General features: G+C 74.8%; 99 protein-coding genes and 1 pseudogene (2 of these 100 only partly in view). 48 read left to right on the forward strand and 52 right to left on the reverse strand.

All coding sequences use genetic code 11. The features are described 5' to 3' along the window. Positions 1-145, reverse strand: partial view of an ABC transporter ATP-binding protein gene (locus ACWPWW_RS05730; protein ID WP_454049373.1) — the 5' portion only. The gene continues 1,748 nt to the left of window position 1, outside the view; the window shows 145 of its 1,893 coding nt (coding positions 1-145); its start codon is at positions 143-145; the stop codon falls past the left edge of the window. Positions 146-213: 68 nt separating this feature from the next. Between ACWPWW_RS05730 and ACWPWW_RS05735 the strand changes: the two genes are divergently transcribed. Both ACWPWW_RS05735 and ACWPWW_RS05740 read left to right on the forward strand, forming a co-directional pair. After that, positions 214-678 (forward strand): MarR family winged helix-turn-helix transcriptional regulator, encoded by a 465-nt coding sequence (locus tag ACWPWW_RS05735; RefSeq protein WP_454049374.1) that lies wholly within the window; start codon positions 214-216, stop codon positions 676-678. Positions 679-854: 176 nt separating this feature from the next. Continuing rightward, positions 855-1,193, forward strand: a complete 339-nt coding sequence (locus tag ACWPWW_RS05740; protein ID WP_454049375.1) for a hypothetical protein — start codon at positions 855-857, stop codon at positions 1,191-1,193. On the opposite strand, the gene ACWPWW_RS05745 is transcribed toward ACWPWW_RS05740, so the two are convergent. Then, positions 1,147-2,004 (reverse strand): RDD family protein, encoded by an 858-nt coding sequence (locus ACWPWW_RS05745; RefSeq protein WP_454049376.1) that lies wholly within the window; start codon positions 2,002-2,004, stop codon positions 1,147-1,149. The two genes, ACWPWW_RS05740 and ACWPWW_RS05745, sit on opposite strands and share 47 nt — an antisense overlap. A gap of 38 nt (positions 2,005-2,042) precedes the next feature. Here ACWPWW_RS05745 and ACWPWW_RS05750 point away from each other — a divergent pair, with 38 nt between their 5' ends. Continuing rightward, a complete protein-coding gene (locus tag ACWPWW_RS05750) occupies positions 2,043-3,032 on the forward strand; it encodes a stage II sporulation protein M (protein WP_454049377.1) in 990 nt (329 codons plus the stop codon). Positions 3,033-3,094: 62 nt separating this feature from the next. Here the strand turns inward: ACWPWW_RS05750 and ACWPWW_RS05755 are convergent, their stop codons facing one another. Continuing rightward, entirely contained in the window at positions 3,095-3,823 is a 729-nt protein-coding gene (locus ACWPWW_RS05755; protein WP_454049378.1) for a hypothetical protein, read from the reverse strand. 80 nt (positions 3,824-3,903) lie between these two features. On the opposite strand from ACWPWW_RS05755, the gene ACWPWW_RS05760 reads away from it, so the two are divergent. The 10 genes from ACWPWW_RS05760 (at position 3,904) to ACWPWW_RS05805 (ending at position 14,055) form a co-directional block, all read left to right on the forward strand. Then, on the forward strand, positions 3,904-4,122 hold the full coding sequence (locus ACWPWW_RS05760; protein WP_454050406.1) for a hypothetical protein: 219 nt from the start codon (positions 3,904-3,906) through the stop codon (positions 4,120-4,122). Positions 4,123-4,328: 206 nt separating this feature from the next. Continuing rightward, entirely contained in the window at positions 4,329-5,966 is a 1,638-nt protein-coding gene (locus ACWPWW_RS05765; protein ID WP_454049379.1) for an ABC transporter substrate-binding protein, read from the forward strand. Positions 5,967-6,090: 124 nt separating this feature from the next. Next, positions 6,091-7,113 carry an ABC transporter permease gene (locus tag ACWPWW_RS05770; RefSeq protein WP_454049380.1) on the forward strand — a complete coding sequence of 341 codons (1,023 nt, stop codon included), beginning with the start codon at positions 6,091-6,093 and terminating at the stop codon, positions 7,111-7,113. Further along, positions 7,110-7,991, forward strand: coding sequence for an ABC transporter permease (locus ACWPWW_RS05775; protein ID WP_454049381.1), 882 nt, complete (start codon positions 7,110-7,112; stop codon positions 7,989-7,991). Before ACWPWW_RS05770 ends, ACWPWW_RS05775 begins: the two co-directional genes overlap by 4 nt. Continuing rightward, positions 7,988-8,788: an ABC transporter ATP-binding protein gene (locus ACWPWW_RS05780; protein WP_454049382.1), complete on the forward strand. Its 801-nt coding sequence runs from the start codon at positions 7,988-7,990 to the stop codon at positions 8,786-8,788. Before ACWPWW_RS05775 ends, ACWPWW_RS05780 begins: the two co-directional genes overlap by 4 nt. Further along, a complete protein-coding gene (locus ACWPWW_RS05785) occupies positions 8,775-9,593 on the forward strand; it encodes an ABC transporter ATP-binding protein (RefSeq protein WP_454049383.1) in 819 nt (272 codons plus the stop codon). The genes ACWPWW_RS05780 and ACWPWW_RS05785 overlap by 14 nt, the downstream gene beginning before the upstream one ends. Then, entirely contained in the window at positions 9,590-10,639 is a 1,050-nt protein-coding gene (locus ACWPWW_RS05790; protein ID WP_454049384.1) for an LLM class flavin-dependent oxidoreductase, read from the forward strand. Before ACWPWW_RS05785 ends, ACWPWW_RS05790 begins: the two co-directional genes overlap by 4 nt. After that, positions 10,636-11,829 carry a M24 family metallopeptidase gene (locus tag ACWPWW_RS05795; RefSeq protein ID WP_454049385.1) on the forward strand — a complete coding sequence of 398 codons (1,194 nt, stop codon included), beginning with the start codon at positions 10,636-10,638 and terminating at the stop codon, positions 11,827-11,829. The genes ACWPWW_RS05790 and ACWPWW_RS05795 overlap by 4 nt, the downstream gene beginning before the upstream one ends. Continuing rightward, positions 11,826-13,082 (forward strand): pyridoxal-phosphate dependent enzyme, encoded by a 1,257-nt coding sequence (locus ACWPWW_RS05800; protein WP_454049386.1) that lies wholly within the window; start codon positions 11,826-11,828, stop codon positions 13,080-13,082. The genes ACWPWW_RS05795 and ACWPWW_RS05800 overlap by 4 nt, the downstream gene beginning before the upstream one ends. Position 13,083: 1 nt before the next feature. Further along, complete coding sequence (locus tag ACWPWW_RS05805; protein ID WP_454049387.1) at positions 13,084-14,055, forward strand: LLM class flavin-dependent oxidoreductase; 972 nt, start codon at positions 13,084-13,086, stop codon at positions 14,053-14,055. Positions 14,056-14,063: 8 nt separating this feature from the next. Here the strand turns inward: ACWPWW_RS05805 and ACWPWW_RS05810 are convergent, their stop codons facing one another. Then, a complete protein-coding gene (locus ACWPWW_RS05810) occupies positions 14,064-15,362 on the reverse strand; it encodes a PucR family transcriptional regulator (RefSeq protein WP_454049388.1) in 1,299 nt (432 codons plus the stop codon). Positions 15,363-15,502: 140 nt separating this feature from the next. On the opposite strand from ACWPWW_RS05810, the gene ACWPWW_RS05815 reads away from it, so the two are divergent. Further along, entirely contained in the window at positions 15,503-16,486 is a 984-nt protein-coding gene (locus ACWPWW_RS05815) for a TIGR03557 family F420-dependent LLM class oxidoreductase (RefSeq protein WP_454049389.1), read from the forward strand. Next, a complete protein-coding gene (locus ACWPWW_RS05820; RefSeq protein WP_454049390.1) occupies positions 16,483-17,505 on the forward strand; it encodes an aldo/keto reductase in 1,023 nt (340 codons plus the stop codon). Before ACWPWW_RS05815 ends, ACWPWW_RS05820 begins: the two co-directional genes overlap by 4 nt. Positions 17,506-17,518: 13 nt before the next feature. Here ACWPWW_RS05820 and ACWPWW_RS05825 read toward each other — a convergent pair whose 3' ends face one another. The 5 genes from ACWPWW_RS05825 to ACWPWW_RS05845 all read right to left on the reverse strand — a co-directional run bounded on the left by ACWPWW_RS05825 (position 17,519) and on the right by ACWPWW_RS05845 (position 21,808). Next, positions 17,519-18,745 carry an acyltransferase family protein gene (locus ACWPWW_RS05825; RefSeq protein ID WP_454049391.1) on the reverse strand — a complete coding sequence of 409 codons (1,227 nt, stop codon included), beginning with the start codon at positions 18,743-18,745 and terminating at the stop codon, positions 17,519-17,521. A gap of 121 nt (positions 18,746-18,866) precedes the next feature. Further along, a complete protein-coding gene (locus tag ACWPWW_RS05830) occupies positions 18,867-19,139 on the reverse strand; it encodes a hypothetical protein (protein ID WP_454049392.1) in 273 nt (90 codons plus the stop codon). Between the two features lie 8 nt (positions 19,140-19,147). Beyond that, a complete protein-coding gene (locus ACWPWW_RS05835; protein ID WP_454049393.1) occupies positions 19,148-19,558 on the reverse strand; it encodes a hypothetical protein in 411 nt (136 codons plus the stop codon). 149 nt (positions 19,559-19,707) lie between these two features. Beyond that, a complete protein-coding gene (locus ACWPWW_RS05840) occupies positions 19,708-20,373 on the reverse strand; it encodes a response regulator transcription factor (RefSeq protein ID WP_454049394.1) in 666 nt (221 codons plus the stop codon). Between the two features lie 37 nt (positions 20,374-20,410). Next, entirely contained in the window at positions 20,411-21,808 is a 1,398-nt protein-coding gene (locus tag ACWPWW_RS05845) for a sensor histidine kinase (RefSeq protein ID WP_454049395.1), read from the reverse strand. A gap of 525 nt (positions 21,809-22,333) precedes the next feature. Between ACWPWW_RS05845 and ACWPWW_RS05850 the strand changes: the two genes are divergently transcribed. From ACWPWW_RS05850 to ACWPWW_RS05860, 3 genes are all read left to right on the forward strand, one after another. After that, the gene (locus tag ACWPWW_RS05850) at positions 22,334-23,638 is read left to right on the forward strand and encodes a quaternary amine ABC transporter ATP-binding protein (protein ID WP_454049396.1); all 1,305 of its coding nucleotides are present in this window, start codon (positions 22,334-22,336) and stop codon (positions 23,636-23,638) included. Further along, the gene (locus ACWPWW_RS05855; protein ID WP_454049397.1) at positions 23,635-24,534 is read left to right on the forward strand and encodes an ABC transporter permease; all 900 of its coding nucleotides are present in this window, start codon (positions 23,635-23,637) and stop codon (positions 24,532-24,534) included. The genes ACWPWW_RS05850 and ACWPWW_RS05855 overlap by 4 nt, the downstream gene beginning before the upstream one ends. 99 nt (positions 24,535-24,633) lie before the next feature. After that, a complete protein-coding gene (locus tag ACWPWW_RS05860) occupies positions 24,634-25,554 on the forward strand; it encodes a glycine betaine ABC transporter substrate-binding protein (RefSeq protein ID WP_454049398.1) in 921 nt (306 codons plus the stop codon). Between the two features lie 148 nt (positions 25,555-25,702). Here the strand turns inward: ACWPWW_RS05860 and ACWPWW_RS05865 are convergent, their stop codons facing one another. From ACWPWW_RS05865 to ACWPWW_RS05885, 5 genes are all read right to left on the reverse strand, one after another. Beyond that, entirely contained in the window at positions 25,703-26,626 is a 924-nt protein-coding gene (locus ACWPWW_RS05865) for a cation diffusion facilitator family transporter (protein WP_454049399.1), read from the reverse strand. Between the two features lie 66 nt (positions 26,627-26,692). Continuing rightward, entirely contained in the window at positions 26,693-26,896 is a 204-nt protein-coding gene (locus ACWPWW_RS05870; protein WP_454049400.1) for a Trm112 family protein, read from the reverse strand. Further along, entirely contained in the window at positions 26,893-28,350 is a 1,458-nt protein-coding gene (locus ACWPWW_RS05875) for a phosphomannomutase/phosphoglucomutase (protein ID WP_454049401.1), read from the reverse strand. Before ACWPWW_RS05875 ends, ACWPWW_RS05870 begins: the two co-directional genes overlap by 4 nt. A 43-nt stretch (positions 28,351-28,393) precedes the next feature. After that, on the reverse strand, positions 28,394-28,684 hold the full coding sequence (locus ACWPWW_RS05880) for a hypothetical protein (protein WP_454049402.1): 291 nt from the start codon (positions 28,682-28,684) through the stop codon (positions 28,394-28,396). Positions 28,685-28,689: 5 nt separating this feature from the next. Then, positions 28,690-29,085 (reverse strand): DUF3499 domain-containing protein, encoded by a 396-nt coding sequence (locus tag ACWPWW_RS05885; protein ID WP_454049403.1) that lies wholly within the window; start codon positions 29,083-29,085, stop codon positions 28,690-28,692. A 73-nt stretch (positions 29,086-29,158) separates the two neighbouring features. Here ACWPWW_RS05885 and ACWPWW_RS05890 point away from each other — a divergent pair, with 73 nt between their 5' ends. Both ACWPWW_RS05890 and ACWPWW_RS05895 read left to right on the forward strand, forming a co-directional pair. Then, complete coding sequence (locus tag ACWPWW_RS05890) at positions 29,159-29,650, forward strand: metallopeptidase family protein (protein ID WP_454049404.1); 492 nt, start codon at positions 29,159-29,161, stop codon at positions 29,648-29,650. 12 nt (positions 29,651-29,662) lie between these two features. After that, positions 29,663-30,571: a glycosyltransferase family 2 protein gene (locus tag ACWPWW_RS05895; RefSeq protein ID WP_454049405.1), complete on the forward strand. Its 909-nt coding sequence runs from the start codon at positions 29,663-29,665 to the stop codon at positions 30,569-30,571. 9 nt (positions 30,572-30,580) lie between these two features. Here ACWPWW_RS05895 and ACWPWW_RS05900 read toward each other — a convergent pair whose 3' ends face one another. Genes ACWPWW_RS05900 through ACWPWW_RS05910 form a run of 3 tightly spaced genes read right to left on the reverse strand, consistent with a single transcriptional unit; the run spans position 30,581 to position 36,356 of the window. Further along, positions 30,581-32,215, reverse strand: coding sequence for a DUF5719 family protein (locus ACWPWW_RS05900; RefSeq protein ID WP_454049406.1), 1,635 nt, complete (start codon positions 32,213-32,215; stop codon positions 30,581-30,583). Between the two features lie 2 nt (positions 32,216-32,217). Further along, complete coding sequence (locus ACWPWW_RS05905) at positions 32,218-36,057, reverse strand: glycosyltransferase family 2 protein (RefSeq protein WP_454049407.1); 3,840 nt, start codon at positions 36,055-36,057, stop codon at positions 32,218-32,220. Between the two features lie 35 nt (positions 36,058-36,092). Then, a complete protein-coding gene (locus ACWPWW_RS05910; RefSeq protein WP_454050407.1) occupies positions 36,093-36,356 on the reverse strand; it encodes a WhiB family transcriptional regulator in 264 nt (87 codons plus the stop codon). Between the two features lie 253 nt (positions 36,357-36,609). On the opposite strand from ACWPWW_RS05910, the gene ACWPWW_RS05915 reads away from it, so the two are divergent. Continuing rightward, positions 36,610-37,359 (forward strand): TIGR03089 family protein, encoded by a 750-nt coding sequence (locus ACWPWW_RS05915; protein ID WP_454049408.1) that lies wholly within the window; start codon positions 36,610-36,612, stop codon positions 37,357-37,359. 16 nt (positions 37,360-37,375) lie between these two features. Here ACWPWW_RS05915 and ACWPWW_RS05920 read toward each other — a convergent pair whose 3' ends face one another. The 3 genes from ACWPWW_RS05920 to ACWPWW_RS05930 form a co-directional block, all read right to left on the reverse strand. Next, the gene (locus ACWPWW_RS05920; RefSeq protein ID WP_454049409.1) at positions 37,376-39,424 is read right to left on the reverse strand and encodes a hypothetical protein; all 2,049 of its coding nucleotides are present in this window, start codon (positions 39,422-39,424) and stop codon (positions 37,376-37,378) included. Between the two features lie 10 nt (positions 39,425-39,434). Beyond that, positions 39,435-40,637, reverse strand: a complete 1,203-nt coding sequence (gene manA / locus ACWPWW_RS05925; protein WP_454049410.1) for a mannose-6-phosphate isomerase, class I — start codon at positions 40,635-40,637, stop codon at positions 39,435-39,437. A 66-nt stretch (positions 40,638-40,703) separates the two neighbouring features. Next, entirely contained in the window at positions 40,704-41,444 is a 741-nt protein-coding gene (locus tag ACWPWW_RS05930) for a class I SAM-dependent methyltransferase (RefSeq protein ID WP_454049411.1), read from the reverse strand. 74 nt (positions 41,445-41,518) lie between these two features. Here ACWPWW_RS05930 and ACWPWW_RS05935 point away from each other — a divergent pair, with 74 nt between their 5' ends. Continuing rightward, positions 41,519-42,454, forward strand: a complete 936-nt coding sequence (locus ACWPWW_RS05935) for a lysylphosphatidylglycerol synthase domain-containing protein (RefSeq protein ID WP_454049412.1) — start codon at positions 41,519-41,521, stop codon at positions 42,452-42,454. On the opposite strand, the gene ACWPWW_RS05940 is transcribed toward ACWPWW_RS05935, so the two are convergent. Continuing rightward, positions 42,417-43,373, reverse strand: a complete 957-nt coding sequence (locus ACWPWW_RS05940) for a glycosyltransferase family 2 protein (protein ID WP_454049413.1) — start codon at positions 43,371-43,373, stop codon at positions 42,417-42,419. The genes ACWPWW_RS05935 and ACWPWW_RS05940 overlap by 38 nt on opposite strands. Before the next feature lie 71 nt (positions 43,374-43,444). Continuing rightward, the gene (locus tag ACWPWW_RS05945; protein WP_454049414.1) at positions 43,445-45,604 is read right to left on the reverse strand and encodes a hypothetical protein; all 2,160 of its coding nucleotides are present in this window, start codon (positions 45,602-45,604) and stop codon (positions 43,445-43,447) included. Positions 45,605-45,813: 209 nt separating this feature from the next. On the opposite strand from ACWPWW_RS05945, the gene rfbA reads away from it, so the two are divergent. Next, complete coding sequence (gene rfbA / locus ACWPWW_RS05950; RefSeq protein ID WP_454049415.1) at positions 45,814-46,692, forward strand: glucose-1-phosphate thymidylyltransferase RfbA; 879 nt, start codon at positions 45,814-45,816, stop codon at positions 46,690-46,692. A gap of 4 nt (positions 46,693-46,696) precedes the next feature. Here rfbA and ACWPWW_RS05955 read toward each other — a convergent pair whose 3' ends face one another. Then, on the reverse strand, positions 46,697-47,860 hold the full coding sequence (locus ACWPWW_RS05955) for an acyltransferase family protein (protein ID WP_454049416.1): 1,164 nt from the start codon (positions 47,858-47,860) through the stop codon (positions 46,697-46,699). Between the two features lie 258 nt (positions 47,861-48,118). Between ACWPWW_RS05955 and ACWPWW_RS05960 the strand changes: the two genes are divergently transcribed. From ACWPWW_RS05960 to ACWPWW_RS05970, 3 genes are all read left to right on the forward strand, one after another. Next, positions 48,119-50,335 (forward strand): hypothetical protein, encoded by a 2,217-nt coding sequence (locus tag ACWPWW_RS05960; RefSeq protein ID WP_454049417.1) that lies wholly within the window; start codon positions 48,119-48,121, stop codon positions 50,333-50,335. Between the two features lie 111 nt (positions 50,336-50,446). Next, positions 50,447-52,831 (forward strand): glycosyltransferase, encoded by a 2,385-nt coding sequence (locus ACWPWW_RS05965; protein WP_454049418.1) that lies wholly within the window; start codon positions 50,447-50,449, stop codon positions 52,829-52,831. Further along, the gene (locus tag ACWPWW_RS05970) at positions 52,831-54,462 is read left to right on the forward strand and encodes a polysaccharide pyruvyl transferase family protein (RefSeq protein ID WP_454049419.1); all 1,632 of its coding nucleotides are present in this window, start codon (positions 52,831-52,833) and stop codon (positions 54,460-54,462) included. Before ACWPWW_RS05965 ends, ACWPWW_RS05970 begins: the two co-directional genes overlap by 1 nt. A 61-nt stretch (positions 54,463-54,523) precedes the next feature. On the opposite strand, the gene ACWPWW_RS05975 is transcribed toward ACWPWW_RS05970, so the two are convergent. Both ACWPWW_RS05975 and rfbD read right to left on the reverse strand, forming a co-directional pair. Next, positions 54,524-55,471 (reverse strand): glycosyltransferase family 2 protein, encoded by a 948-nt coding sequence (locus ACWPWW_RS05975; RefSeq protein WP_454049420.1) that lies wholly within the window; start codon positions 55,469-55,471, stop codon positions 54,524-54,526. After that, on the reverse strand, positions 55,468-56,313 hold the full coding sequence (gene rfbD, locus ACWPWW_RS05980; RefSeq protein ID WP_454049421.1) for a dTDP-4-dehydrorhamnose reductase: 846 nt from the start codon (positions 56,311-56,313) through the stop codon (positions 55,468-55,470). The genes ACWPWW_RS05975 and rfbD overlap by 4 nt, the downstream gene beginning before the upstream one ends. 84 nt (positions 56,314-56,397) lie before the next feature. Between rfbD and ACWPWW_RS05985 the strand changes: the two genes are divergently transcribed. After that, a complete protein-coding gene (locus ACWPWW_RS05985) occupies positions 56,398-57,009 on the forward strand; it encodes a dTDP-4-dehydrorhamnose 3,5-epimerase family protein (protein WP_454049422.1) in 612 nt (203 codons plus the stop codon). Positions 57,010-57,029: 20 nt separating this feature from the next. Here the strand turns inward: ACWPWW_RS05985 and ACWPWW_RS05990 are convergent, their stop codons facing one another. The 6 genes from ACWPWW_RS05990 to ACWPWW_RS06015 all read right to left on the reverse strand — a co-directional run bounded on the left by ACWPWW_RS05990 (position 57,030) and on the right by ACWPWW_RS06015 (position 64,174). Then, complete coding sequence (locus tag ACWPWW_RS05990) at positions 57,030-58,166, reverse strand: glycosyltransferase family 4 protein (RefSeq protein WP_454049423.1); 1,137 nt, start codon at positions 58,164-58,166, stop codon at positions 57,030-57,032. Next, positions 58,163-59,290 carry a glycosyltransferase family 4 protein gene (locus tag ACWPWW_RS05995; RefSeq protein WP_454049424.1) on the reverse strand — a complete coding sequence of 376 codons (1,128 nt, stop codon included), beginning with the start codon at positions 59,288-59,290 and terminating at the stop codon, positions 58,163-58,165. The genes ACWPWW_RS05990 and ACWPWW_RS05995 overlap by 4 nt, the downstream gene beginning before the upstream one ends. Beyond that, positions 59,287-60,531 (reverse strand): lipopolysaccharide biosynthesis protein, encoded by a 1,245-nt coding sequence (locus tag ACWPWW_RS06000; protein WP_454049425.1) that lies wholly within the window; start codon positions 60,529-60,531, stop codon positions 59,287-59,289. Before ACWPWW_RS06000 ends, ACWPWW_RS05995 begins: the two co-directional genes overlap by 4 nt. Beyond that, positions 60,528-61,673: a glycosyltransferase family 4 protein gene (locus ACWPWW_RS06005; RefSeq protein WP_454049426.1), complete on the reverse strand. Its 1,146-nt coding sequence runs from the start codon at positions 61,671-61,673 to the stop codon at positions 60,528-60,530. The genes ACWPWW_RS06000 and ACWPWW_RS06005 overlap by 4 nt, the downstream gene beginning before the upstream one ends. Beyond that, positions 61,670-62,938 (reverse strand): glycosyltransferase family 2 protein, encoded by a 1,269-nt coding sequence (locus ACWPWW_RS06010; protein ID WP_454049427.1) that lies wholly within the window; start codon positions 62,936-62,938, stop codon positions 61,670-61,672. Before ACWPWW_RS06010 ends, ACWPWW_RS06005 begins: the two co-directional genes overlap by 4 nt. Before the next feature lie 84 nt (positions 62,939-63,022). Continuing rightward, complete coding sequence (locus tag ACWPWW_RS06015) at positions 63,023-64,174, reverse strand: glycosyltransferase (protein WP_454049428.1); 1,152 nt, start codon at positions 64,172-64,174, stop codon at positions 63,023-63,025. Between the two features lie 100 nt (positions 64,175-64,274). On the opposite strand from ACWPWW_RS06015, the gene ACWPWW_RS06020 reads away from it, so the two are divergent. After that, the gene (locus ACWPWW_RS06020) at positions 64,275-65,900 is read left to right on the forward strand and encodes a DUF2142 domain-containing protein (RefSeq protein ID WP_454049429.1); all 1,626 of its coding nucleotides are present in this window, start codon (positions 64,275-64,277) and stop codon (positions 65,898-65,900) included. On the opposite strand, the gene ACWPWW_RS06025 is transcribed toward ACWPWW_RS06020, so the two are convergent. Further along, positions 65,876-66,967, reverse strand: a complete 1,092-nt coding sequence (locus tag ACWPWW_RS06025; RefSeq protein WP_454049430.1) for a glycosyltransferase family 4 protein — start codon at positions 66,965-66,967, stop codon at positions 65,876-65,878. The two genes, ACWPWW_RS06020 and ACWPWW_RS06025, sit on opposite strands and share 25 nt — an antisense overlap. 23 nt (positions 66,968-66,990) lie before the next feature. Between ACWPWW_RS06025 and ACWPWW_RS06030 the strand changes: the two genes are divergently transcribed. After that, on the forward strand, positions 66,991-67,962 hold the full coding sequence (locus ACWPWW_RS06030) for a glycosyltransferase family 2 protein (protein ID WP_454049431.1): 972 nt from the start codon (positions 66,991-66,993) through the stop codon (positions 67,960-67,962). Positions 67,963-68,099: 137 nt separating this feature from the next. Continuing rightward, complete coding sequence (locus ACWPWW_RS06035) at positions 68,100-70,478, forward strand: glycosyltransferase (RefSeq protein ID WP_454049432.1); 2,379 nt, start codon at positions 68,100-68,102, stop codon at positions 70,476-70,478. 69 nt (positions 70,479-70,547) lie between these two features. Here the strand turns inward: ACWPWW_RS06035 and ACWPWW_RS06040 are convergent, their stop codons facing one another. Genes ACWPWW_RS06040 through ACWPWW_RS06050 form a run of 3 tightly spaced genes read right to left on the reverse strand, consistent with a single transcriptional unit; the run spans position 70,548 to position 75,041 of the window. Continuing rightward, complete coding sequence (locus tag ACWPWW_RS06040) at positions 70,548-73,070, reverse strand: glycosyltransferase (protein ID WP_454049433.1); 2,523 nt, start codon at positions 73,068-73,070, stop codon at positions 70,548-70,550. A gap of 8 nt (positions 73,071-73,078) precedes the next feature. Beyond that, positions 73,079-74,050: a GDP-mannose 4,6-dehydratase gene (locus ACWPWW_RS06045; RefSeq protein WP_454049434.1), complete on the reverse strand. Its 972-nt coding sequence runs from the start codon at positions 74,048-74,050 to the stop codon at positions 73,079-73,081. Positions 74,051-74,054: 4 nt separating this feature from the next. Continuing rightward, a complete protein-coding gene (locus ACWPWW_RS06050) occupies positions 74,055-75,041 on the reverse strand; it encodes a GDP-mannose 4,6-dehydratase (protein ID WP_454049435.1) in 987 nt (328 codons plus the stop codon). 118 nt (positions 75,042-75,159) lie between these two features. On the opposite strand from ACWPWW_RS06050, the gene ACWPWW_RS06055 reads away from it, so the two are divergent. The 5 genes from ACWPWW_RS06055 to ACWPWW_RS06075 are packed head-to-tail and all read left to right on the forward strand — an operon-like array spanning position 75,160 to position 81,360. Next, a complete protein-coding gene (locus tag ACWPWW_RS06055) occupies positions 75,160-76,110 on the forward strand; it encodes an FkbM family methyltransferase (protein WP_454049436.1) in 951 nt (316 codons plus the stop codon). Next, entirely contained in the window at positions 76,107-77,621 is a 1,515-nt protein-coding gene (locus tag ACWPWW_RS06060; RefSeq protein WP_454049437.1) for a glycosyltransferase, read from the forward strand. The genes ACWPWW_RS06055 and ACWPWW_RS06060 overlap by 4 nt, the downstream gene beginning before the upstream one ends. A 20-nt stretch (positions 77,622-77,641) precedes the next feature. Continuing rightward, entirely contained in the window at positions 77,642-79,198 is a 1,557-nt protein-coding gene (locus ACWPWW_RS06065; RefSeq protein ID WP_454049438.1) for a glycosyltransferase family 4 protein, read from the forward strand. Between the two features lie 54 nt (positions 79,199-79,252). Beyond that, positions 79,253-80,158 carry an ABC transporter permease gene (locus ACWPWW_RS06070; RefSeq protein ID WP_454049439.1) on the forward strand — a complete coding sequence of 302 codons (906 nt, stop codon included), beginning with the start codon at positions 79,253-79,255 and terminating at the stop codon, positions 80,156-80,158. Then, the gene (locus ACWPWW_RS06075) at positions 80,158-81,360 is read left to right on the forward strand and encodes an ABC transporter ATP-binding protein (protein WP_454049440.1); all 1,203 of its coding nucleotides are present in this window, start codon (positions 80,158-80,160) and stop codon (positions 81,358-81,360) included. Before ACWPWW_RS06070 ends, ACWPWW_RS06075 begins: the two co-directional genes overlap by 1 nt. A 61-nt stretch (positions 81,361-81,421) precedes the next feature. On the opposite strand, the gene ACWPWW_RS06080 is transcribed toward ACWPWW_RS06075, so the two are convergent. Further along, positions 81,422-83,290, reverse strand: coding sequence for a DUF4214 domain-containing protein (locus ACWPWW_RS06080; RefSeq protein ID WP_454049441.1), 1,869 nt, complete (start codon positions 83,288-83,290; stop codon positions 81,422-81,424). A gap of 122 nt (positions 83,291-83,412) precedes the next feature. Between ACWPWW_RS06080 and ACWPWW_RS06085 the strand changes: the two genes are divergently transcribed. Beyond that, entirely contained in the window at positions 83,413-84,120 is a 708-nt protein-coding gene (locus ACWPWW_RS06085) for a class I SAM-dependent methyltransferase (RefSeq protein ID WP_454049442.1), read from the forward strand. A 4-nt stretch (positions 84,121-84,124) separates the two neighbouring features. On the opposite strand, the gene ACWPWW_RS06090 is transcribed toward ACWPWW_RS06085, so the two are convergent. From ACWPWW_RS06090 to ACWPWW_RS06115, 6 genes are all read right to left on the reverse strand, one after another. Then, positions 84,125-85,255, reverse strand: coding sequence for a glycosyltransferase family 4 protein (locus ACWPWW_RS06090; protein WP_454049443.1), 1,131 nt, complete (start codon positions 85,253-85,255; stop codon positions 84,125-84,127). After that, positions 85,245-87,428: a hypothetical protein gene (locus tag ACWPWW_RS06095; protein WP_454049444.1), complete on the reverse strand. Its 2,184-nt coding sequence runs from the start codon at positions 87,426-87,428 to the stop codon at positions 85,245-85,247. The genes ACWPWW_RS06090 and ACWPWW_RS06095 overlap by 11 nt, the downstream gene beginning before the upstream one ends. After that, positions 87,425-88,696, reverse strand: a complete 1,272-nt coding sequence (locus ACWPWW_RS06100) for a hypothetical protein (protein WP_454049445.1) — start codon at positions 88,694-88,696, stop codon at positions 87,425-87,427. Before ACWPWW_RS06100 ends, ACWPWW_RS06095 begins: the two co-directional genes overlap by 4 nt. Next, a complete protein-coding gene (locus ACWPWW_RS06105; RefSeq protein ID WP_454049446.1) occupies positions 88,693-89,559 on the reverse strand; it encodes a decaprenyl-phosphate phosphoribosyltransferase in 867 nt (288 codons plus the stop codon). The genes ACWPWW_RS06100 and ACWPWW_RS06105 overlap by 4 nt, the downstream gene beginning before the upstream one ends. Then, a complete protein-coding gene (locus ACWPWW_RS06110) occupies positions 89,556-90,050 on the reverse strand; it encodes a phosphatase PAP2 family protein (RefSeq protein WP_454049447.1) in 495 nt (164 codons plus the stop codon). The genes ACWPWW_RS06105 and ACWPWW_RS06110 overlap by 4 nt, the downstream gene beginning before the upstream one ends. A gap of 134 nt (positions 90,051-90,184) precedes the next feature. Continuing rightward, complete coding sequence (locus ACWPWW_RS06115; protein ID WP_454049448.1) at positions 90,185-92,167, reverse strand: DUF4214 domain-containing protein; 1,983 nt, start codon at positions 92,165-92,167, stop codon at positions 90,185-90,187. A gap of 176 nt (positions 92,168-92,343) precedes the next feature. Here ACWPWW_RS06115 and rfbB point away from each other — a divergent pair, with 176 nt between their 5' ends. From rfbB to ACWPWW_RS06130, 3 genes are all read left to right on the forward strand, one after another. Further along, positions 92,344-93,339 carry a dTDP-glucose 4,6-dehydratase gene (gene rfbB / locus ACWPWW_RS06120; RefSeq protein ID WP_454049449.1) on the forward strand — a complete coding sequence of 332 codons (996 nt, stop codon included), beginning with the start codon at positions 92,344-92,346 and terminating at the stop codon, positions 93,337-93,339. Between the two features lie 160 nt (positions 93,340-93,499). Further along, on the forward strand, positions 93,500-94,825 hold the full coding sequence (locus ACWPWW_RS06125; protein ID WP_454049450.1) for an LCP family protein: 1,326 nt from the start codon (positions 93,500-93,502) through the stop codon (positions 94,823-94,825). Next, positions 94,825-96,315 carry an LCP family protein gene (locus ACWPWW_RS06130; protein ID WP_454049451.1) on the forward strand — a complete coding sequence of 497 codons (1,491 nt, stop codon included), beginning with the start codon at positions 94,825-94,827 and terminating at the stop codon, positions 96,313-96,315. The genes ACWPWW_RS06125 and ACWPWW_RS06130 overlap by 1 nt, the downstream gene beginning before the upstream one ends. A gap of 119 nt (positions 96,316-96,434) precedes the next feature. Here the strand turns inward: ACWPWW_RS06130 and ACWPWW_RS06135 are convergent. The 3 genes and pseudogenes from ACWPWW_RS06135 to ACWPWW_RS06145 all read right to left on the reverse strand — a co-directional run. Then, a pseudogene (locus ACWPWW_RS06135) lies at positions 96,435-97,472 on the reverse strand (acyltransferase family protein); the annotation flags it as partial. A gap of 95 nt (positions 97,473-97,567) precedes the next feature. Continuing rightward, positions 97,568-98,107: a 5-(carboxyamino)imidazole ribonucleotide mutase gene (gene purE / locus ACWPWW_RS06140; RefSeq protein WP_454049452.1), complete on the reverse strand. Its 540-nt coding sequence runs from the start codon at positions 98,105-98,107 to the stop codon at positions 97,568-97,570. Next, positions 98,104-99,291: a 5-(carboxyamino)imidazole ribonucleotide synthase gene (locus ACWPWW_RS06145; RefSeq protein ID WP_454049453.1), complete on the reverse strand. Its 1,188-nt coding sequence runs from the start codon at positions 99,289-99,291 to the stop codon at positions 98,104-98,106. The genes purE and ACWPWW_RS06145 overlap by 4 nt, the downstream gene beginning before the upstream one ends. A gap of 62 nt (positions 99,292-99,353) precedes the next feature. Here ACWPWW_RS06145 and ACWPWW_RS06150 point away from each other — a divergent pair, with 62 nt between their 5' ends. Continuing rightward, complete coding sequence (locus tag ACWPWW_RS06150) at positions 99,354-99,962, forward strand: GtrA family protein (RefSeq protein WP_454049454.1); 609 nt, start codon at positions 99,354-99,356, stop codon at positions 99,960-99,962. Positions 99,963-99,983: 21 nt separating this feature from the next. On the opposite strand, the gene ACWPWW_RS06155 is transcribed toward ACWPWW_RS06150, so the two are convergent. The 5 genes from ACWPWW_RS06155 to ACWPWW_RS06175 form a co-directional block, all read right to left on the reverse strand. Continuing rightward, positions 99,984-100,280, reverse strand: a complete 297-nt coding sequence (locus tag ACWPWW_RS06155) for a hypothetical protein (protein ID WP_454049455.1) — start codon at positions 100,278-100,280, stop codon at positions 99,984-99,986. 216 nt (positions 100,281-100,496) lie between these two features. Beyond that, on the reverse strand, positions 100,497-100,709 hold the full coding sequence (locus tag ACWPWW_RS06160) for a hypothetical protein (RefSeq protein ID WP_454049456.1): 213 nt from the start codon (positions 100,707-100,709) through the stop codon (positions 100,497-100,499). A gap of 165 nt (positions 100,710-100,874) precedes the next feature. Continuing rightward, positions 100,875-101,354, reverse strand: a complete 480-nt coding sequence (locus tag ACWPWW_RS06165) for a hypothetical protein (protein WP_454049457.1) — start codon at positions 101,352-101,354, stop codon at positions 100,875-100,877. A gap of 319 nt (positions 101,355-101,673) precedes the next feature. After that, entirely contained in the window at positions 101,674-102,999 is a 1,326-nt protein-coding gene (locus ACWPWW_RS06170; protein ID WP_454049458.1) for an ATP-binding protein, read from the reverse strand. 3 nt (positions 103,000-103,002) lie between these two features. Then, positions 103,003-103,695, reverse strand: a complete 693-nt coding sequence (locus ACWPWW_RS06175; protein WP_454049459.1) for a response regulator transcription factor — start codon at positions 103,693-103,695, stop codon at positions 103,003-103,005. A 156-nt stretch (positions 103,696-103,851) separates the two neighbouring features. Between ACWPWW_RS06175 and ACWPWW_RS06180 the strand changes: the two genes are divergently transcribed. From ACWPWW_RS06180 to ACWPWW_RS06195, 4 genes are all read left to right on the forward strand, one after another. Continuing rightward, positions 103,852-105,168 (forward strand): sensor histidine kinase, encoded by a 1,317-nt coding sequence (locus tag ACWPWW_RS06180; protein ID WP_454049460.1) that lies wholly within the window; start codon positions 103,852-103,854, stop codon positions 105,166-105,168. A gap of 10 nt (positions 105,169-105,178) precedes the next feature. After that, on the forward strand, positions 105,179-105,892 hold the full coding sequence (locus ACWPWW_RS06185) for a response regulator (protein WP_454049461.1): 714 nt from the start codon (positions 105,179-105,181) through the stop codon (positions 105,890-105,892). A 146-nt stretch (positions 105,893-106,038) separates the two neighbouring features. Beyond that, complete coding sequence (locus ACWPWW_RS06190) at positions 106,039-106,848, forward strand: ABC transporter ATP-binding protein (protein WP_454049462.1); 810 nt, start codon at positions 106,039-106,041, stop codon at positions 106,846-106,848. Then, positions 106,848-109,505, forward strand: a complete 2,658-nt coding sequence (locus tag ACWPWW_RS06195) for an ABC transporter permease (protein WP_454050408.1) — start codon at positions 106,848-106,850, stop codon at positions 109,503-109,505. Before ACWPWW_RS06190 ends, ACWPWW_RS06195 begins: the two co-directional genes overlap by 1 nt. Positions 109,506-109,547: 42 nt before the next feature. On the opposite strand, the gene ACWPWW_RS06200 is transcribed toward ACWPWW_RS06195, so the two are convergent. Further along, positions 109,548-109,982: a hypothetical protein gene (locus tag ACWPWW_RS06200; protein ID WP_454049463.1), complete on the reverse strand. Its 435-nt coding sequence runs from the start codon at positions 109,980-109,982 to the stop codon at positions 109,548-109,550. Positions 109,983-110,358: 376 nt separating this feature from the next. Between ACWPWW_RS06200 and ACWPWW_RS06205 the strand changes: the two genes are divergently transcribed. Next, complete coding sequence (locus ACWPWW_RS06205; protein WP_122151410.1) at positions 110,359-110,607, forward strand: WhiB family transcriptional regulator; 249 nt, start codon at positions 110,359-110,361, stop codon at positions 110,605-110,607. Between the two features lie 172 nt (positions 110,608-110,779). On the opposite strand, the gene ACWPWW_RS06210 is transcribed toward ACWPWW_RS06205, so the two are convergent. Continuing rightward, entirely contained in the window at positions 110,780-112,264 is a 1,485-nt protein-coding gene (locus ACWPWW_RS06210; RefSeq protein WP_454049464.1) for a sensor histidine kinase, read from the reverse strand. Between the two features lie 125 nt (positions 112,265-112,389). Between ACWPWW_RS06210 and ACWPWW_RS06215 the strand changes: the two genes are divergently transcribed. The 3 genes from ACWPWW_RS06215 to ACWPWW_RS06225 form a co-directional block, all read left to right on the forward strand. Then, positions 112,390-112,896 carry a DUF2505 domain-containing protein gene (locus ACWPWW_RS06215; RefSeq protein ID WP_454049465.1) on the forward strand — a complete coding sequence of 169 codons (507 nt, stop codon included), beginning with the start codon at positions 112,390-112,392 and terminating at the stop codon, positions 112,894-112,896. 503 nt (positions 112,897-113,399) lie between these two features. Next, a complete protein-coding gene (locus ACWPWW_RS06220; protein ID WP_454049466.1) occupies positions 113,400-114,665 on the forward strand; it encodes an ABC transporter substrate-binding protein in 1,266 nt (421 codons plus the stop codon). 105 nt (positions 114,666-114,770) lie between these two features. Then, on the forward strand, positions 114,771-115,343 hold the 5' portion of the coding sequence (locus tag ACWPWW_RS06225; protein ID WP_454049467.1) for a carbohydrate ABC transporter permease. It continues 525 nt past the right edge of the window; 573 of the gene's 1,098 nt are visible here — the first part of the coding sequence; its start codon is at positions 114,771-114,773; the stop codon falls past the right edge of the window.

Consider the following 115,343-nt stretch of genomic DNA (forward strand, 5'->3'; position numbering starts at 1 on the left):
TGAGCCGGCGGTAGGGCCGGGCGAAGGTGAGGATCCGGCGCAGCACCTCGCGGCTGATGCGCCGCTGCGCGACGGTCGGGTCGAGGCGGAACGACCGGTACATGGCCCGGCCGCCGCCCCCGCCCTGCGGTCCGTGCATGGACATGGGGCCTCCCTGGGGATGGACTTTAGAGAGGGTACCTCTCTATGTGCCAGGTTCGCTATCCTGGCCGCATGACTCCCGTCACCCCGCCGGCCCACCCGGGCGACGAGCTGTTCTGGCTGCTGCGCCGCGCGCTGCACACGATGCGCCGCGACGTGCGGGAGCAGGTCGACCTCACCCCGTCCCGGCACCGCCTGCTGCGGGTCCTCGCGCGCGCCGGTGAGCCGCAGCGGCAGACGGCGCTCGCCACGGCGCTCGACGTGGTGCCGCGCTCCGTCACGTCGCTGGTCGACGACCTGGAGCGCGTCGCCCTGGTCGAGCGGCGCCCGGACCCGACGGACCGCCGCGCCACCCTGGTCGCCCTCACCGACGACGGCCGGGCGGTGCTCACCGAGGCCGACCGGCAGCGGCGACGGCACGCCGAGGAGCTGCTGGGCCGCCTGGAGCCGGGCGAGCGGGACGACCTGCTGCGGCTGCTGCACCGGCTGGTGGACGACCCGGATCCGGCCTCGGCCGGCGGCTGCCCGGCGTCCTGACCCGCCGGAAGTGGGGCTCGACGGCTGCTGCGGCGACGTGCTTGCCTGGAGGTCGGACGCACCGCAGCCGCCGCCATCCGCGCCCGGGACCGCGAGCAGGACGGACGTGCGCCATGCGGAAGATCGTGACGGTTCCGGTCGGGCTCGGTGCGCTCACGTGCGTCGGGTGGTCCGCGGTGCTGCTGTTGCCCCGGGGCACGGCCGAGCGGGTCCTTCCCGGGATCTACGTCGGCGTCGTGGGCGCGCTGGGCGCGAGCGCAGCGACTGCGACGGTGCTGGCGCGGCGCCGGGGCAGCACCCTGGCCCACAGCCTGCGGCCCGAGGCGCACGCGCTCGGCTCGCTGCAGGACGACCTGCTGGGCCGGCGTCCGTGGCCGGCGCTGTCGACGCTGCCGCACGACGGCCCGGTCCCGACGTCCCCGGAGGAGCACGGGGACCCCGAGGGGGACCTGACGCAGGACCCGCGCGTCAGCGCGCCGGGTCCGGCACCCCGTGCGGCAGACGGTGCAGCGTGACCGCCTCGGCCGCCGACCGCTCCGCGGCGCGGGTCGTCGCCGCGTACTCCCGGTCCCGGCGGGTGGCCAGCACGGCCGCGAGGAACGCCTCGGGGTGCGTACCGGCGGGCGGGCCCGGCGCGACGTAGCGCGCCACGTCACCGGCCAGCCGCTGGCCGAGCGCGTACCGCGAGCCCGGGTTGAGCCGGCCCGCGCGGCCGAGGAACTGCCGCACCTGCAGCGCGAGCCCGTCGGGCAGCCGCGCGACGTCGGCGGACTGCGCCCAGCCGGCCAGGAACGGCGGCATCACGACGACCACCTGCGGTGCCCGCTGCCCGCGGACCCGCACCGCGTAGGTGCCGGCCATCAGGTCGCCGAGGCGCTTGCCCTGCGGGTTGACCAGCGAGGTGATCAGCGCGACGGAGCCGAGCGTCAGCCAGAGCTCGAGGATGCCGACGAGCGCGCGCACCAGGGCCTGCCGGAACCGGATCGGGCCGCCGTCGTCCCGGACCACCCTGATGCCGACGGCGAGCTTGCCGAGCGAGCGGCCGCGGGTCAGCGTGTCGACCGTCGTCGGCACGACCACGAGGATCGTCACCATCAGCACGACGAACGTGATCTGCTGGACGTCCGCGCTGGGCGCGACGGTGACGAACCGGGTGATCAGCCACGCGAGGCCGACCGCCACGACGCCGAGGACGATCACGTCGATCAGCGCGCCGGCCAGCCGGCTCGCGAAGGACGTCGGTCGCGCGTCCAGCAGCACGCCCTCGCCGATGACGATGCCCTCGTCCTGCACGTCCACCTCCGTCGCGGTCCCGCCCCAGGTCACCCGGTGCGAGCCGGGCCTCGTGTGGCAGGGTATCGGCCGTGGACCTCGACGCCTTCTCCGCCGTGCGGCAGACCTCGTGGGCGCGCCTCGACGAGCTGTCGCGGCGCCGGGGTCTGGACGGGGCCGAGGCGGACGAGATGGTGCGGCTCTACCAGTCGGTGGCGACGGACCTGTCGACCGTCCGCTCGTCCGCGCCGGACCCCGACACGGTGCAGCAGCTCTCGCAGCTGCTCGCCCGGGCCCGCGCCCGGATCGCCGGAACCCACGAGCCGGCCTGGCGCGACGTGCGCCGGTTCGTCGTGGTCTCGCTGCCCGCCGCCCTGTACCGGATCCGCTGGTGGACGGTCGGGGTCATGGTCGCGTTCCTCGCGATCGGGACCGTCGCCGGCTGGTACGTCGCGACGGACGCCGACGCCCTGGCGGCGATGGGCACGCCCACCGAGCGCCAGGCGTACGTCGACGAGGCGTTCGCGTCCTACTACGACCCGGGCGCCGGGTTCGCGGCGGTCGTGTGGACGAACAACGCGTGGGTGGCGGCGCTCTGCGTCGGCCTGGGCATCTCCGGCGTCGGCCCGCTGTACGTGCTCGCCAACAACGCGGTGAACGTCGGCGCCACCGGCGGGATGATGGCCGCCCACGGCAGCCTCGACGTGTTCTTCCAGCTCATCGCGCCGCACGGGCTGCTCGAGCTGACCGCGATCTTCGTCGCCGGCGCGGCGGGTCTGCGGCTGTTCTGGACCTGGGTCGACCCGCAGGGCCGGCCGCGGTCGCGCGCGCTCGCCGAGGAGGGCCGCGCCCTCATCACGGTGGCGATCGGGCTGGTGGGCGCGCTGGCGCTGTCCGGCCTGGTCGAGGGCTTCGTGACGGGCTCGGACCTGCTCTGGTGGCTGAAGATCGTCATCGGCGCCCTCGCGCTCGCCGCGTTCTGGACCTACACGATCGTGCTCGGCCGCCGCGCCGTCGCCGAGGGCGAGACCGGCGACCTCGCCGAGGACGCCGCGGGCTACGCCGTCGCGATCGCGGCCTGACCCTCCCCCGCGGACCCGTCGCAGGGCGACGTCGGCGAGGTCGTCAGGTGTGCCCGAGGTCGTCAGCCCTGCGGGACGACCTCGTGCGGGTGTGACGACCTCGCGGTGGCCCGATCCGGGACCAGGACGCCGGCGGGGCGCAGCTCGCCGAGCCAGAGGGAGGCCGCGCCGAGCGGGGTCTGCTGCAGCTCGCCGAACCCCAGCGCCGCCAGGTCGGTGACCTGCGCGGGGTCGACGGTCACGGCCAGCACGCCCCGGCCCGCCGCGGCCTGCTCGGCCACCACCGGGGCCAGCACGTCGGCCAGCAGTACCTCGCGCCGCTCCCCCGCCACCCGGCCGTCGTCCGACAGCAGGACCAGCACGCGCTCGGCGTCCGAACCGCGCATGAGCGACAGCGTCTGAGCCGTCGCGCCGACGATCGACCGCAGCGGCGCGTGCGCCGGCTCGGGGTCGCGCTCCGGGACGACGTCCAGCTCCCGGCCGATCACGCGGTGCAGGTCCTGCGCCAGGTGCTCGGCGTCCGGCGGCAGCCAGAACGCCACCGCGACGACGTCGTCGCCCTGCTCGGCGAACCACAGCTCCCCGTGCTCCAGCCCGCCCAGGCTCAGCACGAGGCGGGTGGCCGTGCCGGCGTGCTCCGGGTGCGGGACCTCGTCGGGCTCGCCGTCGCCGTCCAGGTCGATGAACGGGCGGTGCTCGCCGATCATCCGCGCGATGCGGTTGACGTCGACCAGGCCGGCACGCCGGACCTGCCAGGAGTCGTCGGGGTGGTGGGCGTCGTCGTGCAGCACGGGACCCAGCCCAGCACGCGGACCTGGGAGGTCGCTGGGACCGGTCGGCACCGCGGCCGGGTGTCCGGCCCGGCACGTCGATCGCCGAGGTCGCTCGACTGATCGACTTCCACCGTCGCCTGCGCCTGCTCGTCCTGGACGGCGTCGAGCGGATCGAGGTGGCGGCGCGGATGCGGGTCGGTCATGTGCTCGGGCGCGGAGTGCACCTGCCCCCACGTGACGCCGGCGTGGTCATCGGGTTACGCCGAGGTTTCCGGCAGGCGCCCGGGCCCGAAACAGTGGTCTGCCTACCCTCGTGACCGGGCCGGACCCGGCGGCGGGGGCCCTCGGGACGCACGACAACCCGGGGCCGCGCGGTTTGGCCCGGCAGCCGATGCCCGGGACTCCGGGTCGCGGCGAGGCTGTTCCCGGCGCGGCACCGCGCCGCTCCCCGACGGCGCGGACCTCCCCGGAGCCGTCGTGGCCGGTCGGGCCCGCACCCTCACCGACCGTGCAAGGAGCCCCCGTGAAGCGACACCTCCCCCGCCGGCGCCGCACGACGACCGCGTCCGCCGCCGCCGTCGTCGCTGCCGTGCTCGCCCTCACCGCGTGCGGTGCGGGTGACGACACCGCCGGCACCGACGCGACCGGATCCGCCTCCGGCGCAGCGCAGCCGCTCGTGATCAGCCTGGACAGCTCCGTCGACCTGCTGGACGCCCAGGCGTGGCGCACCCCGGCCGCGATGGTTGCGACGGGCTCGCTCGTCGAGCAGCTGATCGAGCAGACGTACGACACCGACGGCCTGGTGCGCACCGGCACGACCGAGATGGAGGGCGCCCTGGCCGAGTCGTGGGACGTCTCCGCGGACGGCCTGACCACCACGTTCCACCTGCGCGAGGGGCTGGCGTTCGCGGACGGCACGCCGCTGACGGCGCAGGACGTGGTGTGGAGCTACCAGCGCAGCCTGCTCGGCCCCGGCTACGTGAAGGCGCTGCTGCCGTTCGCGGGCGTTGCGACGCCGGAGAGCGTGACCGCCCCCGACGACGCCACGGTCGTCGTGACCAGCACCTTCGCCAGTCCGCTGCTGGCCAAGATGGAGGCGATGCAGCCGCTGGGCGTCTTCTCGCAGGCCACCGGCGAGGCGAACGCGACCGCCGACGACCCGTGGGCCGGCGCGTACTTCCGCGAGAACGCGAACTCCTCGGGCCCGTACACGGTCGCGTCCTACGACCCGACGCAGCAGCTCGTGCTGGAGCCGAACGAGCACTACTACGACCAGGACAAGATCGCGAACGCCGGCGTGACGATCCAGTTCGTCTCGGACCCGTCGCAGCGCGCGCTGCTGCTCCGCTCGGGCGAGATCGACCTGGCGCAGGGCATCCCGCTGGACCAGGTGCAGGCGATGGAGGACGAGGACGGCCTGACCGTCGTGTCCGAGGCCTCGAACCGCCTGGAGTACCTGGGCTTCAACACCAGCGAGGCGCCTTTCGACGACCCGCTGGTCCGGCAGGCCGTCGCGAAGGCGGTGCCCTACGAGGACCTGGTCGACCAGGTGCTGTTCGGGTACGCCAACGCCTCGACGGGCGTGGTGCCGGCCTCGATGGCCACGCACTCCGACGACGCCGGCACGTTCGAGGAGGACCTCGACGCCGCGCGGGACCTGCTCGCGGACGCCGGGCTGCCCGACGGGTTCAGCTCGACGCTCTACTACAAGCAGTCGAACGCGGTCGAGGCCGCGGCGGCGGTGCTCGTGCAGGCCAACCTCAAGGAGATCGGCGTCGACATCGACGTCAAGCCCCTGACGGACGCGGACTTCACGACCCAGACGAGCGCCCGATCGCTGCCGATGTACCTGAACAACTTCCTGGGCTGGGGAGCCGACCCGTTCTACCAGATGTACTACCTGGCCGGGTCTGCCGCGGGCACCAACTTCACGTCCTACGCGAACGCCGACCTGGACGCGCTGCTCCAGGAGGGCGCCGCGACCGCCGACGAGGCGACCCGCGCGGAGATCTCGGCCGAGGCCCAGCAGGTCATCTACGACGACATGCCGTTCATCCCGGTCTACAACCCCAACTGGACGTTCGTGGTCCGGGACGGCGTGTCCGGGCTGACCAAGGACAACACCGAGCAGCTGCGGCTCCAGTACCTCACCAAGGAGTGAGCCCGCGCTGAGCAGTCCGGTGTGAGACGGGCGCCGGTGCCGGCCGCCGCGGCACCCCTGCGCGACGCCGCCGTCGGTGCCGGCGCCCTTCACACCCACCCCGACCCCCAAGGAGCCCCCTGACGTGACCCGCTACGTCCTGCGCCGCCTCGGCACCTCGGCGCTGACGGTCCTCGGGCTGGTGCTGGTCGTCTTCCTCGTCACGCGCATCCTGCCCGGTGACGCGGCGGCCGCCCGGCTCGGCCCCGAGGCCAGCCCGGAGGACGTCGCCGCGCTCCGCGCGTCGTACGGCCTCGACGACCCGCTGCTGGTGCAGCTGAAGGACTACCTGGTCCGGCTGGCCCAGGGCGACCTCGGCCAGGCCGTGTCGACCGGCCGCGACGTCGCCACCGAGCTCGTCGCCCGGTTCCCCGCGACGATCGAGCTGGCGCTGGCCGCCCTGCTGGTCGCGGTCCTGATCGGCGTCCCCGTCGGCGTGCTGGCTGCCGCGCACCGTGGCCGGGCCGCCGACGCCGCCGGGCGCGTGTACGCGGTGCTCGGCTCGTCGATGGCGCCGTTCTGGCTCGGCCTCCTGCTGATCTACGGCTTCTTCTCCCTCTGGCACCTGCTGCCCGGGCCGATCGGCCGCCTGCCGGTGGGGACCCCGCCACCGCCGGAGGTCACCGGGATGTACGTGCTCGACGCGCTGCTGGCGGGCGACCCGGCCACCGCGGGACAGGCGCTGCGCTACCTGGTGCTGCCGGCGCTGACGCTGGGCATCGGCGCGTCGGCGGCCGTGGTCAAGATGGTGCGCTCCGCGCTGATCGCGACCGCCGGCACCGGCTACGTCCGGACCGCCCGCGCGTTCGGGGTCGCCCCGCGGACCGTGCTCTGGCGGGACCAGATGCGCAACGCGATGCTGCAGATCCTCACGTCGCTCGGCCTGGTGTTCAGCTTCCTCCTGGGCGGCAACGTCATCGTCGAGCAGCTGTTCTCCTGGCCCGGCATGGGCCGGCTCGCGTACGACGCCGTGCGCGCCAACGACCTGGAGATCCTGCAGGGCTACGCGATCGTCATCGGGATCGTCTACATCGCGCTCAACGTCCTCATCGACCTCGCCTACGGCCTGATCGACCCCCGCATCCGGCTCGGAGGTGCCCGCGCATGACCGGCCAGCCCCTGACCACCAGCACGGCCGCCGCAGCAGCACCCGCGGCGCCCACCGGCAGCGCGTCCGCCGTCCGGGACCGCACCCGGCGTCCGCGCCCGTTCCTCTGGACCGGCCTCGGCGTCCTCGCCGTGCTGGTCGTGGTCGGCGTCGTCGGCCCGTTCCTGGTCGCCGACCCGCTCGCGGTCGAGCCGTCGAACGCGCTGCAGGCCCCGTCGGGCGCGCACTGGTTCGGCACCGACTTCTACGGCCGGGACGTCTTCGCCCGGGCGGTGCACGCCATCCGGCTGGACCTGCTGCTCGGCGTCAGCGTCGCCCTGATGGCGATGGTGGTCGGCTCGGCCCTCGGCGTCGTGTCCGGCTACCTCGGCGGCCGGGCGGACGACGTGGTCATGCGCTGCGTCGACGTGCTGATGTCGTTCCCGGGCTTCGTCCTCGCGATGATCCTGCTGCTCGCCATCGGCGAGAGCACCCCGAAGCTGGCGCTCGCGCTGGCGGTGGCCGCGGTGCCGCCGTTCGTCCGGCTGGTCCGTGCCGAGGCGCTGGCGCAGCGGGAGCTGGAGTACGTGGACGGCGCCCGGGTGTCCGGCGCCGGCTGGGCACGGATCGCGTTCGGCCACGTGCTGCCCAACTCGCTGCGGCCCGCCGCCGTGCAGTTCACGCTGGTCTGCGGCTACTCGATCCTCAACGTCGCGGGCCTGGCCTACCTGGGCATCGGCATCCACGCCCCGACGCCCGAGTGGGGCGTGATGGTCGCCGAGGGCGCGCAGAACATGCTGACCGGCCAGTGGTGGACGGCCTTCTTCCCCGGCCTGCTGATCGCGGTGACGGTGATGGGCCTGCACTTCGTGGGCGACGACCTCGGAGGCGACCGATGACCCGCACCCCCGTCCTCGAGCTGCAGGGGCTCTCCGTCGAGGTGTCCCGCACCGGGACCTCGCTGCTGCGGGACGTCAGCCTGACCGTCGGGCCCGGGGAGATCGTCGGCCTGGTCGGCGAGTCCGGCTCGGGCAAGTCGATGACGTCGCTCGCCGTGATGGGCGTGCTGCCCGACGGCATCGCGGTGACCGGCGGCCGCGTGCTGGTCGACGGCGCCGACGCGACCGCGACCACCCGGCGGTCGGTGGCGCACCGGTTCGCGATGATCTTCCAGAACCCCAAGGACTCGCTGAACCCGCTGATGCGGGTCGGCGACCAGATCGCCCGGATGGTGCGGCTGCACCAGGCGGACGGGCCCGGGGCCGACGCGAAGCAGGCCCGCGCGGAGGCCGAGCGGCTGCTCGCGCGGGTGCACATCGCCGAGCCGGCCCGGGTCGGTCGGTCCTACCCCCACCAGCTCTCGGGCGGCATGTGCCAGCGCGTGATGATCGCGATGGCGCTGGCCTGCCGGCCGGCCCTGCTGATCGCCGACGAGCCGACGACCGCGCTGGACGTCACGGTGCAGGCGCAGATCCTCGCGCTGATCGCGGAGCTGGCGGACGAGACCGGGTGCGGCGTCCTGCTGATCACCCACGACCTCGGGGTGGTCGCCGAGGTGTGCGACCGCGTCGCGGTGCTGTACCGCGGCGACCTGGTCGAGACGACCGGCGTCGTCGAGCTGTTCGGGTCCCCGGCGCACGAGTACACGCGGTACCTGGTCACCGCGGGCGAGGAGGCCACCGATGGCGCTGCTTGAGCTCCGGGACGTCACGAAGACGTTCACCGGCCGGGGCCGGACGGTGCACGCCCTGCGCGGCGTCGACCTGGACCTGGACACGGCCCGCACGGTCGCGCTGGTCGGCGAGTCGGGCTCGGGCAAGTCGACGCTCGGCCGGGTGGTCGCGGGCCTGCACGGCGCGACGTCGGGCACCGCGACGTTCGGCGGGTTCGACCTGCTGGCCGGGTCCTGGGACCGCGAGCGCCGCCGGTCGGTGCAGATGGTGTTCCAGCACCCGTTCCAGTCGCTGGACCCGCGGTGGAGCGTCGAGAAGATCCTGCGCGAGCCGCTCGCCCGGCTGTCGGGGACCCGCGGCGCGGCCGCGAGCGCCCGCGTGGACGAGCTCCTGGACCTGGTCGGCCTGCCGGTGGCGATGCGCGGCCGGCTGCCGGGCGAGCTGTCCGGCGGCCAGCAGCAGCGGGTGGCGATCGCCCGGGCGCTGGCCCCGGGCCCGGACCTGGTCGTGCTCGACGAGCCGACCTCCGGGCTGGACCAGTCGGTGCGGGGCCGGGTGGTCGCGCTGCTGCGGGACCTGCAGGAGACCACGCAGGCCGCCTACCTGTTCATCACGCACGACATCTCGGTCGTCCGGCAGATCGCCGACGAGGTGGTCGTGATGCACCAGGGGCTGGTGGTCGAGCGCGGCGGGACGACCGCCGTGCTGGACACGCCCCGCGAGGACTACACCCGCGCGCTGCTGGCCGCCGTGCCGGTCGCGGACCCGCGCCGGCGGGCGCGCCGGCTCCCTGCCACCACCCCCCACGACGAGGAGATCGCACGATGAAGTTCGGACTGGGCGTCCCCACCGGCACCGAGGGGCTGATGTACCCCGTGCCCTACGCCGACCCCGCGCAGGCGGTGCAGATCGCCGTCGAGGCGGAACGGCTCGGCTTCGACTCGGTGTGGGGCAACGACCACGTGACCACCCAGCAGTACGTGCGCGCGGAGTTCGACGCCCCGCCGCGGTTCTACGACCCCTACCTGTACCTGTCGTACGTCGCCGCCCGCACCACCCGGCTGCGGCTGGCGACGGCGATCACCGTGATGGCGTTCCGGCACCCCGTGGTCGCGGCGAAGCAGGCCGCGACCCTCGACCAGCTGTCGGGCGGCCGGTTCGTCCTCGGCGTCGGGATCGGCGCGTACCGCGAGGAGACCGACGCGATGTGGCCCGGCAACACCCTGCACCGCGGTCGGCAGGCCGACGAGTTCCTCGCCTCGCTGGAGACGCTGCTGCGGGACCGGCGGTCGTCCTACCAGGGCGAGTTCATCCAGTTCACCGACGTCGAGTCGTACCCGAAGCCGGTGCAGACCCCGCTGCCGATCCTGTCCGGCGGCAACGCCGTGGGGTCGAAGCAGCGCGCGGCCCGCTACGGCTCCGGCTGGCTGCCCGCCGTGCTCAGCCCGGCCGAGGTCGCCGCGGGGCTCGCGGACATCCGGCAGGAGGCCGAGGCCATCGGGCGCGAGCTGCCCGCGGACTTCGACGTCGCGCCCCAGCTGTCCGTCGCGATGGGCGCGTCCGAGGCCGACGCCATGGCCCGGTTCGAGACCACGCAGCTGCACCAGCACATGCGGTCGCTGTCGGCGTCGACGCTCAAGGGCCAGCAGGACGGGTTCGCCGCGCGCAACCTGGTCGGCTCCACCGCGCAGATCCAGGACCAGGTGCACGCCTACGCCGAGGCCGGCGTCACCACGCTGTCCGCGCTGCTGTTCGCCTGCAACACCGTCGAGGAGACGCTCGACCAGATGGCGCAGTTCGCCGAGGAGGTCATCGCCCCGGTCAACGCCGGCACCCCCGACGCCGCCCCCACCACCGCTGGAGCCGCACTGTGACGCTCATCCCCACCCCGCACGCGACGCTGGTCGCCGAGCGGTCCGCGCGACTGCTGGCGCACCTGGCCGACGCGCCGTTCGACGCCGTCGTGGCGCTGTCCACCGCGAACGTCGACTACGCCACCGGCTACCGGTCGATGTCCGGCGCCGTGCACGGCACGTCGTCCGTGGCCGCGGTCGTCACCGGGACGCGCACGGTGCTCGCCGGGCCGGTCGCCGACTCGGCGCCCGCGTTCGACGCCGGCATCGGGGAGGACGACTTCGTCGCGTTCGGCCGGTTCTACTTCGAGTCCGCCGGCTCGGCGGCCACCGCGACCCGCCTGGTCGACGAGCACCCCGGGGCGGTCGAGGCGATCGCCGCCGCGGTGCGCCGCGCCGGGGTGGCGGCCGCGACCCTCGGCCTGGACGACGCCGCGTGCCCCGCCCCGCTGCGGGCCGCGCTCGCCGCCGCGCTGCCCGACGTCACCTGGGTCGACGCGAGCGCCTGGCTGGCGGGCGTCCGCGCCCGGAAGCTGCCGGGCGAGGTCGCGCTGCTCGCGCGGTCGGCGCGACTCGCGGAGGCCGGAATCGTCGCGGCGCTCGCCGTGGCGCGGCCGGGGGTCACCGAGGCCGAGCTGGCCCGCGTGGTCGCCCGCACGATGGTGGACGGCGGTGGCCTGCCCAAGTTCACCGTCGTCACCACCGGCCCGCGCTCCGCGCTGGCGGACGCCGTCGCCACCGACCGGCCGCTCGCCGCCGGCGACCTGCTGCGGTTCGACGTCGGCTGCCTGCTGGACGGCTACTGGTCGGACATCGGCCGCACCGCTGTCGTCGGCGCCCCGACGGACCTGCAGGCCCGCCGGTACGACGCGATCCTCGCGGGGCTGGACGCCCAGCTCGCGGCGGCCCGCCCCGGTGTCTCGGCGGTGTCGCTGTTCGACCTCGCCGTCGACGTCACGGAGCGCGGCGGCCTCGCCCCGTACCGGCGGCAGCACTGCGGGCACGGCATCGGCCTGGACGTGTACGAGGCGCCGATCGTCCGGCCCGGGGAGGACGTGCCGCTCGAGGAGGGCATGACCTTCTGCTTCGAGACCCCGTACTACGAGCTCGGCTGGGGCGGGATGATGGTCGAGGACGCGCTGGTGGTCACCACCGACGGCGTGCAGCCCCTCACCACGCTGGCCCGCGGCCTGACGGAGGTGCCCGCATGACCACCGCCCCCCCGATCACGTCCGCCTACTCCGGTGTGCTGCGCGACGGCGTGACCGGCGCGACGGTCGCCGAGGCCGACGCCTACCTGCCGTCGGCGCCGGCGCTCGCCACCGGCGTGCACGCGTACGCCTCCCCCGTCTACGACCTGACCGGCGTCGCCGCGCTGCCGGCACCGGGCAGCGGGCCGGGCGTGTTCCGGTTCGCCTCCCTGCTACCGGTCGACCCCGCCGGGCCGCTCGTGTCGCTGGGCGAGGGCGGGACGCCCCTCGTCCCGGTGCCGCGCGCGGGCGCGGCCGTCGGCCTGGGCTCGCTGCTGGTCAAGGACGAGTCCCGCAACCCGACCTGGTCGTACAAGGACCGGCTCGCCGCGGTCGCCGTCACCAAGGCCGTGCAGCAGGGCCACGACACGGTGGTGGTCGCGTCGACCGGCAACCACGGCGCCGCCACCGCTGCGTACGCCGCCCGCGCCGGGCTGCGCTGCGTGGTGCTCACCGTGGCGTCGGTGCCCGAGACGATGAAGACGCTGATGCAGTCCTACGGCGCGGACGTCGTCGCTTTCGACGACCCCCGCGACCGGTGGGTCGTGATGCGCGCCGGCGTCGAGGAGCGCGGGTGGGTGCCGGTGTCGGGTTACCTCAGCCCGCCGTCGGGATCCAACCCGTTCGGGGTCGACGGCTACAAGACCATCGCCTACGAGCTGCTCGAGCAGCTCGGGGGCCGGGTGCCGGACGTCGTCGTCGCGCCGGTGGCGTACGGCGACGGGGCCGCGGGCATGGTGCGCGGCTTCCAGGACCTGGTGGCCCTCGGGCTGGCCGACCGGGTGCCGCGGATGGTCGCCGCCGAGCCGTTCGGGCCGCACGAGGCCGCGCTGCGCGACGGGTTCGTCCCCGGTGCCACGGTGCCGTCGGGCCCGACCGTCGCGTTCTCGATCGGGTCGTCGATGGCCACGTGGCAGGCGTGGGACGCGCTGCGGACCACCGGCGGCGCCGCCGCGACGGCCGACGACGAGCAGGTGATGCGCGCGCAGGCCACGCTGGCGTCGACCGAGGGGCTGTACCTCGAGGCGTCGTCCGTCATCACCTACGCGGTGCTGCCGTCGCTGGTGCAGCGGGGCGTCGTCGCGGGGGACGACACCGTGGTGCTGCTCGGGACGTCGACCGGGCTGAAGGACGTCGGCGCCACCGCCGCGCGCCTCGCACCCGTGCCCGTCATCGCGCCGACCCTGGCCGCGTTCGACGCGGCGACCGCCTGACGTGCGGGTCGCGTACGCCCCAGCCGGGCGCCGGGACGCCGCCACCGCCGTGGCGCTGGCCCGGCAGGCCGAGGAGCTCGGGTTCGCGGAGGTCTGGCTGAGCGAGGACTACCTGGAGCGCGGCGCGTTCGCCGTCGCCGGGGCGGTCGCCGCGAGCACCAGCCGCGTCGGCATCGGGCTGGGCGTGATCAACCCCTGGACCCGGCACGTCGCGCTCACCGCGATGGAGTGCGCCGCGCTCGACGAGGTGTCGGGCGGCCGGCTGGTCGTCGGCATCGGCGCGAGCAACCAGGGCTGGATGGAGGGCCGGCTCGGCATCCCGTTCGCCAAGCCGATCTCCACGCTCGCGACTTACTCGCGGGCCCTGCGCGAGCTCCTCGCCGGGAAGGTGGTCCGCGGCGACGTCAACGGCCACGACCTGGACGCCGCCCTGTCGTTCACGCCGGCGCGCCGGGACGTCCCCGTGTACTGGGGCGTCAAGGGCGAGCGGGCGCTGGCCGCCGGGGCCGAGGCCGCCGACGGGCTGATGCTCTCCGTGCTGTCCACGCCGGCCTACGTGCGGTGGATCCGGGCGCAGCACCCCCGCCCCGGACTCCGGCTGACCGGCTACGCGGCGTTCTCCTGCGACGAGGACGGCGCGCTCGCCCGGGACCGGGTGCGGTCCCGGACCGCGCGGTTCCTCGGCATGCACGGTGCCTCGCCGATCACGTCCGTCCCGGGGCTGCCCGCCGAGCGGGCGACCGCGCTGCGGGAGCGGATGCTCGCAGGCGCGGACGGGGCGGACCTCGTCGACGACGACCTGCTGCGCACGTTCACGCTCGCCGGCACCCCCGACGACGTCGCCGCCGGGATGGGCGCCTTCGCGGACGCCGGGCTGGACACGCTCGTGGTCATGGACGACGGCGTGTCGCCGGCCGCGGAGGCGCTGGACCGGGCCGCCGCGTGCGCCCGCCGCGCCGGCCTGCTCGGGTGAGCAGGCGCTCAGGCGCGGGCCGGCTCCGGGTCCAGGGCCGCGCTGCCGTGCGACTGCGCGCTGATCCCCAGCGCCAGCCCCTCCACCGCGAGCACCGCCCGGGCGACGTCCTGGACCCGGTGCAGGTCGAGGCCGCTCAGCTCGGCGATGCGCCGCAGCCGGTACGACACGGTGTTCGGGTGCACCACGAGCCGCCGCGCGGTCTCCGGCACCGACAGGTCGGTCGCCAGGTGGCAGCGCAGCGTGTCGACCAGGTGCTCGTGCCCGGCGAGCGGCCGCAGGTACCGGTCCTGCAGGTTCACCACCATGCGGGGGTCCCGCATGGCCAGCACCTCCAGCAGCACGTCGGCGAACAGCAGCACCTCGCGGACGGCACCGCGGTGCCGCCCGACCTGCAGCGCGCCGATGGCCTGCCGGCAGGAGCCGCCGACCTTCGCCAGCCCGCGCCGGGGCTCACCCACCGCGCCGAGCGCCGCGACGGCGATCCGGCGACCGTCCAGCCCCGTCGCGAGCCGCGCGGCGAGGTCGGCGACCGGCCCGTCCCACGGCACAGCGAGCACCACCACCGGCGCCTCGCCGTCCCGGCGCACGACGCCGGACATCGGGGCGCGGCCGGTGACCGCATGCAGGTGCGCGACCGCGTGGTGCCGCACCTCCGCCACCTGCTCGGGGTCCACGCCGTCGTCGTCGTGCTCGGCCGCCGCCAGGCCGAGCGCCACGCCGACCACCCGGGTGTCGTCGTCGACGCCCAGCCCCAGCGTCCGCACCAGCCGGGCCAGGTCCGCCGGGTCGATCGGCTCCCCCGTGACCAGGCGGTTCATCAGGTCCGGCTCGGTCAGCACGGTGCGCGTCGCGATGCGCTGCTGCATCTGCGCGTACGTGCGGAGCATCGCGCCCTCGAGCTGGTCCAGGATCGCGACGATCTGCTGCTGCCCGGCGCGCAGGGCCGCCACGGGCACCTGCATCCGCCCGCACCGCGCCTGGAACGTGTCCACCAGGCTGCGCTCGGCGTTCCGGTACGACTGGATGATCGCCGCCTGCGCCACGCCCTGCAGGGCCCGGCGCTCGCCGTTCGTGGCGGCCACCGCGAGCTCCGCCTGCGACGGCGGCCGCTCCTCCATCAGGCAGACCAGCACGTTGAGGATCGAGTCCCGCACCTGCCCCGACAGGTCCCCGCGGTCCACGACCACCTGCGGGTACGCGGGGACGCTGCGCCACACCCGCTCGGTGATCTCCCCGATGATCTCCTCGAAGTCGGCGACCATCGACCGGGCCACCCGCTGCACCTCGTCCGGGATCCTCGCCATCACGCCTCCCGCCGGTCCGCCCCGCGCGCCGGGCGTCCGTACGACGCCCGCCCGGGCGTCATCGTCCCCGCTCCAGATGTCCGGCCCGTTTCCTGGCCGGGTGCCCGCTTCCCCGTACGTCCGACCCTCCGGAGGACCGCATGACCGCCCAGATCGGGTTCGCTGCCATGAGCGAGCAGTTCCACCCCACCGAGCTCGTCGACCTGTGCCGCACGGCCGAGGTCGCCGGCTTCCGCGGCACCATGGCCGCCGACCACTTCCAGCCGTGGGTGCCCGCCCAGGGCCACGCCCCGTTCGTGTGGAACCTGCTGACCGCGGTGGGCGCCGCCACCACGTCGGACCTCGGGCCGGGCGTCACGTGCCCGTCGTTCAAGATGCACCCCGCGATGGTCGCCCAGGCGTCCGCCACCCTCGCCGCGATGTACCCCGGACGGCACTGGCTCGGCCTCGGCTCCGGCGAGGCCCTGAACGAGCACGTCGTCGGCGGCTACTGGCCCGAGGCGCCCGAGCGCCTGCGCCGGATGTGGGAGGCCGTCGACATCATCAAGAAGCTGTTCACCGGCAAGGAGGTGAAGCACCGCGGCGAGTTCTTCACCCTGGAGAAGACCAGGCTGTGGACCCTCGACGACGCCCCGCCCATCTACATCGCCACCGCCGGGCCGGTCACCGCCCGGCGCACCGGCCGCGAGGTCGACGGCATCATCACGCCCGGTGCCACCCTGGAGAAGGTCGGTGGCATCCTCGACACGTTCGCGGCGGGCGCCCGGGAGGCCGGCAAGGACCCCGATGCCATGCCGAAGATCCTGCAGCTGCACCTGTCCTGGGCGCCGACCCGGGAAGAAGCCGTCGCGAACGCGATGACCGAGTGGCCCAACGGCGGCATGAAGTTCCCCAAGGGCGACATCCGCTCCCCCTACGACTTCGAGCAGATGGCCCGCCTGGTCCGGCCCGAGGACTTCGAGGGCCGGATGCTGATCTCCGAGGACCCGGACGCCCACCGCGCCGAGATCCAGCGGTTCATCGACGCCGGGTTCACGCACGTGTACCTGCACAACGTCGGCCGGAACCAGCGGGAGTGGATCGACGTGTTCGGCCGCGACGTCCTGCCGGCGCTGACCCGGTGACCGCCAGGGTGGCGACAGCCGTCCGGCTGGGCCGCGGCGGGCCGCTCGTCGGACGGACGGGCCTGGGCTGCGCCTCGATGTCCGGGCTGTACGCGCCGGTCGACACGACCGCCGGGAGCGCCGACGAGCGCGAGGCCGTCGCCACCCTGCACGAGGCGCTCGACCTCGGCGTCACGCTGCTCGACACCTCCGACGACTACGGTCCCCGGCTCAACGAGGAGCTGCTGGGTCGGGCGCTCGCGTCGGCGCCCGCCGCGCTGCGCCGCTCGGCCGTGGTCGCGACCAAGGGCGGGATCGTCCGGGACGCCGAGGGCCGGATGCGGCTCGACGGGTCGCCGGCCCACCTGCGCGCGGCCTGCGAGGCGTCGCTGCGGCGGCTCGGGGTCGACGCGATCGACGTCTACTCCCTGCACCGGCTCGACCCGCGGGTACCCGTCGAGGAGTCGGTCGGCGCGTTGGCCTCGCTCGTCGCCGAGGGCAAGGTCCGGTCGATCGGGCTGTGCGAGGCCCCCGCCGACGTGGTGCGCCGCGCGCACGCCGTGCACCCGCTGGCGGCCGTGCAGACCGAGTACTCGCTGGTCGCGCGCGACGTCGAGGACACCGTGCTGCCGACCCTGCGCGACCTCGGGATCGCGCTGGTGGCGTACGCGCCGCTCGGGCGCGGGCTGCTGACGGGCACCGTCCGGGACGCGTCCGCGCTGGCCGACGGCGACTTCCGGCGGAGCATCCCGCGGTTCGGGGCCGACGCGCTGCCGGCCAACCTGCGCCTGGCGGACGCCGTCGCGACGCTGGCCGCGGAGCGCGGGTGCACACCGGCACAGCTCGCGCTGGCGTGGGTGCTGGCGCAGGGGGACGACGTGGTGCCGATCCCGGGGACGCGACGGCGCGAGAGGCTGCGGGAGAACGCCGGGGCCGGGGCGGTCGCGCTCGGGACCGCCGACCTCGACGCGCTGGCCCGGGCCGTCGACCCGGCGGCGGTGGTCGGCGGGCGGCACTCGGCCCGAGGTGCGCGGGTCTGAGGCGCCGTCCGGGCTAGCGGGACCGCGGCACGGCGAGCTCCGCGCGCGCGCCGACCGGGACCCGGAGCCGGGAGGGCAGCGCCCGCTCCACCCGCGCGGCCGCGGCGACGACCCCGGCCAGCACCACCCCCGCCGCCCCGAGGTACGCCGCACGTGACGTCCACCAGTCCCACGTCCACGGCTCCGGCAGCACCTCTCCCACGCCCAGCAGCACCACGCCCGCCACGGCGAACATCGCCGTCAGGTGCCACAGGTACAGCCCCATCGACCGGGCGCCGACCCAGGCGACGACCCGCGAGCGCCCCGCCCACGCCGCCAGCGCGTCCCGGACCAGCAGCACCCCGGCGACCTGCGCCACGGCGAACCCGACGACGGGCGCGGTCGGCGGCGCGAGGTTGGACATCGCGTCGCCCGGCATGCCGATCAGCGCCACCGGGTACGGCCCGGTCGCCAACAGAAGCACGGTGGCGCCGAGGCCCAGGACGGTGAGCAGCGCGAGCACCCGGCGCTCGGGCACCTCGTCGGCGCGCCGCGGCCGGACCCGCCGCTCCGCGTACACCAGGCCACCCAGGTAGGGCACCGCCCACACCAGCAGGATGTTCGGCGCCCCGGGCAGCGCCACCTCCTCGGAGAACCGCAGCAGGTCCACGACCAGGGGCAGCGCGGCCGCGACGAGCAGCACCCGCGCCGGACCCCACGGGCGCAGCGTCCGCAGCAGCAGCGGGGTGAGCGCGAGCAGGCCGAGCTGCACGCCGAGGAACCACAGCGGCTGCGGCGCGATGCGGGCCACCCGGTCGACGGCCGCCTCCGGCACCCCGACCGCCGGCAGCGCCACGACCAGCGCCGCCCACACGCCGGCGAAGACCGCGACCGGGCGGGCCATCCGCAGCAGCCGGACCCCGGCGAACCGCCACCCGGGGTCGTCCGGGTGCCGGACCAGGTCGTAGCGGGCCGCGGCGCCCGCGGCGAAGAACAGCAGCGGCAGCGGCTGCAGCCAGGTGAGCAGCCACGCCCCGCCGTGCGACAGCGCGTTGCCGACGACGAGCTCCCGGCCGTCCCACGTGGCCTCGACCATCAGCCAGTGCAGCGCCACGACCAGGACCGTGCCGAGAGCGCGGACGCCGTCGACGAACGGGTCGCGGCGCGCGCGTCGTCCTGGGCCTGCCGCGGGAGCTCGGGCAGGCAGCGTGTTGGTCTCGGCCGCGAGCCGGCGGGTGGGGACGGGCAGGACGGTCGACATGGCGGCGCTCCCGGGGGGACCGCACGGGGGTCCGCGCGGGCGCCCGGCGATCGGGCACAGCACCAGCCTGTCGAGCGTCGCCGCTGGTCAGAACGGGCTCAGCCCCCGACCTGCTCGGCGGTCATCCCGACGACGGACGGGGGTTCTCCCCCGTCGTGCCCGCCGGCGGCGTCGTGCGCCCGCGCTGGAGGACCACGACGAGCAGCCCGCCCGCGAGCAACGCTGCCCCGACCGCGATCAGCGCCGAGGTGCCGTGGGCGAGCACCGCGAACACCTCCGGAGCCGCCCACAGGACGGCGTCGTACAGCGACCTCGCGTACAGGGAGGAGGCGAACCCCACCAGGACCAGCACGAGGCCGGTCCAGAACATCTGCCGCGCGGTGAGCCGGGGCACCGCGGCGCCTACCGCTCCCCCGCGGCGGGCGGACCCGCCTGCGCCGCGGGCGGGGCGGGCGGGGCGGGCGGCGCGGCGCGCGGGGCGGGCGGCGCGGCGGGCGGGGCGGGCGGCGCGGGGGCGTACCCCGGCGCCGGGGCGTACGGGGCGCCGCCGTACGGCGAGGCGGGCGCGTACGTCGTGCCTGGCCTCGGGGCCGCGGGCCCGCGCTGCAGCGCGCCGACCACGAAGGCCCCGCCGACCATCGTCGCCCCGACGACCGTCAGCACGGAGCCGAGGGTCCCGGAGACGCCGTAGAGCCAGGGCGCCGCGTAGAACACCCGGATGAGGACGCTCTGGGTGACGAAGGCCCCCAGCATCCCGAGGAGGATCAGCCCGACCCCGGTCCAGAGCAGCTGTGGTGCGGTGAGCTTCGGCATGGCGGTGGATCCTCCCGGCGTCGGACGTCTCCACGACCGTAGCCGCCGGCGCGCGCCCGAGGTCGTCATTCGGGCACGAGGTCGTCCCGCAGGAGTGACGACCTCGTGCACGTGTGACGACCTCGCGGCCGGGGCCCGGCCCCGGGGCCTCAGTCGTCGAGGTGGAGGTAGCGGAGGACCGCGAGGACGCGGCGGTGGTCGCCGGCGTCGGGGGCGAGCTCGAGCTTGCCGAAGATCGACGTGACGTGCTTCTCCACCGCGCCGTAGGACAGGAAGAGGCTCTCGGCGATCGCGCCGTTGGAGCGGCCCTGCGCCATCAGCCCGAGCACCTCGGACTCGCGCGGCGTCAGCCGGGACACGCCGGGCTCGACGCGGGCGGCGCCCATGAGCTGGGACACCACCTCGGGGTCGAGGACGGTACGGCCGGCGGCGATCCGCTCGAGCGCGTCGAGGAAGTCCGACACGTCGGCCACGCGGTCCTTGAGCAGGTAGCCGACACCGCGCGCGTCGCCGCCGAACAGCTGCGCGGCGTACCGGGTCTCGACGTACTGCGAGAACAGCAGGACGCCGAGCGACGGGTGCTCGGACCGCAGCGTCAGGGCGGCGCGCAGGCCCTCGTCGGTGAACCCGGGCGGCATCCGCACGTCGACGACGGCGATGTCGGGGAGCCCGTCGCCGGCCGCGAGCGCGTCGACCGCGGACACCAGCGCGTCGCCGTCGCCGACGGCCGCGACGACCTCGTGGCCGCGGCGGGACAGCAGGGCCACGAGCCCGTCGCGGAGGATGACGGAGTCCTCGGCGATCACGATCCGCACGCGGCACCCCCGGTGGGTCGGAGCAGGGACGACGCGCTCACCGGGCGGCGCTCAGCGGGAGGTGCACGGTGACCACCGTAGGGCCTCCGACCGGGCTGTCCACGTCGATCGACCCGTCCACGCCCGCCACCCGGTCGGCGAGGCCGGACAGGCCGGTGCCGCCGGACGCGCCGGGCAGGCCGGGACGCGCGCCGCCGTGGCCGTCGTCACGGACGCGGACCCACAGGGCGCCGTCGAGCACCTCCGCCCGGACGTACGCGCCGCTGGCGCCGGAGTGCCGCACCACGTTGGCGAGCAGCTCGGCGACGGCGAAGTACGCGATGGTCTCGACCTCGGGCGCCTGCCGGCCGGGCAGGTCGACGTCGACGGTCACCGGGACGGGGCACCGGGCACCGAGCGTCTCGAGCGCGACCGCGAGGCCGCCGTCGAGGGCGGGCGGGTGGATGCCGCGAGCGATCTCGCGCAGCTCGGTGAGCGTGTCCTTCAGCCCGGCGTGCGCGTCGTCCAGCAGCGCGACCGTGTCGGCGTGCGCGGGGTCGACGCTGGCCTCCTGCGCGAGCCGGTCCCGGGCGTCGCCGACCTGCATGGCGACGGCGACGAGCCGGGCCTGGGTGCCGTCGTGCAGGTCGCGCTCGATCTGCCGCAGGCGCGCGGCGGCGTCGACGACCACGGCGCCGCGGCTCTGCTCGAGGTGCGCGACCCGCAGGCTGGCGGCCGTCGGTCCGAGCAGGCTGGTGCTGAGCATGCGGTACAGGTGCCCGAACCCGAGGACGAGCCGGTGCCAGATCAGGAACGCCACCAGCCCGACGCCGATGAGGATCCACTGCCGTGCCGGGGTGTCGATGAAGTAGTCGGTGCCGAACGACGCGCCGCGGTGCATCGTGCCGTCGGACGCCTCCTGCTCCGGGAGGAACCGGTACCAGTACCAGTGGGTGACCCCGCCGAGCGCCACCGCCAGGAACGCCGTCGTGGTCACGGACGACGCGATGGCCAGCGGCAGCGACAGCGCGCCGAACGCGATCCCGCGCCAGCCGGCCGCGTCGCCGAGGAGGGCACCCATCCGGCGCCAGAACCCGCGGGTGCGGCGCCGGGGCAGCGGGGCGGTGATCGCGGTGCCGAGCATGCCCCGCGCCATCAGCCGGTACAGGCCGCCCCAGATGCGTCCGCCGACGATCACCCAGCCCGCCACGAACAGCCCGACCACGGTCACCGCGATCGACGGCGGCAGGACGACGGCCACCACGGCGTACGCGAACGCGAACGGCGCCACGAGCAGCGCGAAGAGCAGGTAGCAGTACTCGCGCCAGGTGCGGGCCATGACACCGGGCGCCCAGACGGCACCGTGCGGCAGGTCGACCGTGGCGTGCACGGGACCGGCACCGCCCGGGGCGGCGGGGACCGCGTGCACGGCAGCGGTCGGGTGGGTGGCGGACATCACGTGCTCCTCGGACGGCGGGGCGCCCGCGGTCGGGCGGGCAGCACCATCGTCCCGTGCCCGGGCACCCCCGCGGCACCCGGTGCGCCCGTCGGTCCGGACGGGGGCTGTCCCCCGCTCGCGCGACGGGGATCCCGACCGTGAGGTCACAAAGCGATAACGATCCAAGAAATGGTAAAGCCGCAGGTCAGGACGGCATCTCGGCGACGGGATCGTCCCATGTTCCACCGAAAACACACGACCCGGCCTCGCATCCGATCGCTGCATGGGGCACGGTAGAGCACGACCAGATCGACGAACGGTCGGCGTGTGACGCCCGTGTCCTGGCCCTCGCGGCGCCCCCACCGGGGCTGCCGGAGCGGGGCCGTGGTGCGTCCGCCGCCGCGCAGCTGGCCCCCTCCGGGTGGGCCGCGCGGGCGCGCCGACCTCGATGCGCCGCCCCCGGCACGTCCCGCCCCCGGGACGCACCCGACCTCGCTCGCGAGGGGACGGGGCCGCGCGTCATGACGTGACGAGGGTGGAGAAGTGACAGGACTGCGCGTCGAAGGCGTGTACAAGGTGTTCGGCCGGCGGCCGAACGAAGCGGTGAAGCGCCTGCGGGACGGGGCCAGCCGCGAGGACGTGCGCTCGTGGGGCACGGCCGCGGTGATCGACGTCGACCTCGAGATCGCGAGCGGTGAGACGTTCGTCGTCATGGGCCTGTCGGGCTCCGGGAAGTCGACGCTGATCCGCATGCTCAACGGGCTGTGGCGACCGACCGCGGGGCGCGTGCTGCTCGGCGACGACGACCTCGGCGCCGTGAGCGCGAGCCAGCTGCGCACGATCCGCCAGCAGAAGGTCTCGATGGTGTTCCAGCACTTCGCGCTGCTGCCGCACCGCACGGTGCTCGACAACGCCGCGTACCCCCTGGCGCTGCAGGGCGTCGACAAGGCCGAGCGCCGCGTCAAGGCGCAGGAGGCCCTGGAGATGGTCGGCCTCGGGCAGTGGGCGGACTCGCTCCCCCACGAGCTGTCCGGCGGCATGCGCCAGCGCGTCGGCCTGGCCCGCGCGCTGGCCGCGGACACCGACATCCTGCTGATGGACGAGGCGTTCTCCGCGCTCGACCCGCTCATCCGCCGGGAGATGCAGGACCAGCTGCTCGAGCTCCAGCAGACCCTCGGCAAGACGATCGTGTTCATCACGCACGACCTCAACGAGGCCATGTACCTGGGCGACCGCATCGCCGTCATGCGCGACGGCCGGGTGGTCCAGGTGGGCACCAGCGAGCAGATCCTGTCGGACCCCGCCGACGACTACGTCGCGCAGTTCATCGCCGACGTCGACCGCACCCGCGTGCTGACCGCGTCCTCCGTGATGCGCCGCCCGGCGGCCACCGCGTTCGCCGCCGGCGGCCCCCGGCTCGCGCTGCGCACCATGCGCGACGCCCAGGTCGCCGCCGCCTACGTCGTCGACCGCACCCGCGTGCTCAAGGGCATCATCCGGGACGCCGACGCCGTCGACGCCACCCGCGCCGGCAAGGAGACCCTGGACGGGCTGATCGACACCAGCCTCACCTCGGTGTCCGTGGACACCCCGCTGGCCGACGTGTTCGCCCCCGCCGCCGAGTCCCCGCTGCCCGTGCCGGTCACGGACGACAAGGGCCGCCTGGTCGGGGTGATCCCCCGCGCCATCCTGCTCGAGGCGATGGTCCCGCCCGAGACGAGCACGCCACCGCGCGGCATCTCCGAGGTCGCGCCGGCGCCGGAGGACACCCCCGAGCCGCTCCGCGGCCGGATCACCACCGGGTCCGCGACCACCGCGGCCACCGAGACGACGGAGGTGCGCGCGTGACCGCCACGGTCCTCGCCCTGGAGACCACCGACCAGGGGATCCCCCGCCTGCCGCTCGGCGAGTGGGTGGACGTCGCCGTCGACTGGGTCACGACGACGTTCCGCGGCCTGTTCGCCGCGATCAAGTCCGTGTTCGAGGGCGCCTACGACGGCCTCGACACCGTGCTCAGCGGCCCGCCGTTCTGGTTCATCGCCGTCGCGCTCGCGCTGATCGCGCTGTTCGCGAAGGGCTGGAAGCTGGCCGTCGGCACGCTGGTCGGGCTCGTGATCATCGCGGGCGTCGACCAGTGGGGCAACGCGATGGACAGCCTCGCCCTGGTGATCCTGGCGAGCGCCGTCGCGCTGCTGCTCGCCGTCCCGCTCGGGATCTGGGCGGCCCGGGACGACCGCGTGTCGCGCGCGCTGCGGCCCGTGCTCGACTTCATGCAGACGATGCCGGCGTTCGTGTACCTGATCCCCACCGTCGTGATCTTCCGCGTCGGCGTGGTCCCCGGCATCGTCGCGACGATCATCTTCGCGATGGCGCCCGGCGTCCGGTTCACCGAGCTCGGCCTGCGCCAGGTCGACCGCGAGGTCGTCGAGGCCGGTCACGCCTTCGGGTCCTCCGAGGGCCGCATCCTGCGCCAGATCCAGCTGCCGCTGGCCATGCCGACCATCATGGCCGGCGTCAACCAGGTGATCATGCTCGCCCTGTCGATGGTGGTCATCTCCGGCATGGCCGGCGCACCCGGCCTCGGCAGCGCGGTCGTCCAGGCCCTGCAGCGCGTGAACGTCTCCCTCGGGTTCGAGGCGGGCCTGTCCGTGGTCATCCTCGCGATGTTCCTGGACCGCGTGACGTCCGCGCTCGGCACCCGGTCCCGCACGGCCAAGGCCGTCGCCGCCGCGTCCACGCCCTGACGGCCGGACCCGTCGAACCGGGCCGCACCGCCGGCCCCCACCCCCACCGACCCCCTACCGGGTGCCGGCACGATGCCGCGCGCCCACCGGAAGGACACGATGCACTCCCGCACCCGTCGCACCGCTCTGGCCACCTCGGCCCTCGGCCTCACCGTCGCCCTCGCGGCCTGCTCGTCCGGCGGTGACTCCGCCGACGGCGGCGACCGCCTGGACAACGGCGACCTGTCCACCGTCTCGATCGGCGTGCACTCCGGCTGGGACGAGGGCATCGCCGTGTCCGCCCTGTTCTCCGAGATGCTCGAGGCCGACGGCTACACCGTCGAGTCCCAGGAGGCCGACGCGGGCGTCGTCTACACCGGTCTGACCGGCGGCGACTTCGACGTGAACTTCGACATGTGGCTGCCGACCACGCACGCCGACTACCTCGAGGAGTACGGCGACCAGATGGAGCAGCTCGGCGTCTGGTACGACGACGCCAAGCTCACGATCGCCGTGAACGAGGACGCCCCGATCACCTCGCTCGACGAGCTCGCCGCGAACGCCGACGCGTTCGGCAACCGCATCGTCGGCATCGAGTCCGGCGCCGGCCTCACCCGCATCACGCAGGACGAGGCCATCCCCGCCTACGGGCTGGACGACATGGAGTTCGTGGTCTCCTCGACCCCGGCGATGCTCGCCGAGCTCCAGGGCGCGACCGACGCCGGCGAGAACATCGCCGTCACCCTGTGGCGCCCGCACTGGGCCTACGACGCCTACCCCGTCCGCGACCTGGAGGACCCCGAGGGCGCGATGGGCGAGGCCGAGGAGATCCACACGGTCGGCCGCACCGGCTTCACCGAGGACTACCCGACGCTGACCAAGCTGATCGAGGCGTTCACGCTGACGGACGAGCAGCTGTTCTCGCTCGAGAACGTCATGTTCAACGAGGACGGCGGCAGCGACCCGGCCGCCTCCGCCGCGGCCTGGCTCGAGGAGAACCCGGACTTCGTCACGGACCTCAAGGAGGCCGCGGGCGTCTGACGCCGCCGCCGCACCGCACGCACGCCCCCGTCACCGGCTCACCGGTGGCGGGGGCGTCGTCGTGCCCGGCACCGGGTGGAAGGTTCGGACGGACACGCCGACGGCGTGTCCGTCCGAACCTTCCACCCTGTGGCGACCCGAGCAGGTGTCAGCCCGCGGCGACCTCGTGCCGGATGTCCGGCTCCAGGTAGATCACCCGCGCGATGGGCACCGCCGCGCGGACGCGCTGCTCCGCGGCGTCGATCGCCTCGGCGACGTCCGCGGCGCTGGCGGTGGCCGTGACCTCGATCTTGGCGGCGACCAGCAGCTCCTCCGGGCCCAGGTGCAGGGTGCGCAGGTGGATGACCGACGGCACGCCGGCCCCGACCAGCGCGGCGCGGATCGCGTCGACGTCCTTGCGGGTGGCGGACTCGCCCAGCAGCAGGCTCTTGGTCTCCATCGCCAGCACGATGGCGATGAGCACCAGCAGCACGCCGATCGCGGCCGAGCCGATCGCGTCCCAGCGGCCGTCGTCGGTCACCAGGGTCATCGAGACGCCGAACAGCGCCAGCACCAGGCCGACGAGCGCACCGAAGTCCTCGAGCAGGACGACGGGCAGCTCCGGCGCCTTGGCGGTGCGGATGTACGACACCCAGCCCTGCGTGCCGCGGACGTGGTTCGCCTCGTGGATGGCGGTGCGGAAGGAGAAGCCCTCCATGACGATCGCCGCCAGCAGCACCACGATCGGCACCCACTGCCAGGACTCGATCGGGTGCGGGTCGGAGAACTTGTGCCACGCCTCGTACAGCGCGAACAGGCCACCGAGGCTGAACAGGACGATCGAGACGATGAACGCGTACATGTAGCGCTCGCGCCCGTACCCGAAGGGGTGCTGCTCGTCCGCGGCCCGCCGCGCGCGCTTGCCGCCCAGGAGCAGGAGCACCTGGTTGCCGGAGTCGGCCACGGAGTGCACCGACTCGGCGAGCATCGAGCTCGACTGCGTGAGCAGGTACGCGACGAACTTCGTCACCGCGATGCCGAGGTTCGCGGACAGCGCGGCGATGATCGCCTTGTTCCCGCCTCCGTGTGCCATGCCCGTCCTTCCGCCGTGCCACCGCGCGCCGGTGCGCACGAGGGCCAGCAGGCCCGAGCGGAGATGCTAGACCGGGCGGGCCTCGTCCGCGAGCAGCACGGGGATGCCGTCGCGCACCGGGTACGCCAGCGGGCGGCCCGGGTCGGTCGAGACGAGCTCGGGCTGCCCGCCCGGGCCGACGCCGTCGACCAGCGTCGCGCCGGTCACCGGGCAGCGCAGCAGCTCACGGACCCAGGGCGCGAGCCCGGTGGTGCCCGCGGCGGCGGTCACGCCTGGCCCTCCTGGCGGACGAGCGCGAGCACGTCGTCGCGGACCTTCTCCATGATGTCCTGGTCGGCGGCCTCGACGTTCAGGCGCAGCAGCGGCTCGGTGTTCGACGCGCGCAGGTTGAACCACCACTGCGGGTGGCCGTCCCAGTGCGACACCGTGAGGCCGTCGAGCTCGTCGACGACGACCGGGCCGGCGCCCTGCTGCTCGACGTAGGCCTCGACCACGCGGGCACGGGCCGCGGGGACGTCGGTCACGCGGGAGTTGATCTCCCCGCTGGCGACGTACGGCTGGTACTGCTCGGCGAGCGCCGACAGCGGGTGCGGCTGTCCGCCGAGCGCCGCGAGCACGTGCAGCGCGGCGAGCATGCCGGTGTCCGCGAAGAAGAAGTCGCGGAAGTAGTAGTGGGCCGAGTGCTCGCCGCCGAACACGGCGTCGGACTCCGCCATCTGCGCCTTGATGAACGAGTGGCCCACGCGGGTCCGCACGGCCTTCGCACCGGCGGCGGTCACCAGGTCGGGCACGACCATCGAGGTGATCAGGTTGTGGATGACCGTCGGGGTCCGGCCGGCGGCCTTCTCCCGCTCGATCTCCCGCAGGCCGACCAGGGCGGTGATGGCCGAGGGGCTGACGGGGTCGCCGTTCTCGTCGATGACGAAGCAGCGGTCCGCGTCGCCGTCGAACGCCAGGCCGATGTCCGCACCGTGCTCCACGACGGCCTTCTGCAGGTCGCGCAGGTTCTCCGGCTCCAGCGGGTTGGCCTCGTGGTTCGGGAAGGTGCCGTCCAGCTCGAAGTACAGCGGCACCACGTCGAGGGGCAGCGCCGGCAGGCCGGCACCGGTGCCCAGCACGGCGGGCGCCGTGAAGCCGCCCATGCCGTTGCCGGCGTCCACGACCACCTTGAGCGGGCGGATCGCCGACAGGTCGACCAGGCCGCGCAGGAACTCGGCGTAGGCGACCAGCAGGTCCTGCTCCGTCACCGTGCCGGTGCCGCCGGTCGGGACGCCGTCGCGGAGGTACTCGGCCGCGAGGTCGCGCACGCGGGACAGGCCGGAGTCCTGACCCACGGGGCGCGCGCCGGCGCGGCACAGCTTGATGCCGTTGTACTCGGCCGGGTTGTGGCTGGCGGTGAACATGGCACCCGGGATGTCGAGCTTCCCGGAGGCGAAGTACAGGCCGTCCGTCGAGCACAGGCCGATCGTGATGACGTCGACGCCGCGCGCGGACAGGCCCTCGGCGAACGCGCCGACCAGCTCGGGGCCGGAGGGGCGCATGTCGTTGCCGATGACCACCCGGGGGGTCGCGCCCTCGCGGGCCTCCGGCAGCACGACCACGTCGGCGAACGCCGCGCCGATGGCGCGCGCCACGTCGGCGTTCAGCTGGTCCGGGACGGTGCCCCGGACGTCGTACGCCTTGATCAGGCCGGTCAGGTCGGGGAGCGCGGGGGTCTCAGGCACGCCCGTCACGGTATCGCATCGGCGGTGGCCGGGGCGGGCGCGGTCAGGGCTTGGTGGACCGCCGGACGACCTCGTCGCGGCTCAGCGACGTGCCGTCCCCGGCCAGCGGGAACCAGGCGCGGTGCTCGCACTCGTGGCACGACACGAACGTCACGTCCGTGCCGTCGGCCAGGGCCAGGTGCAGGCGGGTCAGCCGCGTCGAGCCGCACGACTCGCAGTCGTCGGTGCCCGGCGCGTGCTCGCCGCCGGGGAGGCTGAGCGAGCCCAGCGGCGTGGCCTCCGGCTGACCCCGACGACCCTTGCGCCGCCCGGCGCCGCCCCCTGCGGTCGCCATGCCGGTCAGTCCTCCTCGCCGCGCAGCACCCGCAGGTGCCCCCGGCGACGGGTCTCGGAGTCGGCGAGGACGCTCGCGGACGGCAGGCCGTCCGGGACCGCGGCGGAGTGACGTCCGGGGGCCAGCGCGGGGCGGCCCGCCTCGCGGACCGCGTCGGCCAGCGCCACGAGGTCGTCGTGGCTCGGGCCGGCCTCGACGAACTCGGGGGTCAGGCGGACGACCTCCCAGCCCCGGGGGGCCGTCAGGCGCGAGGCGTGCTCGGCGCAGAGGTCGTAGGAGTGCGGCTCTGCGAGCGTCGCGAGCGGGCCGAGGACGGCGGTCGAGTCCGCGTACACGTACGTGAGGGTGGCGACCGCCGGACGACCGCACGCGGTGCGGGAGCACTGGCGGACGGGTCTCACGGGGTAGACCGTACCGCCGTCCGCGGCCGGGGAGCGCGCGCGACCCGCGTCATCACCCGGTTACAGTGCGCGGATGGCTCCCCGACGGTACGTCTCCGCGCTCCCGGGCGACCGGGCACCCGGTTCCCGCGGGGCCGGCGGCCCGGACGCGCAGGTCCGGCGCCGCGACCGGCGCGGCCGCGGCATCCGCGGTCCGCTGCTGCCGGCGACGCTCCCCGCGCACCGCACCCGGGCCGAGCGGTTCGACGACCTGGTGCTGGACTCGGTCGAGCGGCTGGAGGCCCGCTGGGGCAAGTACCTGGACGGCGTGGAGTTCGCGGTCGAGGACGTCCCGCCGTCGAACCCCGCGCCCTGGGAGTCCGGGGGCGTGCCGCTCGGCCGCTCGTTCCCCGCGCAGCCGGGCCTGCCGCCGCGGATCGTCGTCTACCGCCGGCCGGTCGAGTCGCGGGCGGGCGACGCCGACGAGCTCGCGGACCTGGTGCACGAGGTCGTCGTCGAGCAGGTCGCGCACCACCTGGGCCGGTCGCCGGACGAGGTGGACCCGGAGCTCGGCGACGGGCGATAACCTGACCCGGCCATGACGACGCCCAGCCCCGACCCGCGCCGCGCTCCCTCCGACGACCCCGGGGCGACGCCGACGTCCCGCCCCCCGGTCCGCGTGGTGAGCATCGTGTTCCACCCCGGCGACGAGCTGACGGACTTCACCCGGTCGCTCGCGGACGCGACGACGGCCGACGTCGAGCTGGTGCTGGTGGACAACGGCACCGACCCCGAGGTCGCGGACCGCGTCGCCGCCGAGGCGGGCGGTCGCGTCGTCCGCACGGGCGAGAACCTGGGCTACGGCGGCGGCGCCAACGCCGGCGCCCGGGGGGCGACCCAGCCGTTCCTGGTGGTGGCGAACCCCGACGTCGTGTGGGAGCCCGGCTCGCTCGACGCGCTGCTCGACGCGGCCGAGCGGCACCCCGCCGTCGGCGCGTTCGGCCCGGCGCTGCTCAACGAGGACGGCACCGTGTACCCGTCGGCGCGGGAGCTGCCGTCGCTCACGCAGGGCGTGGGGCACGCGCTGCTCGGCAAGGTGTGGCCGCACAACCCCTGGACCGTGCGCTACCAGCAGCGGCAGGAGACCGCGGGCACCGAGCGGGTCGCCGGCTGGCTGTCGGGCGCCTGCCTGCTGCTGCGCCGGGAGGCCTTCGAGGCCGTCGGCGGGTTCGACGAAGACTACTTCATGTTCTTCGAGGACGTCGACCTCGGGGAGCGGCTGCCGCGCGCCGGCTGGGCGAACCTCTACGTGCCGACGGCCCGGGTCACGCACGTGGGCGGGGTGTCCTGGAAGGCGCGGCCCGCGGCGATGATCTCCGCGCACCACGCCTCCGCCGAGCGCTACCTGCACCGCCGCTACCACCGCTGGTACCAGTGGCCGGTGCGGGTGGCCGTCTCCGTCGGGCTCAAGGCCCGGGAGCTCGTGGAGCTCCGCGCCGCTCGCTGAGGGCGCCGCTCAGTCCAGACCGACCCGGGTGCCCTCGCGCACCTGCGCCTGCGTCACCGCGGTGGCGTCCGTGAGCGGCCCGACGACCGACAGCAGCTGGCCGTCCGGCCGGCCGAGCGTGGCGACGAGGGCCCAGGCCACGTCCGCCGCGGGGTCGTCGGCCGCGACCACCTCGACGCCCACGACCGCCGGGCCGAGCTCGTCCAGCACGTCGAACGGCACGGTCGACCCGACCGGCACCTCGACGTCCTGCTCGTCCAGCACGCCCGCCGCGCCGTACGCGCGGATCGTCACCGTGGTCGTGGGTCCCGTCGGCTCCGCGGTGGCCTCCGGGTCGGGCACCTGGCCCTGGGTCGGCTCGGGGCTCGGCGTGGCCGACGGCGCAGGCTCGGCGGCGTCCTCCCCCGTCGGGACCGCGGTGAGGGTGAGGGTGCCGCGCGTCCCCGTGGGGATCGCGACGAGCCCGGTCCCGGTCGCGGCGGACGACGCCCACGCGCGCTCGAGCCGAGGGCCCTCGTCCAGCTCCCCCGCCCGGCCCTCGCGGGCGATCATCGCGCCCGCGACGACCGGCGCGCTCGACTCGACGACGGCCGTGTAGCTGCCCGCGGCGAGCCCGCCGAGCGACAGGTCGGTCACCTCGCCGGCAGCCAGCTCGACGGCCTCCGCGCCGGGCAGGGCGACGTCGCCGTCCGGCCCGAGCAGCCGCACCGAGGCCGTGGCCCCGTCCTCTCCCGGCGCCAGCAGGCGCAGCGCGCCGGCGTCCGGCGCGTCGACCTCCGTCGCGGTCACCGTCAGGCCCGGGACCACCTGCGTGGTGGCCGGCCCGACGCCCGCGGTCACCAGGTCCGCGCCGCGCGGCGTGAACCCGTCCAGCAGCGCGTCCTGCAGGTAGGCGGAGACCTGACCGCCCGCGGCGGACACGCGCACCGCGAGCCGGCGCTGCTCGGCCGCCACGCCCGGGAGCGCGAGCACCCGCTGCTCCCCCGGGGCGACCAGGAAGCTCGCGCCGTTCGCCAGGTCCACCTCCCCCGTCGGCCCCCACGCCTCGACGGTGACGTCGGCCGCGGTGGCCCCCGGGTTGACGACGACGAGGTCCGCCGTGCTCTCGAGCTCCGTGCTGCCGCCGACCAGCCACACGTCCGACGACGGCCGGGCGCACGACGCCGCCGACAGCCCGCGCAGGTCGCCGTCGGTCACGAGCGACGAGGTGACCCCCGCGACCCGGGCCGGCTCCCCGTCGACCGGGTCGGCGCGCAGGATCGTCGGGGCGGTGGGCGACCGGACCAGGCCGGTGCCGTCGTCCAGCGCCGTCGGGCCGCCGCCGAGCACGGTGAGCGCGGCGGTCCCGGACAGGACGGTGTCGAACGCCGACACGGTCTCGGCCGGGGCCACCGGCACGCGGTCGAAGGCGGAGTCGCCGGACAGCGTGTCGTCGGGCAGCTGCAGCGGACCCGGGCACACGAGCGTGGTCGCGGTGGGCGCGACGTCCACGGTGGCCGCGGGCAGCGGGTCCGCCTGGCTCTCGGGGGCGAGCACGCCGAGGGCCACCACGCCGCCCGCGAGGGCCAGGACGAGGCCGCCCGACAGCAGGCGGGCGACGCGGCCGCCTGCCGTCGGGCGGTCGGGCCGGTTCGATTCGTCCACGGTCATCGTCTCCCTGCCCGGCGGCGCCGGACCGGCAGCGCGAGCAGCAGGGCCAGCAGCCCCACGACGCCCTGCGCGACCGTCCACGTCGTCTGGTCCGGGGCGGTGTGCGTGACGACCAGCCGGCCGCCCTCCGCCCCGACCTCGAAGGTCTGCCGCCACCCGTCGGTGACCGCCCGCAGCGGCTTCCCGTCCAGCGTGGCGCGCCAGCCGCCGTCCGCGCGCTCCGCCAGGACCAGGAGCCGCGCCGGGTCACCGGCCGCGATGGTGGTGTCCACCCGCCCCGAGAGGCCCGGGACCGCGGGCACCGCGACGGCGTCCGCCGCGAGCCCCTCGGCGTCCTGGGCGCTGGTCGCGTCGGGCACGAGCCGCGCCCACGCGGTCACGGCCGCGGGCGTCGTGGCGGCCTCGGCGTCCTCGCCGACGGCCGCGGCCGACGGCTGCACGCGCCAGATGACGCCCGAGTCGCCCTCGTTGATCCGCTCCAGGCCCGGGGTCGAGTCGAGCCGCCCGACCAGCGCGGTCCGGGCGCGGCTGCGCACCAGGTCGTCCTGCTCACCCACCGGCAGCGGCGGCACCAGCACGTCGGCGACGGCCAGCGCGGCCAGGTCGGCGGACACGTCGGCGCTCGACCCGGCGGCCAGCGTGCCGACGACGCCCTCGAGCTCGACGGTGGCGTCGTCCGGCTCGGCCGGCTCCGGCTGCTGCAGGTCGCCCGTGAGCCCGGCGGCCCGGGCGGCTGCGGCCTGCTCCAGCACCTGCGGCCCGTCGCCGCGGAGCAGCTGCCACTCGACCGTGTCGCCGGAGCCGGTCTCCGTGGCGTCCGCGGACGGCGTCAGCGCGAGCACCCGCGGGGCGTCCGCCGACTGCTGCGTCTGCCGGCCGATCGCGGGCACGACGGCGCGCTCCATGGTCGTGAGGTCCGCCGCCGGGCCCTGCCGCGCCTGCCACGCCCAGCCGACCCAGGTCACGGCCGGCAGCAGCACGACCACCGCGGTGACCACCGCCGCCGTGACCTGCCGCCAGCCGAACGACGCCCGGTCCAGCCAGGCCCGCACGCCCCGGGTGCCGACGACCGCGGCGGTCAGGAGCCCGGCCATCGCCAGCGAGACGCCGGACCCGGCCCAGCCGACCACGACGACGCCGTCGTCGGCGCCCACGCCCACGCGGCCGGACACCAGCGCGACGGCGAGGCCGACGGCGGCGACGAACCAGCCCAGCCGCACGGCCCGCGCCTGCGGGGCACCGCGCAGCAGCGCCAGCAGGGCGAGCAGCAGCACCGCACCGCCGGTCGCCACCGGCCACCAGGTGACGACGCCGTCCGGCACCCACCCGGGCAGCCAGGACGGCACCAGGGCGGAGCCGTCCGCCGGCAGGCCGAGCAGCGCCGCGACCGGGGAGGCCGGGTCGGACGCGACGGGCGCACCCGGGTCCGCGAGCAGCAGCCGGACGCCGGCCGAGCCGCGCGACACCGCCTCGGCGAGCGTCGGGCCCAGCAGCACCAGCGCCGGGACCGCCGCGAGCACGACCCGCAGCCGCCGGCCCGCCGGGGCGCACGCGGCGACGACCAGCAGCGCGAGGACACCGGGCAGCAGCAGGGCGGGGGCGCCCGCGGCGACGGCCGCGAACGCGAGCGACGCGGCGGCCGCGGCGGCGACCGAGCCCGTGGGGCGCTGCGGGGCGAGCGGGGGCTCGGGCGCGGGGTCGTCGTCCGGCCGGGGCTCCGGCTCGAGGTCCGGCTCGGCGTCCGGGTCGGTGTCGGGCTCGGCGTCCACGCGGGCCGTCACCGCCGCGGCCGCAGCGGCGTCGGCCGCGGGCACCACGCGGGTGCCGCGGACCGGCGTCGCGCTGTCGGCCTCGTCGGGCGCCACGTCGTCGGGAGCGACCTCGTCGGGCGTCACGTCCGGCGCGACCTCGTCCGGCGCGCCCGTCCCGTCCTCCGCCGTCCCGTCCTCCGCCGTCCGCGCCCGTTCCGCCGCGCGCCGCCCGCGACGCCGCGTCGGCTGCTCCCCGGCTCGGGCCCAGGCCTCGGGGTCGGGCCACTCCTCGGCGTGCAGCTCGCGCCCCGGGAGCCCGTCGCCCGACGCGGTCCGCGCGGCGGTCGCGACGCCCGACAGCACCACGTCGACCTGCTGCGCACCGACCGCGCGCGCCAGCGCGAGCACGAGCCACGGCAGCGCGACGTGCACCAGCACCGCGCCGGCCCGGCCCTGCCCGGCGGCCAGCAGCAGGCTCGGGAGCGCCGCCCAGACGACCGCGGCCCAGAGCCGCACGCCCACGGAGCGGGTGGCCGCGCCGGCGGCGAACCAGGCGCCGATCCCGGCCAGCAGCACCGACCCGAGCACCAGCACGGCGAGCGCGACGGCCAGGCTGCCGCCCGCGAGGGTCGTCCCGGGCAGCAGCACGGTGAGCAGCGCGTCGGCCGGGCCGGACGCGCCGAGGCCGTCGGGCACCCAGCCGCTGGTGGCGGCGTCCCAGACGTCGCCCAGCCGCGACGAGGCGGCCAGGAGCGCTCCGCCGACCAGGCGCTCGCCGCCGAGCGTGCCGAGCACGAGCGGGCCGAACGCCGCTCCCGTGACCAGGACCAGCACCGCCGCGAGCGCGCCGAGCCCCGCCCGGCGCCGCAGCGCCAGCGCCGCGAGCTCGCGGAGCTCCAGCTCGGACGGAGCGCGGACCACGCGGCGGGCCTCGACGCGGGTCAGGCGACGGTCGCGCCACTGCTGCCAGACGGTCCGCCAGTCGGCCTGCAGCGGCCGGAGGGTGCGACGGGGCACGGTGCTGGTCCGCCGGACCGCGGCGCGGGCCCGGGCGACCGCCGCGGGCCGGCCGAGCGCCCGCAGCGGGGCCGTCAGCTCGGCGGTCGCGAGCCCGGGCTCCTTCGCGGCGATCCGGACCAGCACCCGGACCAGTCCCGCGGCCACCGCCATGAGCGCCACGAGCGGCAGCAGCGGGAGCGGCGCCCCGACCAGGCGCTGGTGCAGCAGCGCGGCGCGGCGCGCGGCGAACGAGCGGCGCGGGTCGGCGCCGTCGGGCTCGCCGTCGGCGTCCAGGTCGACGATCGAGGCGGGGTCCGTACCGGGGTCGCGCAGCCCGTGGTAGCCGGCCTGCGCGTGCCGGACGACGGCCGCGGGGACCACGACGACGCGGTGCCCCGCGAGCCGCGCGCGGCGGGACAGGTCCAGTCCGTCGCCGAACGGGCCGAGCGCGGGGTCGGTGCCGCCCAGCTCGTCCCACACGTCCCGGCGGACCAGCGCGCCGGCCAGGCCGACGCCGAGCACGTCCTCCCGGCCGTCGTGCTGGCCCTGGTCGACCTCGCCGGGCTCCATGTCGGTCATCCGGCGGCCGGACCGGGAGGTGCGGACGCCGACCTCGAGCAGGCGGGCGGGAGCGGTCCAGGTGCGCTGCTTCACGCCGGCCAGCGCGACGGACGGCGCGGCCTGCACCGACCGGACCAGCTCGGCGAGGGCGGTCGGGTCGGGCGCGGAGTCGTCGTGCAGCAGCCACAGCCACCGCGCGCCGCCGTCCGCGAGGGCCCCGGCGGCCACGGCGGCCACGGCGGTCCGCACCGCGTCGCCGAACGACCGCGCACCCGGCGCCGTCAGCAGGGTGGTCGACCCGGCAGGCAGGCCCGCGTCGCGCAGCACGGCGGCGAGGCCGGGGTCGGGGCGGTCGCCGGCGTCGACCAGGAGCACCCGGGCCGGGGTGCGGGTCTGCGCGGCGAGCGCGCGGAGCGTCGTCGGGAGGAACGGGGTGACGCCGCGGGCCACGACCACCGCCGTGACAGGTGCGGGGGTCGCCAGGGATCCCGTGACGGGCGCGCCGGAGTGCGTGGTGTCGGACATGCTCACGACATCATGCGCCCCGGCGGGCGCACGACTCAGACCACACGCCGCTTGAGCTTGCGGCGCTCTCGCTCCGACAGACCGCCCCAGATGCCGAAGCGCTCGTCGTTGGCCAGCGCGTACTCCAGGCACTCGGCCCGGACCTCGCAGCCGGTGCAGACCTTCTTGGCCTCGCGGGTCGAGCCGCCCTTCTCCGGGAAGAAGGCCTCCGGGTCGGTCTGGGCGCACAGCGCGCGCTCCTGCCAGCCCATGATGCCGTCGTCCTCGGGCGTGCCGAACATGGGCAGCACGCTGGCCATCCCCGTGTCACGCTGGGGGCTGTTCGCCTCCGTCGGGAAGGGTCCCTCGTCGTCGAGCAGACTCCACATGTGTGCCTCCCCCGTCGTGCGTCGCTACCGGTCACCTGATCGGTCGTGCCGGGCCGGCGATGAGCCGTCCGCTGAGGGAATTACACGCGTGTCGTTCCGCGTAGTCAAGCGGAACAGTGCTATTGAAGCGCTTGCCGGGCGATATGTCCGATTGCCGATGGGCACGGGCACCTAGGCTGCTGGCGTGACCCCCGCCTCCCCCCGCCCCGCCGCCTCCGTCGCGGACGTCCTGTCCTCCCTGCTCAGCGAGCCGGGGCGTCCTCGGCTGACCTGGTACGGGCCGGACGGCGAGCGGATCGAGCTCTCCGGTGCGGTCCTCGACAACTGGGTGAGCAAGACCACCAACCTGCTCGTGGAGGAGCTGGACGCCGGGCCCGGGACGCGCGTGCTGCTCGACCTCCCGCCGCACTGGCGCACCGTGCTGTGGGCCCTGGCGGCGTGGCGCGTGGGGGCGACCGTCGCGGTGGGCGAGGCCGCCGGCGCGGACGTCGTCGTCACCGACCGCCCCGCCGACGTCGACCTCCCCCGGGGTGCCGGCGTCGTCGCCGTCGCGCTGCCGGCGCTGGCGCGGCAGTTCGACGGCGTGCTGCCGGGCGGCGCGCTCGACGCGGCGCAGTCCGTGATGACGTACGGCGACGTGATCGGCTGGGTGCCGGCCGTCGAGCCCGCTCGCGACGCCCTGGACCTCGGGACGACGCCGGTGCCGCACGCGGGCCTGGTCGCGTCGGCGCTCGAGGCCGCGCCGGTGCCGGCCGGGTCGCGGACGCTGGTGACGGTCGCCGACGAGCGGTCGGCCGCACCGGCCCTGCTGCTGACCGTCCTCGGGCTGCTCGCGGGCGGCGGCTCGGTCGTGCTGCTGCGGCCCGACGCAGGCGACGCGCCGGACCGGGCCGAGCGCATCGCCTCCTCGGAGCGGGTCACCGCGACGCTCTGAGCGTCGGCGGCGGGGCTCAGCCCGCGGGCGTGACCAGCCCGTCGGGCTCGACCAGGCCCACCCAGACCTCGCTCCAGGTCGCGTCGACGGACGTCGGCGCGCCCGTCAGCGTCCGGCCCAGCGTGGTCGACACCGTGCCGCCCGCCGACGCGGTGGGCACCGCCGTCCACCGGTAGTCGGTCGCGTCGAAGCTGAGCGCCGCCACCGGCTCGTCGCCCCAGGCCCGCCGCACCGCCGCGAGGTCCGTGGCGGACGGGGGGTCCTCGAACTCCACCACCTCGACGTCGCAGACCACCCGCAACGTCGCCAGGTACCGGAACGGCGCGGAGTGCGTCCACACCACGCGCTCGACCCCGAGGTCGTCCAGGACGTCGCAGACCGCGTGCGCCTGGGTGGCGCGGCCGGACAGCTCGACGACCGACGCACCGGGCCGCCACGTGGTCAGCGGGAAGGAGACGACCGCGAGCGCCAGGAGCGCCGCGACGGCACGACGAGCGGTGCGCCACGGGGACGCGGGGGTCCCCGTGAGCGCGGTGAGCGCGGCGAGCGCGCAGGCGCCCGCGACCAGCAGCCCCGGGAACGTCGCCGGCAGCAGCCGGCGGACCGCCCAGACCTGGTCGGGGGTGATGTTGACCAGCAGCAGCGGGAACAGCGCCGCGACCCCGACCACCGCGACGAACAGCGTCGCCGGGGGATCTCGCCGGCCGACGGCGCGGCGGGCGATGACGGCCAGCCCGGCGAACCCCAGCACCACCGCCGGGACGCCGAGGTACCAGGCGGCCCAGGCCAGCGACTGCTCGTCGTAGGACCGGCTCGGGTCGAGGGGCTGCCCGGCCGCCTCCTGGAGCACGGTGACGGCGTAGCCGTAGCCCGTCGCCGCGTCGGTGAACCGGCCCTGCCACCAGAGCGGGCGGGACGCGAGGAGGACGCCGAGGACGAGGACCACCGCTGCTGCCACCCGGCCGAGGACCTGCCGGCGGTCGTGCACCGTGAGCCGGACCCGGCGCAGCACCCCGCCGGGGACGACGAGCACCGCCACCGCCACCAGCACCAGGAGCCCCGTCGCCACGCCGAGCAGGACCAGCTGCTGCTCGTGCACCCGCACGTAGTCGGGGCTCAGGCGGACCACGTCGGTGATCCCGAGCACCGCGACCGCGACACCGGCGCCGAGCGCGGCCAGCGCCCCGCGCACCGCGGCGCGCCGGTCGTGCGCGCCCAGCGGTGCCGCCCCGACCAGCGCGCAGCCGACGGCGAGCCCCGCGACGACGACTCCCCCGTCGATCCGCGCCGCCGCCACGGCGCCCGTCATCGCGCCGACCAGCGCCCACCGGGCGGCTCCCCCGCGACCGGGCGCCGACCACGTGCCGTGGGCGAGCGCCAGACCCCCGCACAGGAAGGCCACGGTGAGCGGTTCCGTGTACGCGGCGCGGGTGAACACGAGGTACGGCAGGCTCAGCGCCAGCGCCGCGGTCGGCACGAGCGCCCACAACGGCCCGGCGAACCGCCGCGCGACGGCGAACACCGCCACGAGCCCGACGGCACCGACGACGACGCCGCCCGCGAGCACGGCGCGCTCGCCCCCGGCCCAGCCCAGCACTGCGAGCAGCGACGGCAGCAGCTTGTTGCCCTGCGCGTGCAGCGCGCCGTCCTGCAGCCAGAACGCCTCCGTCCCGGCGCTCGCGCCCGCCACCGCGGCACCGGCCGCCGACCCGACCGGGATCGGCGCCGCCGGGTGGTCCGTGAGCCAGAGCGCCTGCAGCGTGAGGAAGCCCGGGTCCCGGTTGACCACCACGTACTCGGCAGCCGTGCGCCACCCGGCCACCACCCAGCCGCCGCACAGCGCCGCCAGCGCCAGCACGGCGCCGACCTGGCCGCGGGTCGCCGGCGGGGGCGACGGGACGAGCCGCCACGTGGCCGCCGCGAGGGCCACGGTCACCGGCAGGACCACCAGCGGCCGGAGCTGGCCGAGCAGCACCGCGACGAGGGAGGTCAGCCCGAGCGCGAGCAGGAGGACCGGGAGCCGGTCGGGGAGGCTGAGCAGCAGCGCGACCGCGCGTCGTCGCACGCGCGGGGTGTCAGGGGACGTCGGCCTGCACCAGCGTCCCGCGGCCCCGGACGGACAGCTGCCCGTCGGACGCCGGGGCGAACGCCGCCTGGCCCCGGGTGAGCAGGACCTCGCCGTCATGGCGGGACAGCACCGTCATCCGCCCCTCGAGGCAGAGCAGGATCCGCGGACCGCGCCCGGGCAGCGGGTGGACCTGGCTGTCGGCGACGCTCGTCACCGACAGCTCGAAGTCGTCCACCGGCGCGTAGTAGATCCGCGTCGCGCCGTGGAACTTCTCCGGTGCGATCCGGATCGGCGGGGCGGCCACGTAGTCCACGTTCCGGAGCAGCTCGTCGACGTCGACGTGCTTCGGCGTCAGGCCCGCGCGCAGCACGTTGTCCGAGCTCGCCATGATCTCGACGCCGAGGCCCTTGAGGTAGGCGTGCACGCCGCCCGCCGGGACGAACAGCGCCTCGCCGGCCTGCAGCGTGACGGGGTTGAGCAGCAGCGACGTCACCACGCCGGGATCACCCGGGTACGCCTGCTGGAGCTGCACGACCGTGCGGTCGGCACGCGGTGAGGGCGATCCCTCCTCGAGGCGCGCCGCGCACGCCTCGGCCAGCACGCCGACCTCCTCGGCGGACGGTCGGGTCTCCGGACGCAGCAGCCGGGTGAAGACCGCCTCGATGCCCGCCGCCGACGGCTGGGCCGAGAGCATCGACCGGAGCTCCTTGGCGAGCGGCGCGTCGAGCCCCTCGAGCAGCTCCGCGGCGCGCCGCGGCGCCCGGAACCCGCACAGCGCCTCGAACCGGGTCAGCGCGTAGACCAGCTCGGGCTTGTGGTTGCGGTCGCGGTAGTTGCGGTGCGGGGCGTCGACCGGGACGCCCGCCGCCTCCTCCTCCGCGAACCCCTCGCGGGCCCGGGCGATGTGCGGGTGCACCTGCAGCGAGAGCGGGGTCTCCGCCGCGATCACCTTGAGCAGGTACGGCAGCACCGCGCCGAACCGGGCCTCGACGTCCTCGCCGAGCACGCCCGCGGCGTCGGCGGCGATGACCTCGGTCATCGCGGCACCCGTCGTGCCGTCCCCCGCGACGCAGTGCGACGGTGCACTGGCGTGGGCACCGAACCACGCCTCCGCGACCGGCGCACCCGTCACCGGGGTGCCGAGGAGCGTCGGGATCGCGGTGGGCGACCCCCAGGCGTAGTCCTGCATGGTGTTCGTCAGGCGGTACACGTCATCCCTCGTCGGTCGTGTGGTGGCGACAGATGCTACCCGGGCGCCCCGCCCGGCCCCGGGGTTTCAGCCCCGGGTGATCCGCAGGACCGACGTGTCGCGGGGGTACGGCAGCGAGGGCACCCAGCCGCGCACGTGCTGGACGTCCATGCCGCTCGCCGCGAGACCCGCCTTGTACCGCGGCCGCTGCGTGTCGTCGAACAGGATGATCCCGCCGGGGGCGAGCCGGCGCGCCGCCGCCTGCATGCACGCCACGCGCGCGCGGCCGTCCACCACCACCAGGTCGAACTCGCCGGGCACGTCGTCGATGCTCGCGACGTACGCCGCGTAGTCCCGGCCCTCCTCGCCGCGGCGACCGGAGGGCACCACGGGGTCGGCGCTCGGCGTCGGGCCCACCTCGTGCAGGGTCACCACGGACTCGAGGCCCGCCTCGGCCAGCACCCGGCGCATCACCTCGGCGAAGTCGGCGTGGTGCTCGACGCTGTGCACCTCGGCGGCACGGCGGCCCAGCCACACCGAGCTCGCGCCGGACCCGTACTCGAAGACGCGGGCCCTGCCGTCGAGCGCCGCCAGGTGCTGCTCGACGGCGTCGATGGCGCCGTAGGTCCACCACGGCTGGTCCAGCGCGACGAGGTCCTCGACGTCGTGGATCGCGAACAGCGTCCGCAGGTGCCCGGCGACGCTGCGCGGCGCCTCCTGGTGCCGGCGGTCGAGGCGCTCGTACAGGCCGGTGCGCTGCGCCGCCCCTCGCACCGCGCGGGACGCCGACACGTAGGCCGACCGTGCGATCTCTCCGGTTCCGGGCACGCCGGTCCTCCTTGGTGGTCGCTGCGGGGTTCCGGACAGCCTAGGTGATGCGGCCGGGCACCTATCCTCGTGCGGTGCGGTCGAGGCGAGCGGTTCTGGGAGTGGCGTTCTTCGCCGTGGCGATCGCGCTGCTCGTGTGGTCCGTCCTCACGCGCCGGGAGGAGCTCGGCGAGGCCCTGGCGCGGCTCGACGCGTGGACCGTCGTCGCGTCGCTGGTGCTGGCGTGCGCCGGGCTCGTCGCCCAGATGCTGTCCTGGCGCAGCCTGCTGGCCGCGACCGGGGACGCGCCGCCGCTCTCGGCCTCGGCCCGCATCTACTACCACGGCCAGCTCGGCAAGTACGTGCCCGGGAGCGTCTGGGCGGTCGTCGCGCAGGCCGAGCTCGGCAAGAGCCACCGGCTGAGCCGCTCGCGCAGCGCCGTCGTCGCCCTCGGCGCGCTCGCCGTGCTGCTCGTCGTCGGCGGCACGGTCGCCGTCGTCGGCCTCGCCGCGGCGTCGCCCGGGTCCCTGTCGACCTACTGGTGGGCGATCGCCGTGGTGCCGCTCGGCGTGATCGGCCTGCTGCCGCCTGTGTTCAACCGGCTCGTCGCGATCGGCCTGCGGGTGCTCCGCCGGGGCGACGAGACGGTGCGTGTCGCCGGGCCCGGCCTTGCGCGGTCCGCGGGCTGGGCGCTGGTGATGTGGCTGCTGTTCGGGCTGCACGCCGCCGTGCTGGTCCGCGACCTCGACCCCGGCTCCCCCGGCCGCGCCGTGGTGCTGGCCACCGGCGCCTTCGCGCTCGCGTGGGTCGTCGGCTTCCTGGTCGTCATCGCCCCTGCCGGCACCGGCCCGCGCGAGGCCGCCCTGGTGCTGGCGCTCTCCCCGGTGATCGCCGACTCCGACGCGCTGCTCGTGGCCCTGGTCAGCCGGGTGCTGATGGTCGTCGCCGACGCGGCGGCGGCCGGCGTCGCCGCGGCGCTCGCCCGGCGCGCGGTCAGCTCCGCGGATCGAGCGGGTACTGGATCTGCTTGATCCGCTCCAGCTGCTCCTCGAGGAGCGTCCGGTTGGTGCGCAGCAGGTCCGACAGGATGCCGAGCGCGACCGACAGCAGCGCGGCCATCGCCATGATCGCGGCGAAGATCAGCGACTGCACGTTCCCGTCGTCGTCGCTCGGTCCCAGGTAGAGCACCAGGAACCGCACCGACGGCACCAGCGCCAGCAGCCCGAACACCACGGCGAACCAGGCGAACAGCACGTACGGCTTGTACATGAGGTAGCTGCGGACGATCGCCGACCCGGACTTCCCCATGTGGTGGAAGATGTTGCGGAACAGGCGCGACTCGCGGGTCTTCGCGTTGGTCGTCACCGGGATCGACGCGATCCGCAGCCGCTTGTGCCCCGCCTGGATGATCGTCTCCATGCAGTAGGAGAACTCCGTGACCACGTTCAGCCGCATCAGCGACGCGCGCGAGTAGGCGCGGAACCCGCTGGCGGCGTCGGGCAGGTGCGTGTCGGCGGCGAAGTTCACGACCCGGCTGCCGACCCGCTGCATCAGCCGCTTGAACGGCGAGAAGTGCGCGATCGTCGCGGTCTGCCGGTCGGCGATGACGATGTCCGCCCGACCCTCGATCACCGGGCGGACCAGGTCGGGGATGCGGTCCTGCGGGTACTGGTTGTCGCCGTCCGTGTTCACCACGATGTCCGCGCCGTGCGCGAGCGCGTAGTCGACGCCGTCCCGGAACGAGCGGGCGAGGCCGCGGTTCCGGGAGTGCCGGACGATGTGCCGCACCCCGTGCTCCCGCGCCACCTCGACCGTGCGGTCGGTCGAGCCGTCGTCGATCACGAGGATCTCGAGCTCGTCGACGCCGTCGATCCGCCGCGGGATCGACGCCAGCACGGCGGGCAGCGTCTCCTCCTCGTTGAGGCAGGGGATCTGGACGAAGACCTTCATGTGCATCCTGACGCTGGAGGGGGGCGCGGACGAGGATCGAACCTATCCCAGAGGATCGAACCGCTCGACCGTCACTGCACCTGCGTGCGTACCGTTCCCGCGCCCTCCCGCCAGCGTTCCGGGTCGCAGATGGCCGGGCTCACGCGCAGGTGCTCCGGCACCCCCACTCGCCACGCCTCGACGTTGAACTCGATCGTGCGCCAGTCGGTCGGCTCCTCGAACTGCGAGAGGATGCGCCAGCCACCGCGCACGGTGCGCAGGTGGGCGAGCTCCAGGTCGGAGTCGGCCAGCCGCTCGTCGAGGGCCGGCGCCCCGAGCGTGACCTCCAGGACGGTGACGCTGTCGCTGTCCGCGCAGGTGGCCGCGAGCCGCATCTGGGCCTCGGAGACCTGCTGGTCCGGCGAGAAGTCCTGGGGGCGCTTCAGGTTGGCGACGTCGACGTCCCACGTGAAGACCAGAGGCTTGGCCAGCGCCATCCAGCTGTTCGGGAAGAAGTAGTCGGCCACCCCGACGCCGCCGGCCGACGACCAGAGCACCGGGGCGTCCTCGTCGAGAGCCACGTCCGCGAGCTCCGCGGCGAGGTCGTAGGCGCCCCGCATGAAGGTGTCGTGATTCGCACGCCGCACCTCGGGCGCCGCCCACGCCACCACGCCGAGCGCCGCTGCTGCGGCCACCGGCGCGGCCACGACGGCGCGGCCGCGGTCCGCGACCCGGGCCGTGCGCAAGCCCGCGTCGAGCACGGTCAACCCCTGGTGCAACGCGATCGCCCCGAGCAGGACAAGGCACGGGAGGACCTCGCTGAACAGGTACCGGTCCCAGTACAGGTAGAACGCGTGCTCCCGCACAGGGCCGAGCCGGCCGTCCTGGAACACCAGGTACAGCAGGATCGTCGTGACGGCGAGGAGCGCCAGGGGGCGGGCAGCCCGGTCCGGGAACCAGCGCGCGGCGACGACACCCAGCGCGCCGGCGGCGAACAGCCAGAGCCCGACACGTCCGGCGATCCGCCACACGTCTCCGTCCTGACCTGCCAGGACCACGAGCAGGGCCACCAGGCTCACCGCGGCGGCGGCGAGCACGACCGTCTCCCCGACGTGCCCCCCGCGCGTGGGGCGGCGGGCGTCCCGACCGGTCACCCAGGTGCCGAGAGCGACCACGACCCCGCAGCCGACGGTCGTCAGGGCCGCGAGCACCCCCGCGTTCGCCAGCGTCGGGTCGAACACGCCCAGACCCCGCAGGCGACCCATGACCTCCGGCGACAGGAAGAGCGGGAACTGGGTCTCGACGTAGTAACCGCTGATCACGGTGATGCCGTACCAGTACCCGGTGCCGGCAGCGGAGACGAACGCAGCGGTGACCCACGCCCAGGTGCGCGCGTACTGCCGCCAGGGCCGGACGGCGAGCACGGCGGCGAGCACGACCAGGACGGGTACCAGGAGCAGCGGCCCGTTGGCCCGCAGCAGGCACAGCGCGAGGACGACCACGCCGCCGGCCACGACGTGCGCCGCGCGGCCGGGACCCGACAGCGCGCGGTGCACCGTGACCAGCCAGACGACCAGGAACGGGGCCGCGAGGGACTCGCTCGCCGGGAAGGTGCCGTACCAGACGGCGTGCGTGTGGACGGCGACCACGACGCCGACGGCCAGCACCACCCAGGAGTTCACGCCCAGCTGGTGCGCCAGCCGCGCCAGGGCCAGCACGAGCACCAGGCCGACCGCCGTCATACCCGCGGTCGTGTGCGCCGTGCCGAACAACGCCGTGCTGATCGCCAGGTAGGACGAGTAGAGCGGTGGCCAGGACGCGTCCAGCGTGCCCGTGCGCACCAGCTCGTTGGCCCAGTTGACGTACCCGCCCATGTCCCCGACCCAGGGGATGAACTCGACCTCGCGCAGCCGGAGCAGCGCCGCCCCCGCCAGGACCACGCACCACAGGGTGCCGCGGACCGCAGAGCCGACGGCCGGCCGACGAGGCCGGGCCGGCAACCCGGCCCGACCCCGTCGTGCCACGACCACAGCCGCCGCCAGCCAGCCGAGCGTCGGGACGACGACCCCGGCGGTTCCCCACCACGTCCAGAGCGTCACCGACAGCGGCAGGACCACGAGCCCGAACATCGCGGCGTCGACCGCGGCGGCCACCCAGCCGTCCCGGACACGGCGCAGCAGGAGGGCGAAGGGGAACCCGGACAGGACCATGAGCCCGACGAGCACGATCGTTGCCACTGCCACGGCTCGCACGCGGGCCACTCCTAGAGTTGCGGGTAGGGCTCCGCCGCACGGTCGGCGCGAGGAGGATTCCCGCCACTCTAACGGCGGTACCGCGAGGCGCGCCGAGCACCTGCCCCAGGGCTGCCGGCCGCCGGTGCGAAGCCGGAGGAGAGGTCGGTCGAGGATGCGCTGCCCGGATCGGCACGGGAGACCTCCGTGATAGGTCACAATGTCTGACCATGCGCGGCATCATCCTGGCAGGGGGCTCCGGTACCCGACTGCACCCCATCACCCTCGGCGTGAGCAAGCAGCTGGTCCCGGTGTACGACAAGCCGATGATCTACTACCCGCTGTCGACCCTCATGCTGGCCGGCATCCGGGACGTGCTGATCATCACGACGCCCCACGACGCGGAGCAGTTCCAGCGGCTGCTGGGCGACGGCTCGCAGTTCGGGATCTCGATCAGCTACACCGTCCAGGCGGAGCCGAACGGGCTCGCGCAGGCGTTCGTGCTCGGTGCGGACTTCGTCGGGGACGACTCCGCGGCGCTGGTGCTGGGCGACAACATCTTCTACGGCGCCGGCCTGGGCAACCAGCTCACCCGGTTCGAGCAGATCGACGGCGCGGCTGTCTTCGCCTACCGGGTCGCCGACGCCACCGCGTACGGCGTGGTCGAGTTCGACGAGAACGGCCGCGCGCTCTCCCTCGAGGAGAAGCCCGCGCAGCCCAAGTCCTCCTACGCGGTCCCGGGCCTGTACTTCTACGACAACGACGTCGTGGCGATCGCCAAGGACCTGAAGCCCTCGGCCCGCGGCGAGTACGAGATCACCGACGTGAACCGCCACTACCTCGAGCAGGGCCGCCTGCAGGTCGAGGTCCTCCCCCGCGGCACCGCGTGGCTCGACACCGGCACGTTCGACTCGCTGGTCGAGGCCTCCGACTTCGTGCGGACCATCGAGCACCGGCAGGGTCTCAAGGTCGGGGCGCCGGAGGAAGTCGCCTGGCGGCGCGGGTTCCTCAGCGACGACGAGCTGCGGCTGCGGGCGGAGAAGCTGGTGAAGTCGGGGTACGGGACGTACCTGCTCGGGCTGCTGGACGAGGACGGTCGCGCCCTCTGACCCCTCAGCGGGCGGAAGCGGTCTCCGGCTCCTCCACCTGTGCCGGCGGCGGTGGCACAGGCCCGTCGTCGCGTCGGGTGCGCGTGAGGCGCCGACCCAGCGCGATCGAGGGGCGTTCGACGGCACGGTAGAGCGCCTCGGTCACGAGAGCGACCACCAGCAGCGCTGCGAGCAGCGCCCACCGGTAGGCGATCCCCTCGCGCGTCACCAGATCGAGGACCAGCAGGCCGACGATGCCGTGGACGAGGTAGAGCGTGTAGCTGCGCGCCGCGACCACCTCGAGCCAGCGGGCGGGGCGGATGCGGCCCTCGCACAGGACGGCGACGAAGAAGAGCACGAGCGCGACGCTCAGGCTCGAACCGTAGGAGTTCTCGGGGGTGAGGAACCCCGGCTGCGTCCGCTCCACTCCCCACACGAAGACCACCCACGTGCACAACGCCAGGAGCCCGGCGGCCCACACCGGCGTGCGCCGCTGCGTCACCAGGTAGATCACGTGCCCGAGAACGAGGATCGGCACGTACGACACCGACACGCTGAGCAGGAAGAACTGGTCTCCCAGCGACCTGCCCAGCAGGGAGACGACGGCGACGACGGCGAGGATGCCCAGAGTGGCCCAGCCGTCAGGGAGGCTGCTCCTCAGCACCGGGCCCGCAGCCCACAGGAGCAGGTAGAACACGAGCTCGATCACCAAGGTCCACGCCACGCCCACGAGAACGATCTGAGGGACCGACACGTAGGTCACCAGCGTCATCGCCTGGAGCACCGCGGTCGGGGTGACGCTCTCCCAGGCGGCGGAGCCGAGACCGAGCACGTGCTGGATCCACGCGACGGCGACGGCGAGGAGCACCGCAGCCATCAGCGGCGGGTAGACACGCGTCAGCCGGCGCAGGACGAAGGTCCGAGCCGTCTCCCTCGCCGCAGCGCGCGTGACCACGAACCCGCTGATGAGGAAGAAGAGCGCCACGCCGAGGAACCCGGCGTGCTGGATGAGGTTGAGCGGGCCGAGGACGAGCCGCTCGGCCAGGTCGGAAGGCGCCCACTGCAAGCCGCGCTGGGCGAGCCACTGCCCGACGAGGTGGTCCCACACCACGAGCAGAGCCGCGGCGCCGCGCAGCTGGTTGACGAGCGAGAAGTACCCCGACCGTGCAGGAGGCTCCGCGAGTACCAACGTCGTCCCCCCGGACGTGAGGCCCCCGCACAGCGAAGGCAGCTGACGCCCACCAGGACAAATCGCTCGTAGGCGGCTGAAGCATACAAGCCGCTGACGACGGTCCCGGGACACGCCGTGCCCGGGTCGGTGAGACCGAGTGCGGCACCCCGGCTACCCTCGACACACTGTCCCCGCACATCGCCCTCGATGTCGGCCGCACGGGCCCGCTCGGCCTGACCTGCACGGACGACCCCAGGCGACCCGGACGGGAGACCCATGAAGACCGACTCCTTGATCGGTGTCATCGAGCTGCTGGCGACGACGGGCGTCGCGGTCGTGTACCTCCTCGTCATCGGCGCACCCCTGCGCCTGGCTCTCGGTGCTGTCGCACGCCCGGTCCGCGGGCTCGGTGTCACGCTCGGGCTGGGTCTCGCGGCCACCGGAGTGGTGGTCACGCTCTGCTACGTGCTGCTCGGCGACGCGCTGCTCCCCGTGCTGCCGCTGGCGGCGTGCGCGCTGGCTGCCCTCGTCGCCCTCGTCCTGCTCGACGTCGTCCGCCGGGCACGAGGCACGACCGGCACCGCCCGCCTGCTCCACGAGCTGGCGCCCACGCGCTGGGACGGGATCGCCCTCGGGCTGTCGATCATCGTGCTCGCCCCGTTGCTGGTGCACGGCTCGACGTACTGGACGGCGCTCGCGAACGACTTCCCCAACTACGCGGCGTCGGCCGAGGTCTGGGTTACGAGCTCGGGTCATGGTGCGACTCCGTTTCTCACGACCCACCCGGACGCGTACGGCGCCTTCCAGGTGCATCGCGCGGAGTACGAGAAACCCATGGTGACCGGCATGCTGGTCGCCCTCGCAGCGGCGACGAGGACCCCCGCCGCCGGTCTGCTCGCCACTGTCGTCGGGGTGTCGTTCTTCATCCTGATCGCCACGCTGCTGCCCCTGGTCGCCCGCACGCTGAAGACACCGCCTCTCGTCACGACCCTGGCCGTCGCGGTCCCTTCGATGTCGATCGTGCCGATGTCACGCCTCTTCGACGCCCAGATCGGTCAGACCGTCGCGGTCGCCCTGGTAGCCGTTCTCCTGGCCGCGCTCGTGGCGACCTCGCGTGGGGGACGGGGACATCTCGTCTGGCACGTGTGCCTGGCCGGCCTCCTCGGGACAGCGGCCGTGGGCAGCAATCCGACGCTCGTCCTGGGCACCTCGATCGGGACCGCGGCGCTGCTCGGGTGGCTGGTCGTCGGGCGGCAGCCGTGGCGTGCGGCGGCGCGGACCACCGCAGGTGCGGCGGCGGTCGGCCTCGCGCTGAGCGCCCCCGTCCTGGGCTGGTACGTCAGCTCACTCCGGAACCAGACGACCGGCGAGCTCGGGTACGAGATCCCCCTGGCCAGCCCGTTCTCGTTGATCGGGATGCAGGTCGACCTACGTTCTGCCCCTCCGCTCGGGCAGGCGGCGGTGGAGTGGGCGGTCGTCCTTCTGGCTGCTGGCTTCGCCTACCTCGCAGCGAAGCGCCGCAAGCCCGGTCTCCCCGCGACCGGCGCCCTTGCCGCGGCGACCCTTGCCAACGGCGCCCTCATCGTCGCGGTCAACGGGATCACCAGCTACGCGACCCACAAGTGGCTGGCGGTTGCCGTCGCCCTCGTGATGCCCTTCGTGCTCGCACGGCTCGCCGAGACGGTGCCCTCGGGCGCGCGCGGCCGCTCGACGACGTTCCTGGCCCTGCTGGGGACGGGCAGCGCCGCGCTCGGCGTGGCAGCAGCCGCGGCGGTTCCGGTCGTGGTGCCGCGGGCCGCCTACGATCTCGCGGACGACGAGCGACTGGCGATACCGACCCTGAACGTCGCGCTGGACGACATCTACCAGAACTCCCTGGTTCCGCTGCTCGTCCCGGCGGACGAGGTCGTCGTGGCAGGACCGACGTACGCGAGGAGCAGCGTGCCGCGAGGGAGCACGTTCCTGCTCACGGAGGAGACCGCGGACGCGTGGCCCAGCACGGGCGAGACCGATCTCGGCAACGGGTACGTGCTGTCCGACGTCGACCTCTCGCTCGGGGAGGAGGACGTCGTGCTCTCCGCGGACGACCCGGCCGGCCGGCGGTTCCTGTACGGCCGCTGGGGCGAGCTCGAGGGCTCAGGCGTCTGGTCCTCCGGGAGGTCCACCTCGATCGTGTTCGACGTCGCGGACGCCCTGCGGGGTAGCGATCTCCAGCTGACGTTGACCGGCGCGCGGTTCGCCGACCCCTCCGAGACCCGCGAGCTCCGGGTCATCGCCGACGACACCGTTCTGGCGCGGCACGTGTACAGCGCGGCCTTCGCCGCCGACGAGCTCCGGGTCCCGATCTCGTCCGAGCTCGTCGAAGCAGGGCGAGGCCGCGTGCACCTGACCTTGGAGACGCCGGCGCCCTTGTCGCCGCAGGACCTCGGCCAGGAGGACCCCCGCTCGCTGGCCTACTGGCTCGGATCGATGTCGCTGCGCACCTCGGACTGACCTTCCCGGCACGCCCCCCACGCTAGACTCCACTCGCCGCGCGACCACTGGAGAGCGACGCGGCATTTCCGACGGGCCACCGCGCCGACGGCACTCTGGAGGATTAGGTTCGTGACGCGTCGCCATGCCGTCTGCACCATCGTCGCTCGCAACTACATCGCTCAGGCCCGGGTCCTCGCTCGTTCCTTCGTCGCGCACAACCCGGACGCGCACTTCGTCACGTTGATCATCGACGGCGACGACTCCGACCGTTCGTTGGACGGGCTCGGCGCGGTGGTGCTGCCCGCCGACCTCGGTCTCGACCAGGACGTCCTCGACTCGATGCACGTCATGTACGACGTGATGGAGTACGCCACCGCTCTCAAGCCGGCGATGCTGATGCACCTCCACCGGAGCGGCGCTGCCTCTGCGAGCTACTTCGACCCGGACATCCGCGTCTACGGTCGGCTCGACGACGTCTTCGAGAGCGCCGTCTCGCACGGGGTCGCGCTCACGCCGCACGCGCTGGCCCCCCTCCCCCGGGACGGCAAGCGTCTGACGGAGTCGGACATCATGCACTCCGGGATGTACAACCTCGGGTTCATCGCGACCGGTGGCTCCGCCTACCGGTTCCTCACCTGGTGGCACGAGCGGCTCACCACGGACGCGGTCGTCGATCTCGGCAACGCGCTGTTCACGGATCAGCGGTGGATCGACTGGGCTCCCAGCTTCGAAGCCGTCGAGATCCTGCGGGACCCGGGCCTCAATGCCGCCTACTGGAACCTGCACGAACGCGAGATCCGGCGGGGCGAGGACGGCGAGTGGCGGGCGGGCGACCGTCCCCTGCGCTTCTTCCACTTCAGCGGCTACGACCCCGCGAAGCCGTGGCTGCTGTCGAAGCACCTCGGCCCGATGCCCCGGACGCTGCTCAGCGAGCACTCCGACCTCCGTGCCCTGTGCGACGACTACGGCCGGGAGCTGGTCGAGCTCGAGCACGTCACCCTGCGCAAGAACCCGTACCGCAACGACCGCACTCCGGACGGGCTGCGGCTCACGCCGCTGGTCCGCCGGATGTACCGCGACTCGGTCGTCAGCGAGGACCGCACCGCCGTGCCGGCGCCGAACCCGCTCCGTGACCCGGCGGCGTTCCGCGCATGGCTGACCGGTCCCACCGTCCGCGCCGGGCAGTTCTCGTTCAGCCGGTTCGAGTACGCGATCTGGCGGATGCGCGACGACCTCCAGCGCGCGTTCCCCGCTCCGTTGGGCCCCGACGCACAGCACTTCCGCAACTGGCTCGACGCCGATCCCGGCGCCCAGGAGCTGCTGGCCAGCCTGGGCCCGGCACCCCGAGAGGAGGCGCGGACCTCCGGAGCACCACGGCCACGAGCCTCCGGTGAACCCGACTTCGGGTGGAGCCTGGTCGGGTACGCACGCGCCGAGCTCGGCGTGGGCGAGGCGGGACGCAGGCTCAGCCAGGCGGTGTCCCGGACCGGGGTGCCGTGGGAGATGGTGGGCGTGACGCAGGGGCCGCAGTCCCGCCAGCAGCACCGGTACCAAGGGCGGATCACCGAGCACCCGCGGTACGTGAACTCGATCCTGTGCGTCAACGCGGACCAGACTCCTCTGCTCGCCGAGCGCCTCGACCTCGGGCGCAACGGCGGGATCCGCGTCGGCTACTGGTTCTGGGAGCTCGAGGACTTCCCTGCGCTCTTCGACCCGGCGTTCGAGTACGTCGACGAGGTCTGGGTGTCCACGACGTTCAACCAGCGGGCCGTCGCAGCACGCACCGGCAAGCCGGTCCGCGTCGTCCCGCTGCCCATCACGGCACCGCGCGACCCCACGCTGCTGCGTCGGCACCACCTGGGGCTGCCGGAGGACAAGACCGTCTTCCTCGCGAACTTCGACTTCCTCTCGGTGATGGCACGGAAGAACCCCCTCGGCGCCATCGAGGCGTACCGCGCGGCGTTCGGACCCGACGACGGCGCCGTGCTCGTCGTCAAGTCGATCAACGGCCACCTCCGACCGACGGAGCGGGAGCGGCTTCGGCTCGCGACGCTCGACCGGCCGGACATCGTCCTCCGCGACGGATATCTCACGGCCCACGAGATGCGCGCCCTCACCGAGCTCGTGGACTGCGTCGTCTCGGTCCACCGCTCCGAGGGCTTCGGCCTGAACCTCGCCGACGCCATGGCCGTCGGCACCCCGGTGGTCGCCACTGCCTACTCGGGCAACATGGACTTCATGACCGAGGACACGGCCTTCCTCGTCCCCTACAACCTGACGGACGTGGGACCTGACGCGGACCCGTACGACGCCAAGGCGCGGTGGGCGGATCCCGACCTAGCGCTGGCCGCCGCCGCGATGCGCTCCGTCCACGACGACCCCGCTCGCGCGAAGGCGGTCGCCTCACGGGCCCGCACGCACATCGCGCAGTTCTCGGTGGACGGTGTCGCCAGCACGGTGGCGCCGCTCCTCACCCGACTTCCCGCGTACGTCCCACACGAGGTAGGTGCCTGATGAAGATTGTCCTGCTGGGTGACGTCGGTTCCGCCGGCGGATACCACGCCGGGGACGAGGCGATGGCCGAGGCCGTCGCCGACGAGCTGGCCGTGCGGACCGATCTCGTCGTCGTCGCGCTGTCCGGTGACCAGGACGACACCGCAGCGCGCTACGGGTGGCAGACGGTTCCCCGCGTCGGCTTCGCCGGGTTGCTGTCCGACGAGGACCGGGACCGACGTCTCGACGCCGTCGTATCGGCCGCCGGTGGCGATGCCGGCGCGCTGGCGTGGGACGACCCCGCCTGGGCGGTGGTGCACGCCGTCGCGGACGCCGACGGCGTCGTGATCTCGGGTGGAGGGAACCTGAGCTCGACCTGGCCCGAGCACGTCTACGAGCGCGCCGCGCTCGCCTCGCTCGCCGCCGCGTTCGGCAAGCCGCACGTCGTGACCGGGCAGACGCTGGGGCCGCACCTGACGGCGCGCCATGGTGAGCTCGTCGGCCGGATCATCACGTCCGCGGCGCTCGTCGGGATCCGCGAGCAGCCCTCCTACCAGCTCGCGCAGCAGCTCGGCATGCCGGTCGACCGCCTGGTGCAGGTCGTCGACGACGCCGCCTATCTCGACACAGCTGCCGACCAGGACCCGCTGCCGACCGAACCGTACGTGGCGGCGACGTTCGCCCCCGCCACCGGGCTCGCGTCGCCCGAGGAGTACGTCGAGTCGGCAGCCGCTCTGCTGGACGCGCTGACGGAGTCCGGACTCCGCGTCGTGCTCATCCCCCATCACGCGACCCGGGACGAGGACGGTCCCACCGGCGACCTCGCGATCCACGAGGCGATCGCACGCACGGCCACGTCGTCCCAGATCGACGTCCTCGAGCCGGTCTCCGCCCGACGTGCCGCGCGACTCGTCTCAGGCGCGGCGCTGGTCGTGAGCACGCGCTACCACCCGGTGGTGTTCGCCGTCGCGAGCGGCGTCCCCGCCATCGGCATCGGCGTCGACGCGTACACGTCCACGAAGATCCACGGCAGCCTGGCGAACTACGGCCTCGAGGCACTGGCCTTCTCCGTGGCCTCGCTGGTCCGCGGCGAGCTGCCGGAGATCGCGAGGACGGTCCTGAGCAGCGGGTCCGAGGTCCGCGAGCATCTCTCGACCGTGGACGCCGTCCGCCGACCCGAGCGGACGGCGTGGTGGGACGCGGTCCTCGCCGCGCTCAGCGGATCACCGGTCCCGGTCGTCCCCTACGCCGATGTGCCGGCGTTCGCGGGAGGCACATGGTTCCCCGGAGCCACCGCACTGCGCGAGTGGAGCGAAGTGGTCTCGGCGCGCTTCGAGGCGGAGCGCCTGGCCGGCACCGAGGAGCGGAGCAGGACCGCGTCGCTCCACGAGCGCGTCGACGGGCTCGAGCGCGAGCGGGCCGATCTGGCCGCGGAGCTCGCGCTGACCAGGGATGAGGTCGACACGCTCCGCATCGCGAACGAGGCGGCGCACGCGCTCGTCTCCGACCCGCTGCGCCCGCTGGCCACGTGGATGGAGGGGCTGCCGACGATCCAGTCCCTGCAGTCCGAGCTGGACGCCGTCTACTCCACGCGCACATTCCGGATGCTCGAGCGCCCACGGCGCGTCTACGGCCGGCTCCGGCCTCGCTGATCCGCCTCCTCGACGACGGCCCCCGGTGAAAACCGGGGGCCGTCGTCGCGAGAGGGGACGGTCAGCCCTCGTCGCGGGACGTGCGCGCGTCCCGGTTGCGGAGGTAGACCGTGAGCTCGGCGTGCAACCCGAAGAGCACCAGCTGGACGCCCACGACGACGAGGAGCACCGCCGCGACCAGCATCGGACGGTCTCCCACGCTCTGACCCGCGACACGCAGGACCAGAAGGTAGAGCAGCATCAGCCCACCGACACCTGACAGGAGCGCCCCCACGCCGCCGAAGAGGTGCGACGGCCGGCTCTCGTACGTCATGAGGAATCGCACCGTGACGAGGTCGATGAAACCGCGCCAGAACCGGGCGATGCCGTACTTGCTGCTGCCGTGCAGACGCGCGTGGTGCTCGACCGGGACCTCGGTGACGCGGTATCCCTGCCAGTGGGCGATCACGGTCAGGTAGCGGTGCATCTCCCCGTACATCATGGTGGAGACGTCCCGGGCGACGGACGCGCGCATCGCCTTGTAGCCCGAGTTGAAGTCGCTCCCCGGCGTCCGCGAGAGAACCGCGGTGACGCGGTTGTACAGGCGCGAGGTCGAGCGCTTCACGAGACGGTCCCGACGTACCGCGCGCGCCCCCGTGACCAGGTCTGCACCTGCGTCGAGCTGCTTCACCAGGCGCTCGAGCTCTCCGGGGTCGTCCTGCCCGTCCGCGTCCATCATGACGATCACGTCGGCGCCCGCCGCGAGGGCGTACCCGAAACCCTCCTGCAGCGCGGCGGCCTTCCCGCGGTTGCGGCCGAAGGAGATCAGCTGCACGGCACCGTCGTGCCAGGCGCCGAGCCGCCGGACCACGTCAGCCGTCCCGTCGGTCGAGCCGTCGTCGACCACGAGCACGGCGCCTCCCGTCTCGGCGACGAGGCCCTGCGCGAGAACCGCCGGGACCACGACGTCCAGGTTCTCGGCCTCGTTGAGCGCCGGGATCACCACCCAGACGCTTCCTGACGCGGTCACGAGAGCACCGTCCCCGCCGCGGTCGCCCACCGCTCCGCCCAGTCCCCGATCGGCTCCACCCCCGCCGCGCGCAGCGCGTCGTGCCCCAGCACCGAGTACGCCGGCCGCGGCGCGGGCCGCACGAACTTCTCCGACGTCGTCTCGCGCACGATGACGGGGTCGAGCCCCGCGGACGCCACGGCGGCCTGCGCGAACCCGTGCCACGACGTCTGACCCCCGGAGGTGCCGTGGTACGTCCCGGCGGGCGCCCCGGCGGCGACGAGCCGCTCCAGGAGGTCCGCCAGGTCGACGGTCCAGGTCGGCTGCCCCACCTGGTCGGCGACGACGTCGAGGCCGCCCTTCTCGGCGGCGACGCGCGCGATGGTCTTCGGGAAGCAGGCGCCGTGGGCGCCGTAGAGCCACGCGGTGCGGACGATCAGGTGGTCCGGCGCCTCGGCGCGCACGGCCCACTCCCCCGCGGCCTTGGTGCGGCCGTACGCGGACCGCGGCTGGATGGGCGCGTCCTCGGCGTAGGGCGCGGTGGCGGCACCGTCGAAGACGTAGTCGGTGGAGACCTGCACCAGGCGCGCCCCGGCGGCGTGCGCGGCGCGCGCCAGCAGGGCGGGGCCCACGGCGTTGACCGTGAAGGCGGCGCTCTCGTCGGCCTCGGCGGCGTCCACCGCGGTGTAGGCGGCGACGTTGGCGACGACGTCGTAGCCGGCCGCCGCGTCGCGGGTGGCCGCGGGGTCGGTGATGTCGAGGGCACCCCGGTCCAGCCCGGTCACCTCGTGCCCGCGGTCCTCCAGCAAGGCCACCACGTCCTGCCCGAGCATGCCGCTCGCACCCGTCACCAACCAGCGCACGTCCACTCCCTGTCGTCGACAACCGCGGGCAGCCTACCGGCGCGGCTAGGCTTCCCTCGGCCGTTCCCACCCGAGAGGACCCCCATGACCTACCGCGAGCTCTCCGTCCCCGGCGCCTGGGAGATCACGCCCGTGCAGCACGGAGACCCGCGCGGCGTCTTCCTCGAGGCGTTCCAGGGCGGTCCGTTCGCCGAGGCGACCGGGCACCGGTTCGACCTGCAGCAGGCCAACCTGTCCGTGTCGGCGGCGGGCGTGCTGCGCGGCATCCACTTCGCGGACGTGCCCCCGGGTCAGGCCAAGTACGTGACGTGCGTGCGCGGCGCGGTGCTGGACGTCGTCGTCGACATCCGCGTCGGCTCGCCCACGTTCGGGCAGTGGGACTCGGTGCTGCTGGACGACACCGACCGCCGGGCGATCTACCTGGGTGAGGGCCTCGGCCACGGGTTCTTCTCGCTGGAGGACGACTCGACCGTGATGTACCTGTGCTCGACGGGCTACTCCCCGGGACGCGAGCACGGCATCCACCCCCTGGACCCGGAGATCGGCATCGCGTGGCCGACGACGGACCGGCACGGCAACCCGGTGACGCCGCAGCTGTCCGCGAAGGACGAGGTCGCCCCGACGCTGGCCGAGGCGCGCGAGCAGGGCCTGCTCCCCGACCACGCCGCGGTCGCCGCGTACGTCGCGTCGCTCTGACGCGGACGGCGGCCCGCCCCTCAGCGGGCGGCCGCCGCCCGGTAGGCCTGCAGGTGCACGGCGGCCGCGGCGTCCCAGGTGAACGTGGCGGCCCGCTCGCGTGCCGCGACGCCGAGCGCGGCGCGGCGCGGCGCATCGGCCAGCAGGTCGGCCAGTCCCGCGGCGATCGAGGCCTCGTCGGTGTCGCAGTACGCCACGGCGTCGCCGCCGACCTCGGGCAGCGAGAGCTCGCGCGTGGTCAGCACGGCGGCGCCGCAGGCCATGGCCTCCAGCACCGGCAGGCCGAAGCCCTCGCCCAGGCTCGGGTAGGCGACGACGGCTGCGCCCGACAGGAAGCCGGGCAGGTCCTCGAAGGGCAGGTAGCCGGGGCGCAGCGCGTGCAGCGCGGCCGGCACGGCGGCGAGCGCCGGGTCGACCCCGGTGTCCCAGCCGCGCCCGCCCGCGAGCACCAGCGCGGGCGCGGCACCCGGCTGCTCGCCGGCGACGCGCACCCAGGCGCGGATCAGGGCCGGCACGTTCTTCCGGGGCTCCAGCGTGCCGAGGAACGCGACGTACGGCTCCCCCGCCAGCCCGAGCGAGGCGGCGACCCGGGACCGCTCGGCGTCGGGCACCGGGTGGAAGACCTCGGTGTCGACGCCGTGGTACGCGACGTGGAACCGGGACGCGTCGCCGCCGGCGTACCGCCGCACCTCGGCGCCGGTCGCCGCGGACGGGACGACCAGGCCTGCCGCCGACCGCACCGCGTGCCGGGTCGCGGTGCGGAAGAACCGGGCCTTGACCGGCGAGTGCAGGTCCGGGTGGCTGAAGAACGTGGCGTCGTGCAGCGTGACCACGACCGGAGCCCCGGCGCGCAGCGGCATCGTGTAGTGCGGGCTGTGCAGCACGTCGGCGCGCCACGAGCGCACCAGGCGCGGCAGCACCGCCTGCTCCCAGGCCATCCGCACCGGGCGGCGCTCCGCGGCGGCCGGTGCGGTGAGCACCTCGGCACCGGGCAGCGCCGTGGCGAACCGTTCGGCGTCCCGCTGCTGCGTCGCGACGGCGAGCCGGACGTCCAGCCGCGCCAGGGCGGGCAGCAGGTCGTCGACGTACCGACCGACGCCGCCGCGGTCGGCGGGGATCGCGGTGGCGTCCACCAGGACGCGGGGGGTGCTGCTCATCGAGGGTCCTCCTGCACGCTCTCGAGCGCCGCGGCCAGCTGCTCGGCGCTGCGGTCCCACGTCCAGGTGCGAGCGGCCGCGGCGGCCCGCGCGGTGCGGTCCGGGTCAGGTGCTGCCAGCGCCCGGGTGACGGCGGCGGCGAACGCGGCGGGGTCGTCCGGGTCCGCGTAGTCCACGAGGTCCGCCCCGATGGTGCGGAACGGCGGGATGTCCGAGGCCACGGCGGGGGCACCGAACGCCATCGCCTCGAGCAGCGGCAGGCCGAAGCCCTCGTACCGGCTCGGGAACACGAAGAGCCGCGCGTGCCGGTAGACGGCGGGCAGCTCGGCGTCGGCGACGTACCCGGTGAACCGGACTCCCGCGACGACGTCGGCCGGCACGTCCGCGGGCACGTCGCCCGGGCCCCAGCCCTGCTTGCCGACGACGACGAGCGGGTGCGCGGCACGCACGGCCGGGTCGAGCAGCGCGTAGGCGCGCAGCAGCGTGACGAGGTTCTTGCGCGGCTCGAGCGTGCCGACCGCAAGGACGTAGCCCTCGGGCAGGTCCGGACGGACGTCGTCGCCGGCGGTGGCCGCGAGGAACGTCGGGTCCAGCGCGCAGTCGACCACGTGGACCGGCGGGTGCCCGGGGAACTCCTGGTCGATCCGTGCCGCCGTGAACGGCGAGATCGCGAGCAGCGCCGCCGACTCGCGGACGGTGCGCGGCACGTGCCGACGCAGGTACCCGAGGTTGCGGGCCTCGACGACCTCGGGCAGGTCGACGTAGGTGAGGTCGTACACGGTGCTCACGGTCGGCACGCCCGGCAGGTGCGGGAACGCGACGTAGTTGGTCGCGAGGTGCACGTCGAGGCGGGGCAGGAGGCGGCCGACGGGCAGGCGCACCAGGTAGGAGAACACCGCCTGGAAGGCGCGGCGCGGCGCGGGCAGGAGCACGACGTCGACGTTGGGCAGGTCCGGCACCAGCGACGGCCGGCCGGCGTCGTCGCGGAAGCCGATGACGACGAACCGCCAGTCGGGCCGGGCCTCGGCGGTCGCACGCAGCAGGTTGGCGGTGTAGCGCCCGATGCCGTCGACACGCCGGAAGAGGGGGGTGCCGTCGACTCCGACGACCAGGGTGGGGTTCATGCCAGGTCCTCCTCGACGGCGGGCTCGGGGTCCCACGCGCGCAGGCGGTGCAGCGCGGGGGCGGCGAGGATGCCGCAGGCGACGACCTCGCTCACGCAGACGCCGACGGCGGCGCCGACCGGGCCGATCGCCCAGCACAGCCCGGCGATCAGCGGGACGCCGATGACGGCCGACGTGACCGTGGAGACGAAGACGACCCGCACCGCGCCGACGGGGATCAGGATGTGCCGGGTCATCGAGATGCGGGTGGACACGAGGAGGAACGTCGCACCGAGCCAGAAGCAGACGGACCGGGTCGCCGCCACGTCGGCACCGAACATCACGCCGGAGAACCACGGCCCCACGGCGGTGAGGAACGCCCACCCGACCAGGCCGAGCAGCACGTGCGCGGACAACGCGATCCGCAGGCGCCGCCCGCGCTCCGCGGTCCCGCCCTCGACCGTCCAGGACTGGAACGCGTTGCCGAGCGTGATCGGGACGTACTGGCCGAACTTGTACAGCTTGTCCGCGGACGCGAACGAGCTGGCCGCGGCGACCGGCGACAGCGCGCTCACCACCGGCACCGGGACGGTCGCGTAGGCGCCGCCGGCGGTGTCGATCGCCGCGACCGCCCGGTCGCGCCAGAGCAGCCGCCCCAGGTCGCGCACGCCGACGTGCGCGGGGCCGCCGTGCCGCAGCACCCGGCGGCTGAACAGCACGATGCCCGCCACGGACACCGAGAAGGCGAGCAGCGGGTACACGACCAGCTGGCCGGTCGCGACGATGACGCCGGCGGACACCGCGGCGGCGAGCACCCGGGGCACGGCCTCGTAGACGGCGATCGAGCGCGGGTCGCCCGCGCCGACGGCGTACCAGGAGAACGAGAGCCCGACGACGGCGCCGGACAGGCCCATGAGCACCGTCGGCAGCGCGTACCCGTCCGCGGCGAGCAGCAGGCACAGCACCACGATGACGGGCACGGCCAGCAGCGTGAGCGCGCCGCGGACCAGCAGGCTCTCCCGGTACAGCCGGGCGCGCGCGACCGGGTCGAGGTCGAGCGCGACCCGCGGCGGGCCGGCGGTGTTCCAGCCCCAGGCGATGACGATGGCGGCGAAGGTGCCGACGGACTCCCCCGCCGCGATGCTCGCCCAGCCCGCCTGCCCCGCGGCGCGGCCCAGCACGGGCAGCACCAGCAGCGGTGTGATCATGGAGATCATCGGCAGCCCGGCGAACCCGGCCAGCCGGCCCCACAACGACCTCACCGGCGCGCCGCCGCCACGTCCTCGAGCGTCCGGCGCACCGCGTCGGCGGTCAGCTCGGCGGACCGGTCCCAGGTGAACTGCGACGACCGGGCGAGGCCGGCCTGCCGGAGCCGCGCGCGCTCGGCCGGGTCGGCCAGCAGGGCCTCGATCCCCGCCGCCATCGCCGCCGGGTCGGTCGGATCGGCGTACCGGACGGCGTCGCCGCCGACCTCGCGCAGCGCGCCGATGTCCGCGACGAGCACCGGGGTGCCTCGCTTCATCGCGTCGATCACCGGCAGGCCGAAGCCCTCGGCGAGCGAGGGGCACGCGTAGAGGGTCGCGGACTGGTAGAGCGCCTCGAGCTGGTCGGCGGTCACCCAGCCGAGCAGCGTGACGTCGGCGGCGAGCCCCAGCTCCTCCACGAGCGGCGCGAGCGGGTCGTCGCCGTGGCTGCCGGTGACGACCAGCCTCGGCCGCCGCTCCGCCGGGATCAGCGCGAGCGCGCGCAGCAGCCCGTCGTAGTTCTTGTGCGGCATCCGGTTGCCGGTCGACAGGACCGTCGGCCGGCCGTCGCCCAGCCCGAGCCCGTCGATCTCCGCGGCCACGTCGACGCCGGGGCGCGGGTCGGCGGAGCCGTGCGGGACCACGGTGATCTTGGACGCCGGGACGCCGAGCACCCGCGTGATGGCGTCCCGGGCGTCCTCGCTCCCGGTCAGCAGCCGGGTGGCGGAGCGCGCCGCGCGGCCGATGATGCCGGAGGTCACCGCCTGCGTGACCCGGCTGACCTCGGGGTTCGGGAAGTCCCACGCGATGACGTCGTGGACCGTCACCAGCGTGGGCACGCGGCGAGCGCGCGGCCCGAAGTTCGCCGGGCACCAGACCAGGTCGGCCCGGCCGCGCGCGGCGACCCGGTCGACCGCGAAGGTCTCCGCGGCCGCCCAGACCGGCCGGTTGTCCCCGGAGACCGGGAGCGTGTGCAGCCGGCCGGGGAACCAGCGCGCGACCGCCTCCCGTCCGAGCGTGTTGGTGAGCGCCACCAGCTCGACGTCGGGGAGCAGGTCGGCCATCCGCGGCAGCAGCTGCCGGGCGTACGTCTCGGTGCCGCCCCGCTTGCCCGTCAGGTACAGCAGGTCGACCGCGACGCGGGAGCGGGCGGCGCTCACGGCCGCTCGGCCGTGCCGGCGGCGGGCACGGTGCCGGGGTCGACCAGGACCGCCTCGTCCGCCGGGTCCGCCTGGGGCGCGACCGGGTTGGACCGCGCGCGCGTCGGGATCGACAGGATGCCGATGAACATGCTCGACATCATGGTCTGGAACCCGAGCATCATGCCGAGCGCCGCGGGCACCGCGACCCGCACCGCCTGGCGCGCGTCCAGCCCGCCGAAGCCCTCGTCGCGCCACCGCACCACCTGCACGACGGCGATCACCAGGCCGAGCACGAAGATCGCCAGGCCCGTGATCAACCCGCGTTCGAGCGTGAGCCTGTCCGAGATCGCCCGGAACCGCGGTCCCGCGGGCAGGAAGCCCTCGTGCTCCGCGTACGTCTTCGTCAGGATCGCGAACAGCACCGCCTGGTACCCGACGACCGAGGCCGCCGCGGCGTAGATCATCGTGGAGACGTCGAAGCCGATCGAGCCGATCTCGACCGGGCCGAACAGCAGCACCAGGCTGGCGAGCACGCCGATCCCGAGCAGGAGCGCCCCGGGGTACAGGAACAGCCACTTCGGCGAGAAGATCAGCAGGAAGCGCAGGTGGCGCCAGCCGTCGTGCCAGGACCTCAGGTGCGGCGGGCGCGACCGGCCGTCCTCGCTCAGGGTCGTCGGCACCTCGACGATCCGCAGGCGCTGCAGGCAGGCCTTCACCACCATCTCGGAGGCGAACTCCATGCCGGCCGTCCGCAGCCCGAGGCCGAGGATCGCCTGCCGGTCGAAGCCGCGCAGCCCGCAGTGGAAGTCGCGGACGCCGGGCTTGAAGAACAGCGCACCGATGCCCGACAGCACCGGGTTGCCGAGGTACTTGTGCAGCGGCGGCATGGCCCCGGGCGCGATGCCGCCGCGGAACCGGTTGCCCATCACGAGCTGGTAGCCCTCGCGCAGCTTCGCGACGAACGGGTCCAGGGACGAGAAGTCGTACGAGTCGTCGGCGTCGCCCATGATCACGTAGCGACCGCGCGCGGCCGCGATGCCGCCGATGAGCGCGCTGCCGTAGCCCTTCTCCGGGATCGGCACGACCCGGGCGCCCAGCGCCTCGGCGAGGGCCTGCGAGCCGTCGGTGCTGCCGTTGTCCGCGATGAGGACCTCTCCGGCGACGCCGGACCGCTCGAGGTACCCGAGCGCCTTGCGGATGCAGACCTCGATCGTCTCGGCCTCGTTGAGGCAGGGCATGAGGATGGTGAGCTCGAGGCCAGGCGGCGTCGATGGGGCAGCCATGGGTCGTCCGTCCGGCTAGTTGTCAGGGCCGCGACACTCTACCAACGCCCAGGTGGGACCCGGGGCCGAACACGGCGCCCGGGATCACAGCCGGGCCAGCGCGTCGAGGATGCCCAGCGCCGCCTTCTCGGCGGTCTTCTCCGTCGCGGCCGCCTCGTACCAGGCGCGGGCGCTGCGCCGCAGCGGCTCGCCCGCCCGGACGGCTCGCACGATCGCGGCGCCCAGCACCTCGGGCGACGTCGACGCCGCGACGTAGCCGTTGACCCCGTCCTCGACCAGCTCGACCGAGGCGTTGTCCTCGGCGCGCACCAGCACCACCGGCGTCCCCACCGCGCAGGCCTCGACGACGACCAGGCCGTAGCCCTCGCGCCGGGACGGGTTGACGAGCACCGCGGCCGCGCGCAGGTGCGCGTCGAGCTGCTCCTCCGGCACGAACCCGGGCAGGTCGACGACGTCCTCCAGGCCCAGCCGGGCCACCTCGGCACGGACGACCGCGCGCTGCGGGCCCTCGCCGAGCACCACCGCGCGCAGGCCCGGCACCTGCTGCCGTGCCCACGCGACGGCCGCGGGGATCGACTCCACCCGCTTGTCGCCGATGTGCCGGCCGACGTAGAGCACGGTCGGCGGCAGGTCTGCGGGCCGGGGAACGGGCGCCTCGGCCACCGTGCCCGCGATCAGGCCGGGGCTGACCACCGGCGCGCGGCGGGCGCCCTCGGCCGCGAGCCGGCGACCGTTCATCCGCGAGTGGCAGGACACCAGCGGGCTGATCCGCACGGCGAGCCGCTGGAGGGTCGCCGCCACCCGGCCCGTCACCGCACCGGAGTACGCGAGCCACTGGTCGGGCCGCCAGACCTCGAGGAAGTCGGCGCAGATGCGGGTCCGGCTGCCCAGCAGCGCCAGGCGGGCCGCGACGACGTTCAGCACCGGCAGCGCGCTGACCACCAGGGCGTCGTAGGACCGGCGGTGGGTCACGAGGTGCCGGAACAGCCCCGCGGCGAACCGCAGCGCCCCGAGCGGCTTGCGGTTCCCCGTCGCGTCGTACAGCTCGAACGGGGCGCTCACCGCGACGACGTCGACGCCGTCGCGGGTCGGGGCCGCGGCCGGCCACTGCCGCCGGGTCAGGTAGGTGACCTCGTGCCCGGCGCGCGCCCACGCGTCGGCGAACTGGCCGTACTGCCGCTCACCGCCACCGGTCGTCAGCGGGAAGAAGCAGTCGTAGGCCACGGCGATGCGCACCCGGGGAGCCTACCGAGCGCACGACGGGCCCCGGAGCAGCAGGCCCGCGCGGTAGCCTCACTGGCGCGCGACGCGCGACACCACCGAGCGAGGACCGAGGATGACCCTGCCCCAGCACGAGCGCACCGACGACGGCACGCCCTCCCCCGCCGAGCACGCGCCCTCCCCGGCAGCGGTGACCGTCACGGCGCCGCCGTCGCCCCGGAAGGTGTTCTGGCTCGCGTTCGCGGTGCTGATGGCGCTCACCTCCGCGTGGTCCCTGGCGTCGCCCCTGGCGGCAGGCCCGGACGAGAACGCGCACATCGTGAAGGCCGCGGCCGTGGTCCGCGGCGACCTGCGCGGCGACCCGCTGGCGGCGAGCCCCGGGGCGGGCGTCGTCACGGTCCCGACCCTCTACGGGGTCATGATGGGCTACCCCACCTGCTTCGTCTTCCAGGGCGACGTGCCGGCGGACTGCCAGCCCGAGCTCCCCGCCGGGGCGGCCGCCGAGGCCGACACCCAGGCGGAGACGTGGGTCATCCGGAACAACCCGCTCTACTACGCGATCACCGGCCTGCCGACGCTCCTGCCCGCCGGTGAGTACACGCTGTACCTGATGCGCCTGGTGAGCGCCGCCCTCTGCTCCGCCGTGCTGGCGTGGGCCTTCCGGTCGCTGGCCGAGATCACCCGCCGGCCGCTCGTCATCGCCGGCCTCGTCACCGCCGTGACCCCGATGGTCGTGTTCCTCAACAGCACCGTGAACCCGTCCGCGCTCGAGATCAGCGCCGCGCTCGCCCTGTGGGTCGCGGTGCTCGCGCTGGTGCGGGCTCCCGACCCGGCTCGCCTGGTCCCCCGAGCCGCCGGCATCGCCGTCCTCGCCGTGGTGCTGGGCAACGCCCGCGGGACGTCGCCGCTCTACGTCGCCGTGATCGCGCTCGCCGTGGCCGTGCTCGTCGGGCCGTGGCGCAACTTCACCGCCGCGCTGCTGGACCGGCGCACCTGGCCCTGGCTCGGCGTGATCGCCGTCGGCAACCTCGCGTCGCTCTGGTGGAGCATGAGCGCCGGCACGCTCGAGGCCGGCGGCGCCGGGCACCCCGAGCTCGGCTTCCTGTCGACCGCCAACCGGACGTTCTTCGACACGGGCGACTTCCTCATCGCCAGCATCGGCCGGTTCGGCTGGACCGACACCCACCTGCCGATGCTCGCGTACCTGGTGTACGCGGCGCTGGCCGGGTTCCCGATCCTCCTGGCGCTGTGCGTCGGGGACCGGCGGACCAGGATCGCGATGCTGGGCGTGCTCGCCGTGGCCGTCTTCCTCCCGGTGCTCGTGCACGCCTGGCAGGCGCGGAACGTCGGCTACATCTGGACCGCCCGCTACTCGATGCCGCTCTTCGTCGGCGTGTCCGTCACGGCCGGGTTCCTGTGCCGGGACCTGCTGCGGCCGCTCCCCCGGTGGGTCGGCGACCGCATCGCCGGCTCCGTCGCGGTGCTGGCCGCGATCGGGATGGTCGCCGCCTTCCTCACGAACCTGCGCCGGTACGTCGTCGGCGACACCGGGTCCTGGCGGCAGATCTTCTCCGGCGAGTGGCAGCCCCCGGTCCCCGGGTTCGTGCTGTTCCTGGTGGTGCTCGCCGCGCTCGGCGCCGGGGTCTGGCTGCTCGGCCGCCTCGTGCGGGCACCGGAGCCGGAGGAGCCCGTGCTCCTCGAGGAGGCGCCTGGTCGTCAGGTCGCGCCGGCCGCCCGGTAGGTCGCGACGTGGGCGGCGGCCGACGCCGCCCACGTCATGTCGCCGGCCACCCGCAGCGCCGCCGCGGAGCGCGCCGACCGGTCCTCGGTCACCGCCGAGGTGAGTGCCGCGGCGAGCGCGTCGGGGTCGGCCGGGTCGGCCAGGACACCGGCGTCCCCGGCGAACTCCGCCATCGACGACCCCGCCGACGTGACGACCGGCACGCCGTGCGCCATCGCCTCCAGCACCGGCATGCCGAAGCCCTCCCACAGCGACGGGAAGGCGAAGGCGGTCGCCCCCGCGTACGCCGCGTGCAGGTCGGCCTCGGGCAGCCGGCCCAGCAGGTGCACCGCGCCCGCCGGCAGCGCCGCGAGCGCGCGGTCCACCGCCTCGGCGGTGTCGCCCCAGCCCGCCGGTCCGACCAGGACCAGGTCGGGGAACTCCGCCGCCCCCGCCGCCGCCCGCGCGTAGGCCTCGACCAGCCCGGGCAGGTTCTTCCGCGGCTCGAGCGTGCCGCACCACAGCACGTACGGGCGGTGCACGCCGTACCGGGCGCGCCAGGCCGCGCGGTCGGCCTCCGTCACCGGCAGCGCGCGCACCCCGTGCGGCACCACGTCGACCCGCCCCGCCTCGATCCCCGCCTCGACGCAGTCGTCGCGCGTGGCGACCGACGGCACGACCACGCGGGCGGCCTCGTCGCGGGTGATCGCGAGCGCGCGGCGGAAGAACTGGTTGCCCCGCGCGGTGAAGTGCCCGGGCTCGCGCAGGAACGCCAGGTCGTGCACCGTCACCACGAGCGGCGCCCGGTGGCCCGGCACCGCCCAGGTGGTCGCGTGCACGACGTCGGCCCGCACCCGGCCGTCGGCGCGGGGGCGGCGCGCGCGGGACCACGCCTCGTAGAGCGCCCGCCGCGGCAGGGGCGAGTGCGCCACCGGGATGCCGAGACCCGCGTCGCCGTCGCCCCGGGCCGCCACGCCCCGGGGCCGGGCGCCGGCCGCGGGCAGCGCGGCGACGAGCTCCCGGATGTACGAGCCGGAGCCGCCGGGCACGGGCTGCCAGAGCTGCTCCACGGTCAGGGCGACGTCCACCCGCGCGAGCCTAGACTGCCCGCGTGCCCGCCCCCGCCTCCGTCCGCGCCGTCGTCGTCACCTGGAACGGGGCGCACCTGCTGCCCGACTGCCTCGACTCGCTGCGCGCGCAGACCGTCGGCGACGACCTGGAGGTGCTGGTCGTCGACAACGCCTCGACGGACGGCACGACCGAGCTGCTGGCCGAGCGCTACCCGGAGGTGCGCGTCCTGCGGGCACCGCGGAACCTGGGGTTCGCCGGGGGCGTCGCGCTCGGCACGCAGGACTTCGCGGGCGACTGGCTGGTGCTCCTCAACAACGACGCCGCCTTCGCGCCGGACGCGGTCGAGCGGCTGCGCGCCGCGGCGACGGCCCCCGGTGCCGACGACGTCGGCGCGGTCACGGCGCGCATCCTGCTGGCCGAGCCGGACGGCGCTCCCCCGCGGCTGGTGAACTCCACCGGCAACGTCGTGACGCGCGCCGGCACGGGCACCGACCGCGACTGGCTGGTCCCGGTCGGCCGCGAGTCCACGGACCCCGACGTCTTCGGGCTGTGCGGCGGCGCCGCGCTGCTGCGCGCCTCGGCGCTGGCGGCCGTCGGCGGGTTCGACGCCGACCTGTTCCTCTACTACGAGGACACCGACGTCTCGTGGCGGCTGCGCGCCGCCGGGTGGCGGGTGGTCTACGCCGCGGACGCCACGGCGGTGCACCGGCACGCCGCCAGCTCGGACGCCGCGTCGCCGCTGTTCCGCTACTACAACACCCGCAACTCGCTGACGGTGTTCACCCGGCACGCCCCGCTCGGGGTCGTGGCCGGCTCCGCCGCACGCCAGCTGGCCGGCCTGCTCAGGAGCGCCGCCCGGTCGGGGCCCCGCGACCCGCTGACCCGGGCCCGCCTGCGCGGCCTGCGCGACTGGGCCAGGCGGCTGCCCCGGACCCTGGCCGAGCGGCGCGCGACGTGGGCCGGGGCACCCGTCGCGCGGGGTGACGTCGCGCACTACCTCACCGGGCGCTGAGGCTCCCCGACCCGCGGCGCGGCGACCGGCCGAGGTCACCGCGCGCCGTGGGTGCGCGCCGTGGGTGCGCCCCGCACAAGGCGTCCGGGTACGCTCGGCCTCCGGCCCTTCACCCCTGCCAGGAAGGCTCCCCCTCCGTGCAGTTCTGCAGCATCGCCGCCGGTTCCGACCCGGCGGCGCAGCGCCTGACGCTGGGCGACGCCCTGCGGCACCACCCCGGCTCGCGCGCGGTGGTGCTCGACGTCGACGGCGCGTGCGCGGGCTGGACCGAGGTCGAGGTCCTCACCCCGGCCGACATCGGCGTCCCGGCGCGGCTGCTGCACGCCGCCGGCCTGCTGGCGGAGCCGGACCAGCTGCGGTCCTGGCTGCTGCCGCACCTCCTCGCCCACCTGGTCGGGCGGGGCGAGGTCGCGGTCCACCTCACCGCCGGCGTCCGGCTGCTGGCGCCGCTGACCCCGCTGACCGACGCCGCCGCCGACCGCGGCCTCGCGCTCGTCGCCCGCTGCTCCGCGCTGCCGCCGGCGGACCGCCGCACCCCGAGCACCGAGGACCTCGTGGCCGCGGGCCCGTACCGGGAGGCCGTGCTCGCCGCGGCGCCCGCGGCGCTGCCGCGGCTGCGGCAGTGGGCCGCGGAGTCCGACCTCGGCCGGGCGAACGCGTGGCAGGCGCTGGCCGCCGTGTCCGACGCGGCCGTGCTCCCGTCCGCGACCCTGCTGTCCCGCTGGGACCTCGCTCCGGCCACGCAGGTGACCGGGGACGGGGACGTGCTGACCGTCGACGGCACGCGCGTGCTCGCGATCGACCTGACCCAGTTCGACCCCGACCGCCCGTGGCTGCTGTCGACCGTCGACGCGGACACCACCCGGGCCGTGCTGACGGACCACCCCGCCGTGCGGGAGGCCGCCGTGCGGCACGCGGCCGAGCTGGCCGCGACGACGGACGCCCCCGGTGCCGGTGCGGTCGTCGACCCGCCCTTCACGCGGACGAGCGACGGCCTCCCCGTCGACCCGGCGATGCGCCGGGCGTTCCGGGACGCGGTGGTCAACCCGCCCGAGGGCACGCCCGAGCCGCCCGACCCGTTCGACGCCGCCGATCCGGGTGCGTTCACCCGCTGGCTCGACGAGGTCGTGACCGACGGCGTCCCGCTCACCCGCTACCTGCTGGCGCTCTACGAGGACCGGGACGACCTCCGCCGCGAGTTCCCGCACGTCCCGGGTCCGGACAGCGCCCGGTTCGTCGACTGGCTCGACCGGCACGCCCGGCACGAGAACGACTACGCGGTCGCCCTGCTCGAGTCGGGGTCGCGCACGGCACGCCGCGCCCCGGCCGTGCAGCAGAAGGGTGCGCGGCCCCCCGGCCTCAACGTCGTCGGCTACCTGCACGGCGAGCTCGGCATCGGCGAGTCGGCCCGGCTCATGCTGCAGGCCCTCGCCACCACCGACGTGCCGTACTCCACCATCTCCGTCGGCCGGCACCTGCAGTCGCGGCAGGGCACCGGGCTGGGCCGCCTGGCGGGCGAGCCGCAGCGCTTCGACGTCACCCTGCTCTGCGTGAACGCCGACCAGACGGGCGCCGCGCTCGCCGCCGAGCCCGACCTGCTGCGCTCCCGGTACCGGATCGGCATGTGGTACTGGGAGGTCGAGGACTTCCCCGCCACGATGCACGGCGGGTTCGGGCACGTCGACGAGGTCTGGGTCGCCTCGGACTTCGTCCGCGAGGCGATCGCCCGGCACACCGACCTGCCCGTCGTGACGGTGCCGCCGCCGCTGCCGCAGGCCACCGCGCCGACGACGCTGAGCCGCACGGACCTCGGGCTCCCCGAGGACCGCCCCGTCGTGCTGTTCTCGTTCGACTACCTGAGCACGGCCGAGCGGAAGAACCCGGTCGGCGCGATCGAGGCGTTCCGGCGCGCGTTCGCCCCGGACGAGGGCCCCGTGCTGGTGATCAAGTCGATCAACGCGGACAAGCGGGTCGGCGACGCCGAGCGGCTCCGCCTGCGTGCCGCGGACGAGCCCGACGTGCTGCTGCTCGAGGAGTACCTGAGCGCCGAGGCGCGCGACGCGCTGGTCCAGCACTGCGACGCGTACCTGTCCCTGCACCGCTCGGAGGGGCTCGGCCTGACCATCGCCGAGGCGATGGCGCACGGCAAGCCCGTGATCGCCACGGCGTACAGCGGCAACCTGCAGTTCATGACCGAGCACAACGCGTTCCTCGTGCCCTGGCAGCCGACCACGGTGCCCGAGCACTGCGAGCCGTACCCGGTCGGCACGCAGTGGGCCGACCCGGACCTGGACGCGGCCGCCGCCGCCCTCCGTCAGGTCGTCGACGAGCCCGCGCTCGCCACGGCCCGCGGGCAGCGCGCCGCCTTCGACATCCGCGAGCACCACTCCGCGGCCGTGGCCGGCGCGCGCATCGCCGCCCGGCTCACCGAGGTCCGTGCGGAGCTGCCGCGCCTCGTGTGGCGCTCCCGCGCCCGGCGCGCCCAGCAGCTGGCCCGGCGCGCGCTCGGCCGCTGACCGCCCGCCGCAGCCCGGACGACGAGAGGGCCGGCACCCCGTGGGTGCCGGCCCTCTCGTCGTCGCTGCTCAGTCCTCCTGCTGCGCGGCCTCGGCCCCGCCGAGCACCCGCCGGACCCGCCCGGACGCGCGCCGCACGACCTCCTTGGGCCCGCCCGCGGTCAGGTACTGCTTGGCCAGCACGATGTCGTCCCGCACGCTCGGGCGCTTGCGCTGGAACGCGCGCGCGGTCGACGTCGGCGTGCCCAGCGCGTGCGCCAGGTCGACGGCCCGGCGCGGGTTCCGGCAGAACTCCACCAGCGGCCGCAGCGCGGTGCTCCAGGTGAACCGGTCGGCGAACGCCCGGACGTTGTCCCGCGCGAGCTGGGCCGCGTCGGCGTCGTAGAGCATCTCCTCGAGGGCCTCGGCGAGCGCGTCCACGTCCCGCTCCGGCACGACCCGGCCGAGGCCGTGGTCCCGGATCAGCTCGCCGAAGGTGTCGCCGCCCGTCGCGACGATCGGCAGCGAGGCCCACAGGTAGTCGAGGATCCGCGTGCGGAACGAGTACGCCGTCTCGATGTGCAGGAAGTGCGTCGAGACGCCCACGTCGGCGTCCATCAGGTAGTCGGCGCGCTCCGCGTACGGGACCCAGCCGTGGTTGAAGAACACGTGCTTGCCGGTGAGGCCGAGCTCCTCGGAGAGCTGCTGCGTCTCCCACGCCATCTTCATGTCCGGCACGCCCGGGTTCGGGTGCTTGAGGCCCATGAAGTAGAGCCGGATGTCGGGGTGCTCCCCGCGGAGCCGGTCGACGGCCCGCAGCAGGGTCAGCGGGTCGAACCAGTTGTAGACGCCGCCGCCCCAGATGATCAGCTTGTCGTCCGGGCCGATGCCGTCGACCTGGCCGCGGATCGCCGAGCGCTGCTGCACCGGGGGCTCGTCGGGGATGCCGAACGGCACCACGCTGATCAGCGCGTCCAGGCTCGCGTCCTCGTCGTACACCGCCGGGTTGATCCGGCCCTGGCCCGCGAGCTGGCCGAGCCAGAAGTCGCGCTGCTTGTCGGAGGCGCAGAGCAGGTAGTCGGCGCGGCGCAGCTGCTCGTTCAGCGCGCGGGTGGTCTCGCGCACCGCGAGCACCCGGCCGCCGGGCCCGAGGTCCCGGGCCTGCTCGAGCTGCTCCAGGTGCATCGGGTCGTAGACGTCCGCGACGATCACCTTGCTGCTCTTCTTCAGCCACGGCGCGGCCTCGAGCAGGAAGCCCTGGAACACGATCACGTCGGCCCACTCCGACGCCTCCTGGAGGCTGCGGCCGGACACGTGCCCGACCTCGAAGTCGTCCGAGGTCACCTGGCAGCCGCCGGTGGACACGAGCCGCACGTCGTGCTCGGGCGCGAGCGCGCGGGCGATCTCCCACGCGCGGATCGCGGGTCCGGCCATCCGCTCGAGCAGGGGCTCGCCGGTGACGACGAGGATCCGCTGCCGGGAGACGAAGTGCTCGCCGATGCCGAACGCGGCGACGAGCGACTTGTGCGCGTCGAGGTACGACGGGAACCCGTACGCGGGCTCGATCGCGTGCCGGAACAGCGGGAACAGGTCCCGGTCGGTGCGACGCCGCTTCCCCTGGATCTCCGCGCGGCTCCGCATGAGCGTCGGCAGGTTCTCGGTGAAGTAGTCGATCGCGTACGGGCCGGTGAGCGCCATCTTCGCGACCTCGACCGTGCCGACGTCGTCGTTGCCGGGCGAGCGCTGCAGGTCGAGCACGGTCGCGTCGGTGTCGGTCCGCGCCAGCGAGCGGCGTACGGCGAGCGCCATCGCGGCCGGCAGCGCCTTGGCGAGCGACTCGTCGTCGAAGTTCTTGTACATCGACAGCAGCGCGTTCCGCTCGAGCAGGTAGCTCTCGCGGTAGTTGCCGAACTTCTTCATCGTGACGTGGTGCTTGTGGTACGCGACCGAGCCCGGGACGTAGCGCACCCGGTAGCCGAGCAGGTTCAGGCGCCAGCCCAGGTCCACGTCCTCGTAGAACATGAAGAACCGCTCGTCGAACCCGCCGACCTCGCGGAACACCGTCGCCGGCATGACCGTCGCGGCGCCGGTCGCGAACAGCACGTCCTTCGGCACGTCGAACTCGGGCGAGTCCGCCCGGCCGACCTCGCGCTTGTAGCCCATGCCGAACCAGGTGAGGGAGCCGTCGACGTAGTCGATCGCCTCCCCGTCCCAGTCGAGGACCTTGCTGGCCACGGCGCCGATCCAGCGGTCCTCGCTGAGCGCCGCGACGGCCGCGGACACCCACTGGGGGTGCGGGCGGGCGTCGTTGTTGAGGAACGCGACGTACTCGCCGGTCGCGTGGTCCACGCCGAGGTTGCAGCCGCCGGCGAAGCCGGTGTTGGAGCCCGCCGCGACGACCGTCGCCCCGGGCACCGCCTCGCGGATCCGCTCGGCGCTGCCGTCGCCGGAGTCGTTGTCGATGACGATGAGCTCGAGCTGGTCGGCGGGCCAGTCCATCTCCGCCAGGTGCCCCAGGCACGTGATCGTGTCGTCCGCCCCGCGGTAGTTCACGAGGATCACCGAGACCACGCCCGGCCGGACGACCGGCTCGCCCCCTGCAAATCGCTTCATCGCTCTGATCAGCCCTCTGCCAGCTCCATGTCGTGCTCCACCATGCGAGCCACGACCTCCTCGAACTCCACCGTCCGCCGCCAGCCGAGCTCGCGCTCCGCCTTCGACGGGTCTCCCACCATCACCGAGGCGTCGGCGGGCCGCACGAACCGCGGGTCGACCGCGACGTGCTGCTCCCAGTCGTCGCCCACGCCGGCCCGGCGCAGCGCCGCCTCGGCGAAGTCGCGCACGGAGTGCGTGCGGCCCGTCGCCACGACGAAGTCGTCGGGCACGTCGTGCCGCAGCGCCCGCACCATCGCGTCGACGTAGTCCGGGGCCCAGCCCCAGTCACGGCGCGCGTCGAGGTTGCCGAGCGCGATCACGCCGGAGCCCGTGCGGCCGATCTCGGCCGCGGCGGCCGTGATCTTGCGCGTGACGAACGCCGTCGGCCGCAGCGGCGACTCGTGGTTGAACAGGATCGCCGTCGCCGCGTGCAGCCCCCGGCCGCGGTAGACCGCGGTCTGGTGGTGCGCGAACGCCTTGGCGGACCCGTACGGCGAGACCGGCCGGACGGGGGTCCGCTCGTCCTGCGGCTCGACCTCGGGCTGGCCGAAGATCTCCGAGCTGGACGCCTGGAGGAACCGCACGGGCCGGCCGGTCGACTCCTGCACCTGGTAGGCGGCCTCGAGCAGCGCGGCGACCGCGAGGCCGCTCAGCCGCGCGGTGAGCACCGGCTCCTGCCACGACAGCGCGACCGAGCTGATCCCCGCGAGGTTGACGACCTCGTCGGGCGCCACCTCCGCGACCAGGCCCGCGAGGCGGTCCAGGTCGCCCAGGTCGCCCTCGTGCAGCACCACGCCGGGGTGCCGCGCGTGCAGGTCGGGACCCGCGCCGTCACCGGGGCGCACCAGGCCGTGGACCTGCACGCCCTCGCCGAGCAGCCGCTCGACGAGGTACGTGCCGTCCTGACCGGTGATGCCCGTGACGAACGTCGTCGTCACCGGCTCACCGCCCGTTGAGGGCGCGCTGCTCCGCCAGGTCGTTCTCGACCATCATGCCGACGAGCTGCTGGAACCCGACCTTCGGCTGCCAGCCGAGGACGTCGTGCGCCTTCGCCGGGTCGCCGATGAGCAGGTCGACCTCGGCCGGGCGCATGAACGCCGGGTCCTGCTTGACGTAGGGCGCCCAGTCGGTGATGCCGACGTGCGCGAACGCGGCGTCGAGCAGCTCGCCGATGGAGTGGGTCTCCCCCGTCGCCACGACGTAGTCGTCGGCCTGGTCCTGCTGCAGCATCCGCCACATCGCCTCGACGTAGTCGCCGGCGAAGCCCCAGTCGCGCTTCGCGTCCAGGTTGCCCAGCGTGACGTGCTCCTGCAGGCCCAGCGAGATGCGGGCGACCGCCTGCGACACCTTGCGCGTCACGAACTCCGGGCCGCGGCGCGGGGACTCGTGGTTGAACAGGATGCCGGAGGACGCGTGCATCCCGTACGACTCGCGGTAGTTGATCGTCATGTAGTGGCCGAACACCTTGGCCACGCCGTACGGCGAGCGGGGCCACAGCAGCGTCGACTCGCGCTGCGGGACCTCCTGCACCTTGCCGTACATCTCCGAGCTGGAGGCCTGGTAGAACCGCACCTTGTCGGCGTCGTCGCCGGCGTACAGGCGCACCGCCTCGAGGATGTTGAGCACGCCCTTGCCGGTCACGTCGCTCGTCAGCTGTGCGTTCTCCCACGAGTACGCGACGAACGAGATGGCGCCGAGGTTGTAGACCTCGTCCGGCTGGGAGGTGCGCAGCGCCCGGATGAGGCTCGACATGTCGGTCAGGTCGCCCGTCAGCAGCTTGACGTCGGGCACGGTGCGCCGGACCAGCTCGATCTTCGGGTTGTTCTGGCCGCGGATCAGGCCGTAGACCTCGTAGCCCTTCGAGAGCAGCAGCTCGCTCAGGTAGAGGCCGTCCTGGCCGGTGATGCCGGTGATGAGTGCGCGGGGCATGGCTCTCGGATTCCTGTCGACGGTCGGGTGGCGGTGCACGAGCATATCGGCACGTCCTCCCCGCCGTGCGTGACCGGCCGGGAGGGACCGGATCAGGTCGGTCACCTAGGATGCCCGGGTGACTGCGCAGACGTTCGTGTCGTACGGCCAGAACCGCGAGGACGTCGTGCTCCGGCGCGCGCTCCGCGAGGTGGGGACGGGGTCGTACGTCGACGTCGGCGCGAACGACCCGCGGCTCTACTCGCTCACCCGCGGGTTCTACGACCAGGGCTGGAGCGGCATCACCGTCGAGCCCGTGCCGCACTTCGCCGCGGCCCACCGGCGCGAGCGACCCCGCGACACCCTCGTGGAGGCGGCGGTCACCGACCAGGACGTCGAGTCGGTCACGCTGCACGTCATCGGCGACACCGGCCTGTCCACGCTGGTCGACGACGTGAGCGAGCGGCACCGCCAGGACGGCTTCGAGAACCAGGACGTCACGGTCCCGGCGCTCTCCCTCGACCGCATCCTCGAGGACGCCGGCTGGGAGGGTCGCGAGATCCACTTCGTCTCCATCGACGTCGAGGGCGCCGAGCCCGAGGTCGTCCGGTCGTTCGACCTCGCGCGCTGGCGGCCCTGGATCCTCGTCGTGGAGTCGACGGCGCCGCGCAGCACCGAGCAGACGCACCACGCCTGGGAGCCCCGCGTGCTCGAGGCCGGCTGGGTGCCGTGCCTGTTCGACGGGCTGTCCCGCTACTACGCCTCCCCCGACCACCCCGAGCTGGTCGAGCTGCTCTCCTACCCGGCGTGCCCGCTCGACGAGTTCGACACCGACGCCGACCGGCAGCGCCGCGACACCATCGAGCGGCAGCAGCGCGAGCTCGACGAGGCGTTCGCGGAGACGGTGCGGTGGCGCACCGCGGCGCTGACCCGGTGGGCCGAGTCCTCCGCCGCGCGCTCCGACGACGGCCACGCGGCGGCGCGGGCCGCTCACCTCGAGGCCGAGCTCGCGGCGACCCGCAGCACGCTGTCCTGGCGGGTGACCGCCCCGTTGCGCGCCGTGCGCCGCGGCGGGCGGGCGGACCGGTGACGGCCACCACCGTCCCCGCCCGCACCGCCGCCCTGCTCGCGCAGCGGCTGCGTGCGGCCGCCGACGCCGTGCTCGCCGACCCGCCGGCACGGCACGCCGACCACGCCGCCGAGGCGGACGCCTGCCTGACGGCCCTCGTCGCGGAGCTCCAGCGCGAGCCGGGGACCGAGCTGGTGTGGCTGCTGCTCAGCGTGCTCGCCGGGGCGTTCCCCACCACGGACGACGTGCGCGACGTCCGTCGTGCCCTGGATCTGGAGGACGAGCAGGGCCTCACGCTGCGCCTGCTCGACCGGGCACACAGGCTGGCCACGTCCTTCCGGGGCCACGACCGCGAGGTGGTCGTGGCGACCGGGGTCGTGGTCGACGTCGACATGTGCGCCCGGTTCGACTTCCACAACGGCATCCAGCGCGTGGCTCGTGAGGTCGCGCGCCGCTGGGCCACGGAGCACCCGGTGACGTTCGTCGCCTGGACCGAGACGGCCGGTGCGACGCGTGCCCTCACCGACCGCGAGGCCGAGCGTGCCCTGCGCTGGCAGGACTCGGCGGAGGCGGCGCTCGGGCTCGTCGAGTCGGAGGACGCCGACGCGGCGGCGCAGCCCCTCGTCGTGCCGTGGCGCGCCCAGGTCGTGCTGCTCGAGGTCCCGCTGCCCGACTCCCGCTGCAGCCGCATCGCGGCGCTCGCCGAGACCTCCGGGTCCACGGTCGACGGGATCGGGTACGACGCGATCCCGCTGATCAGCGCGGACATCCGCCCGCTCGGCGAGCCCAACGGGTTCGTCACGTACCTGACCGCCGTGAAGCACGCGCGCCGGGTCGCCGGCATCAGCGCCTCCGCCGCCGAGGAGTTCCGCGGGTTCGCGCAGGCACTCGCCGCGCAGGGCCTGACGGGTCCCGACGTCTCGGAGGTCACCCTGCCGATCAGCGTGCCGGACGCCCCGGGAGGCTGGGTGCGCACCGAGCCCGTGCGACCCGCCGTGCTCAGCGTCGGCCGGCTCGAGCCGCACAAGAACCACGCGGCGCTCCTGCACGCGGCCGAGCGGCTCTGGGACGAGGGGGTCGACTTCACGCTGCGCCTGGTGGGCGGGCCCGGCTGGGACGCCGACCGCTCGGAGGCGGTCGCGACGATCGAGCGGCTGCGCAGCGCAGGCCGCCCGGTCGAGTGGCTGCGTGGCGTCGGCGACCAGGAGATGTGGCAGCTGATCCGCTCCGCGTCCTGCACCGCGTTCGTCTCGCTGCACGAGGGCTACGGCCTGCCGGTCGCGGAGTCCCTCGCGTGCGGGACGCCGGTGCTCACCACCGCCTACGGGAGCCAGGGCCAGATCGCGCGCGACGGCGGCTGCCTGACCGTCGATCCGCGGGACGACGACGACGTGCTCGACGGCCTGCGACGGATCGTGACCGACGGGGCGCTCCGCGACCGGCTGCGCGCCGAGGCCGCGGCCCGGCCCGTGCGCACGTGGGACGGCTACGCCGGGCAGCTGTGGACCCGGCTCGTGGGAGGTGCCGCGTGAACCCGCTCGCCCGTCGTGCCGTGACTCGCGCACGCACCGTGCTGCGGCCCCCGCACGCCGCGAGGCCGACGCCCGACGCCTGGGCGCGCCGGGTCGGGACGCTGGTGCGGGTGCTCGAGGAGGACGCCGGGACGGCGCCCGACGCCGGCGCGGACGTGGAGGCGCGGCTGCTGCGCCTGCTCGGAACGGCCACGGAGGCGCAGGTGTGGCTGACACTGGCCGTGCTGTCCGCGCGGCTGCCGGAGCCCGGCCAGGTGGTCGCCGCCCGTCGCGCCGCCCGCACGCAGGGGCCCGCCGCCGTGCTCGCGGCGGCGCGTGCTGCCGGCACCTCCGCCTCCGTCCGGCGCGAGGTGCGCGTCGTGCGTGACGAGACGCTCGTCGACATGGGCGACCTGGTGCTGTTCCCGCTGGGGACCGGCATCCAGCGCGTCGCCCGGCACGTCGGCCGCGAGTGGCGGGACCGGCACGACGTGACCGCGGTCGCCTGGACGCCCGAGCTCGACGCCATGCGCGCCCTGACGCCCGCCGAACGGGACGCCGCGCTCGGCGACGCCGACGTGCCGCAGCTGGTCGGGGTGGCCGACGCGCCCGCGAGGTCCGGGCGCTCAGCCGCGACCGAGGTGGTCGTGCCGTGGCGCGGGTCCTACCTGCTGCCGGAGCTCGCCATCCAGCCCCGCCGGTGCGCCGCCCTGCACGGGCTCGCCGCGCACTCGCCGACACGCTGCGGGGTCATCGGGTTCGACCTGGTGCCGATCACCTCCGCGGAGACCTCCGCCGAGGGCTTCGCCGCCGTGTTCGCCCTGAACCTCGCCGCCGTCGCCGAGTTCGACGTCGTCGCCCCGATCTCGCAGGCGGCGTCGACCGAGTACGCCGGCTGGCGACGGATGCTCGGCGGGGCCGGTCTGCCGGGCCCGCGCATCCACGCAGTCCAGCTGCCGGCCCACGCGCCGGAGCCGACCGAGGCCGACCTCGCGGAGGCGCGGGCGAGGTTCACCGTCGGCGGCCGCCCGATGGTGCTGTGCGTCGGCAGCCACGAGCCGCGCAAGAACCACCTGGCGGTCCTGCACGCCGCGGAGCTGCTCTGGCGCCGCGGGCACCGGTTCAGCCTCACCTTCGTCGGCGGCAACTCGTGGAACAGCGAGGCGTTCTCGCGGCGCCTCGGCGAGCTGCAGGGCGCGGGCCGGCCGGTCGAGACGGTCAGCCGGCTGGACGACCGGCTCCTCTGGGCCGCCTACCGCATCGCGCACTGCAGCGTCTTCCCGTCCCTCAACGAGGGCTTCGGCCTGCCGGTCGCGGAGTCGATCGCGTCCGGCACCCCGGCGCTCGCGTCCGACTTCGGCAGCATGCGCGAGATCGCCGCACGCGGCGGCGCCCTGCTCGTCGACCCCCGGGACGACGACGCCGTGGCCGCCGGCCTCGAGCGCCTGCTGACGGACGGGGAGCTGCACGCTCGTCTGGTCGCGGAGGCCGCCGCCGTGCCCGAGACGTCGTGGGCGGACTACGCCGAGCAGGTCTGGCAGGCCCTGCAGGGCGACGTCCAGGACGACGAGGGCAGCACCGTCTCCACGCACGAGTAGTCTGTCGTGGCCGATCCAGCGGTCGGCCGTCGTCCCCCCGGGAGCTTGGATCGCATGACCACCATCAGTGAGACCAGGGCCGCGCGCCTCGAGCTGGAGCCCCTGCGCACCACCGGACCCAAGCCGGGCTTCGCCCGCGGGCTCGTGGGCCAGGTGCAGGACATCTGGGCGCACCGGCAGCTGCTCGACATGCTGATCCGCCGGGAGCTCAAGGCCCGCTACAAGGACAGCGCGCTCGGCTTCGTGTGGAGCCTGATGCGTCCGCTGGCCATGCTGCTGATCTACTACGTCGCGCTCGGCAAGTTCCTCGGAGCGGCCCGGTCGATCCCGGACTTCGCGATCTTCATCTACACCGGGCTGACCGCGTGGGGGCTGTTCTCCGAGGCGATCACGACCGGGACGGCCTCGATCGTCGGCAACTCCGGGCTGATCAAGAAGGTCTACCTGCCGCGGGAGATCTTCCCGCTCGCGGCGCTGGGCTCGGCGCTGTTCAACTTCGCGATCCAGCTGGTGATCCTGTTCGCCGCGACCATCGCGGTCGGCGACGTGCCGACGGGCGCCCGGTGGGCGTACCTGCCGCTGTCCCTCGCCGTGATCGTCGTGACGGCGCTGGGCTGGACCCTGCTGCTGTCCGCGGTCAACGTCTACCTGCGGGACATCCAGTACCTGGTCGAGATCGCGATCATGATCTTCTTCTGGGCGTCGCCGATCGCCTACTCGTGGTCGCTCGTCAACGACAGCGTGGACAACGAGCTGCTCAAGCAGCTCTACCTCGCCAACCCGATCACGATCGCGATCATGGGCTTCCAGAAGACGTTCTGGGTGGCCGGCAGCGACCAGCCGTTCCCGCCCGACATCGACACCAGGCTGTGGATCTGGCTCGGCGTCGGCGTCCTCTTCACCTTGATCGGGCAGCGCGTGTTCGCTCGCCTGCAGGGCAACTTCGCGCAGGAGCTGTGATGGGCAACGCCACCGTCGTCGAGGTCCGCGACGTCTCCAAGCGGTTCGTCATCCGCAAGGAGAAGTCGCTCAAGGAGCGCGTCGTCAACTTCGGGCGCTCCAACCTCCACAAGGAGGACTTCTGGGCGCTCCGGAACGTCGACCTCGACATCGAGGCCGGCACCTCCGTCGGCCTGATCGGCCCGAACGGCTCGGGCAAGAGCACGCTGCTCAAGACGATCGGCGGGATCCTGCAGCCCACCACCGGCACCGTCCGCACCCGCGGCCGGATGGCGGCGCTGCTCGAGCTCGGCGCCGGGTTCCACCCCGACCTCACCGGCCGCGAGAACGTCTTCCTCAACGCCTCGATCCTCGGGCTCAGCACCGCCGAGACGCAGCGGCACTTCGACGCCATCGTCGACTTCTCGGGCATCGAGCCGTTCATCGACACCCAGGTCAAGTTCTACTCGTCCGGCATGTACGTCCGGCTCGCGTTCGCCGTCGCGGTGCACGTCGACCCCGACGTGCTCCTGGTCGACGAGGTGCTGGCCGTCGGCGACGAGCCGTTCCAGCGCAAGTGCATGGACCGGATCCGCACGTTCCAGCACGAGGGCCGCACCATCGTGCTGGTCACGCACGGCCTGGACCAGGTCGCGGAGATCTGCGACCGCGCCGTCGTCCTCGAGCACGGCGTGGTGAAGGCGGACGGCGAGCCGCGCGACGCCCTGCGCGTGCTGCGGTCCGAGTTCGACCAGATGCGGGCCGCGGAGATCGAGAAGCAGCAGGCGACCGCGCAGGACGTCCCCGAGGACCGGCCCCGCGCGGAGATCGTGTCCGTCGAGCTGCTGCAGGACGGGCGACCCGTGCAGGAGGTCGTCACCGGGAGCCCGCTGTCGGTGCGCGTGACCGTGGACGCCGCCGAGCGGCTCGACTCCTGGGTGCTGGGCTTCGGCTTCGACTCCTCGATCGGCCAGGGCGTCTTCGGCACCAACAGCAAGCTGCTCGAGACACCGATGCCGGCGCTCCGCGGCCGGGCCTCCTACGACTTCGCCATCCCGGCGACGCACCTCGGCGAGGGCTCGTACACCGTGCACGGCGCGATCGCCGGACCGACGGGCGCCGAGCTGCACCGCCTCCGGGAGGGCGCACGCCTGACCGTCGCCGCCGACGGCCGCGAGCAGGGGTTCGTGCGGCTGGACACGCGGATCGTCCCCGTCGGCTGATCCCGTCCGACGCCACGAGGGCCCGGCTCCCCCAGGGAGCCGGGCCCTCGTGCGTTCCGGGTCAGCGGGTCTGCGCGCGGTAGAAGTACTCCAGGCTGCGCCCGATCTGGATCGGGAGGACGAAGTCCCCGTTGCCCGCCATCATCGGCTTGTACGTCGCGATGCCGGCCGGGTCGGCGTTCCGCCCGAGCATCAGCTGGTAGTACTCGTTCAACCGCAGCAGCGCCGCCTCGTCGGACAGCACGATCGCCCGTGCCACCGTCCAGCGGTCGGAGCGCTGCACCTGGGAGGCCCAGTAGGCGCGGTCCCCGGCCGAGGCCGAACGGCCCAGAACACCGCGGTAGACGCCGTCCACCCAGGCCCCGAGGTCACCCTTGCCCAGGACGTTGAACCCCTCCTGGCTGGCGTACACCTGGACCTGGAGCTCGGGCACGGTCATCCCCTGCTGCAGGCCGCGGATCCAGTGGTCGGTGCCGACCGGGTCCGGCTGCCGGTTGAGCGCTGCCTGGTACTGGCGCCGGACGAAGGTGTTCAGCCGCTCGTAGGACATCACGATGCCGCCGGCGACCGGCGTGGTGTCGCCGCCCGCCATGACGACGGTGGTCCAGGTGCTCAGGCCGACCGGGTCCGGCGACCGCCCGAGGATGTCCTGGTACAGGGCCCCGACCAGCTTGGTCGCCTGGGCCTGGGTGACACCGGACACGGAGAACCAGTCGCTCTTCAGGCCCAGTGCGGACCGCACCTGGGACCCCGTGAACGAGTACTGGCGGCCGTCGGTCCCGCCGAGGACCACTGTCAGGGCACGGCCGCCCTCGGCACCCAGCCCGTTGCGCGCGGTCACGGCCACGGAGGCGATCGGACCGGTGCCGAGCTTCGCCGCGACCTGGGCCTGCGTGAGCGTCACGTTCCAGGTGCTGTTCGGGTTGGCGGTGGTGGCGTCGCCCAGGTCCTGCACGGCCGGGAACGTGCCGCCCGCCGTCCAGCCGCCGGTCGAGGAGCTGAACTCGGTGCGGGCGACGGCGCCGTTCGCCGACCGGCGCACCTGGCCGCTGGTCTCGGCGACGGCCTGCGAGGTGGTCGCCTGCTCGACGGACGTCACCACGCCGGCGTCGGTCTGCCGGAAGGCCCCGCCGTAGACCTGGCAGCTGGTGGTGTCGCAGATCGTCGCGGCAGTGCCGCCGGACAGCGCGTACGACCGGGCGGCGACGGCCTGCGCGCGCAGCGCGTGCATCCCGCGGCCGCCGCCGGCGGTGCCCCAGGACGAGGGCGACTCGCTGGGGACGACGCTGCGCAGGTAGTCGTCGATGGTGACCCGGTTGACCGTGATCTGCGACGATCCGGTGTTCACCGCGGTGAGCGACCCGCGGTACGCCGTGGTCTTGCCCACCTCGCACGTGCGGACCAGGTTGTTCGGGTCGGCCGGGCTCGCGGAGGTGGTGACGGCCGTTCCTGACGGGGCGCCTCCGTACCAGGCCGTCCAGGGGCCCGCGCAACCGGGGCCGCGGTACACGGCGAACGTGCCCGAGGCCTCGCGGCGCAGGAGCACGGCGGTGGTGCCGGCCGCCGCCCCGTTGACGGCCAGCGCCGGCCCGGTGACGATCGTGTCGGTGCCGTTGAGCCGGGTCAGCTGGACGCCGACCTCGGGGTTCCCGGCGTCGCCGGCCAGCCGCGTGCCGCCGTAGTAGTGGTCCAGGATCTGCTGGTAGGACCACCCGTGGTCGACGGCGTACCCGTAGGAGCCGTACTGACCCATCCCCCGCCCGTGGCCGTAGCCGTGGCCGACGAACGTGAAGGTGGCCTCCGCCGCCGCGGCCGGCGGCGGGGTGGGCAGCACGAGGACGAGCGCCGCGAGCGCGGCGGCCACCGAGGCGGCGAGGAGGCGGCGTACCGGCGCGACGGCGCGGGCGTGGGTGCGGACAGGGCGCGGCATGCGCCGATTCTCGCCACACCACGTCGCAGCCCGGCCGGTCGCCGCGCCGGGCCGTCCCAATTGCCCCGAAAACCGTGCCACGCTGGGGTCGACGACCCCACCACCACCCGTCGAGGAGCGCCGTGCCCGAGGAAGCCACGTACGACGAGGCCTACTACCAGGCCAACGGGCAGGACCGCGACCGGCCCGCGCTGGTCCTGTACGGCCGCCTGGTCCAGCGCTACGTGCGACCGACCCGCGTCCTCGACGTCGGGTGCGGCACCGGGCACCTGCTCGCGCGGCTGGCGCGCCGCAGGCCGGCCGACGGTCTCGAGGTCTCCGCGTACTCCGCCCGGGAGGCACGCCGCCGGTCGCCCCGCAGCTCCGTCTACGAGGACGCCGCCGAGCTCCCGGTGGGCGGGTTCGACGGCTTCACGGCGGTGCACGTCTTCGAGCACATCCCCGACGAGCCGCTCGCCGCGCTGCTCCGCCAGCTGCGGCGTGCGACGCGTCCGGGGACGCACGGCCTCGTGGTGGTACCGGACCCGGCGGGCCGGGGGCACCAGCTGCACGGCGACGGTTGGCTCGGGCTGACCGACCCGACCCACGTGAACCTCAAGCCGCACTCGGCCTGGGTCGACTTCCTCGGGGCTCACGGCTTCCCGGTGGTGCGCGCGGCCTCGGACGGCTTGTGGAACTTCCCCTACTCCGACCTGCCCCTGCCGCTGGACGCCCTGCGGCACGGGCTGCCCATGGCCGCGCAGTTCCTGGCCGGCCGGCTGGTGCTGCCCCCGGGTGCCGGTGAGTCGTCGCTCATGGTGGTGCGCCGGGCCGACGGGCCCGGCGCCTGACACCTCAGCGCGGCAGCGCGAGCTCCTCGAACAGCTCCACGTGCCGGTCGATCACCTGGTCCAGGTGGTACCGCTCGCGCGCGGCCGCGGTCCCGGCCGCCACGTCCGGCGGGTTCTCGGCCAGTCGGCGGAGGGCCGCGGTGATCGCCGCGGCGTCCCGGGGCGGCACCACCTCGCCGAAGCCGGTGTACCGCACGGGCATCCGCACGCCGGGCAGGTCGGTGGCGATCACGGGGATCCCGCACATCATCGCCTCGACCTGCACGATCCCGAACGCCTCGAGCGAGTTGACCGACGGCAGCGCGAACACGTCGAGCGAGGCGTACAGGTCGGCGATCTGGTCCGTGGGCAGGAACCCGAGCAGGCGGACCCGGGGGTCGTCGCCCATCGCCGCGCGCACACGCTCGACGACCGACCCGCCGGCGACCTTCGCGAAGTCGCCGCCGATCAGCAGCCGGGCGTCCGGGTCCTCGAGCGCGCGGAAGCCGCGGACCAGGTGCTCCAGGCCCTTCTCCTCGACGATGCGACCGAGGAACCCGACGTGCAGGCCGTCGGTCTCGCGGAACCGCGGGGTACCGCCCGCCCGCTCGACCGCGGGAGCGGGGATCGCGCGGGTCCGGCCCCGCATCGCGGGCCACAGGCGGCTGGACCGCGCGTAGTCGTCGCTCGTCACGGCGACCGCCGCGGACCGGCGCAGCGCGACGGTGTGCGACCAGTCCAGCGCCCACGTCTGGAACCGGTTGAACGCGCCCGCCGGCAGCGTGACGTCGCACTGGTACGTCGTCACCACCGGGACGTCGCCCACGCCGAGCGCGATGGCGCCCGCCTCGAGCATCGGCAGGTGCAGGTGCACCGCGCGCGCCTTCCGGCCGTACCGCACGACGGTCGGCACGAACGCCGGGCTCACGATGCCCTTGCCGATCCGCAGCACGACGGGCGTGCGGACGACGTCGACGCCGTTGATCCGCTCCCGCGCCGGCGTGGCGGGGTCGTGGTGGCCCGCCACGACGAGGATCCGCCACCCGCGCGCGGCCATTCCCTCCGCCGTCATGCGCGCGGCCTCGGTCACCCCCGATACGTACGGCGCGTAGTAGTTCAGCGCCACGACCACGTCGTACGGCTGCTCATCCGACACGGTGCACTCCCCTCAGCTCGAACTGCTCGTCCTCTGCCTCGCCGTCGGCGGCCAGGTCCACCGTCAGGACCGCACCCGAGGGCACGTCCGCGGCCACCGGGACCCGCACGGTCTGGTCCACCACCGGCAGCACCTCGGCGGGGCCGCCGTCGACGCTCACCGCGACCGACGTGCTGACCGGCACCCGCAGCTCCAGCTCCAGCGGACCGGTCTCCTGCTCGGAGCGCCACAGCAGGACGTCGCCGAGGTCCGGTCCCACCATGAGGGGGCCGACCACGGCGTCGTCGATCGCGAACGGGTACCAGACGTCCGCGGGGCCCGGCACCGCCGCGGCGACCGGCGCCAGGCTGGTGTCCAGCAACCGGAACCGGTCGTTCTGGGCCACCACGGCGGCGTCCGGTGCGTCCACGGCGGCGCCGCGCCCGACGAGCAGCCACCGATCTGCCTCACCCGCCCAGTACTGCCCGGTCAGCAGGTAGTCCCGACGGAGCGCGACGTACGAGACCAGCTCCTCGTCGCGCAGCTCGTAGGCCACCCACATCTGGTCGAACAGGTCGGGGGCGACGACGGTCACGCCCTCCCCCTCGGTCCCGCCACGCTCGGCGACCCACCGAGCCGCCTCCCGGAAGTCCGCGTCCACGGCACGGGACTCGACCAGATCCCGGTCGAGGCCGGCGACCACCGACCGCAGGTTCAGCGCGGTCCCGGCGACCGTCATGGCGATGAGCCCCACGCTCACCACGCCGACCGCCCACCGCGCGGCGGGTCGCGACCAGCGCCGCCCGCTCCCCGGCCTCGTCGCACGGACGGCGCGGTGCACCGCTGCCCCCCAGCCGGCGGCGGCCGGCAGCAGGACCAGGGGCAGCAGCAACGCCACCGCGCGCATCTGCGTGTAGCCGTGGTGCCCGGCCGTGAGCACAGCGACGTACCCCAGTCCGACCCCGAGAAGTCCAATCCACGCGCCCCGGTAGGGCGCGATCAGCAGCGCGAGCAGCCAGCCCACGACGAGCACCGCGATCAGCACCGGCGTGAACTTGCTACCGGAGCCGACCTCGTCGAACGGCAGCGTGCCGACCGCTCGTGCCAGGCTGGTCCCCCACCCGTCACTGAACAGCGGCGAGTCCATCAGGTCACCGTCGCGGCGGATCAGGACCGTCCCGATGCCCCGTACCCAGGACGTCGGCGTGATCACGACCGCCAGACCCACCACGGCCAGCGCTCGCAGGAGCCGCCGCGACCAGCCCCGCGGGCGCGTCAGCAGGATCCCGCCGACGACCGCCGGCCCGACGTAGAGCGCGTACTCGGTGTAGACCGCCACAAGGGCAGCGAGGGCGAGCGCTGCCGGACCGACAGGTACGCGCCCGTGCGCCGCCGCGATGCACAGCCCGATCGAGAGCAGCGCCAGGCCACCGCCCAGCAGCGAGTCCACGTTCTGCTGGTAGACCTGCTGGACGACCAGCATCGAGCTGGCGGTGACCAGAGCCAGGCAGGCGGCAGCGCCGGTGCGGACGCGCAGCAGGCGCGCAGCGACGAACGCTGCGGGAGCGAGCAGCAGGACCCACAAGGCGTTGACCGCCATCGCCGAGGCGACCGCGTCCTGACCGCTCACGGCGTTCAGCGCCGCTTGCACCATCGGCTGCCCGACCCGCAACGGCAGTGCGAGCGACGACGTCACGGAGGCGTACCCCGGCGTCGCCGCCCCGGCGACCGGCTCGGTGCCCACCTGCGGCACCGGGCTGATCGGGTGCTCCGCCAGCCACGCGGCCTCGGAGACGTAGTAGAAGATGTCGTGGCTCTGGTTCGGCGACACCGCCTGCACCGTGCCCAGCCAGAAGCTGGGCACCAGCGCGGCCAGCATCCCCGGGACGCCCAGCGCCACGGCCAGGCAGGCCAGCCCGACGGCGCTCCCCCGGAACCGCCACGGCCGGGTGCGGCGGACGACCGCGGTCGCGACGAGAGCGGCCGCGACCACGACGGTCACGAGCAGGCCGCCACGGGCGGTCAGCCAGTACGACGTCGTGGACAGCACGACGGCGAGGAGCGCCGCGCCGAGCAGGGGCGCGGCGGGCAGCAGGACCTCCCGGCGCAGGCGCCGCATCGGTGCGAGGACCGCGAGCCCGAGCACGGACAGCACGGTGAACGACACCAGCAGGAACACGGCTCCGCCGATCACACCCCACCCCTCTCCGGCCGGACCCGTCGTAGCACGGCGGGCACCATCACGCAGGCCGCGACCGCGGAGCCCGCGAGCAGCGGCAGGAGCGCGCGCGTCCCGAGCTCTGCGGGGACCAGCAACGTCAGTGCGCCGGCAGCCGCCGCCACGACCCACGCGGCGCTGCTGCGCCGCGAGCCGAGCGCCACCGCGAGGTCGTTGGCCACCGAGGCGACGAGGTACGCCGCGACACCGACGGCGGCGATCGTGGCGACGCCCCGGCCGACCACGTACTCGGGGCCGAAGACCCAGCGGACCACCTGCGGCCCGATCGCCGCGACGGCCGCCACCATGACGACGCCGATCACGGCGACCGCCGCGCCGATGCCCGCCACCAGGCGGCGCAGCTCCGTGGTGCGCCCGTGGTGGGCGTGCGCGGCGGCCCGCGCCACGTACCCGCCCTGGGCGGACTGGGCGAGGAACACGGGGACGCGCACCAGCGTCAGCAGCGCGAGCATGTGGCCCGCCGCCACCTGGGCCGCCGCGTCGCCCGCGGTGCCGGCCACGACGACCGGGCTGTTGAGGAGCAGCTGCATGCACAGCATCGCGGCGACCAGCCCGGCGACGTCCGCCGCGAGAGCGCGGTGCAGCAGTGTCGGGGCCCCCGCTGCGCCGGCGGTGCCCGGGACCGCCGAGCGGCGTCGCGCGAGCACCGTCCCGACGACGCCGCACAGGAACGCCGACGACGCGACCACGACGACGTAGGCCTCGGCCGCGCGCACCCCGGCCGCCCACAGCGCGCCCGCCGCGGCGAGACGCACCACGGCGTCGACGCCGACGACGACGGCGTAGCCGAGCAGCTCGTGGCGGCCGGCCAGCACACCGCGTGCGGGGAACTGCAGCGCGAACCCGACGCAGGCGACGGCGAACGCCGCGACCACCAGGAGCGCCCGGGCCGCGTCGTGGTCCTGGACCGCCCACACCGCGGCGAAGACCAGCACCGCCAGCACGCCGACCACAGCGGAGAGCCGGATCCCTCGCCCCAGCAGCGGGCTGCGCCCGTCCGGGCCGGGTGCCGACTGCACGGTGCGGCGCGCCAGCACCTGCTCGACCGGGAGGAACGCACCCAGCGAGGTGATGACGATCCCGGACCAGAACAGCGAGAACCGCCCGTACGCAGCGGGGTCCAGCGCGCGGCCGACCACGACAAGCAGCGCGTAGGTCGATGCTCCCGAGACGACCGCGCCGCCGAGGATCCACACCGGGGAGGTGCGCGGCGGCCGGTTCATCCGAGCACGGCGCTGGTCGCGAAGATCACCAGCCACGCAGCGCCGAGCACCTGCAGGACACGGTCGCCCAGCACGATGCTCTCGGGCTCCCCCGCGGCGCCCTTGTCGATGTCGATCGCGTACCGCAGCAGCGCGAGGGTGAACGGCACGAGCGAGAGCTGGGGCAGCAGCTCGTACTCCCGTGCCAGCCCGAAGGCCCAGAGCGCGTAGAACGTGATGGTCGCGGAGCACGCGATGCCCCAGACGAACCGCAGGTAGCTCGCGGAGTACAGCTCGAGGGTGCGGCGGGTCGCCGACTTCCCCTCGCCGACGAGGTGCACCTCGGAGTAGCGCTTGCCGGCGACCATGAACAGGGAGCCGAACGAGGCGACGAGCAGGAACCACGGCGACAGGACGACCGACGCCGCGACGCCGCCGGCCATGGCCCGCAGCAGGAAGCCCGACGAGACGACCGCCAGGTCGAGCACCGCCTGGTGCTTCAGCCACAGGCAGTACGCCGCCTGGATCACCGCGTAGACGGCGAGGACGACGGTGAGCCGCCCGTACCCGAGCAGCGCCGTCCCGCCGAGCGATACCGCGGCCAGCACGACCGCCGCGACGGCCGCGACCGGGACCGGGAGGGCGCCGGAGGCGATCGGGCGCAGCCGCTTCACCGGGTGCGCCCGGTCGGCCTCGACGTCCAGCAGGTCGTTGAACAGGTAGACGGCCGACGACACCAGGCAGAACGCCACGAACGCGACGGCGATCTCGGGGAGGTGCTCCAGCACCGTCCCGGCGGCGAGCGGTCCGGCGACGACCAGGACGTTCTTCACCCACTGGCGCGGACGGGCGGCGCGGACGAGGGCCGGCAGGACGCGGCTCACGGGCGGGTCCTCCCGGCAACCGCGTCGGCGCCCCGGCGCACGACCGTCGCGCTGACGGCGCCGAGCGCCGCGCCGGCGAGGACGTCGGTCGGGTAGTGCACGCCCAGCAGGACGCGGGACAGCATCATCGCTCCGGCCAGCGCGCCCGCGACCGGGGCGCCGACGACCGGGACGAGGGCGACGGCCGCCGCGGTGGTGGACGCCGCGTGCGCACTCGGGAAGCTGAGGTCGGACGGGGTCCGGACCAGCACCTCCAGGACGGGGTCGGCCGGGCGGCGGCGGCGCACCACGCGCTTGAGCACCACGGCGGCGGCGTGCGCCGTGAAGGCCGCGCCGCCGACGACGACCCAGTCGCGGCGCCGGGGCCGGTCGAGGGCGGCCGCCAGGGCAGCGAGGACCAGCCAGCCCGCGGCGTGCTCGCCGAACCGGGAGTAGCCGCGCGCGGCGCCGGCCAGCGCGTCGCGGCCGGGAACGGCCTGCACGCGCCGCATCAGACCCACCTCACGGGCACTCACGCGACCGCACACCCCCTCAGCACCACGACGAACAATCCGCCCCGAGGCTACACACCGGAACGGACGTCGGACGCGCCACCGGCCCCGGTGCGCGTCCGACGTGCCGCAGGTCACGCGTAGGTGCGCTGCGCCATCTGGTAGTACTCCAGGCTCCCGACGATCTGGTCACGCAGGCGGTCCTCGCCGTAGGACAGCAGGACCGGCGCCCAGCTGGCGCGCCCCGCCGGGTCGACCGAGCGCTTGAGGTACCGCTGGTAGAACGCCTCGACGCGGACGTTCGCGCTCTCCATCGACCCCCACACCCCACCCAGCACCGAGGCCGAGCCGTACCGCCCCGCGACGGGCGCCCACTGGTTGATCTCCGCCTGGCCGGCGGGGCGGCCCAGCACGCTCTGGTAGAGCGCGGCGACGTAGGTCGCGTCCGTGTTGCCGTTGCGCTGGTAGAACTCGACGCTCGAGTACAACCAGAGCCGGAGGTCCTCCGACCGCACGGAACCCGAGGTGATGGCGGCGGTCCAGTCGCGCATGCCGTACGGGTCGGGCGCGCGACCGAGGACCGCCTGGTAGTCACGCGTGACGGTCGCCTGGGCGTACTCGGTGCTGCGGACCAGCGTCGTGGCGAGCTGCGCGGGCGACGTGCCGGCCACCAGCACCTGGCTCCACGTGGAGAGCCCGCCCGCGTCGGCTCCGCGGCCGAGGACGTCCTGGTAGAGCTGGCGGACCAGCGCCTGCGCGTCGGCCAGCGGCATCGCCGGTCCGGAGACCGCCGCGATCGCGCGGATGGTGCCGAGCTGCGCGTAGCCGTACCGGCCCGGGCAGGCCGTCTGCGCGACGTCCCGGTGCCCGATCACGCGAGGCAGGTACAGGCCCGACGGGTAGGTGCCCGAGCCTCGGGGGTCGACCCCGTAGGCCGCGAGGCGCCAGCCGATGATCCGGCCGACCGCGTCGATCATCTGCGGCGTGGTCGGCACCGTGTCGTAGTTGCCCAGCATCGACACGCCGACGGTGCCGGTGTTGGCCCCGCTCGCGTGGACCCCGATCACGGCCTGGGTGAGGCTGTTCGCGCGGCCCTCGTAGATGGTGCCGAACTTGTCGACCACGAAGTTGTAGCCGATGTCGCACCAGCCGCGTGCGTCGATGTGGTACGCTTGGTCGTTCCGGATCTGCTGCATGGCCTGGGCCTGCGTCGTGTAGGAGTTGCTGCCGGCCGTGTGGTGCACGACGGCGCCCTCCAGCCGTCCGGCGACGTCGGGGGCGCACGCCTGGTTGCGCGCACCCCACTGCCCGCGCAGGACGACGGCCGGCTGCCCGGCAGCTGCCGGGACCACGCTCGCCGCGGCCGGTGTGGTGTACGCCGCGGTACGCACGACCGCGTCACCGGTGGCCGATGCGCCCTCGACGATCCCGGCCGGCTCCTCCGACGCCACCAGGGCCAGCGACAGGTCCGCCGGGCCGCCGTCCGCGGTGGCGGCGAACGACAGCTGCACCGCCTCCGATTCCCCGACCCAGTACGAGTCCGTGCCGCCGCGAGCCGCGCGCTCCGCGTCGGCGGTGCCGGCGTCCGGCTCCGAGTCGCTCAGGCCGAGCGGGATCCAGTCCGACCACTCGCCGTCGCTGAGCGACCGCACCTCGGGCGCGAGGTCGCCGGCGTCGGCCCCCTCCGGCCAGGTGACGCCGACGGTCTGCGCCGCTCCGGTCTCGACGGCCGGGGTGACGACCCGACCCGCGGTGGTCAGCACGTCCGCCACGACCGTGCCGTCCGCGGGGTCCACGCTGCGCTCGGGCGCCGGCGTCGGGGTGGGCGTCGGAGCCGCGGAGGTCTCGGGCTGCGCCGACGACGACGCCGCGGCGTCGGTCCCGGCGGGCTCACCGGGCTCGCCGGGCTCGCCGGGGGTTGCTTCCTCCGCGGCGACGACCACGAGGGGCGTCTGCTCCACGGTGACGTCGACAGCGGCGTCGGCGGGTACCGAGGCCGCAGTCGCCTCCCCGGACGCGACGCTCGCGGGCGCAGGCGTCACGCCCTCGGGCGCGAGCGCGGTCGGCGCCACACCGGCACCGAGGGCGATCGACAGAGCGAGAAGTGTTCGCAGCATGACGTTCCTGACGGCTGAAGACGGCGCCCGATCGACTGAGTGGGCGTAAGCAGGGTCAGGCGGCCATGACTCGCAGTCAAGGACCGCCGCGCGCGATGTCGGAATTACCCCGAACTCGGGAGGTGCCGACTGGATAGGATGCTGAGCCGCACCGTCCACCACCGGAGGTCATCCTCGTGCGCATGCTCGTCACCGGCGGAGCCGGCTTCATCGGCTCCAACTTCGTCCACCAGGTCGTGCGCGAGCACCCCGAGGTCCAGGTCACGGTCCTCGACGCCCTGACCTACGCGGGCGACGAGAAGAGCCTCGCACCGGTCTGGGACCAAATCACCTTCGCCAAGGGCAGCATCACCGACCACGACATCGTGGACGACCTGGTGAAGAGCACCGACGTGGTGGTCCACTTCGCCGCCGAGTCGCACAACGACAACTCGCTGCACGACCCGTGGCCGTTCGTGCACACGAACGTCATCGGCACGTACACGCTGCTCGAGGCCGTGCGCCGGTACGACGTGCGCTACCACCACATCAGCACCGACGAGGTCTACGGCGACCTCGAGCTGGACGACCCGGCCAAGTTCACGCCGGACACCCCGTACAACCCGTCGAGCCCGTACTCGTCCACCAAGGCGTCCTCGGACCTCCTGGTGCGCGCGTGGGCGCGGTCGTTCGGCGTGCGTGCCACGATCTCGAACTGCTCCAACAACTACGGGCCGTACCAGCACGTCGAGAAGTTCATCCCGCGCCAGATCACCAACGTCGTCGACGGCATCCGCCCCAAGCTCTACGGCACGGGTGAGAACGTCCGCGACTGGATCCACGTCGAGGACCACAACAGCGCCGTCTGGGACATCATCACGAAGGGTCGCCTCGGCGAGACCTACCTGATCGGCGCGGACGGCGAGGTGGACAACAAGACGGTCGTCGAGCTGATCCTCGAGCTGACCGGTCAGCCGTCCGACGCCTACGACCTGGTCAGCGACCGCCCGGGCCACGACCTCAGGTACGCGATCGACGCGACGAAGCTCCGCACCGAGCTCGGCTGGGAGCCCCGCTACACGACGTTCCGCGACGGCCTGGCCGCCACGATCGACTGGTACCGCGCGAACGAGGCGTGGTGGCGGCCACAGAAGGACGCCACCGAGGCGAAGTACGCCCAGCTCGGGCGCTGAGCCCCGGAGCACCGCGGCGGCGGCCGCCCGACCTCGCGTCGGGCGGCCGTCGCCGTCCCCGGGGCACGCAGCGAAGCAGCGGGTGATCTGCACTAATCCTCCACGCCGCGCCCCCGGCGGATCCCCCGTGCTCTGAGCGACGGCTCCTATGCTCTCCCCCGTGACCTCCCGCCACGCTGCTCCCGCACGCCCGCGCGCCGTCCGCCACGGGCGGCCCCGGCGCAGCCACGCCGTGCTGCGGGGCGTGGCCCTCGGCGTCGTCGCCGTGCTGTGCTTCGGCGCCTCCGGGGCGGCCGCGCTGTACGTCCAGCTGAACAGCAACATCAACACGATCGACGCGAGCGACCTCATCCAGGCCCTGCCCGAGCCGACGCCGACGGGCCCGGCCGACCCGGACGACCCGAACGCCGGCCGCGACGTCAACATCCTGCTGATGGGCTCGGACGAGCGCGACGGGGAGAACGAGGCCATCGGCGGCTACGTCGGCGGCATGCGGTCGGACACCACGATCGTCGCGCACATCTCCGCGGACCGGAGCCGCGTCGAGCTCATCTCCATCCCCCGCGACTCCCTCGTCGACATCCCGTCGTGCACCATGACGGACGGCTCGACGACCTACGCGCAGAAGAACGCCATCTTCAACTCCGCGTTCTCCATCGGGGCCGACAACGGCGGCGACATCGCCTCCGCCGCCGCGTGCACGGTCAACACGGTGCAGCAGAACACCGGCGTGCGGATCGACCACTTCGTCGTCGTGGACTTCGCGGGCTTCACCAAGATGGTCGACTCGATCGGCGGCGTGCCGATCTGCGTGCCGAACGACATGTCCGCCCCCAAGGCCGGCCTGTACCTGAGCGCCGGCCAGCAGACCCTCGACGGGACGACCGCCCTCGCGTTCGCGCGGGCCCGGACCGGTGTCGGCGTCGGCGACGGCTCCGACACCAACCGGCTCGGCCGCCAGCAGGAGCTGCTCGCCGCCGTGGTGCGCGAGGTGCTCGGCAAGAACATGCTGACCGACATCACCCAGCTGATCCGGTTCCTCGACTCGGCCACGGAGTCCCTGTCGATCGACAGCGGCTTCAGCTCGATCTCCGACATGGCCGGGCTCGCCTACAGCCTGCGGAGCACCTCGGCTGGGAACATCTCCTTCATGACGATCCCGTTCGCCGCGGCGCCCAGCGACCCGAACCGGGTGGTGTGGACCTCCGAGGCCGACGCCATCTGGGCCAACGTCGCGGGCGACCAGCCGATGCTGACCGGGACGTCGCAGGACCCCACGCCCGCCGGCACCGGCACGGACGCCGGGACCGACGCGGGCACCGGCACCGGCACCGACGCGGGCACGGGCGTCACGGACCCGGCGCAGACAACGGCGCCGGAGACGGCCGAGACCCCCGCCACGACCGAGACCCCCGACGTGGCGCAGACCCGCGAGGCGGGCAAGGAGGCCTTCTCGGCCGGCGACGTCACCGCGGTCTGCGGCTGATGGTGGCGCGCCCGGAGGACCGGGACCCCCGCGACGCGTCCCGCGGGACCCCGCCGAGCTTCTCGCCGGGCGGCGCGGGCCGCCGTCCCTCCGCGGACGGCGCGGTACCCGTCGGTGAGCCGCCGGCCGCCCGCAGCACCCGTCCCGCCCGGCCCGCAGCACCGGCCCGGCCCGGCACGCCGGCCCGGCCCAGCACGCCCGGGCGCACCTCGGCGGCGCGACCGGCCCGGCCGGCCGGCGCCCCCGGAGCCGCCGCCGGACCCGACCAGGCCGGCCCCGCGAGCTTCGCCCCGCAGGCCGGCGACGCGGCGCCCGCGCGCCCCTCGGCCCGTGCGGGCTCCCCCGTCGTCCCGGTCGGCCCCGGCGCCGCCGACGTCCCGCCCCGTGCGCCGCGGCAGACCACCCCGGTCGGTCCCGGTCGCGCGCGGCCCGCGGCACCCGCTCGTCCCGGCGGCCCCGTGGCGCCCGGCGGACCCGGTCCCGACGGCCCCGGCTCCGCCCCGCCCGCCGCACCGCGCCGCCGGCGTCGGCGCGGCCGCGTGGTCGCCGCCGTCGCGGTGCTGGTCCTCGTGCTCCTGATCGCGTGGCCGATCGGCCTGCTGTGGTGGGCCGACGGCAAGATCCAGCACGTCGACGCGCTCTCCGGGGCGGCGGACACCCCGGGCACCACGTACCTCCTCGCCGGGTCCGACTCGCGCGAGGACGGCGTGATCGAGGACGCGGAGACCGTCGGCTCCCGCACGGACACGATCCTGCTGCTGCAGGTCCCCGAGTCGGGCCCGGCGGCGCTCATCTCGCTGCCCCGCGACACGTACACGGACATCCCGGGCTTCGAGCCGAGCAAGCTCAACTCCGCGTTCTCCTGGGGCGGCGCCCCGCTGCTGGTGCAGACCGTCGAGGGGCTGACGGGCCTGACCGTCGACCACTACGTCGAGATCGGGTTCGGCGGCGTCGAGCAGATCGTGGACTCGCTCGGCGGCGTCGAGCTCTGCCTGGACGGCAGCACCGGGATCACGTTCCCGGTGAACGAGCCGCAGTCGGGGCTGAGCTGGGCCGCGCCCGGCTGCCAGACGGTCGGCGGCGAGATGGCCCTGGCGTTCTCGCGCATGCGCTACGCCGACCCGTCGGGCGACATCGGCCGCGGGCTGCGGCAGCGGCAGCTGATCAGCGCCGTCGCCGCGAAGGCGGAGAACCCGTCGCTGCTCCTCCAGCCCGGCAAGCAGGTGTCCCTGATCGACGCCGGCACCGGGGCCCTGACCGCGAGCGACGAGACCGGCATCGTCGACCTGGGCCGGCTCGCGCTCGCGTTCCGGTCGGCGACCGGGCCGGAGGGCATCACGGGCACCCCGCCGATCTCCGACATGAACTACCGGCCGGGCGGCGTGGGCTCCACGGTCCTGCTGAACCCGGACGAGACGCCCGCGTTCTTCGCGGCGCTCCGGGACGGCACCCTGGCGCCGGGCGTCGTGGGCGGCGTGCCCACGCCGTAGCCGGCGCGCACCAGCCGGACCAGGGCGACGCACGCGTCCCGCACCCGCTCGCAGCCGGCGGTGGTCGCCCGCCGCAGCCGCGGGCCGAACGGCTTCTCGACGAACCGGTGGATCAGCCAGGCCAGCACGAGCGAGAACGCGGTGGCGGCGGCGAGCACGGCCCAGACGGGCAGCCGGCCGCTGAGCAGGTGGACGACCCACAGACCCCAGTACTCGTGCGTCAGGTACAGCGGGTAGGTCAGCGCGCCGGCCGCGGTCAGGCCGGCCCATCGCCACCGGGACAGCGGCGTCAGCGCGACCAGCGCCACGAGCGCGACGCACCCGAGCAGGGCCGCCGCCAGCAGGACCGGCTGCGGCGCCACGACCGAGTTCTCGCCGAGCGAGTCCATCCGCGCCGGGACGAGCGCGGCCGTCGCGAGCGCGGCGTTCCCGGCCACGAGCAGCCACGGCACGACGGCGTGCCCGGTGCGGAAGACGACGTAGAGGGCCATGCCCGCCGCGAACAGCGGTGCGTAGGGCGCGACCAGCCAGGTGACGAGGTCGGACATCCCGGCGGCACGGGCGAGCATCGCAGCCGCGGGCCACAGGGCGGCGAACCACAGCACGCGGCGCCGGGTGATCCCGACCGCCGCGAGCAGCGCGATCAGCACGTAGAACCGCAGCTCCACCCAGAGCGTCCAGTAGACGCCGTCGACGTGCCCGACGTCGACGAGGCTCTGCAGCAGGGTGAGGTTGACCAGCACCTGGCCGCCGGTGATCTGCTTGCCCTCCCAGACGAGCAGGAGCAGCGCACCGGTCAGCAGGACGCCCACCCAGTACGCCGGGTACAGCCGCGCGACGCGGGAGCCGATGATGCTGGGCACGGAGCGCCCCCACGCGGTCATCAGGATCACGAACCCGCTGATCACGAAGAACAGCTCGGGCCCGAGCGAGGTGTAGGTCGCCCAGCCGGCGACGGCGGGGGCGACCTCGGCGAGGTCGCGACCCCAGGCGTCCGTCTGCCGGGCGGTGAAGTGGTAGGCCAGCACGCCGAGCGCGGCGAGGAACCGCAGGGCGTCGAGGGCCGCGAGCCGCGGGGCGCGCGCCGAGGTCGGCGCGGGTGCGGCGGTCGCGGCCTCCGGCGCGGGGCTGGTCCGGGTCGGCGCAGTGGTCGTCACTTCCTCGACGCTAGGTCGACTCGGCGCCGCCCGCCTGTCGAGGACGGCACGGTCGGCCAGGTCTCGACCAGACCTTCACGCGGCCTCCGGGATGCTCAGGAACCGAAGCCCACGCCCGGGCGCCGCCCGTCGCCGCGGGTCGCGCGCAGCCGCTCGCCCTTGGCGTCCGCCTGGGCCCGCAGGTCGTCCTGGAACGCCAGCATCGCGCGCTGCAGCCGCTGCGCGAGGTCGTCGGTCCCGGCGCCGAGGATCCGCGCGGCGAGCAGGCCGGCGTTCCGCGCGCCGCCGATCGACACCGTGGCCACCGGCACGCCCGCGGGCATCTGCACGATCGACAGCAGCGAGTCCATGCCGTCCAGCCGCGCCAGCGGCACCGGCACGCCGATCACGGGCAGCGGGGTGACCGCCGCCAGCATGCCCGGCAGGTGGGCCGCTCCCCCGGCGCCCGCGATGATCACGCGGAGCCCGCGGCCGGCGGCGCCGCGGCCGTAGTCGACCATCTTGTCGGGCTGCCGGTGCGCGGAGACGACGTCGACCTCGACCGGGACGTCCAGCTCGGCGAGCGCCTCGGCGGCCGCCTCCATCACGGGCCAGTCCGAGTCCGAGCCCATGACGATGCCGACGAGGGGGTTCATGCCGGGCCTCCGGTGGTGGTGGAAGGGGACTCGCCGCGCAGCACGGCGGCCGCGGCGACGGCACGCCGGCGCACGTCGGCCAGGTCGTCGCCGCACACGGTGACGTGCCCCAGCTTGCGGCCCGGGCGCACGCCCTTGCCGTACAGGTGCACCTTGGCGCCCGGGTCCAGCGCGGCGACCTCCGCGAGGCCGTCGGTGAGCGCGGGGCGGGTGGAGCCGAGCACGTTCGCCATCACCGTCCACGGCGCGCGGGCCGCGGTCCCGCCGAGCGGCAGGTCGAGCACGGCGCGCAGGTGCTGCTCGAACTGGCTCGTCACGGCGCCGTCGATGGTCCAGTGGCCCGAGTTGTGCGGTCGCATGGCCAGCTCGTTGACCAGCACGCGCGGCGCGCCGCCCTCGGGGTCGGCCACCTCGAACAGCTCGACCGCGAGGACGCCCGTGACGCCGAGGCCCTCGGCCACGTCGTGGGCGATCCGCTCGGCGGTCTCCGCCGTCCGCGGGTCCAGGTCCGGGGCCGGCGCGACCACCTCGGCGCACACGCCGTCGCGCTGCACCGACTCGACCACCGGCCACGTCCGCACCTCGCCGGACGGCCGGCGCGCGACCAGCACGGCGAGCTCGCGGGTGAACGGCACGCGCTCCTCGGCGAGCAGCGGGGCGCCGGTGCCCTCGGCCGCGGCCGTCAGCCAGTCGGCGGCGTCGCCGGCCGTGCGCACCACGCGGACGCCCTTGCCGTCGTAGCCGCCGCGGGCGGTCTTGACCACGGCCGTGCCGTCGCCCGCCGCGAGGAAGGCGGCCAGGTCGTCCGCCGAGGCCAGCGGGGCCCACCGGGGGCACGGCACGCCGAGCGCGGTCAGGCGGGTCCGCATGACGATCTTGTCCTGGGCGTGCACCAGCGCGTCGGGACCCGGCCGCACGGCGACGCCGCGGTCCTGCAGCTCGGTGAGCAGGCCGTTCGGCACGTGCTCGTGCTCGAAGGTGAGCGCGTCGGCGCCCACCACCAGCCGCTCCACCGCCAGGGGGTCCGACGCCGCACCGACGGGCGCGTCGACGACCACCTGCGCCGCCGACGACACGGCGTCCTCCACCAGCACGCGCAGATGGACGCCCAGCGCGGTCGCCGCGGGAGCCATCATGCGGGCGAGCTGCCCACCACCGACCACTGCCACCACGGGTGCTGCCACGATCGTGCAGCCTAACCGACCTCGCTCAGCGGTCACCCAGCCGCCCGGGTTACGGTACGGCGGTGACTTCCTCCGGTGCGCCCGGCCTCACGGCCGCACCGGGACCCGCCCCCGAGGCCCGTCCCGGACGCCTGCGCGGCTACCTCCACCGCGTGCCTCGGGCGACCCTGCGCGAGCGCGCGCTGGAGCTGGTGCGGTTCGGGTCCGTGGGCACCGTGGCGTTCGTCGTGGACCTCGGCACGTACAACCTGCTGCGGTTCGGCCCCGTCGACGCGCTGCACGGCAAGCCGCTGACGGCCCGGGTGGTGGCCGTGGTGCTGGCGACGCTGGTGTCGTGGCTGGGCAGCCGGCACTGGACCTTCGCCGGCCAGCGCACGCACCGCCGCGGGCGCGAGCTCGCGCTGTTCGGGGCGATCAACCTGGTCGGGATCGGGTTCACCGTCGGCGCGCTGTGGTTCTCGCACTACGTGCTGGGGAGGTCCGGGCCGTTCACGGACAACGTGGCGAACGTCGTCGGCATCGTGCTGGGCACGGTGGTCCGCTACGTCGGCTACAAGCTGTTCGTGTTCACCGGTCCCGGCGTGCCCGTCGCGCTGGCCGAGGTCGGGCGCGAGGCGCACGCGCAGCACGGCGTCCCGCACCCGCGCCCGAGCGCGCGCGACGACGCCTGACGGCCGGTCCCCGCCCGCCCCTCACGCCGCCCCGGCGCCGTCCGTGCCTGCCGTGCCGGTCGAGCCCACTGTGCCGGTCGAGCCCTCCGTGCCGACCGTGCCCACAGCGCCCACAGCGCCCACAGTGCCCAGAGTGGCCGGCCGCGCGACGAGCGCCGCGATCCCCAGCACCACCACCGCGACGACCGCGACGGTGACCACGTACGCGGGCGTCAGGTGGTCGGCGAGCACCAGCGCCAGCGCGGCACCGCCCACGACGACCACCCGCACGAGCGTGCGCTGCTCGGCGAACCAGACGCCGACCGGCCCCGTCGACACCCCGCGCCGCTCCCCCGCCCCGCGCAGCGCCGGTGCCGCGGGTCCACGACCCCCGCAGGGCGCGCGCGGCCGTGGACCGGCCGGACACGAAGGCGACCAGCGCGACGACCAGACCCAGCACCAGCCCGGACCGCAGGGCGACCCGGAGCAGCGACACCACCTGGTCGTAGACGACGACGGCCGCGTCGGGCCGTTGCACCGCCGGTGGCAGCGCGTTCACGTACAGCGACCGCCCGATCGTGAGCGCGGCGCCCAGCAGCAGCATCCCCCGGCCAGCGCCAGCCCGGCGATCACGAGCGCCCGCGCGGTGTGCCGGGCCAGCAGCACGCCGGCCGCCAGCATCGCCAGCACCACCCAGACCAGCCACTGGCCGAGCACGTCGAGCACCTGGTACGCGTTCTGCGCCCGCACCAGGTCCTCGCTCTGCATCAGCGGGAAGGCTCGCGCTGATCGTGGGCAGCCGGTCGACGATCGTGAAGCCCGCGTCGGACAGCGACGTCCGGACCGTGTCGATGACGCCGGTGAGGTCGACCGTCAGCGTCCCCTGGGAGTCGAGGCTCGCGATCGCGTCGGGGTCGCCGCGGAGCACGGCGTTCAGGCCTGCTGGTGGACCGCGCGGTTGGCCTCGTCCCAGACCGCCTCGAACGCGTCGGAGGTCACGACCCGGTCCACGATGTCGCGCACGAACCCGGTCACCGCGTCGACGAGCGGCCCCTGCAGCGTCCCCGCGACCGCGGCCACGCGCGGCGGCAGGTCCAACCCCTCGACCACCGCGACGCCCTCGGCCGCGAGCCCCTCCAGGTCGGCGGCGTCGACGATCGCCCCCGTGACCCGGTTCACCACGGCGCTCTGGACCTGCGGTTCGTCCACGAGCGGCCCGACGGTCGCGAGGTACCGGTCGGTGTCGGTGACCAGGTCCCGCGCCCAGACGGCGACCACGGCGACCGGGGCCAGCAGCGCGGCGACGACGATCAGCGCGGTGGCCGCCGCGGCCCGCCCGGGCCGCCGGCGCTCGCGCGGCGGGGCTCCCGGGGCGCCGGGCACGCCGCCGGCGACCGGGGCCGCGCGCGCCACGGCCGCGGCGCGCAGGCTGGGCGTTCTCGGCCTCGAGCGCGGCGATGCGCGCCGTCACCAGCGGCCTCGTCGGGACCGCTCCGGACCGGAGGTCGTGGCTCGGCCATCTCGTCACCGCCCGCGTCGCCGTCGCCCCGCCCTGCCGGCGGGAGCGCCCGTCCTCGGCAACGTAGCGCCGCCGCGTCGCACCCACCGCCACCCGCCAGGGGTGAGGGAGGCACCACTCAGCGCCGGCCGGTGCGGTGACGGCCGGGCCGGGGCGGGCCCGGGTCGGGCCGGCCGAGCGCGGGCCGGGCGGGCCGGGCCGGGGGCAGTCCGGTCAGCGGCGGCGGCGCGCCCGCTCGGACCGCGGGGAGATGATCGACCCGCGCGGCAGCACCACGTCGGGCGCCATCGCCGCCGGGACCCCGGTGAGGAACAGCGCGAACACGGCGGGGCGGCGCTGCGCCAGCTCCAGCCGCGCCCCGTCGGCCGACGCCAGGTCCCGGGCCAGCGACAGCCCCAGCCCGGTGCCCTTGCCGGAGGTGACCTCGCGCTCGAAGATCCGCGGCGCCAGCTCGTCCGGGACGCCGTCGCCCTCGTCGGCGACCTCGACGACGACCGCCCGGGACGCGCCGGGCCGGGACCGCACGGTCGTGGTGCCGCCGCCGTGCCGCAGCGAGTTCTCGATGAGGGTCGCGAGGACCTGGGCCAGCGCCCCGGGCGTCGCGAGCACCTGCACCGCGGGGTCGACCTCGATCACCAGGGCGCGGCCCTCCGACTCGAACGTCGGGCGCCACTCCTCCTCCTGCTGGTGCACGACGTCGACCAGCCGGATCGCCTCGGTGGTCCCGCCCTGCGCGCGCCGCGAGCGGGTCAGCAGGTCGTCCACGACCGTCACCAGCCGCTCCACCTGCTCCAGCGAGATCCGCGCCTCCTCGCGCACCGCGGCGTCGTCGGAGGCCATCATGATCTCCTCGAGCCGCATGCTCAGCGCGGTCAGCGGGGTCCGGAGCTGGTGCGAGGCGTCGGAGGCGAACTGCCGCTCGGCGGCCAGGCGCCCGGCCATGCGGTCGGCGCTGCGGGCCAGCTCGGCGGCGACCAGGTCGATCTCCTCGACGCCCGACGGCTCCAGCTGCGGCCGCACCTGCCCCGACCCGAGCTGCTCGGCCGACGCCGCGAGGTACACCAGCGGGGCGGCGAGCCGGTTGGCCTGCCAGATCGCCATGGCGATGCCGGCGGCGAAGGCGACGATGGCCGCCGCGACCACGAGCCCCATGATCTGGGCGCTCATGAGGAACACGTCCCACCACGGCGCGTACATCGTGATGCGGGCGCCGGTGGTCGACGTCTCCGTGATGGTGATGGCGCGCTCCGGCACCTCCGGCCCCGCCTGGTAGCGGGAGCCGTCGTCCGCGACGACGAAGATGCTGACCTCGATGCCGCCGCCGCGGTCGACGTACGGGTCGAGGAGGGCGTCGGACAGCGGGGTGCCCTCCTGGACGCGGCCGTCGATCTGCCGCGCCAGGTCGGACGCGCGGGTCTCGAGCGACCCGATCTCGTTGTCGCGGACGTACTGCGCGCCGAGGAACGCCAGGGGGAAGCCGAGCAGCACCACCGCGACGGTGACGGCCGCGATGGTGGCCTGCAGGACGCGGCGGCGCACGGGTCAGCCCCGGGTGCCCTCGCCGGACTCGAACCGGAAGCCCATCCCCCGCACCGTGCTGATGTACCGCGGCGCGCTCGCGTCGTCGCCCAGCTTCCGGCGCAGCCAGGACACGTGCATGTCGAGGGTCTTGGTGGAGCCGGTCGGGTCGGAGCCCCAGACCTCGCGCATCAGCGTCTCGCGGGCCACGACGGTGCCCGCGGCACCGACCAGCACGCGCAGCAGGTCGAACTCCTTGGCCGTGAGGTGCAGCTCGCGGTCCGCCTGGAACGCCCGGTGCGCGGCGACGTCGACGCGGACGTCCTGGCTGCGCAGCTCGTCCTCGTCCGGCGCGTCGCCGCCGGTGCGGCGCAGCAGCGCCCGCACCCGGGCGAGCAGCTCGGCCAGGCGGAAGGGCTTGGTCACGTAGTCGTCGGCGCCGGCGTCCAGCCCCACGACCAGGTCGACCTCGTCCGCGCGGGCGGTCAGCACCAGCACCGGGGTGGTCAGGCCCTGGTTGCGGATCGCGCGCGCGACGTCGAGGCCGTCCATGTCCGGCAGGCCGAGGTCGAGGACGACCAGGTCGGCCTCGCTGGCCCGGTCGATCGCGCCCTGACCGGTGCCCTGCACCCGGACGTCGTAGCCCTCCCGGCCGAGCGCCCGCGCCAAAGGCTCGGCAATCGCGGGATCGTCCTCCGCCAGCAGCACCAGGGTCATTGCGCCATGTTAGGTCACGGAACGGTCTGCGACACGGCGCACCGGGGTATCGGTTCGGTGATGGGCGTCTGATCCTCCCGTGGGAGGACCAGCCCGGGACCTCGGTCCGCCCCGGGGGGCACGCCCCGGCTGGGGACGCCGACCTACGCTGGCGCGATGACGTGGTGGGAACGCCTCACGCGGTGGGAGGAACGCCACCAGCTCGGCATCGACGTGACCCTGACCCTGGCCAGCGGCCTGCTGGTGGTGCCGCTCGCGGCCTCGGTGGCCGTGGCGTGGGGCGGCGCCTCGACCCCGGTGCCGCCCGCCGCCGTCCTCGCCGCCCTGGTCTGGCTGCCGCTCGCCTGGCGGCGGAGCCGCCCCGTGGTCTCGGTGGTGGCGGTGTACGCCGCCGGCCTGCTGCACGTCGCCCTCGGCATCCCCACGCTCATGCCGGCCGACCTCGCGGTGCTCGTGGCGCTGTACTCCGTCACCGTGCACGGCCCGCGCTGGGCGCACTGGACGGCGATCGGGTCCGCCGTCGCCGGGTCGCTCGTGCTGGGGACGTCGATGGCGGTCTCCGGCATGGCCGGTTACGCCGGGCCGGCCGAGATGGCGACGACGGCGGTCGTCCTGTGGGTCTTCTGCTCGGCGTGCGCGGTCGCGACCTGGGCGTTCGGCCTGATGCGCCGCTCCCGCCGCGAGACGATCGCCGCGCTGCGCGACCGGGCGGAGCGGCTCGAGGTCGAGCGGGACCAGCAGGCGCAGATCGCCACGGCCGCCGAGCGCACCCGCATCGCCCGGGAGATGCACGACATCGTGGCGCACTCGCTGTCCGTCGTCGTCGCCCAGGCCGACGGCGGCCGGTACGCGGCGGCCGCCGACCCCGACGCCGCGACGCGTGCCCTCGGCACCATCGCGGAGACCGGCCGGGCGGCGCTGGCCGACATGCGGCGGCTGCTCGGCGTGCTGCGCGAGCCGGCGCCGACGGGCGCGGTCCCGGTCGTGGCGGCCGGGGCCGCCGCAGCGCCCGGGCAGCCCCAGCAGCCGCAGCAGCCCCCGCACACCCCGCAGCCGGCCGAGCACGACCTCGAGCACCTGGTCGAGCAGGTGCGCGGCGCGGGCGCGCGGGCCTCCCTGGTGCGGATGGGCACGCCGCGACGGCTGCCGCCGGGCATCGGCCTGACGGTCTACCGGATCTGCCAGGAGGCGCTGACCAACGTGCTCAAGCACGCGGGCCCCGACCCGGCGGTCACGCTGCTGGTCCAGTGGCGGCCGGCCGCTCTGGTGCTGGAGATCACCGACGACGGCCGCGGCGCCGCGGCGGACTCCGACGGCGCCGGGCACGGCCTGCTCGGCATGCGGGAGCGCGCGAGCATGGTCGGCGGCACGCTCAGCGCCGGCCCTCGGCCCGGCGGCGGGTTCCGGGTGCGGGCCGAGCTGCCGCTGCCGCCGCTGCCGCCGGTGACCGCCGACGCCACGGCGTCCGCCTAGGCTGGCCGCCATGAGCGAGACCATCCGCGTCGGCGTCGTGGACGACCAGCAGCTGGTGCGGGCGGGGTTCCGCCTGGTGATCGACTCCCAGCCCGACCTCACGGTGGTGCTCGAGGCGGGCGACGGTGCGCAGGCCGTGCAGGCGCTCACCCCGGGCACGTCGCAGGCGCAGGTGCTCGGGCCGGTCGACGTCGTCCTGATGGACGTGCGCATGCCCGCGCTCGACGGGCTCGCCGCCACCGAGCGGATCGTCGCGGCCGGGACGCCGGAGCACCCCGCGCCGCGGATCATCGTGCTGACGACGTTCGACATCGACGAGTACGTGCTGGCCGCGATCCGCGCGGGCGCCAGCGGGTTCCTGCTCAAGGACGCCCCGCCCGAGGACATGCTCGCGGCGATCCGCACGGTGCACCGCGGCGACGCGGTCATCGCGCCGTCCAGCACCCGCCGGCTGCTCGAGCACCTGGTGACCGCCCTGCCGCCCGAGCACCAGCAGGCCGGCGCGGGTGCGGACGCCCTCGCCACGCTGACCGAGCGGGAGCGCGAGGTGCTGGTCCTCATGGCCCGCGGCCGGTCGAACACCGAGATCGGCGAGGACCTCTTCGTCGCCGAGGCCACCGTCAAGACGCACGTCGGCCGGATCCTGGCCAAGCTCGGCGCCCGCGACCGCGTGCAGGCCGTCGTCGTGGCGTACGAGACCGGCCTGGTCGTCCCGGGCGCCTGACCTGCCGGTCCGGCCCAGGTCGGGGTGGCCGGCGGCCCGCGTCGTACCCCGGGATGACGCCGGGCCGGGACCGCGGGTGGACGACGGCGCACCCCCCGGCTCCGTAGCGTCGAGGGCATCAGCCCCCGACCACCAGGAGCACTCCCGTGGACCCGTTCGTCCCCGTCCCCGCCGGCGCACCCGGCTCCCCCGCCCGCGAGGCCGCCGTCCGCGCCCGCGGCCTGACCAAGGTCTACGGCCGCGGCGAGGCGGAGGTCCGCGCGCTCGCCGGCGTCGACGTCGACTTCGCCGAGGGCGAGTTCACCGCGATCATGGGCCCGTCGGGCTCGGGCAAGTCGACCCTGATGCACGTGCTCGCGGGCCTCGACTCCGCGAGCGCCGGCTCGGCGTTCCTGGGCCGCACCGACGTCACGACGCTCGACGACGACGCCCTCACCCGCCTGCGCCGTGACCGCGTCGGCTTCGTGTTCCAGTCGTTCAACCTGCTGCCGATGTTCACCGCCGAGCAGAACATCCTGCTGCCGCTGGAGCTGGCCGGGGCCAAGGCCGACCGCGCCTGGTTCGACACGCTCGTCACGACGCTCGGCCTGGGCCAGCGGCTCACGCACCGGCCGTCCGAGCTGTCCGGCGGCCAGCAGCAGCGCGTCGCCATCGCCCGCGCGCTCATCGCCAAGCCGGAGGTCGTGTTCGCCGACGAGCCGACCGGCAACCTCGACTCCCGGTCCGGCGCCGAGGTGCTGAGCTTCCTGCGCCGCTCGGTCCGCGAGCTCGGCCGCACGATCATCATGGTCACCCACGACCCGACGGCCGCCGCCTACGCCGACCGCGTGGTGCTGCTCGCCGACGGCCGGATCGCCGGCGACATCGTCGACCCGACGCCCGAGGCCGTGCTCGCCGGGCTGGACGCGCTGCGCCAGCTCGAGCTCACCGACGCGGCGACGAAGGCGAGCGCGTGATGTGGCGGCTCACCCTGGCGCAGATGCGCCGCAGCCTCGGCCGGCTCACGGCGGCGGGCATCGCCGTCGCGATCGGCACCGCGTTCGTCGCCGCGACGCTGCTCGCCGGTGACGTCATGCGGCGGATCTCCTACGACTCCATCACCGCGTCGTACGGGACCGCCGACCTGATCGCCGACGCCGGCACGTCGCTCACCGACGCCGACCTGGACGCCGTGCGCGCGCTCCCGGGCGTGGCGGCGGCCGACGCACGCGTCGTCGTCCCCTACGTCGAGCTGTCCGCCGGCAGCAAGGCCATCACGCAGACCGTGGTGCCCGTGCCCAGCGACAGCGCCTTCGACACCCAGCAGGTGACCGCCGGCGAGCTGCCGACCGCGGACGGCGAGATCGCGCTGCCCGAGCGCTCGGCCGAGCGGCTGGGCGTCGACGTCGGGGACGAGGTCACGGTCGCGTACTACCGCTGGGACGCCGCCGAGGCGACCGACCCGGCGACGGACCCGGCGACCGACCCGGGCACCGACACCGACACCGTCGTCCAGCAGCGCGAGGACGAGGTCACGGTCGTGGCGGTCACCACCGACCCGCAGTCGGCGTGGGCGCAGTACGGCGGCGCCGCGCTCGCCACCGGGGCCGACACCCTGCTCTGGTCCGGCTGGGGCGAGGGCCCCGGCGCGCCGACGCTCGAGGACGCCGCCACCTCGCAGCTGCTCGTCGCCGTCGATCCCGGCGCCGACACGTCGACCGTCCAGGAGGCCGTCGCCGACGCGCTGCCGGGCGGCGACCGCGAGCCCCTGGTGCTCACCCGGGACGCCGCCGCCGAGCGCAGCATCTCCGGCGACGGCACCGGCCCGGTGACGGTCGTCGTGCTGGCGTTCGCCGCGGTGGCGATGGTCGTCGCGGGGCTGGTCATCGCGAACACCTTCCAGGTGCTCGTCGCGCAGCGGACCCGGATGCTCGCACTGCTGCGCTGCGTCGGCGCGGTCCGCTCGCAGGTCCGCCGGTCCGTGCTGCTCGAGGCGGCGCTGCTCGGCCTGGCCTCCTCGGTCATCGGCACGCTGCTCGGCACCGGGCTGGTGCAGGTGGCCCTGTGGGTCCTGCAGCGCCAGGACCTGCCGTTCCCGGTGCCCGCGACCGTCGTGCCCACGGTGGCGAGCGTCGTCGCACCGCTCGCCGTCGGCGTGGTGGTCACCGTGCTGGCCGCGCTCACCCCGGCCCGGGTCGCCACCCGCGTGGCACCGATCGCGGCGCTCCGCCCGGCCGACGCCCCGGCCGCCGGCAGCCGCTCCGGCCGGTTCCGGCTCGTCGTCAGCCTGCTGCTCGTCGTCGGCGGCAGCCTGCTGCTCGGCGGTGGCGTCGCCCTGGCGCAGACCGCGATGGCGGGCCTGGCCGTGGCGGTCGCGATCCTCGGCGGCGCGCTGTCCTTCGTGGGGCTGCTCGTCGGTGCCGTGTTCTGGATGCCGAAGGTCGTCGCGGCGATCGGCCGGCTGGTCGGCCGCGCGGGGATGCCCGCCCGGCTCGCGGCGGCGAACACGGGGCGCAACCCCGCGCGCACCGCCGCCACCAGCACCGCGCTGCTCATCGGCGTCACGCTGGTCGCCATGATGAGCACCGGGGCCGTCACCGCCCGGTCCACCCTGGACGACGAGCTCGACACCCGGTTCCCCGTCGACCTGCAGGTCTCCGCGCCGTCGTCGGTCGACAGCGCCGGCCGCCCGGTCGCCGAGGCGCTGCCCCCGGGCCTCGCCGGCTCGCTCGCCGACGTCCCCGGCGTGGCGACCGTGACCACGCTCGCGACGGAGACCGTGCACCTGGGCCAGGACGGCTCGACCCTGCAGGCCCTGGCGATCACGCCGGACCAGGCCGCCGACGTCCTCCGGGACGCCGACGCGGCCGCCGGCGTCGCGGACGGGAGCGTCGTGGTGTCCAGCGACGTCGCCGCCGCCTACGGCATCGAGGTCGGGGACACGCTGCCGGTCGCGCTCGGCGACCCGCTCACGGGCGAGGCGGTCGAGGGCGCCCCGGCGGTCGACCTCACGGTGTCCGTGTCGCCGCTGCAGGACTGGTCGGTGCTGGTCACCCCGGCGACGTTCGACCGGATCGGCGCGGACGGCACGCTCAGCACCGCGTGGCTGCGGGTCGACGACGTCGACACCTCCGGGCAGGTCGCGCAGGAGGTGCAGGACCTGACCGCGGACTCGACGCTCGACATCACGGGCGCGGCGATGGAGCGGGCCCTGTACCAGCGGGCGATCGACACGGTGCTGGCCGTCGTGGTCGGGCTGCTCGCGGTGGCCGTGGTCATCGCGCTCATCGGGGTGACCAACACGCTGTCCCTGTCCGTCATCGAGCGGCGGCGCGAGTCCGCGACCCTCCGGGCGCTCGGGCTGACCCGCCGGCAGCTGCGGGCCTCGATGGCCGTCGAGGGCGCGCTGATCGCCGGGGTCGGCGCCGTGGTCGGCGTGCTGCTGGGGCTGGCCTACGGCTGGCTCGGCTCCGCGGCCGTGCTCGCCGGCATCGCGGAGCTGCAGCTGCAGGTGCCGTGGAGCGACCTGGGCGTCGTGCTCGCGGTGGCGCTGGTCGCGGGCGTGCTCGCGTCCGTGCTGCCGGGACGCACCGCCGCCCGGACTCCCCCGGTGGCGGCGCTCGCCGTCGACTGACGGCTGCCGGCCGACGCGCCGAGGCAGGTCCCCGCGGGGGCGCTACCTCGGCGCGTCGGCCGTGGTCCAGGTGACGACGGCCGGCACCAGCAGCAGGGCGCCGGTCAGCACGGCCAGGACCAGCACGCCGACCGACCAGGCGGCGACCTCGACGCCCAGCCAGCCCACCGCCAGCACGACCAGCAGGATCTGCACCGTCATCACCGGCGCCCGGCCCCACCGGCGCCCCTGCAGCAGGGCCCGGCCCGCGCCGGCCAGCAGCGCGGCCATGCCGAGCGCGAGCACCACGAGGAACAGCACCGGACCGGGCATCGAGGTGCCCCGCGCCAGCCCGACGACCAGCGCCACGGCGGCCGCCACCAGGGCGAGCGCCTGCACGAGGACGAGCACCGTCAGCACCCGCACCGAGGTGGGCGCCGCTCCGGGCGGGCCGGAGGGGGTCGAGGACGACGGCCGGGGCGCGCTGGATCCGCTCACGGTGGTGACCCTACGCGCGCCGCGGGTGAATCCGCGGCGCGTCCTCGCAGGTCCCGGCCTCGGCCGCTGCGCGACAGGGACGAACGTCCCGCAGACCGGGCGGAGTTGGCGCGCGGGGCCGCTCCGGGAGTACGGTGCGCGTGGGCGTCCAGGATCCACATCGATGTGACCGACGCCTCAGCCGTTACGCGCGAGAAACCTGCGCGTAACCCCTTGTGCGCCCTCCGGGCCCCATGTGAATCTTGTACTCAGCAGTTCGAATCCCCCGAGCGCCGACGCTCACGCCCCCCGCGAGTCTTCGTGCGTCGACGTGTGCATCTGCGCCCTGCCACCCAGCCCCCTGGTCGTGGCTCGCCCCTGTGCTGAGGAGTTTCCGATGGATTGGCGCCACCGCGCTGCATGTCTGACCGAGGACCCGGAGCTGTTCTTCCCGATCGGCAACACGGGCCCGGCCCTGCTGCAGATCGAGGAGGCCAAGGCCGTGTGCCGCCGCTGCGACGTCGTCGACACCTGCCTCAAGTGGGCGCTCGAGTCCGGCCAGGACGCCGGCGTCTGGGGCGGCCTCTCCGAGGACGAGCGCCGCGCGCTCAAGCGCCGCACCGCCCGCCAGCGCCGCGCCGGCTGACCGCTCGCCGCGCACTCCACGACGCCCGCCTGCCCCCCGGGGCAGGCGGGCGTCGCTGCGTCTCCGGACCCGCAGGACCGGACCTGCGGCGAGACTGCGGGGACTGCGGGGTTGGTGCCCGCGGAACCCCGCAACCCTCGCAGTCTCGACACGCTGGCCGCGCGGGTGCGGGTTACGCGACGGTGGCGGCCTCGCGGCCGGCGGCGCGCAGGGTCGCGGTGAGCACGACCTCCGTGCCGCCACCCTCGCGCGGGGACCACGTGATCGACCCGCGCAGCTCGTTGGTGACCAGCGTCGAGACGATCTGCGTGCCGAGGCCCGTGCCGGCGCCCGCGTCGGCGGGGATGCCGGCGCCGTCGTCGGCGACGATCACGGTGAGGTCGTCCTCGAGGCGCTCGGCGGTGACCTCGACGGTCCCGGAGTCGCGGCCGGCGAGCCCGTGCTCGACGGCGTTGGTCACGAGCTCGGTCAGCACGAGGGCCAGCGCGGTGGCGTCCTCCGCGGAGACGGGGCCGAACGCGCCGCGGACCACGGTGCGCACCGATCCCCCGGCCGACGCCACGTCGGCCGCGAGCCGCAGGGACCGGCCGACCAGGTCGTCGAACACGACGGTCTCGTCGAGCGTCTGGGACAGCGTCTCGTGCACGAGCGCGATGGTGGCGACCCGGCGCATGGCCTCCTCGAGGGCGGCGCGCGCCTCGGGCGAGCTCATCCGGCGCGCCTGCAGCCGCAGCAGCGCGGCGACGGTCTGCAGGTTGTTCTTCACGCGGTGGTGGATCTCGCGGATCGTCGCGTCCTTGGTGATCAGCTCGCGCTCGCGCCGCCGCAGCTCGGACACGTCGCGGCACAGCAGCACGGCGCCGATCCGCTCCCGCTCCTCGGTGAGCGGCACGGCGCGCAGGGACAGCGCGACGCCGTGCGCCTCGATGTCGGTGCGCCACGGCGCGCGGCCCATGAGCACGAGCGGCATGGACTCGTCGACCGTCGACTTCTGCTCGACCAGGTCCGCGACGACCTCGACCAGCGAGCGGCCGACCAGGTCGTCCATCGCGCCGAGCCGGTGGAAGCAGGACAGGGCGTTGGGGCTGGCGTACAGCACCTCGCCCTCGGAGTTGAGGCGGACCAGCCCGTCGCCGACGCGCGGGGCGCCGCGGCGCGGACCGGTGGCGGCGTTGGGCAGCGGGAACTCACCGCGCGCGATCATCGCCATCATGTCGTCGGCGGCCTCGACGTAGTTGAGCTCGAGCCGGCTGGGCGTGCGGGCTCCACCGAGGTTGGTCTGCCGGGCGATGACGGCGATCGCGCGCCCGTCCCGGACGACCGGCACGGCCTCCTCGCGCACCGCGTACGACCCGAACCAGCGCGGCTCCCGGGACCGCTGCGCGCGGACCTCGGTGAGGGAGCGCTCGAGCTGCGGCCGCTGCCCCTCAGGCGGGCGCGAGCCGACGACGTCGTCGTAGTGCACCGTCGCTCCCGTGCTGGGCCGGCACTGCGCGATCGCGACGAAGTCGTCGTCGTCGGTCGGCAGCCACAGCACCAGGTCGGCGAACGCCAGGTCGGAGATGACCTGCCAGTCGCCGACCAGCAGGTGCAGCCACTCGAGGTCCGCGGCGTCGAGGTGGGCGTGGCGCTGCGCGAGCTCGCTCAGGGTGGACACCGGACCAGCGTAAGTGCTCGCGCGCGAGCGCCTCGCGGCGCGCGCGTGGGTCCGCACCGATACCCTCGGCATACCCTCGGCTCAGCCGTCCGCACCACCCGCGCACCTCGGAAGGACCCGTCGTCGTGCACCTGCAGGTCACCGTCCCCGTCCCCACCGACCCCCGCACCGCCGGGGTCATGCTGGCCGACCCGGAGTACGTCCGGGCGAAGGTCCGCGCGAGCGGCGCGGAGGAGCAGCACGTCGACGTGGCCCCGGGCGAGGACGGCGCGTTCACCGTGACCACCCGCCGCTCGCTGCCGACCGACCAGATCCCGCCGAACGTGCGCGCGTTCGTGGGCTCGCGCCTCGAGGTGCGCCAGGTGGAGGCCTGGGAGCCCCCGGCCGAGGACGGCACACGCACGGGCACGGTCGCGGTCGAGATCGCCGGCGCCCCCGTCCGCCTCACGGGCACGGTCGCGCTCACCGCGACGGGCGAGGGGTCGGGCATCACCTACGACGGCGAGCTCAAGGCCCACGTGCCGCTGTTCGGCGCGGCGGTCGAGGAGGCCGCCGCCAAGGCGGTCCGCGGCGCGCTGCAGTCCGAGGAGGCCGTCGCCCGCGAGTGGGTCGCCGGCGCGCCGCGGTCCTGACACCGCCAGGACGTGCGCCGACGGACGGGCCGCGCCGCGGGGCCGCCCGCGACGCATGACGTGCACGGACGGGCCGCGCCGCGGGTCCGCCCGCGACGCACGACGTGGACGGACGCGCCGCGTCGCAGGTCCGCCCACGACGCATGACGTGGACGGACGGGCTGGCCACGGGCCCGACGCTCCGAGCACGACCTGCGCGAACGGGCGGGCCAGCGGGCGGACCGGAGTAACGATTCCGTAACGCGCACGCGCCGCGCAGGCCGCTGACCTGCGACGACGTAGTCATGGGATCGCTTCCACACCCGTTCGCGCGTCCCGCGGCTTGACTTCCCTCACCCCGTCCGGGGAAGGTGCGGGACAGGCGTGGAAGCGCTCCCGCAGCTCGATCTGGGAACGCTTCCACGACGGACGCCGATGCCGGCGTCCCCATGGAGGCGGCGAGGGAGCCGCCCGCTGACGAGGGAGTCACAGTGCGCAGGAGCACGCGGAAGACGTGGGTGGCCGTGGCCGGAGCGACGGGCGTGGCCCTGCTCGCGACGGCTTGCGGTGGCGGTTCGGGCGACGACACCGCTGGCGGCGGCGAGGAGGGCGGCGACGTCACGCTGACCATCTCGACGTTCAACCAGTTCGGGTACGAGGACCTCCTGGAGGAGTACCAGGAGCTCCACCCGGAGATCACGATCGAGCACAACAAGTTCGGCAAGTCGGACGACGCCAAGGAGCAGTTCCAGACCGCGCTCGGCGCCGGCTCCGGGCTCGCGGACGTCGTGGGCGTCGAGGTCGACTGGATGCCGCAGATCATCCAGTACTCCGACCAGTTCGTGGACCTGACCAGCGACTCGGTCGACGGCCGCTGGAACCAGTGGACGCTGGACCAGGCGACCTCGCAGGACGGCGCGCTGCTCGGCTACCCCACCGACATCGGCCCCGAGGCGATCGCCTACCGCGCCGACCTGTTCGCCGCCGCCGGCCTGCCGACGGACCGCGAGGAGGTCGCCGCGCTGTTCGGCGGCGAGGACGCCACGTGGGACGACTTCTTCGCGGTCGGCGACCAGTTCATGGCCGCGGGCACCGGCCCGGCGTTCTTCGACTCCGCCGACGCCGTCGCCCAGGGCATGATCAACCAGATCGAGGCGCCCTTCGAGGACCCCGACTCCGGTGAGATCACCGCGCTCGACAACCCCGAGATCCGCGACATGTACGACACGATCCTGTCGCACGCCGACCAGTCCGCCGGTCTCAAGCAGTGGGAGACCGACTGGACCAACGCGTTCCAGAGCAACGGCTTCGCGGTCGCGCTGGCCCCGGCCTGGTTCCTCGGCAACATCGAGGGCAACGCGGCCGGCGTCGAGGGCTGGGACATCGCCAACGTCTTCCCCGGCGGCGGCGGCAACTGGGGCGGCTCGTTCCTCACGGTCCCGACCATGTCGGAGCACCCGGAGGAGGCCAAGGCCCTCGCCGACTGGCTGACCGCCCCCGAGCAGCAGCTCAAGGCGTTCGCGGTCAACGGCAACTTCCCGAGCCAGATCGAGGCGCAGCAGTCCGAGGAGCTCCAGGGGATGACCCGCGAGTTCTTCAACGACGCCCCGTCCGGCGCGATCTACACCGACCGCTCCGCCGGCATCTCGACCCAGCCGTTCAAGGGCGAGAACTACTTCACGATCCGCACCGGCCTGTCCGACGCGTTCAACCGCGTCGACGTCGACAAGTCGATGACGCCCGACGAGTCCTGGACGGGCTTCGAGGACGCGGTCGCCGCGATCGGCTGACCTGACCGGGCCGGGCCGTCGGGAGCACCCCGGCGGCCCGGCCCGCGCGCGGCACCGACCGCCGCCTGCTCCGCACGACCCGTCCCGCCCGCACGAAGGATCTCCATGGCCACCCAGACGGCGCCCCCGAGGGGCGCGGAACCGCGCAGCGACGACCGCCCGCCCCGCAAGATCGGCTTCAAGCAGACGCTGGGCCGCTGGGACGTGCGGGTCTCCCCCTACCTGTACATCTCGCCGTTCTTCCTGCTGTTCGCGGTCGTCGGCCTGTTCCCCCTGATCTACACCGGCTGGGTCTCCCTGCACGAGTGGAGCCTGATCGGCGGGAAGGGCGAGTTCGTCGGGTTCGACAACTTCACCTTCGTGCTCGGCCAGACCTTCTTCTGGAAGGCGCTGCGCAACACCCTGAGCATCTTCCTGCTGTCGACGGTGCCGCAGGTGATCGCGGCCCTGGTGATCGCGGCGATGCTCGACGCCAACCTGCGCGCGAAGACGTTCTGGCGGATGGGCGTGCTGCTGCCCTACGTCGTCGCCCCGGTGGCGGTCGGCCTGGTGTTCTCGCAGATGTTCGCCGACGGCTCGGGCATGATCAACACGCTGCTCGGCCAGATCGGCATCGACCGCATCGGCTGGCACAAGGACGCGTTCGCCTCCCACGTCGCCATCTCCTCGATGGTGAAC

Source organism: Cellulomonas sp. Marseille-Q8402, from assembly GCF_965119525.1.

Coding starts and splice junctions, on each gene's coding strand:
- ACWPWW_RS05735 (WP_454049374.1), top strand. CDS start 214: ATGACTCCCGTCACCCCGCCGGCCCACCCGGGCGACGAGCTGTTCTGG.
- ACWPWW_RS05775 (WP_454049381.1), top strand. CDS start 7,110: ATGACCGGCCAGCCCCTGACCACCAGCACGGCCGCCGCAGCAGCACCC.
- ACWPWW_RS05780 (WP_454049382.1), top strand. CDS start 7,988: ATGACCCGCACCCCCGTCCTCGAGCTGCAGGGGCTCTCCGTCGAGGTG.
- ACWPWW_RS05785 (WP_454049383.1), top strand. CDS start 8,775: ATGGCGCTGCTTGAGCTCCGGGACGTCACGAAGACGTTCACCGGCCGG.
- ACWPWW_RS05790 (WP_454049384.1), top strand. CDS start 9,590: ATGAAGTTCGGACTGGGCGTCCCCACCGGCACCGAGGGGCTGATGTAC.
- ACWPWW_RS05800 (WP_454049386.1), top strand. CDS start 11,826: ATGACCACCGCCCCCCCGATCACGTCCGCCTACTCCGGTGTGCTGCGC.
- ACWPWW_RS05810 (WP_454049388.1), bottom strand. CDS start 15,362: ATGGCGAGGATCCCGGACGAGGTGCAGCGGGTGGCCCGGTCGATGGTC.
- ACWPWW_RS05815 (WP_454049389.1), top strand. CDS start 15,503: ATGACCGCCCAGATCGGGTTCGCTGCCATGAGCGAGCAGTTCCACCCC.
- ACWPWW_RS05825 (WP_454049391.1), bottom strand. CDS start 18,745: ATGTCGACCGTCCTGCCCGTCCCCACCCGCCGGCTCGCGGCCGAGACC.
- ACWPWW_RS05835 (WP_454049393.1), bottom strand. CDS start 19,558: ATGCCGAAGCTCACCGCACCACAGCTGCTCTGGACCGGGGTCGGGCTG.
- ACWPWW_RS05845 (WP_454049395.1), bottom strand. CDS start 21,808: ATGTCCGCCACCCACCCGACCGCTGCCGTGCACGCGGTCCCCGCCGCC.
- ACWPWW_RS05860 (WP_454049398.1), top strand. CDS start 24,634: ATGCACTCCCGCACCCGTCGCACCGCTCTGGCCACCTCGGCCCTCGGC.
- ACWPWW_RS05865 (WP_454049399.1), bottom strand. CDS start 26,626: ATGGCACACGGAGGCGGGAACAAGGCGATCATCGCCGCGCTGTCCGCG.
- ACWPWW_RS05880 (WP_454049402.1), bottom strand. CDS start 28,684: ATGGCGACCGCAGGGGGCGGCGCCGGGCGGCGCAAGGGTCGTCGGGGT.
- ACWPWW_RS05890 (WP_454049404.1), top strand. CDS start 29,159: ATGGCTCCCCGACGGTACGTCTCCGCGCTCCCGGGCGACCGGGCACCC.
- ACWPWW_RS05895 (WP_454049405.1), top strand. CDS start 29,663: ATGACGACGCCCAGCCCCGACCCGCGCCGCGCTCCCTCCGACGACCCC.
- ACWPWW_RS05905 (WP_454049407.1), bottom strand. CDS start 36,057: ATGTCCGACACCACGCACTCCGGCGCGCCCGTCACGGGATCCCTGGCG.
- ACWPWW_RS05910 (WP_454050407.1), bottom strand. CDS start 36,356: ATGGCCAGCGTGCTGCCCATGTTCGGCACGCCCGAGGACGACGGCATC.
- ACWPWW_RS05940 (WP_454049413.1), bottom strand. CDS start 43,373: ATGAAGGTCTTCGTCCAGATCCCCTGCCTCAACGAGGAGGAGACGCTG.
- rfbA (WP_454049415.1), top strand. CDS start 45,814: ATGCGCGGCATCATCCTGGCAGGGGGCTCCGGTACCCGACTGCACCCC.
- ACWPWW_RS05960 (WP_454049417.1), top strand. CDS start 48,119: ATGAAGACCGACTCCTTGATCGGTGTCATCGAGCTGCTGGCGACGACG.
- ACWPWW_RS05970 (WP_454049419.1), top strand. CDS start 52,831: ATGAAGATTGTCCTGCTGGGTGACGTCGGTTCCGCCGGCGGATACCAC.
- ACWPWW_RS05985 (WP_454049422.1), top strand. CDS start 56,398: ATGACCTACCGCGAGCTCTCCGTCCCCGGCGCCTGGGAGATCACGCCC.
- ACWPWW_RS05990 (WP_454049423.1), bottom strand. CDS start 58,166: ATGAGCAGCACCCCCCGCGTCCTGGTGGACGCCACCGCGATCCCCGCC.
- ACWPWW_RS05995 (WP_454049424.1), bottom strand. CDS start 59,290: ATGAACCCCACCCTGGTCGTCGGAGTCGACGGCACCCCCCTCTTCCGG.
- ACWPWW_RS06010 (WP_454049427.1), bottom strand. CDS start 62,938: ATGGCTGCCCCATCGACGCCGCCTGGCCTCGAGCTCACCATCCTCATG.
- ACWPWW_RS06020 (WP_454049429.1), top strand. CDS start 64,275: ATGACCCTGCCCCAGCACGAGCGCACCGACGACGGCACGCCCTCCCCC.
- ACWPWW_RS06040 (WP_454049433.1), bottom strand. CDS start 73,070: ATGAAGCGATTTGCAGGGGGCGAGCCGGTCGTCCGGCCGGGCGTGGTC.
- ACWPWW_RS06050 (WP_454049435.1), bottom strand. CDS start 75,041: ATGCCCCGCGCACTCATCACCGGCATCACCGGCCAGGACGGCCTCTAC.
- ACWPWW_RS06070 (WP_454049439.1), top strand. CDS start 79,253: ATGACCACCATCAGTGAGACCAGGGCCGCGCGCCTCGAGCTGGAGCCC.
- ACWPWW_RS06075 (WP_454049440.1), top strand. CDS start 80,158: ATGGGCAACGCCACCGTCGTCGAGGTCCGCGACGTCTCCAAGCGGTTC.
- ACWPWW_RS06080 (WP_454049441.1), bottom strand. CDS start 83,290: ATGCCGCGCCCTGTCCGCACCCACGCCCGCGCCGTCGCGCCGGTACGC.
- ACWPWW_RS06100 (WP_454049445.1), bottom strand. CDS start 88,696: ATGAACCGGCCGCCGCGCACCTCCCCGGTGTGGATCCTCGGCGGCGCG.
- ACWPWW_RS06110 (WP_454049447.1), bottom strand. CDS start 90,050: ATGCGGCGCGTGCAGGCCGTTCCCGGCCGCGACGCGCTGGCCGGCGCC.
- ACWPWW_RS06115 (WP_454049448.1), bottom strand. CDS start 92,167: ATGCTGCGAACACTTCTCGCTCTGTCGATCGCCCTCGGTGCCGGTGTG.
- ACWPWW_RS06130 (WP_454049451.1), top strand. CDS start 94,825: ATGGTGGCGCGCCCGGAGGACCGGGACCCCCGCGACGCGTCCCGCGGG.
- purE (WP_454049452.1), bottom strand. CDS start 98,107: ATGAACCCCCTCGTCGGCATCGTCATGGGCTCGGACTCGGACTGGCCC.
- ACWPWW_RS06160 (WP_454049456.1), bottom strand. CDS start 100,709: ATGCAGAGCGAGGACCTGGTGCGGGCGCAGAACGCGTACCAGGTGCTC.
- ACWPWW_RS06175 (WP_454049459.1), bottom strand. CDS start 103,695: ATGACCCTGGTGCTGCTGGCGGAGGACGATCCCGCGATTGCCGAGCCT.
- ACWPWW_RS06180 (WP_454049460.1), top strand. CDS start 103,852: ATGACGTGGTGGGAACGCCTCACGCGGTGGGAGGAACGCCACCAGCTC.
- ACWPWW_RS06185 (WP_454049461.1), top strand. CDS start 105,179: ATGAGCGAGACCATCCGCGTCGGCGTCGTGGACGACCAGCAGCTGGTG.
- ACWPWW_RS06195 (WP_454050408.1), top strand. CDS start 106,848: ATGTGGCGGCTCACCCTGGCGCAGATGCGCCGCAGCCTCGGCCGGCTC.
- ACWPWW_RS06205 (WP_122151410.1), top strand. CDS start 110,359: ATGGATTGGCGCCACCGCGCTGCATGTCTGACCGAGGACCCGGAGCTG.